The sequence below is a fragment of the Fodinicurvata sediminis DSM 21159 genome (assembly GCF_000420625.1).
Lineage (GTDB): Bacteria > Pseudomonadota > Alphaproteobacteria > Kiloniellales > DSM-21159 > Fodinicurvata > Fodinicurvata sediminis.
Map to the genome: position 1 here is coordinate 225,682 of NZ_ATVH01000015.1, position 115,343 is coordinate 341,024.

98 protein-coding genes (2 of these 98 only partly in view) are annotated in these 115,343 nt (G+C 62.2%); 59 read left to right on the forward strand and 39 right to left on the reverse strand.

Annotation, left to right across the window (positions count from 1 at the left end; genetic code table 11):
• The 5 genes from G502_RS0111510 to G502_RS0111530 form a co-directional block, all read left to right on the forward strand.
• Positions 1–176, forward strand: the 3' end of a protein-coding gene (locus G502_RS0111510) for a tripartite tricarboxylate transporter permease (protein WP_022728820.1). 1,336 nt of this gene lie to the left of the window's left edge; only the last 176 of its 1,512 coding nucleotides appear in the window; the start codon falls outside the window, past its left edge; the stop codon is at positions 174–176.
• Positions 177–234: 58 nt separating this feature from the next.
• Positions 235–1,827 carry a gamma-glutamyltransferase family protein gene (locus G502_RS0111515; RefSeq protein WP_022728821.1) on the forward strand — a complete coding sequence of 531 codons (1,593 nt, stop codon included), beginning with the start codon at positions 235–237 and terminating at the stop codon, positions 1,825–1,827.
• 159 nt (positions 1,828–1,986) lie between these two features.
• Positions 1,987–3,042 carry an ABC transporter substrate-binding protein gene (locus G502_RS0111520; RefSeq protein WP_022728822.1) on the forward strand — a complete coding sequence of 352 codons (1,056 nt, stop codon included), beginning with the start codon at positions 1,987–1,989 and terminating at the stop codon, positions 3,040–3,042.
• Positions 3,043–3,111: 69 nt separating this feature from the next.
• A complete protein-coding gene (locus G502_RS0111525) occupies positions 3,112–4,341 on the forward strand; it encodes an ABC transporter permease (RefSeq protein ID WP_022728823.1) in 1,230 nt (409 codons plus the stop codon).
• An 8-nt stretch (positions 4,342–4,349) separates the two neighbouring features.
• Positions 4,350–5,177 carry an ABC transporter permease gene (locus G502_RS0111530; protein WP_022728824.1) on the forward strand — a complete coding sequence of 276 codons (828 nt, stop codon included), beginning with the start codon at positions 4,350–4,352 and terminating at the stop codon, positions 5,175–5,177.
• Between the two features lie 62 nt (positions 5,178–5,239).
• Here the strand turns inward: G502_RS0111530 and G502_RS0111535 are convergent, their stop codons facing one another.
• The 8 genes from G502_RS0111535 to G502_RS0111570 form a co-directional block, all read right to left on the reverse strand.
• Positions 5,240–6,388: an ABC transporter ATP-binding protein gene (locus G502_RS0111535; protein WP_322098905.1), complete on the reverse strand. Its 1,149-nt coding sequence runs from the start codon at positions 6,386–6,388 to the stop codon at positions 5,240–5,242.
• A 182-nt stretch (positions 6,389–6,570) separates the two neighbouring features.
• A complete protein-coding gene (locus G502_RS0111540) occupies positions 6,571–8,082 on the reverse strand; it encodes a WG repeat-containing protein (protein WP_022728826.1) in 1,512 nt (503 codons plus the stop codon).
• A 123-nt stretch (positions 8,083–8,205) separates the two neighbouring features.
• The gene (locus G502_RS21525) at positions 8,206–10,734 is read right to left on the reverse strand and encodes a VWA domain-containing protein (protein ID WP_162140975.1); all 2,529 of its coding nucleotides are present in this window, start codon (positions 10,732–10,734) and stop codon (positions 8,206–8,208) included.
• A 201-nt stretch (positions 10,735–10,935) separates the two neighbouring features.
• Positions 10,936–11,694 (reverse strand): ABC transporter ATP-binding protein, encoded by a 759-nt coding sequence (locus G502_RS0111550; protein WP_022728828.1) that lies wholly within the window; start codon positions 11,692–11,694, stop codon positions 10,936–10,938.
• Complete coding sequence (locus G502_RS0111555) at positions 11,691–12,452, reverse strand: ABC transporter ATP-binding protein (RefSeq protein ID WP_022728829.1); 762 nt, start codon at positions 12,450–12,452, stop codon at positions 11,691–11,693. The genes G502_RS0111550 and G502_RS0111555 overlap by 4 nt, the downstream gene beginning before the upstream one ends.
• Before the next feature lie 3 nt (positions 12,453–12,455).
• Positions 12,456–13,619, reverse strand: a complete 1,164-nt coding sequence (locus G502_RS0111560) for a branched-chain amino acid ABC transporter permease (protein ID WP_026989382.1) — start codon at positions 13,617–13,619, stop codon at positions 12,456–12,458.
• A gap of 3 nt (positions 13,620–13,622) precedes the next feature.
• Positions 13,623–14,639: a branched-chain amino acid ABC transporter permease gene (locus G502_RS0111565; RefSeq protein ID WP_022728831.1), complete on the reverse strand. Its 1,017-nt coding sequence runs from the start codon at positions 14,637–14,639 to the stop codon at positions 13,623–13,625.
• 88 nt (positions 14,640–14,727) lie between these two features.
• Positions 14,728–16,095, reverse strand: coding sequence for a substrate-binding protein (locus G502_RS0111570; protein ID WP_022728832.1), 1,368 nt, complete (start codon positions 16,093–16,095; stop codon positions 14,728–14,730).
• Between the two features lie 208 nt (positions 16,096–16,303).
• Here G502_RS0111570 and G502_RS0111575 point away from each other — a divergent pair, with 208 nt between their 5' ends.
• Together G502_RS0111575 and G502_RS0111580 are read left to right on the forward strand one after the other, a co-directional pair.
• The gene (locus G502_RS0111575; protein ID WP_022728833.1) at positions 16,304–17,881 is read left to right on the forward strand and encodes a helix-turn-helix domain-containing protein; all 1,578 of its coding nucleotides are present in this window, start codon (positions 16,304–16,306) and stop codon (positions 17,879–17,881) included.
• Between the two features lie 93 nt (positions 17,882–17,974).
• Positions 17,975–18,358: a response regulator transcription factor gene (locus G502_RS0111580; RefSeq protein WP_245560756.1), complete on the forward strand. Its 384-nt coding sequence runs from the start codon at positions 17,975–17,977 to the stop codon at positions 18,356–18,358.
• A gap of 252 nt (positions 18,359–18,610) precedes the next feature.
• Here G502_RS0111580 and hutC read toward each other — a convergent pair whose 3' ends face one another.
• Entirely contained in the window at positions 18,611–19,312 is a 702-nt protein-coding gene (hutC, locus tag G502_RS0111585; protein WP_022728835.1) for a histidine utilization transcriptional repressor HutC, read from the reverse strand.
• A complete protein-coding gene (locus G502_RS0111590; protein WP_022728836.1) occupies positions 19,309–20,673 on the reverse strand; it encodes a formimidoylglutamate deiminase in 1,365 nt (454 codons plus the stop codon). Before G502_RS0111590 ends, hutC begins: the two co-directional genes overlap by 4 nt.
• Before the next feature lie 117 nt (positions 20,674–20,790).
• Between G502_RS0111590 and hutI the strand changes: the two genes are divergently transcribed.
• From hutI to G502_RS19925, 8 genes are all read left to right on the forward strand, one after another.
• Positions 20,791–21,960 (forward strand): imidazolonepropionase, encoded by a 1,170-nt coding sequence (hutI, locus tag G502_RS0111595; protein ID WP_051152213.1) that lies wholly within the window; start codon positions 20,791–20,793, stop codon positions 21,958–21,960.
• Positions 21,957–23,495: a histidine ammonia-lyase gene (gene hutH / locus G502_RS0111600; protein WP_022728838.1), complete on the forward strand. Its 1,539-nt coding sequence runs from the start codon at positions 21,957–21,959 to the stop codon at positions 23,493–23,495. The genes hutI and hutH overlap by 4 nt, the downstream gene beginning before the upstream one ends.
• Positions 23,492–24,322: an N-formylglutamate deformylase gene (gene hutG / locus G502_RS0111605; RefSeq protein WP_022728839.1), complete on the forward strand. Its 831-nt coding sequence runs from the start codon at positions 23,492–23,494 to the stop codon at positions 24,320–24,322. The genes hutH and hutG overlap by 4 nt, the downstream gene beginning before the upstream one ends.
• Positions 24,315–26,003: a urocanate hydratase gene (gene hutU / locus G502_RS0111610; protein WP_022728840.1), complete on the forward strand. Its 1,689-nt coding sequence runs from the start codon at positions 24,315–24,317 to the stop codon at positions 26,001–26,003. The genes hutG and hutU overlap by 8 nt, the downstream gene beginning before the upstream one ends.
• Before the next feature lie 81 nt (positions 26,004–26,084).
• Entirely contained in the window at positions 26,085–27,176 is a 1,092-nt protein-coding gene (locus G502_RS0111615; RefSeq protein ID WP_022728841.1) for a TRAP transporter substrate-binding protein, read from the forward strand.
• 70 nt (positions 27,177–27,246) lie between these two features.
• The gene (locus G502_RS0111620) at positions 27,247–27,771 is read left to right on the forward strand and encodes a TRAP transporter small permease subunit (RefSeq protein WP_026989384.1); all 525 of its coding nucleotides are present in this window, start codon (positions 27,247–27,249) and stop codon (positions 27,769–27,771) included.
• Positions 27,768–29,318 (forward strand): TRAP transporter large permease, encoded by a 1,551-nt coding sequence (locus tag G502_RS0111625; RefSeq protein ID WP_022728843.1) that lies wholly within the window; start codon positions 27,768–27,770, stop codon positions 29,316–29,318. Before G502_RS0111620 ends, G502_RS0111625 begins: the two co-directional genes overlap by 4 nt.
• Before the next feature lie 124 nt (positions 29,319–29,442).
• Positions 29,443–30,372 (forward strand): DMT family transporter, encoded by a 930-nt coding sequence (locus G502_RS19925; RefSeq protein WP_040488215.1) that lies wholly within the window; start codon positions 29,443–29,445, stop codon positions 30,370–30,372.
• Between the two features lie 4 nt (positions 30,373–30,376).
• On the opposite strand, the gene G502_RS0111635 is transcribed toward G502_RS19925, so the two are convergent.
• A complete protein-coding gene (locus G502_RS0111635) occupies positions 30,377–31,543 on the reverse strand; it encodes a Fic family protein (protein WP_051152178.1) in 1,167 nt (388 codons plus the stop codon).
• A 167-nt stretch (positions 31,544–31,710) separates the two neighbouring features.
• Positions 31,711–32,679, reverse strand: a complete 969-nt coding sequence (locus G502_RS0111640; protein WP_022728846.1) for a helix-turn-helix transcriptional regulator — start codon at positions 32,677–32,679, stop codon at positions 31,711–31,713.
• Between the two features lie 147 nt (positions 32,680–32,826).
• Here G502_RS0111640 and G502_RS21530 point away from each other — a divergent pair, with 147 nt between their 5' ends.
• From G502_RS21530 to G502_RS0111660, 4 genes are read left to right on the forward strand one after another with little or no spacing between them, the layout of a single operon-like run.
• Positions 32,827–34,149, forward strand: coding sequence for a vWA domain-containing protein (locus G502_RS21530; RefSeq protein ID WP_162140976.1), 1,323 nt, complete (start codon positions 32,827–32,829; stop codon positions 34,147–34,149).
• A complete protein-coding gene (locus G502_RS0111650; protein ID WP_022728848.1) occupies positions 34,149–36,254 on the forward strand; it encodes a WG repeat-containing protein in 2,106 nt (701 codons plus the stop codon). Before G502_RS21530 ends, G502_RS0111650 begins: the two co-directional genes overlap by 1 nt.
• A gap of 35 nt (positions 36,255–36,289) precedes the next feature.
• On the forward strand, positions 36,290–37,000 hold the full coding sequence (locus G502_RS0111655) for a hypothetical protein (protein WP_022728849.1): 711 nt from the start codon (positions 36,290–36,292) through the stop codon (positions 36,998–37,000).
• Positions 36,997–39,795, forward strand: coding sequence for an Ig-like domain-containing protein (locus G502_RS0111660; RefSeq protein WP_022728850.1), 2,799 nt, complete (start codon positions 36,997–36,999; stop codon positions 39,793–39,795). Before G502_RS0111655 ends, G502_RS0111660 begins: the two co-directional genes overlap by 4 nt.
• Positions 39,796–39,804: 9 nt before the next feature.
• Here the strand turns inward: G502_RS0111660 and G502_RS0111665 are convergent, their stop codons facing one another.
• Positions 39,805–40,716 (reverse strand): LysR family transcriptional regulator, encoded by a 912-nt coding sequence (locus tag G502_RS0111665; RefSeq protein ID WP_022728851.1) that lies wholly within the window; start codon positions 40,714–40,716, stop codon positions 39,805–39,807.
• Positions 40,717–41,114: 398 nt separating this feature from the next.
• Between G502_RS0111665 and G502_RS0111670 the strand changes: the two genes are divergently transcribed.
• From G502_RS0111670 to G502_RS0111690, 5 genes are all read left to right on the forward strand, one after another.
• Positions 41,115–41,669: a class I SAM-dependent methyltransferase gene (locus tag G502_RS0111670; protein WP_022728852.1), complete on the forward strand. Its 555-nt coding sequence runs from the start codon at positions 41,115–41,117 to the stop codon at positions 41,667–41,669.
• Positions 41,670–41,880: 211 nt separating this feature from the next.
• Complete coding sequence (locus tag G502_RS0111675; protein WP_022728853.1) at positions 41,881–42,678, forward strand: tellurite resistance TerB family protein; 798 nt, start codon at positions 41,881–41,883, stop codon at positions 42,676–42,678.
• Between the two features lie 245 nt (positions 42,679–42,923).
• Positions 42,924–43,805 (forward strand): FAD binding domain-containing protein, encoded by an 882-nt coding sequence (locus G502_RS19935; protein WP_211217831.1) that lies wholly within the window; start codon positions 42,924–42,926, stop codon positions 43,803–43,805.
• Positions 43,802–44,305: a (2Fe-2S)-binding protein gene (locus G502_RS0111685; RefSeq protein WP_022728855.1), complete on the forward strand. Its 504-nt coding sequence runs from the start codon at positions 43,802–43,804 to the stop codon at positions 44,303–44,305. The genes G502_RS19935 and G502_RS0111685 overlap by 4 nt, the downstream gene beginning before the upstream one ends.
• Positions 44,302–46,743 carry a xanthine dehydrogenase family protein molybdopterin-binding subunit gene (locus G502_RS0111690; RefSeq protein ID WP_022728856.1) on the forward strand — a complete coding sequence of 814 codons (2,442 nt, stop codon included), beginning with the start codon at positions 44,302–44,304 and terminating at the stop codon, positions 46,741–46,743. The genes G502_RS0111685 and G502_RS0111690 overlap by 4 nt, the downstream gene beginning before the upstream one ends.
• Positions 46,744–46,852: 109 nt before the next feature.
• On the opposite strand, the gene G502_RS22295 is transcribed toward G502_RS0111690, so the two are convergent.
• Positions 46,853–47,623 carry a hypothetical protein gene (locus tag G502_RS22295; protein ID WP_155957845.1) on the reverse strand — a complete coding sequence of 257 codons (771 nt, stop codon included), beginning with the start codon at positions 47,621–47,623 and terminating at the stop codon, positions 46,853–46,855.
• Positions 47,624–47,841: 218 nt separating this feature from the next.
• Here G502_RS22295 and G502_RS22050 point away from each other — a divergent pair, with 218 nt between their 5' ends.
• Positions 47,842–49,638: an ATP-dependent nuclease gene (locus tag G502_RS22050; RefSeq protein ID WP_081649781.1), complete on the forward strand. Its 1,797-nt coding sequence runs from the start codon at positions 47,842–47,844 to the stop codon at positions 49,636–49,638.
• A 53-nt stretch (positions 49,639–49,691) separates the two neighbouring features.
• Here G502_RS22050 and G502_RS0111715 read toward each other — a convergent pair whose 3' ends face one another.
• Genes G502_RS0111715 through G502_RS19940 form a run of 6 tightly spaced genes read right to left on the reverse strand, consistent with a single transcriptional unit; the run spans position 49,692 to position 55,139 of the window.
• Positions 49,692–50,507, reverse strand: coding sequence for an ABC transporter ATP-binding protein (locus G502_RS0111715; protein ID WP_051152180.1), 816 nt, complete (start codon positions 50,505–50,507; stop codon positions 49,692–49,694).
• Positions 50,504–51,568, reverse strand: coding sequence for a dihydrodipicolinate synthase family protein (locus G502_RS0111720; protein WP_022728862.1), 1,065 nt, complete (start codon positions 51,566–51,568; stop codon positions 50,504–50,506). The genes G502_RS0111715 and G502_RS0111720 overlap by 4 nt, the downstream gene beginning before the upstream one ends.
• Positions 51,569–51,604: 36 nt before the next feature.
• Positions 51,605–52,456 carry a GNAT family N-acetyltransferase gene (locus G502_RS0111725; RefSeq protein ID WP_022728863.1) on the reverse strand — a complete coding sequence of 284 codons (852 nt, stop codon included), beginning with the start codon at positions 52,454–52,456 and terminating at the stop codon, positions 51,605–51,607.
• The gene (locus G502_RS0111730; protein WP_022728864.1) at positions 52,443–53,522 is read right to left on the reverse strand and encodes an NAD-dependent epimerase/dehydratase family protein; all 1,080 of its coding nucleotides are present in this window, start codon (positions 53,520–53,522) and stop codon (positions 52,443–52,445) included. The genes G502_RS0111725 and G502_RS0111730 overlap by 14 nt, the downstream gene beginning before the upstream one ends.
• Positions 53,523–53,578: 56 nt before the next feature.
• A complete protein-coding gene (locus tag G502_RS0111735; protein ID WP_245560757.1) occupies positions 53,579–54,391 on the reverse strand; it encodes an ABC transporter permease in 813 nt (270 codons plus the stop codon).
• A 49-nt stretch (positions 54,392–54,440) separates the two neighbouring features.
• Positions 54,441–55,139, reverse strand: a complete 699-nt coding sequence (locus tag G502_RS19940; protein WP_022728866.1) for a TetR/AcrR family transcriptional regulator — start codon at positions 55,137–55,139, stop codon at positions 54,441–54,443.
• Between the two features lie 176 nt (positions 55,140–55,315).
• Here G502_RS19940 and G502_RS0111745 point away from each other — a divergent pair, with 176 nt between their 5' ends.
• Positions 55,316–56,302 (forward strand): ABC transporter substrate-binding protein, encoded by a 987-nt coding sequence (locus G502_RS0111745; RefSeq protein WP_245560758.1) that lies wholly within the window; start codon positions 55,316–55,318, stop codon positions 56,300–56,302.
• 94 nt (positions 56,303–56,396) lie between these two features.
• On the opposite strand, the gene G502_RS0111750 is transcribed toward G502_RS0111745, so the two are convergent.
• The 4 genes from G502_RS0111750 to G502_RS0111765 form a co-directional block, all read right to left on the reverse strand.
• Positions 56,397–57,800: an aq_1923 C-terminal domain gene (locus G502_RS0111750; RefSeq protein ID WP_022728868.1), complete on the reverse strand. Its 1,404-nt coding sequence runs from the start codon at positions 57,798–57,800 to the stop codon at positions 56,397–56,399.
• Positions 57,801–57,982: 182 nt separating this feature from the next.
• Complete coding sequence (locus tag G502_RS0111755; RefSeq protein ID WP_022728869.1) at positions 57,983–58,324, reverse strand: hypothetical protein; 342 nt, start codon at positions 58,322–58,324, stop codon at positions 57,983–57,985.
• Positions 58,325–58,345: 21 nt separating this feature from the next.
• Positions 58,346–59,590 carry a type II toxin-antitoxin system HipA family toxin gene (locus G502_RS0111760; protein ID WP_022728870.1) on the reverse strand — a complete coding sequence of 415 codons (1,245 nt, stop codon included), beginning with the start codon at positions 59,588–59,590 and terminating at the stop codon, positions 58,346–58,348.
• Positions 59,574–59,954, reverse strand: a complete 381-nt coding sequence (locus tag G502_RS0111765) for a helix-turn-helix domain-containing protein (protein WP_026989393.1) — start codon at positions 59,952–59,954, stop codon at positions 59,574–59,576. The genes G502_RS0111760 and G502_RS0111765 overlap by 17 nt, the downstream gene beginning before the upstream one ends.
• A gap of 222 nt (positions 59,955–60,176) precedes the next feature.
• Between G502_RS0111765 and recQ the strand changes: the two genes are divergently transcribed.
• Positions 60,177–61,988 (forward strand): DNA helicase RecQ, encoded by a 1,812-nt coding sequence (recQ, locus tag G502_RS0111770; protein ID WP_022728872.1) that lies wholly within the window; start codon positions 60,177–60,179, stop codon positions 61,986–61,988.
• A 127-nt stretch (positions 61,989–62,115) separates the two neighbouring features.
• On the opposite strand, the gene G502_RS0111775 is transcribed toward recQ, so the two are convergent.
• The 8 genes from G502_RS0111775 to G502_RS19945 all read right to left on the reverse strand — a co-directional run bounded on the left by G502_RS0111775 (position 62,116) and on the right by G502_RS19945 (position 69,632).
• Positions 62,116–62,754, reverse strand: coding sequence for a cysteine hydrolase family protein (locus G502_RS0111775; protein ID WP_022728873.1), 639 nt, complete (start codon positions 62,752–62,754; stop codon positions 62,116–62,118).
• Positions 62,755–62,819: 65 nt separating this feature from the next.
• The gene (locus G502_RS0111780; protein WP_022728874.1) at positions 62,820–64,142 is read right to left on the reverse strand and encodes an amidase; all 1,323 of its coding nucleotides are present in this window, start codon (positions 64,140–64,142) and stop codon (positions 62,820–62,822) included.
• Positions 64,143–64,208: 66 nt separating this feature from the next.
• On the reverse strand, positions 64,209–65,393 hold the full coding sequence (locus G502_RS0111785; RefSeq protein ID WP_022728875.1) for a substrate-binding protein: 1,185 nt from the start codon (positions 65,391–65,393) through the stop codon (positions 64,209–64,211).
• 56 nt (positions 65,394–65,449) lie between these two features.
• Positions 65,450–66,166, reverse strand: coding sequence for an ABC transporter ATP-binding protein (locus G502_RS0111790; protein WP_022728876.1), 717 nt, complete (start codon positions 66,164–66,166; stop codon positions 65,450–65,452).
• Positions 66,153–66,872, reverse strand: a complete 720-nt coding sequence (locus G502_RS0111795) for an ATP-binding cassette domain-containing protein (protein ID WP_022728877.1) — start codon at positions 66,870–66,872, stop codon at positions 66,153–66,155. Before G502_RS0111795 ends, G502_RS0111790 begins: the two co-directional genes overlap by 14 nt.
• Entirely contained in the window at positions 66,865–67,896 is a 1,032-nt protein-coding gene (locus tag G502_RS0111800) for a branched-chain amino acid ABC transporter permease (RefSeq protein ID WP_022728878.1), read from the reverse strand. Before G502_RS0111800 ends, G502_RS0111795 begins: the two co-directional genes overlap by 8 nt.
• A 6-nt stretch (positions 67,897–67,902) precedes the next feature.
• The gene (locus tag G502_RS0111805) at positions 67,903–68,772 is read right to left on the reverse strand and encodes a branched-chain amino acid ABC transporter permease (protein ID WP_022728879.1); all 870 of its coding nucleotides are present in this window, start codon (positions 68,770–68,772) and stop codon (positions 67,903–67,905) included.
• Between the two features lie 41 nt (positions 68,773–68,813).
• Entirely contained in the window at positions 68,814–69,632 is an 819-nt protein-coding gene (locus tag G502_RS19945; RefSeq protein WP_022728880.1) for a FadR/GntR family transcriptional regulator, read from the reverse strand.
• Positions 69,633–70,130: 498 nt separating this feature from the next.
• Here G502_RS19945 and G502_RS0111815 point away from each other — a divergent pair, with 498 nt between their 5' ends.
• From G502_RS0111815 to G502_RS0111850, 8 genes are all read left to right on the forward strand, one after another.
• A complete protein-coding gene (locus G502_RS0111815; protein ID WP_022728881.1) occupies positions 70,131–70,922 on the forward strand; it encodes a 5-oxoprolinase subunit PxpA in 792 nt (263 codons plus the stop codon).
• 107 nt (positions 70,923–71,029) lie between these two features.
• Complete coding sequence (locus G502_RS0111820; protein ID WP_022728882.1) at positions 71,030–71,266, forward strand: acetyl-CoA carboxylase; 237 nt, start codon at positions 71,030–71,032, stop codon at positions 71,264–71,266.
• 5 nt (positions 71,267–71,271) lie between these two features.
• Entirely contained in the window at positions 71,272–72,645 is a 1,374-nt protein-coding gene (locus tag G502_RS0111825; protein ID WP_022728883.1) for an acetyl-CoA carboxylase biotin carboxylase subunit, read from the forward strand.
• Positions 72,646–72,647: 2 nt separating this feature from the next.
• Positions 72,648–73,523, forward strand: a complete 876-nt coding sequence (locus tag G502_RS0111830) for a 5-oxoprolinase subunit B family protein (RefSeq protein ID WP_022728884.1) — start codon at positions 72,648–72,650, stop codon at positions 73,521–73,523.
• On the forward strand, positions 73,513–74,484 hold the full coding sequence (locus tag G502_RS0111835; RefSeq protein WP_022728885.1) for a 5-oxoprolinase subunit C family protein: 972 nt from the start codon (positions 73,513–73,515) through the stop codon (positions 74,482–74,484). The genes G502_RS0111830 and G502_RS0111835 overlap by 11 nt, the downstream gene beginning before the upstream one ends.
• 52 nt (positions 74,485–74,536) lie before the next feature.
• On the forward strand, positions 74,537–75,607 hold the full coding sequence (gene torT / locus G502_RS0111840; RefSeq protein ID WP_022728886.1) for a TMAO reductase system periplasmic protein TorT: 1,071 nt from the start codon (positions 74,537–74,539) through the stop codon (positions 75,605–75,607).
• 132 nt (positions 75,608–75,739) lie between these two features.
• Complete coding sequence (locus tag G502_RS0111845; RefSeq protein WP_026989400.1) at positions 75,740–77,221, forward strand: sugar ABC transporter ATP-binding protein; 1,482 nt, start codon at positions 75,740–75,742, stop codon at positions 77,219–77,221.
• Between the two features lie 4 nt (positions 77,222–77,225).
• On the forward strand, positions 77,226–78,257 hold the full coding sequence (locus tag G502_RS0111850; protein WP_022728888.1) for an ABC transporter permease: 1,032 nt from the start codon (positions 77,226–77,228) through the stop codon (positions 78,255–78,257).
• A gap of 241 nt (positions 78,258–78,498) precedes the next feature.
• Here G502_RS0111850 and G502_RS0111855 read toward each other — a convergent pair whose 3' ends face one another.
• Positions 78,499–79,200 carry a FadR/GntR family transcriptional regulator gene (locus G502_RS0111855; protein WP_022728889.1) on the reverse strand — a complete coding sequence of 234 codons (702 nt, stop codon included), beginning with the start codon at positions 79,198–79,200 and terminating at the stop codon, positions 78,499–78,501.
• 170 nt (positions 79,201–79,370) lie between these two features.
• Here G502_RS0111855 and G502_RS19950 point away from each other — a divergent pair, with 170 nt between their 5' ends.
• From G502_RS19950 to G502_RS0111950, 19 genes are all read left to right on the forward strand, one after another.
• Positions 79,371–80,270 carry a fumarylacetoacetate hydrolase family protein gene (locus G502_RS19950; protein ID WP_040488125.1) on the forward strand — a complete coding sequence of 300 codons (900 nt, stop codon included), beginning with the start codon at positions 79,371–79,373 and terminating at the stop codon, positions 80,268–80,270.
• Entirely contained in the window at positions 80,267–81,049 is a 783-nt protein-coding gene (locus tag G502_RS0111865; protein WP_026989403.1) for an alpha/beta fold hydrolase, read from the forward strand. The genes G502_RS19950 and G502_RS0111865 overlap by 4 nt, the downstream gene beginning before the upstream one ends.
• A 75-nt stretch (positions 81,050–81,124) precedes the next feature.
• Positions 81,125–82,411, forward strand: a complete 1,287-nt coding sequence (locus G502_RS19955) for a metal-dependent hydrolase family protein (protein WP_022728890.1) — start codon at positions 81,125–81,127, stop codon at positions 82,409–82,411.
• A 16-nt stretch (positions 82,412–82,427) separates the two neighbouring features.
• Positions 82,428–83,285: a branched-chain amino acid ABC transporter permease gene (locus tag G502_RS0111875; protein WP_022728891.1), complete on the forward strand. Its 858-nt coding sequence runs from the start codon at positions 82,428–82,430 to the stop codon at positions 83,283–83,285.
• Positions 83,286–83,294: 9 nt separating this feature from the next.
• Positions 83,295–84,323 (forward strand): branched-chain amino acid ABC transporter permease, encoded by a 1,029-nt coding sequence (locus G502_RS0111880; RefSeq protein WP_022728892.1) that lies wholly within the window; start codon positions 83,295–83,297, stop codon positions 84,321–84,323.
• A 93-nt stretch (positions 84,324–84,416) separates the two neighbouring features.
• Entirely contained in the window at positions 84,417–85,640 is a 1,224-nt protein-coding gene (locus G502_RS0111885) for an ABC transporter substrate-binding protein (RefSeq protein ID WP_022728893.1), read from the forward strand.
• A gap of 51 nt (positions 85,641–85,691) precedes the next feature.
• Positions 85,692–86,477 (forward strand): ABC transporter ATP-binding protein, encoded by a 786-nt coding sequence (locus tag G502_RS0111890; RefSeq protein WP_022728894.1) that lies wholly within the window; start codon positions 85,692–85,694, stop codon positions 86,475–86,477.
• The gene (locus G502_RS19960) at positions 86,470–88,725 is read left to right on the forward strand and encodes an ABC transporter permease (RefSeq protein ID WP_022728895.1); all 2,256 of its coding nucleotides are present in this window, start codon (positions 86,470–86,472) and stop codon (positions 88,723–88,725) included. The genes G502_RS0111890 and G502_RS19960 overlap by 8 nt, the downstream gene beginning before the upstream one ends.
• Complete coding sequence (locus tag G502_RS0111900) at positions 88,712–89,545, forward strand: phosphoenolpyruvate hydrolase family protein (RefSeq protein WP_022728896.1); 834 nt, start codon at positions 88,712–88,714, stop codon at positions 89,543–89,545. The genes G502_RS19960 and G502_RS0111900 overlap by 14 nt, the downstream gene beginning before the upstream one ends.
• Positions 89,546–89,605: 60 nt before the next feature.
• Positions 89,606–91,306 (forward strand): flotillin family protein, encoded by a 1,701-nt coding sequence (locus tag G502_RS0111905; RefSeq protein WP_022728897.1) that lies wholly within the window; start codon positions 89,606–89,608, stop codon positions 91,304–91,306.
• A 23-nt stretch (positions 91,307–91,329) separates the two neighbouring features.
• Positions 91,330–91,770 carry an SRPBCC family protein gene (locus G502_RS0111910; RefSeq protein WP_022728898.1) on the forward strand — a complete coding sequence of 147 codons (441 nt, stop codon included), beginning with the start codon at positions 91,330–91,332 and terminating at the stop codon, positions 91,768–91,770.
• Between the two features lie 40 nt (positions 91,771–91,810).
• A complete protein-coding gene (locus G502_RS22545; RefSeq protein WP_022728899.1) occupies positions 91,811–93,319 on the forward strand; it encodes a zinc-binding dehydrogenase in 1,509 nt (502 codons plus the stop codon).
• Positions 93,320–93,561: 242 nt separating this feature from the next.
• Positions 93,562–94,281, forward strand: coding sequence for a GntR family transcriptional regulator (locus G502_RS0111920; protein WP_022728900.1), 720 nt, complete (start codon positions 93,562–93,564; stop codon positions 94,279–94,281).
• On the forward strand, positions 94,278–95,030 hold the full coding sequence (locus tag G502_RS19965; protein ID WP_022728901.1) for an aspartate/glutamate racemase family protein: 753 nt from the start codon (positions 94,278–94,280) through the stop codon (positions 95,028–95,030). Before G502_RS0111920 ends, G502_RS19965 begins: the two co-directional genes overlap by 4 nt.
• 149 nt (positions 95,031–95,179) lie before the next feature.
• Entirely contained in the window at positions 95,180–96,148 is a 969-nt protein-coding gene (locus G502_RS0111930; RefSeq protein WP_022728902.1) for a TAXI family TRAP transporter solute-binding subunit, read from the forward strand.
• A 137-nt stretch (positions 96,149–96,285) separates the two neighbouring features.
• Positions 96,286–98,175 carry a TRAP transporter permease gene (locus tag G502_RS0111935; RefSeq protein WP_051152184.1) on the forward strand — a complete coding sequence of 630 codons (1,890 nt, stop codon included), beginning with the start codon at positions 96,286–96,288 and terminating at the stop codon, positions 98,173–98,175.
• The gene (locus G502_RS0111940) at positions 98,165–99,325 is read left to right on the forward strand and encodes an enolase C-terminal domain-like protein (protein ID WP_081649784.1); all 1,161 of its coding nucleotides are present in this window, start codon (positions 98,165–98,167) and stop codon (positions 99,323–99,325) included. Before G502_RS0111935 ends, G502_RS0111940 begins: the two co-directional genes overlap by 11 nt.
• A 20-nt stretch (positions 99,326–99,345) precedes the next feature.
• Positions 99,346–100,590 carry an NAD(P)/FAD-dependent oxidoreductase gene (locus tag G502_RS19970; RefSeq protein WP_022728905.1) on the forward strand — a complete coding sequence of 415 codons (1,245 nt, stop codon included), beginning with the start codon at positions 99,346–99,348 and terminating at the stop codon, positions 100,588–100,590.
• Positions 100,591–100,640: 50 nt separating this feature from the next.
• Positions 100,641–101,345, forward strand: coding sequence for an SDR family oxidoreductase (locus tag G502_RS0111950; RefSeq protein WP_022728906.1), 705 nt, complete (start codon positions 100,641–100,643; stop codon positions 101,343–101,345).
• A gap of 6 nt (positions 101,346–101,351) precedes the next feature.
• Here the strand turns inward: G502_RS0111950 and G502_RS0111955 are convergent, their stop codons facing one another.
• From G502_RS0111955 to G502_RS0111965, 3 genes are read right to left on the reverse strand one after another with little or no spacing between them, the layout of a single operon-like run.
• The gene (locus tag G502_RS0111955; RefSeq protein ID WP_022728907.1) at positions 101,352–102,044 is read right to left on the reverse strand and encodes an SDR family NAD(P)-dependent oxidoreductase; all 693 of its coding nucleotides are present in this window, start codon (positions 102,042–102,044) and stop codon (positions 101,352–101,354) included.
• Complete coding sequence (locus G502_RS0111960; protein WP_022728908.1) at positions 102,041–102,976, reverse strand: sugar kinase; 936 nt, start codon at positions 102,974–102,976, stop codon at positions 102,041–102,043. The genes G502_RS0111955 and G502_RS0111960 overlap by 4 nt, the downstream gene beginning before the upstream one ends.
• Positions 102,973–103,635, reverse strand: coding sequence for a bifunctional 4-hydroxy-2-oxoglutarate aldolase/2-dehydro-3-deoxy-phosphogluconate aldolase (locus G502_RS0111965; protein ID WP_022728909.1), 663 nt, complete (start codon positions 103,633–103,635; stop codon positions 102,973–102,975). Before G502_RS0111965 ends, G502_RS0111960 begins: the two co-directional genes overlap by 4 nt.
• 615 nt (positions 103,636–104,250) lie before the next feature.
• Between G502_RS0111965 and G502_RS19975 the strand changes: the two genes are divergently transcribed.
• From G502_RS19975 to G502_RS0111985, 4 genes are all read left to right on the forward strand, one after another.
• Positions 104,251–105,903, forward strand: a complete 1,653-nt coding sequence (locus G502_RS19975) for an alpha/beta hydrolase (RefSeq protein WP_022728910.1) — start codon at positions 104,251–104,253, stop codon at positions 105,901–105,903.
• A gap of 104 nt (positions 105,904–106,007) precedes the next feature.
• The gene (locus G502_RS0111975) at positions 106,008–106,937 is read left to right on the forward strand and encodes an isoaspartyl peptidase/L-asparaginase family protein (RefSeq protein WP_022728911.1); all 930 of its coding nucleotides are present in this window, start codon (positions 106,008–106,010) and stop codon (positions 106,935–106,937) included.
• A gap of 178 nt (positions 106,938–107,115) precedes the next feature.
• Complete coding sequence (locus G502_RS0111980; RefSeq protein WP_022728912.1) at positions 107,116–108,414, forward strand: ATP-grasp domain-containing protein; 1,299 nt, start codon at positions 107,116–107,118, stop codon at positions 108,412–108,414.
• A gap of 71 nt (positions 108,415–108,485) precedes the next feature.
• Complete coding sequence (locus G502_RS0111985) at positions 108,486–110,513, forward strand: CocE/NonD family hydrolase (protein WP_022728913.1); 2,028 nt, start codon at positions 108,486–108,488, stop codon at positions 110,511–110,513.
• A 9-nt stretch (positions 110,514–110,522) separates the two neighbouring features.
• Here G502_RS0111985 and cphA read toward each other — a convergent pair whose 3' ends face one another.
• From cphA to G502_RS0112005, 3 genes are all read right to left on the reverse strand, one after another.
• On the reverse strand, positions 110,523–113,144 hold the full coding sequence (cphA, locus tag G502_RS0111990) for a cyanophycin synthetase (RefSeq protein WP_022728914.1): 2,622 nt from the start codon (positions 113,142–113,144) through the stop codon (positions 110,523–110,525).
• The gene (locus G502_RS0111995) at positions 113,141–114,016 is read right to left on the reverse strand and encodes a cyanophycinase (RefSeq protein ID WP_022728915.1); all 876 of its coding nucleotides are present in this window, start codon (positions 114,014–114,016) and stop codon (positions 113,141–113,143) included. The genes cphA and G502_RS0111995 overlap by 4 nt, the downstream gene beginning before the upstream one ends.
• A 163-nt stretch (positions 114,017–114,179) precedes the next feature.
• On the reverse strand, positions 114,180–115,091 hold the full coding sequence (locus G502_RS0112005) for a LysR family transcriptional regulator (RefSeq protein ID WP_022728917.1): 912 nt from the start codon (positions 115,089–115,091) through the stop codon (positions 114,180–114,182).
• A gap of 178 nt (positions 115,092–115,269) precedes the next feature.
• Between G502_RS0112005 and G502_RS0112010 the strand changes: the two genes are divergently transcribed.
• Positions 115,270–115,343, forward strand: partial view of an isochorismatase family protein gene (locus G502_RS0112010; protein WP_022728918.1) — the 5' end (the start) only. It continues 649 nt past the right edge of the window; the window shows 74 of its 723 coding nt (coding positions 1–74); its start codon is at positions 115,270–115,272; its stop codon lies beyond the right edge, outside the window.

A 115,343-nucleotide genomic window follows, 5' to 3' on the forward strand; every position in this document is an offset into this window, starting at 1 on the left:
GGCCGATTGCGGAGACGAACCTGCGCCGGGCCCTGATGGCGAATGAGGACTGGACGCAGTTCTTCACACGCCCCGTATCGGCGGGTTTTCTGGCCCTGGCCGTGATCTCGATCCTGTTGTTCATCCGTTATCGCTATCGCCAGCGAAAGCAGCGAGAGCCACGAAACAGCAGCTGATGGCGAACAAGGCCCATCCAGAACCCGCAAACCATAACCGGAACAAGGCTTACCCAACATGTCCATGTCATTCGAGTTTCCCTATCCCTCGCAGCGCATGCCGGTCATGGCGCGCAACATGGTGGCAACCTCGCAACCGCTGGCCTCTCAGGCCGGGGTGCGGATGCTGCTGCAGGGCGGCAACGCCATTGATGCGGCGCTGGCGACCGCCATCGCGCTGACGGTGGTCGAGCCGACGGGCAATGGGCTGGGCAGTGATGCCTTCGCCATCCTGCATGACGGGAACGAACTGCATGGCCTCAATGCGTCGGGTCGGGCGCCCGCCGCCTGGACGCCGGAACGTTTTGCCGGACAGGACGCCATGCCGGAGCGCGGTTGGGATTCGGTGACCGTTCCGGGCGCCGTTTCGGCCTGGGTCTCGCTGTCGGAACGTTTTGGCCGCCTGCCCTTCGAGGCTCTGTTCGAGCCGGCGATAACCTATGCCGAAAAGGGCTATGCCGTCAGTCCGATCATTGCCCAGCTCTGGGCCAATGGAGCCAAGGTGCTGAAGGAGCAGCCGGGCTTTGCCGAGGCCTTCATGCCGGAGGGGCGGGCGCCGAAAGCAGGCGAACTGTACAGCAATGCCGCCATGGGGCGCAGCCTGCGTTTGATTGCCGAGACACGCGGACAGGCCTTCTATCGCGGGGAATTGGCAGAGAAGATGGCGGCCTTTGCCGGACGGCATGGTGGCGCGCTGAGCGTGGAAGACCTGGCCTCGCATGAACCATTCTGGTGCGGCACTGTCAGCAAGGACTATCACGGTGTGGAAGCCCACGAGATCCCGCCGAATGGACAGGGGATCGCTGCCTTGATCGCGCTTGGGATTCTGGAGCACACCGCCGTGTGCGACCACGGTGTGGATTCGGTTGCCGGCCTGCATCTGCAGATTGAGGCGATGAAGCTGGCTCTGGCCGAGGTCTACGCCCATGTGGGAGATCCGGAAACGATGGAGATCCCCCCGGAGCAGATGCTGGAGCCGGATTATCTCAAGGCACGGGCGAAGGAGATCGATCCGAAGAGAGCGGGAGACCCGGGGCATGCCATCCCGCGGCCGGGCGGCACGGTCTATATCACCGCGGCGGATGCCAGCGGCTCGATGGTGTCCTTCATCCAGTCGAACTACTCCGGATTCGGGTCCGGTGTCGTGGTGCCCGAGACGGGCATCAGCCTGCAGAACCGCGGCTCCGGCTTCCGGCTTGATGCCAATCACCCCAATTGCGTGGGGCCGCGCAAGCTGCCCTTCCACACCATCATTCCCGGCTTCCTGACGCGCGGTGGAGAGCCACTGACCAGCTATGGCGTGATGGGCGGCCCCATGCAGGCCCAGGGGCATGTCCAGATGGTCCTGCGCATGCTGGATTATGGCCAAACTCCGCAGACCGCCAGCGATGCCCCCCGCTGGCGCGTGACCGGCGGGCGTCGGGTGGCGATGGAGCAGAGCTTCCCGGCCGAAACCCTGGAGGGGCTGAAGACCATGGGACACGAGATCAGCGTGGAGCCACCCGAAGCGGCTTTCGGGTTCGGGGGTGCGCAGCTGATCCACCGCATGGACAATGGCATCTACATCGCCGGCTCCGACCACCGCAAGGATGGCCAGGCCGTCGGTTTCTAGGCGGCACGGCCATATTCCAGGCGGCGAGGCCATAGGCCTGCGTATCGCGTCATGGCTGCAAAGCGATAAAGTTCAACCAGAGGCGATATGGACAAAGCCTTTTCAGTTCCGTAGCTTGCAGTGCGGACAGAGTATTACCGATAAGAAGAAGGAGGCATTATGTCTGTAGCAAGAAACATCTCACTGGGCCTGGCTGCCACGGCACTGGGGACCATGACCCTGGCCGGCAGTGCTGCAGCCCAGGACCGTGACCTGACGGTGGTCGGCTGGGGTGGTTCCTACCAGGACCAGCAGGGAATCGCCTATTTCGAACCCTTTACCGAAGAGACCGGCATTCCCATCCTGGAGGAAAGCTTCAACGGCGGCCTTTCGAACATCATGTCCATGGTCGAGACCGATTCGGTGGTCTGGGACGTGGTGCAGCTTGAGGATCCCGAACTTCAGCGTGCCTGCCAGCAGGGTTATCTCGAGCGCCTGCCCTGGGACGAAATCGGTGGTCGTGATGACTTCATCGACGGCGGATCGAGTGAGTGCGGTGCCGGAACCATCGTCTGGTCGATCGTCAACGCCTACAACACGGAACAGGTCGAAGGCACGCCAAGCGGCTGGGATGACTTCTTCAATGTCGAGGAATTCCCGGGCAAGCGTGGCCTGCGCCGCGGTGCCAAGTTCAATCTCGAACTGGCTCTGATGGCCGATGGTGTCGCGCCTGAAGACGTCTATGAGACCTTGAGCACGGAAGAAGGTGTGGACCGGGCGTTTGCCAAGCTGGATGAACTGAAAGAGCATATCCAGTGGTGGGAAGCCGGTGCGCAGCCGCCGGAGTGGGTGTCTTCGGGTGATGTCGCCATGACCACTGCCTACAACGGCCGCATCGACAAGGCGCAGACCGAGGGCCAGCCGGTGGACATCGCATGGGAAGGCCAGATCTATGCCATTGATTCCTGGGCGATCATCAGCGGTTCGCCCAACAAGGACGAGGCGGTTGAGTTCATCAAGTATGTCAGCGAGCCCGAGAACATGTCTCGCTTGCAGCAGCACATCGCCTATGGGCCGACCAAGGAAGCGGCCTTTGAGTCGGTTCCCGAGGAGATGGCGCCACGCCTGCCGACAGCGCCAAAGAACTTGGAAGGGGCGCTGCTGAACAGCACCGAATTCTGGGTGGACAATCAGGAGCGCCTGGACCGGCGTTTCAACGCCTGGGCCTCTCAGTAAGCAAAAGCCTGTAACCTGCCGGGCGGTCAGGAGACATCCTGACCGCCCGTTTTATCGGAGTCTTCGTCCATGGCGGACTCGACCGCGGATCTCAAGCAAAGGCTTCGCCGGACCGAGCGGCGCCGGCGGCTTGGTTCGCTGGGGCTCTTTGCGCCTTCGGTGATCTTCCTGCTGATCTTCTTTGCCCTGCCCATCGCACTGATGCTCTATCGTGCGGTGCAGAATCCGGAAGTGGCCAACACCTTTCCGGAAACAATGGCGGCCATCCAGCAGTGGGATGGCGAGGGCATGCCCGAAGAGGCCATCGTCGCCCAGTTTGCAACGGAACTGCGGGACGCCCGGGAAGAGCGCCAGCTTTCGGCTCCGGGCCGGCGCCTTGACTACGAGGTTGTCGGCTATCGCGGCCTCTTGCGGGCTACGGCCTTTGGTCTGCCCGATGGAGAACCGGAGGCAAGTTGGACCGACACACTCATAGAGATCGATCCGCGCTGGGAGGAGAGCAAGTACTGGCAGGCCCTCAAGGAGAATGCCAGTCCCTTCACCCTGGATTACGTGCTGACGGCCCTGGATCTGGAATTTGCCGAGGATGGTAGTCTGCAGTGGGTTTCGGATCAGCAGGCCATCTATCTGGATCTGTACGAACGCACACTCTGGATGGCCTTCGTTATCACGTCAGCAGCCCTGTTGCTCGGCTATCCCATAGCCTATCTTATGACCAATTCCTCGCGGATGGTGCAGGGTATTCTGCTGGTCCTGGTTCTGCTGCCCTTCTGGACATCCTTGCTTGTACGCACGGCCTCCTGGATGGTGCTGCTCTCGCGCACGGGGCCGGTCAATACATTGCTGGTCAACCTGGGGCTGACCGATGCGCCCCTTGAACTGCTCTACAACAGGTTTGGCGTCTATGTGGGCATGATCCACATATTGCTGCCTTTCATGATCATGCCGCTTTATGCCGTGATGCGCGGAATCCCGCATTCCCACATGCGGGCGGCGGCTTCGCTGGGTGCTCCGCCCCTGCGCGCCTTCCGCCGGGTCTATCTGCCACAGACCATGCCGGGAATTGCCGCCGGCTGCCTGCTAGTCTTCATCCTGGCCATCGGATTCTACATCACGCCCGCACTTCTGGGTGGCAACGATGACCAGATGATCAGCTATTTCATCGCCTATCACACCAACGAGACCCTCAACTGGGGTCTGGCCGCAGCGCTGGGCGTGATCCTGTTGGTGATGATCTTCGTGCTCTACGCCATTTTCACGCGCCTGACCGGTACAGGCCGCATCCAGATGGGGACGTGAGGAAAGACATGGCTGCACCCTCCTATGCAACCAAGCCCCAGGTCGCCGGCCACTATGGCCTGCGCATCTTCGTGGCCCTGGTCTGTGTCTTCCTGGTCGCACCGATCTTCGCGATCATTCCCCTGTCCTTCAGCTCGGGCACCTTCCTGTCCTATCCCATGCCGGGGTTCTCCCTGCGCTGGTACGAGGAGGTACTGGCGCCGCGGCCCTGGATGTTCACCCTGCGCAACAGCCTGTTTGTCGCGATCGGGGCCACGCTCTTCTCCACGACCCTGGGAACGCTGGCCGCGCTGGCCATGGCGCGCAAGAACCTGCGCAGTCTGCCGGTGATCAATGCCTTCCTGCTTTCGCCGATGATCGTGCCTCTGATCATAACGGCGGTCGGGCTCTACTTCTTCTTTGCCCAGCTGGGACTGACCAACAGCTTCACCGGCCTGATCATTGCGCACACGGCGCTCTGTCTGCCATTCGTGCTGGTCACAGTGGCGGCAACCCTTGAGGGGTTCGATGGAACGCTGGTCCGGGCAGCTCAGAGCTTGGGGGCTCCGCCGCTGACGGTGTTCCGCCGCGTCATCCTGCCCATCATCTCGCCAGGCGTGGCGTCAGGGGCGCTCTTCGCCTTTGCGATTTCCTTCGATGAGGTGGTGGTGGCGGTGTTCCTGGCCGGACCAACCCAGAGAACCTTGCCGAAACAGATGTTCTCGGGCCTGCGCGAGAATATCGATCCCTCGATCCTGGCCATGGCCACCCTTTTGGTGGTGATGGCCACAGGCCTGATGATCGTGGCTGGACTGCTGAAGCGGCGCAGCGAGCGCATGCGCGGGCTGTCCGGATAAGCCCGGGGCCCGCAAGGGTCATTTCATCCTGAAACGGGACGCGCCTGGCTTGGGCAGCCGGCTCAGGCGGAATCCAGCGCCCGACAGGCATCGGCTCGCCAGCCGATGCGAACTTTGTCTCCGACCTTGAGCGCTGCTCGTTCCTCGGTGTTCGGGACCTGGATTACGAACTCCTCGTCACCTCCGAAGGCCACCCCGACCCGGACATGGTCGCCCATGAAGATGGTTTCGCGGATTTCGGCTTCGAAGACATTGTCATAGCCCTCGGCGGCCTCGCCCAGGCGAACCCGTTCCGGGCGTACGGAGAGCGTCGTGCGGCTGCCCGGTCCGTCGGTCCGGATATCCAGTGCCTTGACGCGATTGACGCCGTCATCCAGCTGCACGATGCAATACTCGCCTTCACTGCTTTCCACCTTGCCCTTAAGGCGATTGTTCTTGCCGATGAAGCCGGCGACAAAGGCATTCTCGGGAGCATTGTAGAGGGTGTCCGGACCGGCGAGCTGCTGAATTTCCCCGGCCTCGAAGACGGCCACCCGGTCCGACATGGTCAGAGCCTCGGCCTGGTCGTGGGTGACGTAGACCATGGTGACACCAAGCTGCTCGTGGATATGCTTCAGTTCGATCTGCATTTCCTCGCGCAGGTTCTTGTCCAGGGCCCCCAGAGGCTCGTCCAGCAAGATCAGCTTCGGTTCGAAGACCAGGGCGCGTGCCACGGCGACACGTTGCTGCTGTCCGCCCGATAGTTGGGTCGGTTTGCGATTGCCGAAGCCTTGCAGGCGGACGATTTCGAGCGCCTTTTCCACGCTCTTCTCGGCTTCCTTGCGGGAGACGCCGCGTACATCCAGGGGAAAGCGCAGGTTCTCGGCGACAGACATGTGCGGGAAAAGGGCATAGTTTTGGAAGACCACGCCGATATCGCGCTTGTAGGGAGGAACCCGGGTGATCTCCTTCCCACCGATCTTTATGGTCCCGCCAGTGGGTGTTTCGAATCCCGCCAGCATCATCAGAACCGTGGTCTTGCCGGACCCCGAAGGTCCAAGCAGCGTGAGGAATTCGCCGCACTGGATGTCCAGGTTGAGGCCTTCGATGACCAGGGTCTCGCCGTCATAGGTCTTGGAGACATCCTGAATTTCGACCAGTGTGTCCCTGTCGCTGTGGCTTTCGCTGCTATCCATCTCGGCCGTTGCGGTCTTGTTCATTGTCGTGTCCATGCCCTGTTCTCGGAGTCTGGGTATAGCTGCAGGAGCTTTGCGGTCTCCGCTAGTCCTGTCGATTCTTGTGACAGGGACGCCGGACCGCGTGAAGCGATCCGACGTCCGAGGCGCTAGAGGTACCCAATCTTCGAACTGCGGTCAAATCCGGCGGCAGCCGGGAAACCGAACAACAGAAAGGTTTATCCGCCCTGGTTCTCTGAAGATTTCTGCTGGCGCAGAACCACCTGACCCTCAGGGTCCAGATAGACGTAATGGGCGTCGGGATAGCTGGGCAGTCCGAGACCAAAGGCCCCTTCGCCGCAGCTTTCCTCATCGTCGGCGACCAGCAGGCGCAGCAATCCGTTGTGGAATTCGGGAAGGCGCACGTTGTGGCAGGGGGCCAGGTTCGGCAGCCGCTCCGGCACGAAGGCCACCTGACCCTGCGTGTCGATAAAAGCCAGTACGGACGGCCCGTCCTCCGACAGCTTTGCCTTGACGGGGGCACGTCCACTGTGGAATGCGCCGCCCATCTCGATTTCGGCTTCCTGGCCTGTTTCAGGATCGTGGACCTTTTCAATCGCGAAATCCTCCAGGTCCATGTACAGGGTTGTGAAGGCTTCGATGGAGACCGGAGCCAGCCCCTCGGAAAAAGACCGCGCGGATTCCAGCGTCCATTTACGCGGCAGGACCAGGCGGCCCGTCGGATCTATGAAGCCGGCGCCCCCCCTTTGCGATTCGGCGGGCGCCAGGCCGTCGACGAAATTCCCGGCGTCGGCGAATTCAGCCGGAATGGCGACCTCACCCTGGCTGTCGAGCCAGCCGTAATGCCATTCCAGGTCTTCGCTCCAGGAGAACCAGGCCAGCCCTTCCGAGAAGTTGCCCAGTCCAGCCAGTTCCTCACCGTTCGGAAGGGAGGGGCGATGGAGACCGCCGTCGCGATCAACGAAGAGATACTCGGGTTCGCTGGTGAAGATTTCGGCGGCAGCACAACCTTCCGAGAACAGCTCGAAGGGGGAGGAGGAAATGCGTACGTCCCCAACGGTGGTGTAGGAGGGGTTCTCGTATGTGGTTTCCAGCACATGGTTTCCCGAACGGTCGATGATACCCCAGCGCTGCCCGGTGCCGACAGCCGCCCGGCCTTCCGAGAAGTCGTCGGCCTGCTCCCACTGCGGTTCTATGACCCAGTTTCCGTCCCAGTCGACATAGCCCCACTTGCCATCTCGTGGCATCGGGTAGAGCGGCTCGCCTTCAGCCTCCACCGGCTGACCACAAGGCAGGGGGCCTTCGGTCGAGGCCTTCTGTGCTGCACTGGCCGAGGGTCCTCCCAGGACCTGGTAGAGTTCACCCTGACAACTGCCTTCTGGGCCGCCACCTTCCAGGCAGGCGCGCAACTGGTTCTTGACCTCGGATTCCAGGTCCGCCGCTGAAGGATCGACAAGGAAGCTCAGGGGCTTCTCAGCCAGCTGCGGGTTCGGATTGTGAAGATAGGTGAATTCCAGGCGACAGGAATCGCCTTCGGGCCCCAAGACCTCATAGCGCACGACGGCGCCCGTCCCTTCGCTGGTGGTGTATTCACCCGTTTCGCAGGCGGCCACCTTGCCCAGGTAGTGCTCCTGGGTTGGATGCCAAGTTTGCGGCTCTTCGGTTTCGGCGAATGCTGCTGTGGTGCAGACCAGAAACGGCAAGCACAAGGCCAGGTGTTTCTTGCGCATGGTCTTTGTCCTCTTGTTGTGGATGCGTCGATGCTTTTCGGAACACAAGGCCAGGGGTTCGGCAGGCAGTTCCCAACCAGAACAACTTGCTGGTTGGGAACTGCCTGGCCTAGCCATGCAAGGCTACTGGACGTCGATGATCGCCCGGCTGAGCACCTTCCGGCCCGGTATGTCGAGCAGGCGGAATTCGTACCGCCCAGCTTCTTCGGGCAGGGTGAAGCTGAGTGGTGGGCCATCCGATGCCGATTGCACCTCGATCCAGGTGAAATCGGCCTGGTCGGCCTGAGCCAGCGCAATTCGCTGGTCCCCGCTTTCGGTGTCCGCCGACCAGGAGATTTCGATGGTCTCGCCGGCGGCGGCCGTTTCCGGAACCTCCAGCGATCCGCCAGTGTCCAGAGCAGCCGTTTCATCCACCACTTCCAGCATGTGCCGAGCAAGGGTCCGCTTGCCTTCGTTGAGGATGTAGCGGATTTCGTACATGCCGGTCTCGGCAGGTGCCGGGAGCTTGGCTTCGTCCTTGGACTGAACACGCTCATATTCACCGTAGGAGCCTTCCTCGGCTCCCATGGGGACGACGGTGACGTAATCGCGCGGATGCGGCACCGTTCCCGACCAGCTAACGGTGATTTCGTCGCCGGCCCGAATGGTATCCGGCCCGCTCAGTTCCATCCCGGCCTCGACAATCTCGATTTCGGTCGAGGCGAGTGGCTGCCTTCCCTCGTTCAGGATATAGCGGACTTCATAGAGACCTGTTTCGGCGGGCGCCTGGAGCTTGCCTTCGTTGTCGTCATTGACGCGGACATAGTCCAGGTAGGCGTCATCCTCGGCACCCATGGGGACGATGGTGACGTAATCCCGCGGATGGACGTTGCCCGTCCAGCTGACCGGGAAGCTGGAGCCGACGATCGCGCTTCCCGGAGCACTTACCGTGGCTTCAGGTTCCGTGATCTCGATTTCTGTGGAGGCGAGTGACTGCCGTCCCTCGTTCAGGATATAGCGGACTTCATAGAGGCCGGTCTCTGCTGGTGCCTGCAGCTTTCCCGCGTTGTCGTTGTTGACACGAACATAGTCCATGTAGGCGTCTTCTTCGGCGCCCATGGGGACGATGGTGACATAATCCCGGGGATGTATGTTGCCCGTCCAACTGATCTCGAAGGTAGAACCGGCGGTGGCTTTCTCTGGGGCGCTTACCGTGGCTTCGGGCTCCGTGATCTCGATTTCGACCGAGGCAAGCGGTTTCCTGCCCTCGTTCAGGACATAGCGGACTTCGTAGAGCCCTGTTTCGGCGGGTGCCTGCAGCTTTCCCTCGTTGTCGTCATTGACGCGGACATAGTCCATATATTCGTCGTCCGCGGCGCCCATGGGGACGATGGTGACGTAATCCCGGGGGTGCACATTGCCCGTCCAACTGATCTCGAAGGTGGCGCCGGCAGTGGCATTCTCCGGGGCGGACACCGTGACGTCTGGCTCGGTGATCTCGATCTCGTCGGATGCCAGGGTGCGTCCGCCTTCGTCCAGGACATAGCGGACTTCATAGACGCCAGTCTCGGCGGGCGCCTGAAGTTGTCCCTCACTGTCTTCCTTCACACGGGTGTAGTCAGTGTAGGCACCCTCCTCGGCGCCCATGGGTACGATTGTCACGTAATCCTTGGGATGGACATTTCCTGTCCAGGAGACGGAAAAGGCCTCACCTGTGATGGCCGATTCCGGTGCGCTGACGGTCACTTCGGGGTCGGTGATCTCGATTTCAGCAGATGCAAGTGTGCTATCGTCTTCGTCGCGGATATAGCGAACCTCGAACAACCCCGTTTCACCGGGCGCACGAAGGCTGCCCTCATTCTCCTCCTTGACGCGGAAGTAGTTGGTGTAGCTGCCCTCTTCGGCGCCTGCGGGCACGATTGTGATGTAGTCCTTGGGCTGTTGCGTTTCCGCCTGCCAGCTGACGGGCAGGCTCGCGCCGCTGTCCGCGGTTTCGGGTGCGGTCAACTCGACTTCTGGGGCAGGCTCAGGTTCCGGCTCGGGCTCCGGGGTCTTGGCCACGGTTGCGCCCACCTTGCTCAAGGCCGTGCCGAGTTCAGCCGCATCCCCGGCTGGAAGGAAACGGCCGCCAGTGCGTTCGGCGATGCAGGCCACGGCGTCCTGTTCCTCGTCTTTCAGGTCGAAGCCGACCACATGGGCCGTGAAGCCGACGCCCATGCGCTCCAGGTCATCGGCCAGGGCACAGGGGTCGCGGCGGCAGGTTTCAATACCATCCGTGATCACGACCAGGGTTGCCGGATTGTCGCGATAAGCCAGTGTTTCTGCGGCCTGCTCGATGGAATCGGTCAGCGGAGTCTTACCGCGCGGCGAAATGCCCTGGATCTTCGAAAAGAAGGCCTCGCGCTCATAGGGGCCGGGCTCGATCAGGGTTTCGATGTCCTTGCAATCCGCTTCCCGTCGATGGCCATAAGCCATCAGACCGACATTGGTGCCTTCGGTCCAGTCTCCCATCAGGCTGTCCATGGCCTCTCGGGCAATCTCGATCTTGGCGGTGCCATCGATCTGTCCCCACATGGAATTGGAGCCATCGAACACCACCATGACATCCTCGGCAGCCAAGGCCGGTGCCGCGGCCAGAAACCCTACTGTGGCGGCGAGCAGTGTTTTGCGCATTTGCATACTTCCCCTGTTTTCCTGTTCCTTGCGGACACTGGCGACCTTGCTCCCGCAAAGACGAGGCCCTCGGCACGATAACATGCCTGGGCAAGGTTCATGATGCCCCGTTTGTTTTGAGGGGGAAGCAAAAAAACCCCGGCGAATGGCCGGGGTTTCAGTTGGGATGAGTCCGAGATGGACTCGCTTATGGGGAACTGCCTATATGGCCAAGTACTGGTCACGCAGTTCCTGATTATCCAGGACTTCCTGAGAGCTTCCGTCGAAAACGATCTGGCCATTGTCCATGATGATGGCACGGTCGGCCAGTTTCAGGGCCGCAATGGCATTCTGTTCTACGATGATGGTGGTGATGCCCAGGGCCTTCACGTTCTGAAGGGTCTTTTCGATCTCCTGGACAATGACGGGGGCCAAGCCTTCGTAAGGCTCATCGAGAAGCAGAAGCTTGATATCCCGTGCCAGAGCACGACCGATGGCCAGCATCTGCTGCTCTCCGCCGGACAGGGTTGTCGCTTCCTGTTCCTTGCGTTCGCCCAACCTTGGGAAAAGCTCGTAGATGCGCTCGATGGTCCAGCCGTGAGGTTCCGCGATCTGGGCCAATTCCAGGTTCTGCTCGACCGTGAGGCCGGGCAGGATGCGACGGTCCTCCAGCACCAACTGCAGCCCCAGACGGGCAGCCTGCCAGGATTTCATCTCGTGGAGCGGTTGGTGGTCAAGCCAGATTTCCCCGCCATGCAGTTCCGGATCATCCATGCGGGCCAGGGTGCGTAATGTCGAGGTCTTGCCTGCGCCGTTGCGGCCCAGAAGGGCGACGATCTCGCCTTCGCGAACGTCGATATTGACCCCTTGCACAATATAGCTTTCGCCGTAGTAGGCATGGATGTCCCAGGCTGAGAAAAAGGCTGGAGCGGAGCCCCGCGCCGTGACGGGTTTGCTGGTGGGCACATTTGCCGTGCTCATAGCTGCTCTCCTCCCAGGTAGGCTTCCTTGACCTTGGGGTCGTTGCGGACTTCCTCGGGGGTGCCCTGCGCGATGATGGCCCCCTGAGCCAGCACGCTGATCCGGTCGGCCAGGCTGAACACCACGTGCATGTCGTGTTCGATGATGACCTTGGTCATACCCTGTTCCTTGATGCTTTTCAGCAGGTCGATGGTGCGGTTGGTGTCGTGCCGCGACATGCCGGCCGTGGGTTCGTCAAGCAGCACAAGCTTGGGATGCTGGACCAGGCACATGGCCAGTTCCAGGCGTCGCTTGTCGCCACGTGACATGGACTTGGCCAACTGGTCCTTGTGCTCGATCAACCCCAGGTCTTTCAGCATGTGTTCGGCAGACTCACGAAGTTCCACTTCGTGATAGAGGCTCTTGAGGATGCTCATGTTGAATTGGCCGTCGCGCTTGGCCAGTGCCGGGACCATGGCATTCTGCAGCAGAGTGAGGTCGGGGAAGATCTCCGGTGTCTGGAAGACTCGGGCGACCCCCATTTGGTTGATCTCATAGGGGCGCTTGCCGGTTAGCTCCTGGCCGTTGAATTTCACGTGGCCCCGGCTCGGAGGCAGGCGTCCGACGATCACGTTCAGCAGCGTCGACTTTCCGGCGCCGTTGGGGCCGATGATGGCATTCACCGTGCCTTCCTCAATCTGAAGATTGATATCGCTGAGTGCGCGGAGGCCGCCGAAGTTCTTGTCGACATCGGATACATCCAGAACGACTTTACTCATGGGTCAGGCCTCCTCTGCCGAAGTTTGCTTTGACTTCGACTGGTGATCGCGTCTCTGCCGCCCATGGCGGATCAGTCGCCAGATGCGTTGCAGTCCTTCCATCATGCCACCGGGCAGGAAGATCACGATCAGCATGAAGACCAGCCCCAGGGTCAGGTGCCAGCCATCGCCCACGAAAAGGCCCAGGAAGGTGGCCACACCCTCGGCCATCCAGTCGGGCAGGAAAGAGAAGGTGTTCGTCAGCATATTCTCGTTGAAGGCCGAGAAGATATTCTCGAAGTACTTGATGATGCCCGCGCCGAGCAGGGGACCGATCAGGGTGCCTGCACCGCCGAGGATGGTCATCAGGACCACCTCGCCGGAGGCCGTCCACTGCATGCGTTCGGCTCCGGCCAGGGGGTCGGTGACCGCCATCAACGAGCCGGCCAGTCCGGCATACATTCCCGAGATCACGAAGGTCGTCATCAGGAAGGGACGTGTGTTGTATCCGGTGTAGCTCATCCGGGTCTGGTTGGACTTGATGGCCCGCAGCTTCAGTCCGAAGGACGAGCGGAAGATCCTGAGCGCGATGAAGAAGACGATGATCATCACGGCCGCGCAGATGTAGAAACCGTAGAAGCCGGCCGAGGTGATTCCGAACAGGTTGGGAAACGGCAGGGAACTGGTGGCCTCGATCCCGAACATGCGATCGAGGATGCGCGGATCCTGCTGGCTGAGCTGCAAGCCGGTTTCACCGTTCGTTATCGGAGTCAGCACGGAATAGGCCAGGTTATAGGCCATTTGGGCGAAGGCCAGCGTCAGGATGGCGAAATAGATGCCGGCCCGGCGCAGGCAGACGTAGCCGACCACCACCGCAAAGAGTCCGGACATCAGCGTGCCGAAGATGATGGCCGGGATCACGTTCATGGACAGCAGCTTGAACGACCAGACGGCGGCATAGGAGCCGATACCAAGGAAGGCGGCGTGCCCGAAGGACAGGTAGCCTGTCAGACCAAACAGCAGATTGTAGCCGATGGCCAGGATGCCGAAGATCATGAACTTCTGTAACAGTCCCGGATAGGCGGCCCCGAAGGGTTGTAGCCAGAGCGGCATGGTCAGGATGACGGCCGAGAAGACCAGCATGTAGATCAGGTCCTGTCGGGGAGAGGCCAAGTTTGCATTTATCATTGTTCAGCTCTCCATCACGCCACGCCGTCCCAACAGGCCACGCGGACGGGTCAGAAGGATCACGACGGCAACAAGGTAGATGATGATCTGGTCGATGCCCGGAAAGATATCCTTCACCGCGGTCATCGAGGCGAAGGAATGCAGCAGCCCCAGCAGGAAGCCGGCTGCCACGGCCCCGGGCAGGGAGCCCATGCCGCCGACCACGACAACCACGAAGGAAATCACCAGGAACTCCATGCCCATGTGATAGTCCGGGGGCAGGATGGGTGTGTACATCACACCGGCAAGACCGGCGACAATGGCGGCGATGCCGAAGACGATCGTGAAACGCTTCTCGATGTTTATGCCTAGCAGTTCCACGGTTTCGCGGTCGGCCATGCCGGCGCGGACCACCATGCCGTAGGTGGTGAAGTGCAGGAAGGAAAAGACCAGGCCGATGACGATCAGTGAAAAGAGCAGGTAGATCAGGCGCCACCAGGGATAGGATATGGTTTCGCCGATCCCGAAGATCATGCTCAGGTCCGCCGATCCGGAAATGACGTCCGGTGTCGACTGCGGAATCGGGTTGGCCCCGAACATGAGCTTGAGAATCTCTTGCAGAACAATAGCCAGGCCGAAGGTGACCAGAATCTGTTCGGCGTGAGAGCGCCGGTAGAAGTGGCGAATCAGGCCACGCTCCATGACCACGCCGATCAGCAACATTACGGGAATCGCGATCAATATGGACAGCGGAACCGACCAGTTGATGATCTGGCTGCCCACATCACCGAACCAGAGCTCTAGGTAGGGCGTTTCCTTGTAGGCATCGAACATCGTTACGGACTCGTCCTTCACCCTGACCGAAAGGCTCAGGAGTTTGTTGAGAGTCACCGCAACGAAGGCGCCTAGCATGAAAAGGGCGCCGTGGGCAAAATTCACCACGCCGAGCGTGCCGAACACGAGGGTTAGGCCAAGTGCTATCAGGGCATAGGCCCCGCCCTTGTCCAGACCGTTCAGGATCTGAAGGAGTATCGCGTCCATGGGTCAACCGCGCTAATGGAACAGACTGTTGGGTTGGAAAGCGCGTGCGGGGAGTGCCAGAAGCACTCCCCGCACGCTGCCGAGTGCGTTACTCGCCCGGCTTGTAGGGGCCGAGCTCGCCGCCCCACTTGTCGGCGGGGTACTCGACCTGCGAACGCGGAACCTGCTGAACGACCTCGAGGATGTCGAACTCGCTCTCGGGGTTCGCCTTACCACGCACCACCAGGACATCCTTGAAGCACTGATGGTCCTCGGCGCGATACAGCGTGGGTCCATTGCCCATGCCGTCGAACTCGAAGCCTTCCAGCGAGCGGATGACCTCCCACGGTGCGAATGTGCCGGCCATCTCACAGGCATTGGCATAGAGCAGCGCCTGCACGTAGCAGGTGTGCGCCGCCTGGGACGGCGGGAAGCCGTACTCCTGGCCGAAGGACTTGACGAAGGCCTGGGAGCCTTCGTCCTGCAGCGACCAGTGCCAGTTGGAGGTGCCCAAAATGCCCTTGGCCGCATCACCGGCACCCTGTGCCATCAGGCGGGAATAGAGCGGCACCACGATGGCGAAGTCCTTGCCGTTGGCCACGCGCTCCTTCATGCCGAACTGCACCGCCTGGGTCAGGGAGTTCACCATGTCGTTGCCGTAGTGATTCAGGATCAGCACGTCGGCATCGGAGTCCTGGACCGGCGTCAGGTACTGCGAGAAGTCGCCGGCACCCACCGGGGTCTTGACCGTCTCCACGGTCTCCCAACCGATGTTCTCGGTGGCGTCCCGGATCGACTCCTCCTGGGTCCAGCCCCAGGTGTAGTCGGCCGTCAGGTGGTAGGCCTTGCGGTCGTTGCCGTACTCGTCCTCAAGGATCGGCGCCAGGGCCTGACCGGACATGTAGGCATTGAAGAAGTGGCGGAAGCCGTAGCGACGCTTGTCCTTGCCCGTGGTGTCGTTGGAGTGGGTCAGGCCGGCCATGAAGATGACGCCCATCTCCTGACAGAGGCTCTGCACGGCAATGGCCACACCGGAGGAGGAGCCTCCGGTCACCATGGCCACGTTGTCGCGTTCGATCATGCGGCGGGCCGAGGAACGTGCGGCGTCGGACTTGGTCTGGGTGTCACCGGTCACGTACTCGACCTTCTTGCCCAGGATGCCGTTTCCGGTGAGTTCGCTGGGCTGCATGGTGTTGAGCATGCCGCCATCACCTTCGCCGTTCAGGTGCTTTACGGCCAGCTCGTAGGCGCGCAGCTCGTCGGCGCCCTCGTCGGAATAGGGACCGGTCTGCGGTACGTTGAAGCCGAGAACGACGCTGCTGTTGTTACCGGGATCGCCCGGAAATTCCTGGGCGTGAGCGTTGCGAATAAAGTGCAGGGGCGCTACGCCGCCGAACATCAGGGCGCCTGTGGTGGCGGCCGTGCCTGCGAGGACGGAGCGCCTCGATACCTTCATGGAATCCTTGGATTTCGACATCTGTATTTCCTCCCTCATCCTGTCACGGATGCTGTTTATTGGAGTGCGCGGCCGGCTGTTGTGCGCGGAAGTTTATTACCCGGCCAAACGCCAGCATGAAATTTTCCTGTTAACAAATCAATAAAGTTTTGATTATAAAAACTTTTTCTGTAAAAATAATTTCGAGAAGAATGAAAAGTTGTAAATTTTGTGAAAGAGAAGGCCTGCTATGTCCCGCCAGATACCCATCGGCCATCGCCTGCGGCGCCATCGCAAGGACCATGGCCTGACCCAGATGGCCCTGGCTGAAGCCGTTGGCATCTCCCCATCCTACCTGAACCTGATCGAGCACAATCGACGTGCCATCGGGGGCAGTCTGCTTGTGCGGCTGGCCGAGGCCTTGGAGCTGGAACCGGGAAGCCTGTCGGGCTCGGAAGAAGGGCGTCTTGTGTCGGACCTGGGCGAGATGACGGCCGATCCGGTCTTCGAGGAGGCGCCCCTGGACACGAAGGAGTTCTCGTCCGCCGTGGCCAATACGCCGGCCATGGTGAAGGCGCTGATGACGCTTTACCGCGCCTATCGCAGTTCGCTGGACGAGGTCGACATCCTGTCAGAGCGTCTCAGCCACGACCCTTTCCTGGCCGATGCCAGCCATTCCGTTCTGACCCGGATCACGGCCATCCGGACAGTGGCTGAAATCTTTCACAGCTATGACGACTTGCCGTCCGAGAAGCGGGCTCACTTCAACCAGACCCTGATACGGGAATCCGAACGCCTGGCCGAGTCGGCCACGGAGATCTTCAACTTCCTGGAGCGCGGTGCCGCCGGACGGCGGGCGGTCAATCCGGCCGAGGAAGTGGATGATCTGCTTTACGATCACGACAACTACTTTCCGGAGCTGGAAACGCGTGCAGGCGAGCTTCAGCATTCCGTGGATCCGGAGGGCGGTGTGTTCCTGACGGATCTGATCCTGCATCTGGAAGCACGGCATGACGTGCGTGTCGAACGTCTGTCGTCCGGCAACCTGCCCGCGCGGGGCTATCGCTGGGATCCGCAGGAGCGTGTGCTGCAGTTGTCGCGTGCCCTGCCCATCACCTCGTCGCGCTTCCTGGCGGCGCGCCTGATCTGTCGCCTGGAGGCCGGAGAGGAGATCGAGGCGCTCGTGCGCAGTGCACGCCTGACCACCGATATGGCGCGTGAGCGCGCGCGCGAGGCCCTGGTGTCCTATGCCGCGGCAGCCCTGCTGTTTCCCTATGATGCCTTCCGCGAAGCCGCCCTGGAGTTGCGCCATGACATCGAGATGCTGCAGCAACGCTTTGCAGCCAGTTGGGAACAGGTCTGCCACCGCCTGACCACCTTGCGTCATCCCGGCCGTGAGGGTGTGCCTTTCCACTTCCTGCGCACTGACATTGCCGGCAACATCTCGAAACGTTTCTCGGCCTCGGGCCTGCAGTTACCGCGCTACAGCGGGGCGTGCCCGCGCTGGGCTGTGCACGAGGCCTACCTGACTCCGGACCGGCTGGTGACGCAGTATGTGCGCCTGCCGGACAACACGACCTATCTTTTCGTCGCCCGCGCCGTGCGTCGCGGCGGTGGCGGCTATTGGGCCCCGCAGGCCGTGCATTCGGTGATGATCGGCTGCGATACTGCATTTGCCAAGGATATCGTTTACGCTGACGGACTGCCGTTGGACAATCCCGAGGCGGCCGTGCCCGTGGGAGTGGGCTGCCGTCAGTGTCCGCGCGAGGATTGCCTGCAGCGCGCCTACGACCAGGCTGAACCGGGCCTGGAGGTTGGCGCGACCTGAAATCGGCTATTATAACCTAGGCGCGAACGCGCTAGACTAGGGCACAGAACAAGAATGCGGCCAAAAAAGGCCGGCACCAGCAAGGGGGGCAACTTGGCCCGAAAATCCACGGTCCTGATTGCAGAGGACGAGCATACGATCGCGGAGTCCCTGAGCTTCCTGATGGAGAAACAGGGTTTCTCGGTCGGCGTCGCCAAGGACGGCGCGTGTGCCATCGAAATGGCGATTCGGGATGTGCCGGATATCCTGCTTCTGGATATCATGATGCCGGGTTGCGACGGCTTCGAGGTGGTTCGCACCCTGCGCGGCGATGCAAGGACACGCGAGATTCCCATTATCATGCTGACCGCGCGTATCCGCGAGGTGGACCGCCGCAAAGGAATCGAACTGGGTGTGGACGATTTCGTCACCAAACCCTTTTCCACCACGGACGTGGTGGCCCGGGTGAAGGCCCTGCTGTCACCGGAAGCCGACTGAGCGTTGGAAGCATTGAGCGGCCAGAAAGGTATGTTGTAGGCGCCGCATGGCGGACTCTGTCGCAACGGAGGGGACGTTGCCCTCACCTCCGGCGCCTCAGAGTAGGCGGAAAACGCCACTCCGGTTCCCGAAGCAACCTTTGGAGCGCGAAGCCGCCAACCGCCATGCAGCGGGTTCACGCTAGGAGAAGATGCAGGGGCCCGCATTGATCTGTGTAAAGGCCGCAACCGAAAATATGACTGAAAAACCCGATCAGAGTTCCGTTGTCAGACTGTAGTCCCCGCGATAGGACATGCGCACGAAGGTGACGGGCTGGGTGCCCAGCCAGGTGGTGCGCTCGACAATGAACAGCGCGCTGCCTTCAGGCGCTTCCAACAGCTCGGCTTCACGCGGCCCAGCATTGGCGGCAGAAAAGTGTATGCGTCCGTGGGAATAGGGCACTTCCTGCACCAGCCATTCGTTGGCGCTGAGACGGTCCAGGGGGGCGTCCAGTATGCCCGATGCCGCGGGGACATGAATCCAGCGGTCCTCCAGCTGGAAGGGTCGCTGGTCGGCCAGGTGCAGGCTGCAGACATGCAGCATGTCGGCCTCGGCCGGCAGATCCAGGCGTGCCCGAACGGAAGCGCTGGGGGCCACGCGCTGGCGCTCCAGCAGGCTATAGCCGTAAACGGCGCTGCGGCTTTCGACCTCGTGGCGGGTGATGGGGATATCCAGGACGGCCTTGCGCACCGGATTGAGCGCTACCCGCGTGCCGGCCCGGCGCTTGCGCTCCAGGATGCCCGTATCTGCCAGTTCGCGCAGGGCACGGTTCACCGTGGCCCGGGCGCAGCCAAAGGTTTCGGCCAGCTCTGTCTCGCCGGGAATCAGGGTGCCGGGCGGCCATTTGCGGTCCTGGATCCGCTTCATGATCTCGGCCTGCACGGCCTGGTATGAATTGATCTGTGCCTCGCTCACAGAGAGTTCCTCAAGCGGCCCAGGACCTTGCGGTAACGAGCCTCGATGACGTCGCGATTGCGGTGGCGGCCGCCCTCGACCATGTGGCGGCCGGCCGACCAGACGTCCTTCACGATGGGCGAGTTGGCGGCGAAGATCCAGGCGTCCAGCATCTCGTCGCCACGCGCGCCGGCCAGGGGCAGGCTGTTGCCGTCCAGGGACAGGATATCGGCCAGCTTACCGACCTTCAGTGCGCCGCTGTCGCGCCCCAGGGCTTGGGCGCCGCCGGCCAGCATACCGTCATAGAGGAAGCGCCCTGCCGAACGCTGGTCGTCGGCCAGGACCACACGGCCCTGCTGTTTCAGGCGCTGACTGTACTCCAGGGTCCGCAGTTCCTCGGGTAGGGTGATGCAGACGTTGGAATCCGTGCCGATGCCGAAGCGTCCGTCCTGCTCGATGAAGGCCGGGCCTTCGAAGATGCCGTCGCCCAGGTTGCTTTCGGTGATAGGGCAGAGCCCGGCGACAGCCCTGGTGTGGGCCAGCCGCTGCGTTTCCTGCGTGCTCATGTGCGTGGCATGAACCAGGCACCAGCGTTCGTCCACCTGGCAGTTGTCCAGCAGCCAGTCGATGGGCCGGGCGCCATAGGCCTGCTTCACCGCAGTAACCTCGGCCATCTGCTCGGCGATGTGGATGTGCAGAGGGCCCTGCGTCCGCAGGGCCACGGCTTCGGAAAGGTTTTCCGGCGCCACGGCACGCAGCGAGTGCAGGGCCAGGCCCAGGCGCGCGTCGTCCGGCAGGGATGCAAGGCTCGCTTCGGCGTCTTCGAGCAGCCGGGCATGGCGCGTCAGATCGTTGCCAAAGCGCTTCTGGCCCCCCTGGAGAGGCTGGTTGTCCAGTCCGCCGCGGCTGTAGAGCACCGGCAGATGGGTCAGGCCAAGGCCGCTTTCCTGGGCGGCCGCCTGGATGCGGTGACTGGTTTCGCCAAGCTTCGCATAGGGCTGGCCATCGGGCTGATGGTGCAGGTAGTGGAACTCGGCAACGGCGCCGTAGCCGGCCTCGAGCATCTCCATGAAGGCCAGGGCGGCAATCGCCTCTAGGTCGTCTGGCGTCAGCTTTTCCAGGAAGGCGTACATGAGCTGGCGCCAGGTCCAGAAGGAATCCTGGCCACCGGGACCGCGCTGCTCGGTCAGGCCGGCCAGCGCACGCTGGAAGGAATGGCTGTGCAGGTTGCCAGGCGCGGGCAGCAGGCAGTCCGTGACGGGGTCGGGCAGGTTACAGCCGCTGCGTACCGCGGCGATCCGTCCGTCCGTTCCGATGTCGATTTCCACTGCCTCGCGCCAGCCATCGGGCAGGAGAGCCTGGCGCGCCTGGATCGTTTGCATGACAGCTCCCGAACTTGATGTTGACAAATATGTGCAGACATATTCAAATTATGTCAAGTTTATTGAAGGGAGGCTGCCTTGGCCGATTGCGTGCTCACCGGGGGACGACTTGCCACCATGACGAAGGGGGGCGCTTCCTATGGGCTGATCGAGAACGGCGCCCTGGCCCTGCAGGCTGGCCGCATCGCCTGGGTGGGGCCTGCCGATGAACTTCCCTCAGACTACAGCGCGCTGCCACAGCAGGATCTGGAAGGCCGTCTGGTCACGCCAGGCCTGATCGATTGCCATACTCATCTGGTCTATGGCGGTGACAGGGCACGCGAGTTCGAATTGCGCCTTGAGGGCGCGTCCTATGAAGAAGTGGCCAAGGCCGGCGGCGGCATCCTCTCCACCATGCAGGCGACACGCGAGGCCAGCGAGGACGATCTGGTCGCTTCCGCCCTGCCGCGACTGGACGCCCTTATGGACGAGGGGGTCACTACGGTCGAAATCAAGTCCGGGTATGGGCTGAACATCGAAGACGAGAAGAAGATGCTCTCGGCGGCCCGCCGCCTGGGCAAGGAACGCGCTATCCGGGTGGAGACGACCTACCTGGGCGCCCACGCCTTGCCGCCCGAATACAAGGGCGAGAGCGATGCCTATATCGACGAGGTGGTGCTGCCTGGCCTGGAAAGCACCGCCGCTGACGGCCTGGTCGATGCCGTGGACGGCTTCTGCGAGAACATCGCCTTTTCCACCGAACAGATCGAACGTGTCTTCCGGAAGGCCCGGGACCTGGACCTCCCGCTGAAGCTGCATGCCGAGCAGCTGTCCAATCAGGGTGGCACGGAACTGGCCGCACACTATGGCGCGCTGTCGGCCGATCATCTGGAATACCTGGATGCCGCCGGCGTAGAAGCCATGGCCCAGGCCGGCACGGTGGCCGTGCTGCTTCCGGGCGCCTTCTACACCCTGCGCGAAACCCAGCTGCCGCCCCTGGCCCTGCTGCGTCAGGCCGGTGTGCCCCTGGCGCTGGCGACCGACTGCAACCCCGGTTCCTCGCCGCTGTTTTCGCCGCTGCTGGTGATGAACATGGCCTGCACGCTGTTCCGCATGACACCCGAAGAGGCGCTGGCCGGCTTGACGCGCGAAGGCGCTCGGGCCCTGGGGTTATCCGACGAGGTGGGCACACTGCAGGCAGGCAAGCGCGCGGACCTGGCCATATGGGATGTGGAGGAGCCGGCCTCGCTGGCCTATCGCATCGGCTTCAACCCGCTCCACCGGCGCATCAGCGGAGGCGAAGGATGACCCTTACGCTCACTCCCGGGACCGTCACGCTGGCGGATCTGCAATCCATCCTGTTCGAGGCGCGCGCGGTCCAGCTCGACCCGCAGGCCCGCACCGCTGTGGAGGCCAGTGCGGCCCGGATCTCGGCTGCGGTCGAAGACGGCGCGCCGGTTTATGGCGTCAACACCGGCTTCGGCAAACTGGCCAGCGTCGGCATCTCGAAAGAGGACACGGCCAACCTGCAGCGCAACCTGATCCGCTCCCACTGTGCGGGTGTGGGCGAACCGCTGGATGCGGATATCGTGCGTCTGGTGATGGCCCTGAAGCTGATTTCCCTGGGGCGTGGCGCCTCGGGTGTGCGCTGGGCGGTGATCGATCAGCTGCAGCAGATGCTGGCCGCGGACATCCTGCCGGTGATTCCCTCGCAAGGCTCGGTGGGGGCCTCGGGCGACCTGGCACCGCTGGCGCATATGGCGGCCGCGATGATGGGCGAGGGCGAAAGCCTCCATCGGGGCTCGCGCATGCCGTCGGCCGAGGCGCTGTCGAAAGCCGGACTTGTGCCGCTGGTCCTGGGCGCCAAGGAGGGCCTGGCGCTTATCAACGGGACGCAGGTCTCGACGGCTCTGGCGCTAGCGGGCCTGTTCCGGACCTGGCGTGCGGCCCTGTCCTCACTGGTGACCGGCGCGTTGTCCACCGATGCGGCCATGGGCTCCAGTGCCCCCTTCCGGGTGGAGATTCACGAGCTGCGCGGTCAGCCTGGGCAGATTGATGCCGGTGCGTCGCTGCGCCACCTGCTGGAAGGCTCGGAGATTCGCGAGAGCCACCGTGAGGGCGACGAGCGGGTGCAGGATCCCTATTGCCTGCGCTGCCAACCTCAGGTAGCGGGCGCGGCCCTGGACCTGCTGCGCCAAGCCGGCCGGACTCTGGTGATCGAATCCAATGCCGTCACCGACAATCCGCTGGTGCTCGAGGATGGCTCCATCGTCTCCGGCGGCAACTTCCACGCCGAGCCCGTGGCCTTTGCCGCCGATCAGATCGCGCTGGCCGTGGCCGAACTGGGCTCCATCGCGCAGCGGCGTATCTCGCTGCTGGTCGACCCGGCCCTGAGCTTCGGCCTGCCGGCCTTCCTGTCGCCCAAGCCGGGCCTGAATTCCGGGCTGATGATTGCCGAGGTGACCTCGGCGGCCCTGATGAGTGAGAACCGGCAGCGGGCCCATCCCGCTTCGGTGGACTCGACCCCGACCTCGGCCAACCAGGAGGATCATGTCTCCATGGCCTGTCATGGCGCCTATCGCCTGTTGGCCATGAGCGCCAACCTGGAACGCATCATCGGGATCGAGGCGCTGGCCGGAGCACAGGGTGTGGAGTTCCGCGCCCCTCTGCAGACCAGCCCCCGCCTGCGTGACGGGCTGTCCCTCATTCGCCGCGTGGTGCCCAGCCTGAGCGAGGATCGCTACCTGAGCGACGAGCTGGAGTTGGCGGCACGCCTTGTGGCCGACGGTGCCCTGCTGGGCGCGCTGGACGGCCAGGTTCCGCCCCTGGAGATGACGCCATGACCCCCGTCAAGGTGACACGCGGGTCTAGTCCCGTTCTGCTGACTTTCCCGCACAGCGGCACCGAGGTGCCCGCGGAGATCTTCGCCCGCCTGAACGAACGTGGGCAGCAACTGACCGACACCGACTGGCATGTGGACCGGCTCTATTCCGGCCTGTTGCCCAATGCCACGAAGGTCATGGCGCGTTTCCACCGCTATGTGATCGACGCCAACCGTCCGCCCTCGGGGGAATCGCTCTATCCCGGCCAGGCAACCACCGGTCTGGTGCCCGACACCGATTTCGACGGCAATCCCATTTGGCGCGAGGGCGAAGCGCCCGGCGACGTCGATATGACGGAACGGCGCGATGCCTTCCACAAGCCCTACCATGACGCCATCGCAGGTGAGCTTGAGCGCCTGCGTGCAGAGCACGGCTTTGCCGTCCTCTATGATTGTCACTCGATCCGTGCATGGGTGCCGCGCCTGTTCGAGGGGCGGCTGCCCGATTTCAATATCGGTACCAACCAGGGGGCATCCTGTGCCCCGATTCTGGAACAACGTGTCGCCGAGGTTTGTGCTGCGGCCGAGGCTGACGGCTACAGCCACATCCTGAACGGCCGTTTTCGCGGCGGCTGGACCACGCGCCACTACGGTCGGCCCCGGGAGGGGCTACATGCCATCCAGATGGAACTGGCGCAGGTGGCCTACCTGCTGGCGGAAGAACCGCCCTTCGCCTACGACGTGGACAAGGCTGAAGATCTGCGCCGGCACCTGGGCCGGGTGCTGCAGGTCATCGAGACAACGGCGCTTGAGGGCGCCCTGACAACAAGCGAGGCAGAGAATGAATAATCCGCGACACAATCAACGCGACGTGAAAAGTCCGCGCGGGACCGAACTGACCTGCCAGTCCTGGACCACGGAAGCGGCCTTTCGCATGCTGCACAACAACCTGGATGCCGAGGTGGCCGAGAACCCGCACGAACTGGTGGTCTATGGCGGTATCGGGCGGGCGGCGCGCACCTGGCAGGACTTCGACCTGATCGCCGCGACGCTGCAGCGCCTGCGCGAGGACCAGACCCTGCTGGTGCAATCGGGCAAGCCGGTGGGCGTCTTCCCGACGCACAAGGATGCGCCGCGTGTTCTTATTGCCAACTCCAACATCGTGCCGCACTGGGCCAACTGGGACCATTTCTCCGAGCTCGATCGCAAGGGCCTGATGATGTACGGCCAGATGACGGCCGGGTCCTGGATCTACATCGGCTCCCAGGGCATCGTGCAGGGCACCTTCGAGACCTTCGCCGAGGCCGGGCGCCAGCATTACGACGGCGACCTGAAGGGACGCTGGATCCTGACCGCCGGACTGGGTGGCATGGGCGGCGCACAGCCGCTGGCCGCCGTGATGGCGGGCGCCTGCTGCCTGGCAGTGGAGTGCAATCCCGACAGCATCGATTTCCGCCAGCGCACCCGCTACCTGGATGAGAAGACGGACTCATTGGACGAGGCGCTGGAGATGATCCGCCGCTGGACCGAAGCGGGCGAGGCCAAGTCGGTCGGCCTGCTGGGCAATGCCGCCGACATCTTTCCGGAACTGGTGCGCCGGGGCGTGCATCCCGACATGGTGACCGACCAGACCTCGGCGCACGATCCCGTCAACGGCTACCTGCCCAAGGGCTGGAGCATGGGGGAATGGCGCGAGAAGCGCGAGCGTGATCCCAAGGCGGTCGAGAAGGCGGCCCGCGCCTCGATGAAGGAGCATGTCGCGGCCATGGTGGACTTCTGGAACGCCGGCGTGCCGACCCTGGACTACGGCAACAACATCCGCCAGGTGGCCAAGGACGAGGGACTGGAGAACGCCTTCGCCTTTCCCGGCTTCGTGCCGGCCTATATCCGCCCGCTGTTCTGCCGCGGTATCGGCCCCTTCCGCTGGGCGGCCCTGTCGGGCAATCCGGAAGACATCTATCGCACCGACGCGAAGGTGAAGGAGCTGACACCGGGCAACGACAAGCTGCACCAGTGGCTGGACATGGCGCGCGAGCGCATCTCTTTCCAGGGTCTGCCGGCGCGCATCTGTTGGGTCGGGCTGGGCGATCGCCATCGCCTGGGACTGGCCTTCAACGAGATGGTGGCGAACGGCGAGCTGGAAGGCCCGGTGGTCATCGGGCGTGACCACCTGGACTCGGGCTCGGTCGCCAGCCCGAACCGCGAGACGGAATCCATGAAGGACGGCTCGGACGCTGTTTCCGACTGGCCGCTGTTGAATGCCCTGCTGAACACCGCCTCCGGCGCCACCTGGGTGTCCCTGCACCACGGGGGTGGTGTCGGGATGGGCTTTTCCCAGCATGCGGGCATGGTTATCGTGGCGGATGGAACCGAGGACGCCGCACGGCGTCTGGAGCGCGTGCTGTGGAACGATCCGGCAACAGGCGTCATGCGCCACGCCGATGCGGGATACGAGATCGCGCAGGACTGTGCGCGTGAAATGGGACTGGACCTTCCCGCCATCCTGCCGCAAGGAGAAGAGAAGCAGTAGGACGGGGAATCGAGACAAAACGGGTCCAGAGGGAATGCCCACCGAGCACTTCACGTCATCAAACCAAAGGGAGAACCAGAAATGAAAAGACGTCAATTCCTGGCCACCGCCGCCGGCGGTGTCGCAGCCACCAGCACCTTCGCTGCACCGGCCATTGCCCAGAACGACGTGCGCAAGTGGCGCATGGTCACCGCCTGGCCGAAGAACCTGCCGGGCCCGGGCGTAGCCGCTCAGATGCTGGCCGACCGCATCACCGCGCTGTCCGGCGGGCGCATCGAGGTCGAGCTCTATGCCGCCGGCGAGATCGTGCCCGGCAACGGCGTGTTCGATGCCGTGGGCGAGGGCACGGCCGACCTCTATCATGCCGTGCCGTCCTACTGGGGCTCCAAGTCCAAGGGTATCCTGCTGTTCGGTTCCCAGCCCTTTGGCCTGCGTGCCGACGAGCAGCTCGGTTGGCTGCATTACGGTGGCGGCCAGGAGCTCTATGACGAGGTCTATGCCCAGTTCGACCTGAAGCCCTTCCTTTGCGGCAACTCCGGCCCGCAGTGGGCCGGCTGGTTCCGCGAGGAAATCAACAGCGTGGACGACCTGCGTGGCTTGCGCTTCCGCACCACCGGACTTGCTTCCGAGATGGCTTCCAAGCTCGGCATGTCACCTCAGGCCATGGGCGGTGGCGACATGTTCCAGGCCCTGGAATCGGGTGCCATCGATGCCGGCGAGTTCATCGGCCCTTGGACCGACAGTGCGCTGGGCTTCCACCAGATTGCCCAGAACTACTACTGGCCGGGCGTTGGCGAACCCTCCTCGGCCGAGGAGTGCGCGGTGAACCTGCAGGTCTACAATGACCTGCCGGAAGACTTGCAGAAGGCGGTCACCTACGCCTGCCAGAGCCTCTACAACCCGGTCTGGACGGAATACTCCACCCGCCACGCCGAGGCCCTGCGCCAGCTCGTCAACGAGCATGACGTCAAGGTCCGCAAGCTGCCGGACGAGGTCATGGTCGAGATGGGCAATGCGGCCGGCGAGGTTATGGCCGAAATGCGCGAGGACAGCGACGAGCTGACGCGTCGCATCACGGAAAGCTTCCTTTCCTATCGTGACCTGATCAGCGAGTACATGGTCTATGCCGATGGCGGACAGCTGAACGCCCGAGCACTGGACTATCAGTACTGATGCAGCTGACAGGGTGAACTTGAGCGGCGGCGCTTCGGCGCCGCCGCTGTTTCCAGGGGGCAATGATCAGATGAACGCAGTGATGGCAGTCTGCGACGGGATCAACCGGGGGATCGGTTCTCTGGTGCGCTGGCTGGCGCTGTTCATGGTGCTGCTGCAGTTCTTCATCGTGGTGCTGCGCTATGTCTTCGGTGTCAGTTTCATCTTCCTGGATGAAAGCGTCCTCTATCTGCATGCCTCTCTCTTCATGCTGGGCGCGGGCTACACTTTGCTGGTGGACCGTCATGTCCGCGTCGACATCTTCTATTCCAATGCGTCAGCACGCGGACGCGCGCTGATCGACCTGATCGGCCACATCTGCCTGCTGTTCCCCGCCATGCTGGTTCTTCTGGCCTTTTCCTGGCCGTCCGTCACGCGCTCCTGGGCCACGCTTGAGGGGCCGATCTCGGTGGGCGGCATTCCGGCCTCGTTCCTGCTGAAATCCCTGATCCCTGCGTTCTGTGTCCTGTTGATGATTCAGGGAGTCGCTTGCGTGCTGCGTGACGGGTTGCGTTTGCGTGCGCTGCCGGTAAAAGAGCCGAGGGCGCTTTCGTGAACCTACCTCTCGATATCCTGATGTTCGCGGCGATGATCGGCGCGATCCTGCTGGGCTATCCAGTGGCCCTGACCATTGCCGGCATTGCCGTGATTTTCGCCGGGGTCGGTGTTGCCACAGGCACCTTTGACAGCGGCTTGCTGGGCGCGCTGGGCCAGCGCGTCTTCGGCGTGCTGACCAATACCACGCTGATCGCCATTCCCCTGTTCGTCTTCATGGGCGTTGTGCTGGAAAAAAGCCGCATTGCCGAGGACCTGCTGGAGAAGATGGGCCGCCTGTTCGGGCCCCTGCGCGGGGGACTGGGAGTCTCCGTCGTGATCGTCGGCGCCCTGCTGGCGGCCTCGACCGGAATCGTCGGCGCCACGGTGGTGGCCATGGGCCTGATCGCGCTGCCCACCATGCTGCGCAACGGCTATGATCCCAAGCTAGCCTCGGGCATCATCTGCACGGCCGGGACACTGGGACAGATCATACCACCCTCGACGCTGCTGATCATCCTGGCCGACGTGATGTCGAACGCCTACCAGCAGGCCCAGTATGCCGAGGGCAAGTTTTCCGTCAGTACCCTTTCGGTGGGACAGATCTTTGCCGCCGCCCTGGTGCCCGGCCTGCTGATGGTTGGCCTCTACATCGTCTATCTTCTGGTACGGGCCTGGTTGTTGCCCAACGACGCGCCCGCGCTGAAGGAAAAGGTGGCACGTCCCACGGCGAAGGAGACCCTGCTGTCCGTGGTGCCTCCGGTCCTGCTGATTGTCGCTGTGCTGGGCTCGGTCCTGGGCGGTGTGGCCACCGCCACGGAAGCGGCCTCCGTTGGTGCCGTGGGCGCACTGATGCTGGCCGGATTCCGTCTGGGGGGGCCGGCGCGCCTGATCGCATTGGGCGCACTCTGTTTCCTGGTGCTGGCCATTGCCGCCGGCACGGCGCCGGTGCGCCTGCAGCGTTCGGATACCGGGACCTTGCAACTGCTGCAGGGCATTTTCTATGGTGTCCTGGCGCTGGGTGGGGCCGCTGCGATCTTCGCCGCCGTGCGCCAGAGCCAGCGCGAGCAGATCCTGAAGCCCGTGCTGACCTCCACCATGGTGGTTACGGCCATGATCTTTGCCACCATCCTGACGGCTTCTGTCTTCGCCCTGGTTTTTGTCGGCCTGGGGGGCGACAAGACGATCGAGGCCATCCTGACCGCCATGCCGGGCGGCGCGACCGGCGCGCTGATCTTTGCCATGGCCCTGGTTTTCGTCCTGGGCTTCTTTCTGGATTTCGTCGAAATCAGCGTGATCCTGCTGCCCCTGCTGGCACCACCGCTCATCCTGCTGGGCCATGATCCGATCTGGCTGGCCGTGCTGATCGCCATCAACCTGCAGACCTCGTTCCTGACACCGCCTTTTGGCTTTTCGCTGTTCTATTTCCGCGGTGCCGCACCGCCCGAGGTGAAGACGGGACAGATCTATCGCGGCGTGATTCCCTTCATCGGGCTGCAGATCGTGGCGGTCATCATCATCTGGAACTTCCAGGCCATCGCCACCTGGCTGCCCTCGCTGCTGTACTGACGACACTGCTGCATAGCAGGTCTGTGCTTTGCCTGGGGAATCGTTCCCTGCAGGGGTGTTGTTTCAGACCGACCGGATCATCAGGTGGCGGCTATCAGCCATTCGATCCGAGGGCAGCATCCAATTGAAACTACAGGCCTTTTCGACACTTCCGCTCATCATCGCCTTTGTTCTGTTGTGGAACACGGGGTTCATCGCGGCGGAGGTCGGATTGCCGTACGCGGAAACCTTTACCCTGTTCTTCTGGCGCTATGCCGCCCTGACGCTCTTGCTGCTTCTGGTCCTGAAGTTTCGCGGTGCCAGCCTGTCGCTACCGCCTGGCCAGGCCGCCCTGACCGGCCTGGTCGGGATCCTGTCCCACGGCGTCTGGCTGAGCTTTGTGCTGCTGGCGATTGCCCAGGGCGTGCAGGCCGGCATCGTGGCCTTGGTGGTGGCCCTGCAGCCCATGATGACCGGAGCCCTGTCCGGTGCGGTCACGGGGGAGGTGACCAGTCCCCGGCAGTGGGGCGGACTGGCAATTGGCTTTGCCGGGGTCGTCATCGCCGTGATGGCGCGCCTGCAGGGCGGGGAAGTGCCGCTGATCGGCTACCTGCTGCCCTTCGTTTCCGTGGTGGCCATCACGGCGGCCAGCCTGATCAAGCGCCGACAGGTGATGGCCCAAAGTCCGCCGCCGCTGGATCTGGAGCTCTTCTGGCAAAGCCTGGGCACCATGATTGCCCTGTTGATACCGGCGGTTCTGCTGGAGGGCCTGGAAACCGACTGGACACTGCCGCTGCTGGGCACACTGGCCTGGATGGTGGTGGCGGTCTCACTTGCAGCCTATGCCCTGATGTGGATCCTGATCGAGCGCATGGATGCCACGCGGGTGTCCAGCCTGTTCTACTTCGGTCCGCCGGTGACCATGGCCATGGCCTGGATGGTCTTTGGCGACCAGATCCTGCTGTCCGACCTGGCCGGCTTCGCGGTGGTCCTGGCCGGGGTTGCGCTGGTGAACCTTCCAATGCGGCGCCGGTCTGTGTGGAGCGGACAGGCACAAGCCTGGTCCCAAGGCTGAAGACTCAGTTGCGTTCGATCGTCGTGCCGCCTGCCAGGCCGTCGATGAAGGTCCTGTAGGCAAAACTGCGGTCGCGCTTGCGGCCGGTTGTCTCGACCAGGATACCGGCGTCAACCAGTGTTTCGACCGCCCGGATGGCCGTGGGCTTGCTGGCCTGGAGCCGCGTCATTGCCTGGGCAACCGTGAGAACCGGATGCCCAGGCAGCTGTTCGAACAGACGCAGGGCGGACAGGGAACTGCCCTCACGTGAGAGCAGACGCAGCCGATCGTCCGCGATCACCGTGACGAGCGTGCGGGCCGTAGCGGCGGCTTCGTCGGCGGTGGTGGCCACGCTCTCTAGAAAGAAATCGGTCCAGCCTTCCCAATCGCCCGTGTCCCGCACCGCGGCCAACCTGCGTTCATAGTCGGTGCGATGGCGCTTGAAGAAGAAGCTGAGATAGAGCAGCGGCGCATTGAGCAACCCCCAGTCTTCCAGCAGCAGCGTAATGAGCAGACGGCTGATGCGGCCATTTCCAGCAAGATAGGGATGAAGGCTTGTAAACTGGACGTGGGCCAGGCCCATGCGGACCAGCAAGGGCAGTTCGTCATCTGTCTGCAGGTAGTCCTCGAGGTTGTCCAGCAGCACGGGCAGTCTGCTGGCCGGCGGTGGAATGTAAGCGGCCCGGTCCGGACGGCTGTCTCCGATCCAGGTCTGGATCTGCCGGACCGCGCCCTCATGCCAGTCAGCGTCTTCTGCGTCCTGAATCAATGTCCGCTGGGCTTCATGAAGCAGCGGCAGGATCGGTTGGCCGCTTTCCAGCGCCAACTGGTCGCGCGCATGATTCAGGGCTTCCAGATGATTGTGGAGGTGTACGGCTTCGCTATGCGGTGCGGCAGCTTCCGCGGCCTCGAAATTCAGCAGGTCCATCAGGTCGGCCTGGAGCCCTTCGAGCTGGGCGGACAGCACGACCTCCTTGCGCAGGAAAGCCTGGACCAGCCAGTCCCGGGACGGGACCATGTCGCTGGCCAGATTCAGCCGGGCCAGGGCCTGTTCGGCGACACGCAAGCGTTCGCTCAGTTGCCCCGGCCGGGTGATCTTCGGATTGCGCGGCGGCAAGGGATCCGGAACGAAGGCCAGAACTTCTGCACTGCCAGCCGGCACGCTCTCGTATCGTCCTGTGGCGTTCTTCACTGGCCTTACCTCCACACTCGCCGGACGGCATGCCTGTGTTTTCAGACATACCTGTTAGTAACGTATTCTTTACTAGAAAAATTGTGAAAAATAAAGTTTTCGTTACTATCGCGAAGCGTTCGTCCCCTGGGCCCTAGAACGCACGCGGTGGTGCTGTGCGCCAGGATCTAAGGCCGGGGCGTAACGGGCGTTGGGATGGAGAAATTCTCCATGGCCAGGTTTGCCAGTTGTTCGCGGCGCGTGATCCCGCATTTCTGGAGCACTGCCTCGCAGTGCCTGCGCGCCGTGTTGTTTCGGATGCCTAGCATTTCGGCGATTGAAGAGGTCGAATGTCCGCCAAGAACCAGGGCACAGACTTCCTGCTGCCTCTGGGTCAGGCCGAAATTTCTGGCGAGAAGCAAGGCCATCTGCTCTGGGCGTATCTTCTGGATCGAGAGGTGCGGGTCACCGCCCTGTCCGCCGAGTTCGGGCAGGGGCAATTGCAGGAGGGCCTCAGGGTCCGGTGGGTCTTCAGCGCCTATTATGCGTGCGGGCAGGGATGAATTATCGATCAGTTGCTGCAATCTTGCATGGTGCATATTCTTGCGGTCGATTGCCTGAAACCCTGCTTCGAAGGCCGGCAGCAGGAAACTAAGAAGGGTTTCTGTTCGGCCACTGATGAACCCGGGCGAGTCCGGTTCGATGAAGCCGAAGGCGAAGATGGCTTCGCCGACCGCCAGGCGGGCTGTCATGCCGATGACATGGGGCATGCCGGCAGGTGCGAAGCCGTTCCTGAAATAGGCGGTTTGCTCGATTTCCTCGCGCGGGGCCAGCGCCTGCTCATTGTAGACTCCACTGCCCAGCTGTCGCCGCCGCCGATTCAAACGATCCAGGTCGGGATCGCGGCTGCGGATGTTGCCGTCACGATCCACGCCCGCAAGGTTTTCCTGAAGGAAGGGGACGAACTGAGGGCCTGTGTTCCAGGTCACGAGCCAGGGCTGACCATCGTCGACCCATCCGGCAAAGGCGGTATCTGCGCCGACCAGCTCGGCAATCTCGCCAAGCATGTCACGGACGCGATCTTCTTCAAGATCCAGCTGCAGGAAATTTCGCTGCAGCTCGACCAAGCGGCTGACCGTAGTGGGATCGATTTCCATCAAGGCTAACGCTACCGAAATGCGTAAATTAGTGCAAATGCACCATGCATACGGTGTACGGGCTGAAGTAGCCTCGACAGGCGTCCCGAGGGTGTTGGCTGCTGCCGGGATCACATGAAGGACGATGAATTCCAGGGGGGAAGTTCTATGAATAAAGGCAAACTCTGTGCAGCCCTTGCGGTCCCGTTTCTGATTGCGGCGGTGGCCGATGCAGAGGCTCAGGAGATGGAGTCGCAGACCATGCTGGTCCTCGACGGCTCCGGCAGCATGTGGGGGCAGATCGATGGGGTGGCCAAGATCGAGATTGCCCGGGATGCCATAGACAGAATGCTCAACGACTGGCCCGAAAGCCGGGGACTTGGACTGATCGCCTATGGTCACAGGGCCGAAGGGGATTGCTCGGATATCGAAACGCTTGTGCCTCCAGCAGCGTTGGACCGGACAAGTTTTGACAAGGCCATCGAGGGGGTGACGCCCTTGGGCAAGACCATGATTGGGGCCTCGGTCGAGGCCTCGGTCGAGGCCCTGTCCGGCCAGGATCTGCCTTCCTCGATCATTGTGGTGACCGATGGGCTGGAAACCTGCGGCGCCGACTTGTGCGCGCTCGGGGACAAGCTTGCCAAGGGCAACACGCAGATGACGGCGCATGTCATCGGTTTCGACGTGGAGGATGCCGAGGGGCAACTCGCCTGCCTGGCCGAAACCACCGGGGGGCGCTACCTGCCCGCCACGGATGCCGAGAGCCTGACGGGCGCCCTGCAGGAAGTCAGCGAGGACACCACGGAAAGCCAGCCTGCCGAGCCCCTCAGGGTCGATGAGTTCGAGCGCAGCGAGTTGGGTGAGACCTGGACGGTCGACCATCCGGAACCCACGGGCTTCATACTCGAGGGAGGGGCCTTGATGACCATGACGGTGCAGTCAGGCTCGATCGGCACCGAAGAGCAGCCCAACATATTCCGCTGGACGGACGTCGAACTGCCCGAGGGCGACTGGGACATTACCGCAAGCTTCACCTCGCAGATGGGGGAAGTGAAAAGCCTTGGCGGCCGCAGGGCGGTCATAGAAGTGGGGCGCTATGCGGATCCCGGCAACTTCGTGATTGCGCGTATCTACCGCCAGGGCAATTCCAACGATGACATGCACCTGCAGCTGCTTGCTGTCTCGAACGGCAATGAGACCAAGCAGGGGCTGGAAATTGCCGGCGACGTGCGCGGTTACGACCTTGCACAGATCCTGAAGGATTTCGAAGAAAAGGGCGCTGAACTGACGCTCTCCAAACGCGGTCGGGAATACCAGGCACGCTTGAGCATGAAGGGCTGGACCCTGCAGGCTGACGGCCCGGAAAGTGTCGAGACGGACCCGGTCACCATTCTGCGCAGCACGGGAGATCCAGCGCTGTTCTCGGGAACATGGGGATCGGAGCAGACGATCACCGAATTCAACCGTATCGAGATTTCGGAGGTGGAGTGATGCCGATGACCTTGCCTGCCCTGCTTTCCAGGCCGCGCGGACAGGTTCTGTCCGGCGCCATCCTCCTCACCGGTTTGTTCCTCGTGACACCGGCCATCGCCCAGGGCTGCGGCCCCTCGATGGACCAGGCGCAGGCGGAAGAGGAGGCGGGTCTCTATCCCTTGTTCCAGGAGGACCACTGGGGCTATGTCGATCGCGAAGGGCAGTGGCAGATTGCCCCTCAATGGCGCCAGGCGCGGCCCTTCTCGCAAGGGCGTGCTGCCGTCGAGACGGCGGATGGCTGGGGCATAATCGATCGCACGGGCAGCTATGTCGTCGCGCCAGGCGCGCGTGATGCGGACTCTGTGCACATTGATGGTGCCGACTATCACCTGTCGCCCTACAAACCCTATAGCGAGGGCTGCTCTGCCGCGACACCGCAGGACGGGAAACCGCATTATCTCGACCTGGAAGGAGAACGTTGGGACCCGCCCGGACTGGAAGGCCATCAGGTGGCCGACCTGGGGCCCTTTTCGGAGGGCCTGGCCTGGGTCCGTGTCATTCCCGATGACGATGCGGGCGACTCCCGTGTGGGCTGGATCAATGACCAGGGCGAGATGGTGATTCCACCGGAATTCGCCCATGGCGCGGATTTTTCCAACGACCGCGCTCCAGCGGCCCTGTCGGACGAGAACTGGGGTTATATCGATCGTGAAGGCAGCATCGTATTTCCCGGAAAGTTTACTCTGTCCGCTGCGGCGCCCTACTCTGATGGCCTGGCTGCGGTGACCCTGGGCCAGGACAAGGGTTATATGCATGACAAGGACTGGGCCCTGCGCGAGCTGACCGAACCGGACGGCACGACACGCGCCTTTGATGAGGTTGCGTCCTTTCATGAAGGGCGCGCTGCCGTGAAGCCGGAGCGTGCACCCCAGCGTGTTGTCTGGATCGATTCCGAAGGGCAGGTGGCCGTCGACCCGGAGCGCCAGGGGCGCCTCTCCATCTGCGATCCTGAGCGCCTGCCGCGCTATCGACACGGCCTCCTACCGCTTGTGGTGGCCAGGGGCGGGAATGTCTGTGGCCAGCCGCTCGATCTGTCCTGGAATGACAAGCAGGATCCCCGCGGCCTGTCGGCCACGCCACCGGGTGTGCAGAGGTTTCCCAAGGCCAAGCTGGTCTATCTGGACCGCGCGGGAAAGGTGGTCATTGATTCCACGGACTGCCGCCCCGAACCGGGGGCTGCGCCCCTTTCGGCCACGACGGAGGATGGGGAGTTGGCGCCCGCCGCCTATAGACTTGATCTGGAGGGCCAGGCCACCGGCAGCATCGCGCCACAGCGCGCCGATTCCCCCTGCAACCTTTCGCGCTATACGGCTTCGGGCCTGAATGCGGACGGCCCCTGGCAGCTCAGGCTGAATGGTATGGCGACATGGAAGGATCAGTCTGTACAGGCCTCCCTGTCGTTCAACCTGCCGCCAGGCCTGGAGGAAGGCACGCACGCGTTTCAGGGCGGCTTTGCGGATGACGCTCTGCGGGCAAATCTCTGGTTCAGTCTTGTTGACGCAGGGCCCAGCGCCCAGCGTCCCGACAGCTATCATTCCGTTGAAGGCGGGACGCTGGAACTGACGCAGTTCGATCGCGCGGCGATGAGCGGCCGCTTCGCGATGACGCTTGCAGCCTCGGAAACACCGGAGGACAGGATCGAGCTGTCGGGCAGTTTCCGTGAAATCCCCTACAGTTATGCGCCCGAGGTGGTCGTGAGCGAGGCGACGGGCTCGTTCGCCGAGATGGCCGAGGCCATGGAGCGGCCAGCGGCCCAGATACTCAGCCCCGGCAAGGCTGAAATCGCCGAGGGCGAATTGCGGGTCCAACTGGGCAAGTGGGGGCCGCAACTCCTGCTGCGTTTTCCGGAAGACCAACCGGATGGCCCGTTCCAGGCCGGTCCCGAACAGCCCGTGAAGGCCAGTTTCGCCGACAAGTCGATCCTTGCGAAGGGTGAGCTCGAGCGCCGGGACGGCATGCTGTTCGGCAGCTTCGAGGTGGATATCACCGAGCAGTCCCAGATCGAGGGGACCGGACTGATCCGTGGGCGTTTCGACTATCTGCCCCTGGAGCAGGCAGAGTGATGAAACACCGTTCCAAGAGGCCAAGGGAGCATGTCATGCAGCGAACAGTCTTCCCCCTTCACCTGATCGCCAGCCTGCTGCTGGTGGCCCTGGTCGCAGGCACGGCTGGTCCTGCGCTTGCCGATGGGTCCCTTACCTATTCCGCTGACGGCGGTGACATGGGGCGGCTGGAGATGACCGAGCGCTGGCGTGGCGGTGCGTTGCGCACCGATATTGCTGGCGTCGAGGCTTATATGCTGTTGCGCGACGGCGAGATCTATTCGATCACGAGCGCCGGCGGTCGTGTCATGGTCATGGCACTGAGTGCCCTGGCCGACCTGCCCCAGGCTCAGGGTGCACAGTCGCAGGGTCAGATGAAAACGGGAGCCGGCCTGGCGACGCCGAGCGAGGTACTCGAAATCGATCCCACAGGCAATACGAAGGAAGTGGCCGGTGTCACGGGCGAGCTTCACGAGATTTCCTGGCTGGACGAAGACGGGGCAAGCCACACGGATTCCGCGGTGCTCAGCGATGACCCCCGGCTTCTGGAAAACCAGCAGCTGAAGATGGAAATGGCGAACCTGGTGCAGGGGCAGGAATCCAACGCTCTTCTTGAAGCCTTGCAGGACAAGGGGTTGGCCGCGCTCACCTTCGGGGATCGCTTCGAGGTGCTTTCACTCGAGGACCATCCGGGTCCGGAAGGTGACTTCCTCTTGCCGGCCGAGCCCATGGACCTGGGTGACATGATGGGTGGAATGTCCCAGTGACCCTCCTGCGCGTCCTGGTCCTGCTTTTCACGCTGTTTCCCGCGGGCGTACTCATGGCGCAGGAGCTGTGTGAGCCGACGCAGCCTCTGCAGCAGCCCAGCTGTTCCATCGAGGCGATGATGGCCGCCATCGATCCGCGGCATACCAATGACCTCTTGGGCAACATGAACCCGGAGGCATTTCAGGGCGGGGCGAATGCAGCGCTTGCGCCCGGACGGGCCAGCCTGACGATTTCCGGTGCGGTTTCGGCCGGTGGGGTGGCCTGCGCCCAGCATCTGGCGGCAAGGCGCGTCGGTGGCAACGATGGTGTGCCCGGACTGAGCGAAGGCATGGCTTCTTTCCTGGAGGACAAGATCGGCCAGGAAGTGCCGGTCGCTTCTGGCGGACGGCGCCAGGCGGTTTTCGAAGTATTCAGTCCCAACATAATCGCATTCGAAGCAGGCCGGCTGGGTGATGTTCTCAGCCTGCGCCATGGCGGTTATGGGGGCTGGCACCCAAACAGCGGTGCCTTCCTGCGCATCACCCTGCCAAAGACGGCACCGGGTGATCTGCAGGAGGGTGGTGTCTATGAGGCTCGGGCGACGGGTGCTTCGGGCAAAGGCCAGCCAGGAGATATCTATAGCGCCTGGAGCGGCCTTACCTTTCCCGATCCCTATCCCCCGCCCAACACTCCGAAGCAAGCTCGCATGCAGGAAGAGGAAAAGCGGCTCTGTCGCATGGCGCAAAGCGCCTTTCTGGGCATGTTGGATACCTACTCCATTCCGGATCACATCTATAAGGGCCGGGAGACCCAGGAAATGGACTGCGACGTCCAGGGGACCGCCCAGACCGGCACGCGAACCCGGGTCCGGGGCGGAGAACTGACGGGGACGGTGACCATTGAGCGGATAACCGAAAGCCATGTCATTGGCAGTTTTTCCCTGGAGGGCACGGCGCATGTCGATCAGCACGACCGGGTCTGGAATGCCAAGAAGACATCCGTGGAGAGGGAGAATTCGGATAGGGGCAAAAAGCCGCTGAGCCTCTCCGGCCGTTTCTCTGCCCCCAACATGCGTGATGGAGGCTATACCTCGTCCCCGCTCGAGGTGGCACAGGCCCCCGTAACGGCCTCGGATTCCAGGATGGGACTGGAGGTTCTCGAGCACCGCCCGGAACGGCACGCGCGCAACATTTCCTGGAAGGTGCCGGGTATCCAGGTGAAGTTCAACCGGCCCCTGGACCCTGCCTCTCTGCAGCCAGGTGCGGCGCGAATCGAAACAGCCCTGCCTGACGGGCAGGGCCGTACAGCCATGGCTGAAACACCGACGCGCCTGGCTCTGGACGGACCCTCCACGCTGCGTGTGATCCCGATGGAGGATCTCAAGGACGGGGTGCGCTACCGCGTCACGCTTCCCGGTGGAGCCGATGGCGTCCGGGGGGCCGATGGTCACAGGCTGGCCGTTGACCAGGTCTGGAGCTTCGACACCGTGGTGAACCTGCACGACGACGAGCCCGTGGAGGGCCTGCCCAGCTATCTGGAGGCCCGGGAAGGGCTGGAGACAAACTCTTTTCAGGTGGTGATTGACACCCCGCTTGTGGATCGCAAGCCCGCCGTCATCCGAAGTCACGTCAAATGGCGCCCGGACGAGACCGTGGCCGATGGCTGGCAGGTGACCGACTTCAGGGCGCACTTGCGTGTACGTGACGCGGACCGGCCCGGGGCCCCCCTGTTGCTGCCGGAAAAACGTGATGTGCACATCAAGCGTCCGGATCTCTATACCGACGAAGAAAAGCGCAAGGCGGAGAACACGATCAACTTCTTCGGATGGCGGCCCGACTACGAGGAAGTCGAGGCGCTGAAGCTGGAAGTCGAACCGGTGCGCGAATGCGGTCCGACGATGGTGTTCTTCGGGGAAGAGCCTCTCGAGTGGCATCCCCTGCAGCGCGACCTCAAGGTCGGATACACCTTCGCGCGGATCGGCCCCTGGACCTCCGAGGGTCCGGGCGGCTTGTCGTCTGAAATGCGCGCCGAGGGGCACCTGGCCGCAGAAGCGGCAGAGGATTACATCGAGCAGCTCTTCCCGGTGCGCTCCGCGACCCTGTCGCCACAGGCCGACTTGTATTTCAGTCTGGATGACAATGACCGGATCAGTGCCGAGGTCGCGCGCGCAAAGGGAGATGGTTACTATCCGGATGGCAATCCAGGATTTATTGAGGATTTGTTGGCGTCCGATCCGCGAGACTTCGACGACATTCGCACGGAATTGCTCGTTGCGGCACATCACGCCTTCTCGACGTCCGGTTCAGGGTCCGGGCCGGGTAACGTGGATACCTTCTCGGGCGATATCGATATCCTGGTGGTCTTTATGCCCTATGACTGGATAGAGCGCCTGGGCGTTGCGAACTGGGACCTTGGGTCCGAGTTCCTCTGGACGGACGAGGGCGTCTTTTCCAGCCCCGTCGTTGGCATCAGCCTGACCCGCCCGGACGGCAGCAAGCCTCGTATCGCCGAAGTCGCGGCGCTGACCCATGAAGTCGGGCATATCCTTGGCCTTCAGCACAGTCCAAATCCCGACACGACGCAGGAACGCTCAATGGTCTGCGACATGCACAGGAATTCCATTGAAGACGACATCGAGGGGATGCGGTTTGCCACGGACGGAAAGGGGGGCGAGAACAAGAATGCCCAGGAAGGCAACGAGGAGAATCCCGACGAACTCGTCAACCTGATGCTGCCCTGCACGCGGCCAAAGGAAAACATGTTCGTCACGCGTGACCAGTATATGCAGCTGATCGACAACCTCCGCCAGTTCTGATCCCGGCGCCTACCGCGCCAGGTGGCTCTGCGGCGTCTGATAGGTTTCGCTGAAGTATTCGCGGAACAGGCGCATGGCGGGGGTGAGCTCGACGCCCTTGCGCCAGGCCAGGCCGATGTTCATGGAGGGCACCGGCTCGGCCGGGATGATGGTCTCGATGCGCTTGCCTTCCAGCGACCAGGGCCGATAGACCATGTCGGACAGGATGGTGATGCCCTGGCCGTTGGCGACGATGGAGCGCACCGCCTCGATGGACGAGGTGCGCAGGCGCACCGAGGGCTGGTAGTTGGTGCGGTTCCAGTAGCGCAGCGTGGTGTGCGCCGCCTCGTCCACGGTCAGCATGATGTAGGGTTCCTTCGAGATCTCCTCGAAGCCCACGCGCTCGAGGCTGAGGAAGGGATGGCCCGAAGGCACCCACAGCCGGCGCTGGGAGCTGAGCAGCGAGTCCGTGGCCAGCTCCGGATTGTTGACGTTCGAGGTCAGGACCACCGCCATGTCGAAGCGGTTGGTGACCAGCCCGTCCTCCACCATCTCGCGGCTCAATTCGAACAGCTGGATCTTCAGGTTGGGATAGCGCCGCTCCAGCCGGCCCAGGTGCTGGGGCAGAAAATAGCCCAGCACGGTGTAGGTGGCGGCCACCGACAGCGTGCCCGTGACCTCCTCGTCGGCCACCCCGCCGGGCTTCAGCGCCTCTTCGATGGAGGCCAGGATGCGATAGGCCGAGCCCAGGAAGTGCCGGCCGGCGGCCGTCAGCTCCATGCCCTGGGCCGTGCGTGTGAACAGCTGGGCGCCGGTCTCGGCCTCCAGGTCCTTGATGGCTGTGGTGATGGCGGACTGGGAGATCGACAGCTCCATGGCTGCCCGCGAGATCTGCCCCAGCTCGGCCGTCGCCACGAAGTACTTGACGTGCCGAAAGTTCATCTGTCTTCCCCGTCCTCACGACCGGCGTGTTGCGGCAATTCGGAACACGCGGGCCTGTTCGACGTTCTCCGGTGGCTTTTTTGGAAAAGCCTCTTGTTTTTTTCAGTATGGACCAGGCCTGGATATCTGGAAAACAGAATATTCCGAAGGGTTGATATCGAAGTCCGAGATATCGTCTCGAGAGATCACGCCCAGAAGATCTCACCTGAGAGATCACGAAGACGGGTCCGCTGGCTCCAGGCGTGCAGTCGTGCCGGCTTATGCCCGTATCGATCGTATATTACTGACCGCCATTGCGGATCCTGGACAGCGTAGACACATGAGTGCGACATGAATCGGCTTTTCATGAGCGGGCAAATCCCTGATGTTGCGCTGCTCACTCATCTGTCGGGGACTCTATGCAGCAATCCTGGGTATTTCTCAAATCGTTCATCACTTCGCCCAAGGCCGTCGGCAGCGTCGTGCCGAGCTCGCGGTATCTGGTCAATGTGATCGTGTCGGGTATCGACTGGTCCTCGCTGGGCTCGATTGCCGAGCTTGGGGCAGGCACAGGTGTCGTGACGAAGGCCATCGACAGACAACGCAGCCCTGATTCGGAGTTCCTGGTTTTCGAGTGTGACGCCTACATGCGGGCCGCCCTGGAAAGGCGTTACGATTCGGTGGCTGTCCACGACGACGCCTTCGACTTGAGGAAGGTCATGGAAAGCCGGGGGCTGTCTGGACTGGATTGCATCGTCTCGGGCGTGCCGTTCGTCAATTTTTCCCAGGAGGATCGGACCTTTCTGCTGCAGGAGATCCACGACCTGCTGAACCCCGGCGGGATATTCGTGGCGCTGCAGTTCTCGCGGAACATCCGTTCCTACCTGAAGTCGATGTACGCCGAAATGAACACGACTCATGTCTGGGCCAATGTGCCGCCGGCGTATGTCTACCATTGCAGACGCGACAGCTGAGATCTCTGGCACGCCTGCGGTTATGAAGCGGGTGGGGCCTTGCAGGACCGCAGCCGGATCTCGAGAAACCTGATCTCGAGAAACCCGGCGGGTATCCATGGTCGTTTTCTGCGCGCGGCCACCTATATTCTCTCGTCATCGGCATATGCCATCGCGCCCTGGGTGTACTGTCGCCCAGGCGCTTTTCGTCAGTCCCAGGAGGGCTTTTTTCATGAACGTGTCTTCGATCCTGAACCAACTGGTGCAGCAGGCGTCCGGGCAGTCGTCCGGTCAAGCTGCAGGTCAGGGAGCCGGCCCAGGAACCGGCCAAGGCGGCAGTCAGGGGCGCGGCCAGGGAGGTGGAAAGTCCCTCGATATCGGCGGCATGGTGAACAGCCTGTCCTCACAGCTGAAGGGCCGGCAGGGGTCGTCCGGCGGCATCGACGTGAAGAGCCTGTTGGGTGGCGGTGCCCTGGGCCTGATGGTGGGCTCGAAACGCGGCCGTCATCTGGGCGGGAAGGTGCTGAAATACGGCGCGCTCGCCGGCATCGGCGTCCTGGCCTGGAAGGCCTATCAGAATTACCAGGGCAACAAGGGCCAGGATCAGCCCCAGCCCCAGGCCGGTGGCCAGGAGGGGCAACCGCTCGAGCAGCTGCAGGGGCAGGCCCAGGAAGAACGCGGGCTGGAGATCCTGCAGGCCATGATCATGGCCGCCAGAGCCGATGGCCATGTGAATGCCGATGAACGCGCGATAATCACCCAGGAGATCGAGAAGCTGGGGCCGGACGACGAACTGCATGCCTGGATCGAGCAGCAATTCGACGCCCCGCTGGATGCCGCGGCACTGGCCGCGAAGGCGGACTCGCCACAGGCGGCGCGTGAAATTTATCTGGTCAGCGCCGTCATCATCGACGACCAGAACCCGATGGAGCGGGCCTGGCTGGAGCAGCTTTCCGCGGCCCTGCAGCTTCCAGCCGACATGACGCGCGAGCTCGACCGGCAGGTCCAGGAGCTGTCCCAGGCGGGCTAGGGCCGGCTGTCAGTGCGGCTGCGTCCGGACTCTGCGGCCGCCCTCTGCGGCCGGCCTCAAAGTCTGAATGGCTGCCGCGCTGAGCGCATATCTGAAAAAGCGAAATCGCTTTGCGCGTTTTTACGATTTGATTTCCGCTCACGCTGCGCGGAGGCTTTCCCTGTGGGGAACAAGCCGCCGAGCATAAAAAGCGGTCCGCGCCCCCTGAATTCTCGAAGGCGGAACAGATGGAGGCGAGAGCGATCGTGAGCGAGCAGGAACTCTGTACCCCAACCTCCCTGGACGAGGCGCTGGCGCTTTTGTCCGGAGCGGAGGCGCAGCCCCTGGCCGGGGCGACCTGGCTGATGCGCGGGCCCTTGCGGGGCGAGGCGCCGCCGGCGCGCTACGTGGTGCTGGGCGGGCTGACGGACCTCAACGACATCACCATTACCGACGAAGCGGTCACGCTGGGCGCCGGCGTCACCCACGCGCGCCTGGCCGCTGGCCTGGCCGAGCTGCCTCAGCTGCGCGGGCTGGCCCAGGCGGCGGGGCGCTCGGCGAACCCGGCCATTCGCCAGGTGGCGACCCTGGGCGGCAACCTCTGCGCTGCGGATTTTCCGGCCGCCGACCTGCCGCCCGCGCTGCTGGCGCTGCAGGCCAGCGTGAGGCTGCAGCGGGACGGGTCGAGCGCGGCGGAGGAGCTGCCGCTGGAGGATTTCCTGGCACAGCGTGCGGACCTGCTGCCCGGCGCGCTGGTCACCGCCGTCACCCTCCCGCGAAGGATCCAGGCCAGCGCCCATGCGCGCCTGACCCTGAAGGCGGCGGGCGACTATCCCGTGGCCATTGTGAGTGTGGCCAAGAGTGCGGACCGACTGCGCATCGCCGTCGGCTCCGTCGGGCCGGTGGCGCTGCGCTGGCCGGCCCTGGAAGAGGCCCTGGAAACGTCAGTGCAGGATGGTGCCCCAAATGGCGCAGACATTGACGCTGACCGCGCGGCCGCCCTGGCTGCCGAGCTGAGCGGTGACCTGCCGGCCCGTGACGGGGTCGAGGCGCCGGCCCGCTATCGCCGGCGCGTGTTGCCCGCCCTGGTGCGCCGCGCCTTTGCGCAGCTTTCAGACAAAGACAGCCAGGGGAGGGCCCAGCCATGACAGTGACCTTCACGTTGAATGGGCGCGAGACCCGGGCCCAGGCGGACGCCATGACGCCGCTGGCCCGGGTGCTGCGCGAGGAACTGTTCCTGACCGGCACCAAGATCGCCTGTGGCGAGGGCTTCTGCGGCGCCTGCACCGTACTGCTGGACGGGGCGCCGGCGGCGGCCTGCCTGCTGCCCCTGGGCCTGGCCGAGGGGCGCGAGGTTCGCACCGTCGAGGGGCTGGCGCCGGCAAGCGGCGGCGGTGGTGGTGACGAAGCGCCGCTGGCGCCGCTGCAGCAGGCCTTCCTGGACCAGGACGTGGTCCAGTGCGGCATGTGCTTTCCCGGCATCCTGATGGCCCTGACCCCGCTGTTCGAGCGCAACCAAACACCGACGGAGGACGAGCTGCGCGCCGCGCTGACCGGGAACATCTGCCGCTGCACCGGCTATGAACAGATCATCTCGGCCGCGCTTTCGCTGCGCCAGCCAAACACCGGGGAAGGAGCCGCATCATGACCGACATCCTGGACAGGACGGATGAACGCCCCGTGATCGGCGACAGCCTGCCGCGCCGCGATGCCCGCGACAAGCTGCGCGGCGCCACGCGCTACACCGTGGATTCCGCGCGCCCCGGCATGCTGCACGCTGCCCTCTGCCGCGCGGAGGTGGCGGCCGCCCGCATCCGCTCCATCGACGTGGAGCCGGCACGGCGCATGCCGGGCGTGCACGCCGTGGTCACCGCCGCCGATGCGCCGGGGCGTTACGGCATCGGTGTGGCCGACCATCCGCTCTTCGCCGTGGACCAGGTGCGCTATTATGGGGAGCCGCTGGCCGCCATCGCCGCCGAGACGCCGGAACAGGCCGCCGCCGCGGCCGCGGCGGTGGTCGTCGAGCTGGAACCCCTGGAGCCCCTGATCACCATGGCCCAGGCCCTTGCGCCGGGAGCCCGCGAGATCCATCCGGATTGGCGCGACTACGAGGTGCTGGTGGAGGGCGGCGCGCGCAACGGCAACATCGCCTGGGAGGCGACGGTGGTGCGCGGCGACAGCGACGCCGCCTTCGCCCGCGACGACGTGACGGTGGTGGAGAGCAATTTCCGCAGCGGCCGGCAGAACCAGGCCCCGCTGGAGCCGCGCGCCTGTGTGGCGAGCTATGAGGACGGGCGCTTCGTGATCGAGACCTCGACCCAGGTGCCCTGGGCCGTGCGCGGCTCGACCGCCCGGCTGATGGGCGTGCCGGAGTCCCAGGTGCGGGTGGTGGTGCCGGCCGTGGGCGGGGGCTTCGGCCTGAAGTTCGAATTCGCGCTGGAGCCCTTCGCCGCCTTGCTGGCGCGCGCCTCGGGACGGCCGGTACGCCTGGTCAACAGCCGGCAGGAGGAGATGCAGACCGCGCTCTGCCGCGAGAACGCCGACATCCGCGTGCGCTCGGCCATCGGGCCGGAGGGGCAGATCCTGGCGCGCGAGATGGTGGTGCTGATGGACTGCGGCGCCTATGGCGGGGAGCAGCCGTTCCTCACCACCATGACGGCGCACACCCTGGGCGGAAACTATCGCCTGGGCGCAGTGCGCCTGGTCAGCCGCGCGGTCTATACCAACACACCGCCCACCGGCGCCTTCCGCGCCTGCAACGGCACCTATGGCACCTTCGCCCTGGAACGCCACACCGACGAGATCTGCGCCGCCATCGGCATGGACCCGCTGGAGTTCCGGCGGCGCAACGTGCTGGGCGACGGCGACCTGGGCGCCACCGGCCAGGTCTTCCAGGGCGACGTGCTGGGCCCCCTGCTGGCGCGCATGGAGACATTGCGTGCTGCGCCGGTGGAGGAGACCGCACCCTTCGCCCACGGGCCGCGCGCCCTGCCGCAGATAGAGCCTGGCGCCACCCCCTACAACGGCCGGCTGGCCGACGGGCGGCTCTATGGCCGGGCGACGGTGGTGGGCACCTGGTTCGTCTTCGTCGGGCCCTCGGCGGCCACGGTGAACCTGAACCCCGACGGCAGCGCGACGCTGGTGACCTCGGGCGTGGAGATCGGCTCCGGCTCCATGATGCAGGCGCTGCCCCAGCTGGTGGCCGAGGCCCTGGGCCTGGAGCCCGCCAGCGTCGTGGTGCGCGCCGCCGACACCGACGCCGCCGGCTATGACGTGGGCGTGGGCGGCGGGCGGACCACCGTCTCGCTGGGTGTGGCCAGCCACCAGGCCTGCGCCGAGGTGCGGCGCAAGCTGCTCGACATCGCCGCCGACATGGTGGAGGCCGCGCCCGAGGACCTGATCCTCAAGGGCGGGCAGGTTTATATCCAGGGCGTGCCGGAAGCGCGCGTCTCCATCGCCCAGGTCGCCCAGCGCGCCCAGGCGGTGACCGGCCCGATCTCCGGCAGCGGCGCCTTCACCGGCGCCGGCACCCCGGCTATGCCGGGCTGTTGCGCCGGGCACATGATCGAGGCGCTCGACCTGCCCATCTTCACCGTCCACGACTGCGAGCTGGCGGTGGACCCGGAGACGGGCCATGTGGAGGTGCTGGCCTATCGCGTGGTGCAGGACGTGGGCCGCGCCATCAACCCGCGCGCCATTCACGGCCAGATCCAGGGCGGCGTGACCCAGGGCCTGGGCTATGCCCTGCACGAGGAGGTGACCTTCACGCCCAACGGCGACGTCGCCCAGCAGGGCTTCGAGACCTATCGCCTGCCCCAGGCGGGCGACACCCTGCCCATTCAGGTCGACCTCTACGAGGGCGCCCCTTCGATGGGCCCGCTGGGCGCCAAGGGGGCGGGGGAGATCCCCATCCTGAACGTCGCCGCCGCCGTGGCCTGTGCGGTGGCCAATGCCACGGGGGCGCGGGTGCAGGAAATCCCGCTGACGCCGCCGCGGGTGCTGGACCTGCTGTGTGGTGAGGGCGAGGCGCTGAACCTCAGCCATATGGCTGAGGACTGGTGGGGGAATGTGTTGGGAGAAAAGTGAGCCGACATGAAACTATAAGCCATAATGAAATGGTTGCTTCTTTGGTGCTAACCTGTGAGCTGCAAAGCTTTGGTAATATGGGTTATCGTATCTGCTTGGACATTCACCGCTAGCTATAAACAACTGTCTTGTCCCACCATCTTTTGCATAGGCGAGGCGACCGGAATACAGGATGTCTAGGTTCTATAATAGGCGCAGCATCATAGATCTGCTTTCTCATAGCTTTGAAGGCCTCCAATCCTTGCATATTCTTAGCTTCCCAAGCTTTGGCAGCGTAATAATCCGTTGCAGGCACCCTGAACCCCATAGCATTTAGAGAATATTTGAATTGTTGGTTGCTGCCCAGAAACGGGTGGGCTTCATCTCCATTCATGCCTACGTAGTTCCACCCTAAAAGCCAGTAATGGAACGCACGACCGCTGGCTCCTAAGGTTGTCGCAATAATATGCTGAACGGCATGTACGAAAGAAACTGGATCCGTATCATCTAGCTCTTGATAGAGCGAATGATCTTTACGCTTTCGGTGGACTACTTCGTTTCGGAGTTCAAGTGCATTGCTTATCGTCTCAACATCATGCTCAGGCAGGCATATTCCGTAAAGCTCACTAGGCCATTTCTCCATCTTTTCGTGCAGAGATGTGTAGCGAAGGCGCTTGTAGATTTGAGTTTCGCCAGACTTTTTCTCTTCAAGGCAGGCACGTAGTTGTTTGTTCAGAAACGTTTCAATTGCACAACCACCAAACAAAAGAGACGCACTCAAATGATGGTAACGTATGATCTCATTGTCCGCTTCGTGCATAAGCGTCATCTCTTGGAACGTAGAAGAAAATGTCTGCCAGACATCATCCACATTCCAGCGCCATATAGTTTCTTCTGCCATTAATTTCCTATCCACCTATAGTTACAAAACTGATTATAAACTATAGTTTTCTAAATTGGCCATATGTTCAGATTATTAGCACCATGAACCTGGAGGCCATTAAAGCTAGTTTGTAATTTGTATGGAGAAAATACTATGATAGAATTAACTGAAAGTATGTTTTATCAGCAGGGGTTAACAAATATCTTTATGAAATAATATTCTTTTCTGGGGGGGTCATGCAGTTAATTAATGAAGTAGAAGTTTCTTATTTTAGAAGTTTTTATAAATTCAGAATCCAAAAACTAAAAGATCTTAATATTATTTTTGGAAAAAATGATTCTGGTAAATCAAATTTGGTTCGAGCTCTAAATTTGTTTTTCTCTGGATCACCAGATTATACGCAACCTTTCGAATTTCCAGTTGATTTCTGTGAGCAACGTCTAAATGACGCAGAAGAATCTGATGATATACGTAAATTTCTTTATGTAAAAGTAACTTTTAATACGCCGACATCATATAAAAAATCATTGGGGGAAAGTTTTTATGTTAAACGACAATGGACCGTCTCACGCGGACAAGATTTTCATGAAGAGTATTCAAGCAATGTCCATTCAAATAAAAAGCATATTGCTGCACGATTCTTAAATAATATAAGATTTATATATATACCGGCTATTAAAGATAATAAAATATTTGAAATGCTACTTTCTGAAATACATGAAACATTGGCTAATACAGAGCAATTTGAAAGAGCAATAAGTGATTTCTCTGATAGTTTGCAGGGGCTGACAAATCAAATGTTCGATAATCTTCCAAAGGATGTTTCATCTAACACAAAGATCGGAGCTCCAACTAGATTAAGTCAGCTATTCCAAACTTTGGACTTTGAAACAATCTCAGATAGAGAAAACACTACAAAGTCACTTACACGTCAACGCGGAGACGGCATAAAAGTGAGGCATATACCTGAATTATTAAATTTTATTTCTGAAGAAAGTTCATATTATTATCATATTTGGGGATTTGAGGAACCAGAAAACTCTCTAGATTTTGTAGCTTCTCAATCAGAAGCGTTGCGACTTCTAGATTTAGCAAAAGGTTCTGGCGTGCAGGTGCTTATGACGACACATAGTCCGTCATTTTATCTGTTGGACGATCCTAAGGTAGCCAAGTTCTACGTTAGAAAAGATGAACAAGGACTTTCAATTGCGATTCAAGGCAAAGAACTTGAGAAATTTGATGTTGAACAAGCTATTGGCGAGGGATTTTATCTTCCTGCGGCAGCAAGAGCATTGGAGGATGTAGCCAGAACTGAGTCTAGAGCCAAAGAGGCGGAAGCTGAAGTTGCTCAGCTAAAGGAAGAATTAAGTACAATTACAAAGCCTATTGTTCTTACTGAAGGGCGAACGGATGCAAAATTACTAAATATTGCTTGGGAAAAGCTATATGGTGGTGATCCACCCTTTAGTATTCGTAGTTGTGAAACTGGAGGTGAGAACGCGGGTTCTGGAAATGGTGGTGCTAATCATTTGGCGACTCGTCTTAAAGGCATTGCCTCAGACCATCCCCATACCGTAATTGGCCTTTTTGATTATGACGATGAAGGAACTAGGGCTTATAAACTTGATAGAAATTTTGTGGAAATACAGATTGGTAGTTTCTTAGTAAAGCGGGGACTACATGGGCAGTCTTATGCAGCATGTTTACCTGCACCAAGCTTCCGTCAAGAATGCAAAGAATATCAAAATCTACCGATTGAATTTCTTTTTCGAGACGATCACCTTGAAAGAGAAGTTAGCGGAAAAAAGCTTGCATTAAAATTAAAGAAAGCATCTATTCAAGTCGGTGGTAATAAAATTGAAAAATCGTTAGAAAATGTAACGCATTTTAAGGATGTTGGTGAGGGGAAAGTTGATTTTGCAGAAACTATTGCTCCAACCTTTGAATCGGAGGCGTTTGATGGTTTTGAGAGGGTGTTTTCTCTGATTGAACGGATAATTGATTATGCTCGGAATTCAAGAGCGAATCCGTAATACTATATTTTAATTTATGTCGAGTTTAAATCTCTTAGCTGGGATGCTCCCCTTCAATCCATCCCCAACTGCTGATAGATCCGCTTCACATACTGCCCGAAGGCATCCGAGGTCTTCATGTCCATGGTCCGCGGCTGGGGCAGGTCGATGGGGAAGTAATCGGCCATGCGGGCCGGGCCGGCGGTGAGCACGGCGCAGCGCGAGCCCAGGAAGACGGCTTCCTGGATGCCGTGGGTGACGAAGACGATGGTCTTGCCGCTGGCCTCCCAGATGCGCAGCATCTCCAGGTTCATCTTCTCGCGGGTCAGGGCGTCCAGGGCGCCGAAGGGCTCGTCCATCAGGACCAGCTTGGGGTCGTGGATCAGCGCGCGGGCGATGGCGGCGCGCTGCTGCATGCCGCCCGACAGCTCGTAGGGGTGGCTGTTCTCGAAACCGCTGAGCCCGACCATGTCCAGCAGCTCCCGCGCGCGCTCGCGGCTTTCCTTGCGGGGCAGCTTCAGGATGTCGGCGGGCAGCATGACGTTTTCCAGGATGGTGCGCCATTTCAGCAGCAGCGCCTGCTGGAACACCATGCCCACATCGCGCCCCGGGGTGAAGCCGCCGGCCGCCCCGCCGATGGAAACTTCGCCGTCCTGGGCGTCGCTGAGCCCCGCCAGGATGCGCAGCAGCGTGGTCTTGCCACAGCCCGAGGGCCCGACCACCGAGACGATCTCGCCCTCGGCGATGTCCATGGTGACGTCCGAGACGGCCAGGAACTCCTGCCCGCCGGTGCGGAACACCTTGCGCACGTTGCGCAGGCGGATGAAGGCCTCCTCATTAGAAGTCGTGGCGTCTGTGGTGTTACCTGCGGTGTCGGTTTGAGCCGTCATGAAAGCCATCTTTCCAGGTTGTCCTGTACGAATGCGTCGTCCGATAGGTCGGGGTGCGCGGCATAGACGCGGTCGATCTCCGCCGCCTGGCCCGGGCTCAGCCCCTCGTCGGGGTCCAGGCACCACAGGCCCTGCAGCAGGCCCTGCCGGCGCAGCACCTCGTGACAGCCGGCGATGACGCCGCCGAAGCCGTTGGCGGCGTCGAAGAAGGCGGCGTTGCAGTCGGTGACCCGGCTGTCGAGGGCCAGCAGCCCAGGCTCCACGGGCCGGCCCTCCTCGGTCACCTCGTGGATGCGCTCCAGCAGCTGCACGGCCGTGCGCGTCCAGACCGACCAGTGGCCCAGTAGACCGCCGCGGAAGCGCAGGCTGACCGCCTCGCCGTCGCGCTGCACCCGGAAGGGGGTCAGCAGGTCCAGGACGATGTGGTCGTCGTTGCCGGTATAGAGGGTGATGCGGTCCTCGGCGCCGGCGGCCGCCACGCCGCGCAGCACGTCCAGGGTGCGATAGCGGTTGAAGGGCGCGACCTTGATGCCGATGGCGTTGTCGATGGCGGCGAAGCGGCGCCAGAAATCGACGGGCAGCTCGATGCCGCCCACCGCCGTCTGCAGGTAGAAGCCGATGACGGGGATCTCGTTGGCGATGCGCTCGCAGTGGGCGATCAGGCGGTCGGTGTCGGCGCCCTTCATGGGGGCGAGGCTGACCAGACCGGCGTGATAGCCCAGCTCGACGGCGGTGCGCGCCTCGGCCACCGCCTGGTCGGTCTGGCCGGCGATGCCGGCGATCATGAAGAGCTTGCGGTCCGTCCAGGCGCGGCTGTCCTCGATGGCGGCGCTGAGCACCGGTGCGTAGAGGCCGTGGTCGCGGATGGCGAACTGGGTGGTGTGCACGCCCACGGCCAGGCCGCCCGAACCGGCGTCGACGTAATAACGCGTCAGCGCCCGCTGGCGCCGGCGGTCGAACTGCCGCTCGGCGTCCAGGGCCAAGGGGTGGGCCGGGATCACCGCGCCCCTGCGGAAGCGGGCCAGCAGGTCGGGATCGAGCTGTGAATGGTGCAGACCCATGGTTTCAGGCCTCCTTGCGTGACGTCGTGAAGGTCATTAGCCGAACTCCGGCCCGGCGATGGCGTGCAGGCCTGTGGCGTCACCGATTGCGCGGTCTGCGTTTCGGGTCATGCGCAGGTAAGGCCGCTGCTGGGTGAAGCCGCGCGCCTGCAGGTGGTCCGCCACCGCCTGGCGCGTATCCACCACGTCCAGGAAGACGCGGCCCGACAGCTGCCCCAGGGCGGTATCCAGCAGGGTGATGGCGGTCTGTTCGTCCTCTGCCAGCAGCGGACCGATCTGGCTGGCCAGGTCGCCGTTGCGGCCCAGGATGGCGCCGCTGCCGTCCTCTGTCATCCAGGCCGCTTCGGGCAGGCGCCGCGCGAAGCAGGACAGGAGCGGCCGGCGTTCGGCGCCCAGGGCTGCGGCGTCCAGGGCGACGGCCGCCTCGAAGGCTTCGGGTTGGGACAGGGGCACGCTATTGCTGTCGGGGAGCGAGGACGTGGCTCCGCCCGCCTCACCCTGCCAGCGGGTGAGCCTGAGCGAGCCCTCGAAGCCCAGGGTGCGATAGATCGGCTCGCCGGCCGGGGTGGCGTCCAGGCAGGCGGCGCGCCCGTCGCTGTCCAGCTCCTCCAGGCAGCGTTCCAGCAGCCGGGTGCCGACTCCCTGTTTCCGGTGGGTTCCGCGCACCAGCACCATGCCGATCCAGGCGAAGTCGTCGCCGTAGGGCAGGATGGCCGCAGAGCCCACCGCCTGCCCGTCGTCGAGCACACAAAAGACCCGCCCCTGGGTGAGGAAGAGGTGCCAGTCGTTCTCGACCTGGTTCCAGCCGGCCTCGCGGGACAGCGCCATCAGGTCGGGCAGATGGCTTTCGTCCAGGACGGACGTGGCAATCTGGCTAGTAAGCGCCATCGCGCACCTCGAACTGGGTGGGCTTGCCATAGGTCGGCTGTTCGCGCTGCAGCCAGTCGGCGGTCCAGGCCATCATGCGCTTCAGCGGAACGACGGGATAGCCAAAGGTGTCGCAGGCCTGGGCGGCGTTGGACAGCCAGGCGGTCTGGGCCTCCTGGCCCGTGATGACGGGCTCGCGCTCCAGCAGGCGGCCGAACTCCTGGGCCAGCCAGCGCACCGAGATGACCTCGGGCCCGGTGACGTTGATGGGGCTGGTGGGCGCGGTGGAATGATAGAGACTGCGCAGGGCCTGGGCATTGGCGTCACCCTGCCAGATCACGTTCACGTGGCCCATGGTGACGTCCACGGGCTGGCCGTCCTTCACCTTGCGCGCCACATCGTGCAGCACGCCATAGCGCAGGTCGATGGCGTAGTTCAGGCGAAACAGGCGGCCCGGCGTGCCGTGGAGGTCGGAGTAATAGCTGAACATCCGTTCGCGCCCGATGCAGGAATTGGCGTACTCGCCGGGCGGGGTCAGCGGCGTGTCCTCGTCCGCGCCCATGCCGTCCACGGAGGCGAAGGCATAGACGCAGCCGGTGGAAAACGCGACGATCCGCGAGTCGCGGAAGACCTGGGCAACCTGGGCCGGGACATGGACGTTCATCGCCCAGGTCAGCGGCTGGTTGCCCTCGGCACCGAACTTGCGGCCGGCCATGAAGATGATGTTGCGCACGCGGGGCAGGGCCTCCAGTGCGGCCGGGTCCAGCAGGTCGCAGGTGATGGTCTCGACGCCCGCGGCCTCCAGCTCCGCCTTGGCGGCAGGGTCGCTGAAGCGGGCCACTGCGATGACGCGCTTGTCCGGGGCGGCGTTGCGCGCCAGGCGGCAGAGCGAGGGGCCCATCTTGCCGGCGGCGCCCAGAACCATGATGTCGCCGTCCAGCTGGCCCAGCTCGTCGGCCAGCACGCGGGAGGGCCGCGCCATGAAGTCCTCCAGCTCGGCGATGCTGGCGAAGCCGTCTGGCAGGGCGGAGGCCTCCAGCCAAGGAGTGCTGCTGGCCGGGCTTGTCCTGGTTTCTTGCGAGGTCATGGGGAGATCATGCTCCTTCTTTCATCGACAGGGGGCAGGCATCGACAGGGGGCAGGTCACGACAGCCGCGCGTCCTTGGGCACGAGGAAGTGTTCCAGCGCCATGACCAGGCCGTAGAGGACGACGCCGATCAGCGTGATCAGGATGACGGCCATGAACATGGCGGGCGTGTCCAACGAGGCCTGGACCTGGATCATCAAGTAGCCCAGGCCGCGGCTGGAGGCGATGAACTCGCCGACGATGGCGCCGGCGACGGCCAGGATGGCGGCCACCTTCATGCCCGAGAAGATATAGGGCAGCGAGCCCGGCAGCTGAATGTAATAGAAGGTCTGCCAGCGCGAGGCGCGCAGCGACTTCACCAGGTCCAGCAGGTCGGGCTCGATCTCGCGCAGGCCACGCACCGTGGTCAGCAGGATCGGGAAGAAGCAGAGGCTGAAGGTGATCAGGATGTTGGTGCCGATGCCGTAGCTGAACCAGACGATGATCAGCGGGCCCAGTGCCACCTTGGGGATCATGTTGAGCGTGACCAGCAGTGGGAAGAACAGCACGAGGGCCAGGCGCGACCAGGTGAAGATCAGCGCGCAGATCACGCCCAGGACGACGGCCAGCGCATAGCCGCCGAAGATCTCGGTGGCGGTGACCAGGCTGTTGGAGATCCAGCTGTAGTGCTCGCCGCCGAGCGTGGCCAGGATCTGGCTGGGGGGCGGCAGGATGAACTGCTGGATCCCGAAGGCGCGGACCAGCACCTCCCACAGCACGAAGGCGGCGATGTGGACGCCGACGACGATGATCTGGTTGGTGGGAAGCCGGGAGGGCCGCGGCGGCTTCGTGGTCGCAATCTCGGTTTCCTGCATCGTCACCACTGTCACTTGGCTGGAGGGTGGGACAAGCCTAGGAGATCGCGTCCAGCGCTGTCAACTATCCAGTTGGTTGATAATTGCTGCAGAGGGCATGGAGCACCAGGTCGATGATGTGCTGGCGCCGGCGCGCGATCTCGGCCGGGGTGGACATGTCGCGGTTGAAGATGGCCGAGAGCGTGGAGTTGTTGGAGAAGTAGAAGTAGGACAGGCTGGCAATCGAGATGTAGAGGTTCACCGGCCCGAAGCGGTCGTTGAAGACCCCCTGTTCGACGCCGCGCTCCAGTATGGTGTCGATCACCTCGACCAGCGGCGAGTGCATGTCCACCAGTTCGCGGGAATCCTTCAGGTGCGCGCTGCGCATGCGGTTCTCGTCGTTCAGCAGCGTGATGAACTCCGGATGGTCGGCCAGGTAGTCGAAGGAGAAGCCGACCAGGCGCTCCATGGCCGCCACCGGTTCCAGGGCGTGCAGCTCCAGTTCGCGTTCCTGGGTGCGGATGTGGCGGTAGACCTCCTCCAGCGAGGCGGTGAACAGCTCGTCCTTGCTGCCGAAGTAGTGATAGACCAGCTGCTTGTTCACGCCGGCGCGCTTGGCGATGGCGTCGACGCGCGCGCCGGCCAGGCCGTTTGCGGCGAACTCGGCGATCGAGGCGTCCAGCAGGGCGCGGCGCGTCTCCACCGGGTTGCGGCGGCGCGGGGGGGCCTTGTCCTTGGGCGCCTGGTCCTGTGAGGGGGGCGCCTTGCTCCGGGAGGATTGCATCTTCGTCTTGTCCAACTTCAAACCAACTGGTTGGTTAATTATTGATCCGATGAAGTGAAATGGGTAACGTTTTTTCAGCTTATCTCCAAGTCCGACCCTCTCGCGTTGCCTGGCCGGGCTTGGCGTGGCTGACAGCGAAGCGCTTCGGCCGCGATAACCAAGGAAGGGAGACTTCATTGAAAACAATAGCGAAACTGGCGGCTGCGGCAGCGATGGTCCTGCCCGGCGCCGCGGCGGCGGAAGACCTGGACATGATCCTCAATTGGGTGCCGACCGCCGACCACTCACCCTATTTCTATGCCCAGGAGCAGGGCTGGTACGAAGAGGCCGGCCTGAACGTCAGCATCGATGCCGGCCAGGGCTCGTCCGCCTCGGCCCAGCGCGTGGGCGCCGGGCGCTCGGAAGTGGGCGTCGCCGACATGGCCACCGCCCTGGTGGCGAAGAGCAAGGGCGCCGACATCGTGGCCGTGATGACGGTCTATGCAAACTCGCCCCAGGGGTTCTACTGGCTGAAGAGCAGCGGGATCGAGGGCCCGGAGGATTTCCCCGGGCACAAGATCGGCAACCCGCCGGCCGACGCCTCGCGCGTCATGTGGCCGCTGTTCGCCGAGACCGTGGGCATCGACCCGGACTCCGTCGACTTCGTGAACGTCAGCCCGCAGGCCAAGCTGACGTCGCTGAAGAGCGGGGCCATCGAAATCACCAGCGACTTCTACAACGAGCATGACCTGAAGGAGCGCGAGTTCGGCGACGACCTGGGCTTCGTGGCCTGGCGCGACATCGGCATCAATCCATACGGCAACTCGATCATCTTCAACGGGGAGTACATGGAGGAGAACCCCGAGGTCGTGGCCAAGTTCACCGAGATCAGCCAACGCGCCTTCAAGGCCTGCGTCGACGACTTCGACCCCTGCCTGGATGCCCTGGTGGAGAACGTCTCGGGCCTGGACCGCGACAACCAGCGCGACCAGTGGGGTCGCATCCAGGAGCTGATGCGCGATCCCACCACCACGTCGGTCGCCCTGGGCGCCTTCAATCCGGAGCGTATGCAGGACGACTACGAGATGGTCGAGGAGTACTTCGGCGTCGACGAGCCCTTCGACGTGACCACGGTCTACACCAATGAGTACCTGGACGAGTCCATCACCATGACGGAGGAGTGAGGGGCACCTCCTTCTCCTGAGTCAGGGGTCGCACGAAAACCGCCCGTCGGACGTCCCGGCGGGCGGTTTCTCTGTGCAGGTGCCGTGAGACCTGTCAGTCGATGGTGATTTGGATGTCCGCGTTCTCGACGATCTTGCGCGGGAACATGGCGGCCGCCAGGGCGACCTGAACCAGCGGTGCCGGCTCGTTCAGCGTGATAGTCAAGGTTCCCGATTGTCCGGGATTGCGGATGAAGCTCGTGAGGGCTTCGACCTGCTCGGGTTCAAGCCCGATGGACCCCTGGAACGTGCTTTCCATTCCGGTCAGCATCATGGTCTCGAGCTCCTCGCGGGGCATGCCCTCCTCCTCGGCGGCGAAATCCAGATAGCGGTCGATGATTCCTTGGTCGGCGACATCCAGGGACAGATCTCGCAGCATCAGGTTCTCCAACTGCTGTTCCGGGTCCCCCGACAGGTCGTCCATGGCGATCCCTTCCAGGTTGCCCGTAAGCCCGATATCGAAGGAATCGCTGATGGCGAAGCGGGTGGGGCCGACCTTCATCGTGCCTTGCGCACGGTCCAGGCTGACACTCAGGCTCATCTCGCTGGTCCCCGGTTCCGGGCCGACGACAACCTGGGCAATCTTGTATTCATCCGTGCCTTCCTCGAGGGACTCGCCAAGGCCTTCCTTGCCGGACGCCGTGATCTTCAGGAAGTTGGCGTAGTTCTCTTCGTCGAGCCCCGTTTCGATGGCCAGGTCGTCGATGGTCTCTTTGTCTATATCGTCCGTGTCCAGGGTGACATTCGTGGCCGTGATGGTCTCGAAACTGCCGAGAAGTTCGGGAACGCCGGAGTCGCTGGGCGCGTAATCGGGTTGGCTGTAGCCTTCGATCAATTCGGGGCGCACGGCCACTTCCAGGGACTCGAACGTCAAGCTCTCGCCGTCTTCGGTGAATGCTCCCTCTTCCAGGACTGTCAGTCTCGGCAGGCCATGCCGGGGTTCGCTGAAGGTCATGGACTCCAGGGTCATGTCACCGGCCGGCGCATTCTCGCCGCTGCTCAGCTCATGAAGCACGACCTGGTCGTAGTTGGGCCGCAGGCCTCGGTCCTCGATCTCCTCCAGGCCGATCCAGGGCGCGCTGGCGGATGCGGCCTTTAGGCCGACCTTGCCGCTTTCGGCATCGCGGAACTCTATGTTGCTTGCCTGGAAGTCGTTCATGCGGTTCCTGATGGCGCCCTCCATGGTCACGGTCATTCGGGCTTCCTCGGCGGTGAGCAGCATGGGGGGCTGGGGATCGTCGAAGCGGGCCTCGATGTCCGTGAACACGAGAATATTGTCGTCCTGAAGTTCCCAGTCCGCAAAGGTCACGCCCTGTTCCTCGAGTTCGGGAATGGCCTTGCTGACTTCCTCCCGGATACGCTCCGGGTCGGGGCCCGTGTTCATGGTCATGTGGTAGATGCCGTAGAGGCCGCCACCGACAACGATGGCCCCTGCAGCGTAGATAATCGATCGCTTCACGAAATAGCTCCTGGTTGTTTTTGTTTCTCGATAGCAATTCCTGGAGGCTATCAGGTAAAGATTCGGTTAGCACGCTTAAGATGAATCGCCCAGTCGAATTCCACGAGGGTGTGCAAAGTGCTCGCGGCTTGTTTCCGGCATCGCCGGGGCCAGGCATTCGGTCAGGGTCTGAAGGGCGGCAGTCAGGCAGCCGGAGTTGTCTCTCGAACGGCGGTCAGGATGGCTTCGTCGCCGTCGACACGGTTGAGCTCGATCTCGAGCGAGCCGTCGTCCAGGAGCTCGGCCGAGCCATCGCCCCAGACTTCATCGCCCTCGTCGAAGCCGGCCCAGTGGAAAAAGACGATGGATTTTCCGTACTGGATATCGAGGCTGGCCTGGAACGCCCCGAAGACGATCTCGCCCTGGCCGGCATTGTCGAGGCTCAGGCGCGCCGGCTCGACCAGGTCCAGAAAATCGCGGTCCCATATATCTGAGCCGGTGATTCTCCAGCGACCGACGACGCGGCAGAGTGAAGGTTCCGCCATTATCCTCTCCGTTGCTGCTTCCTATAGCCTGGCAAGCGGCAACCCGGCCAGGTGCGTATCGATGGCTTGGGTGACGTTATTTGCCTGCGGCAGATGCGCTTTCTCCCTCGCCCAGGCTTCCCGGAAGCGGGCGACGGTTTCCCGTGCCGTGTCGAGCACCGGCTTAACAGGCAGGTGCGCCTTTCCGGCCAGGGTAGACAGCTCGTCCAGGGACAGGGCGTCGAAGCGACGGCTGCGGGCATATTTCAAGGCGGCTTCCTCATCCCTGATGTAGGCGATTGTCGATACGAAGTCGTAGGCGGGGGCCAGGGACGGTGTGCGCCGGTCGCGATAGATCAGGGACCAGTTCTTCAGGTGCATGTCTGCATTGCCGATCAGGGTGTTGAAGACAAGACGGCGCGTGAACTCCCTGATGTCGGTTTCCGTCCCCTCGACTGCGAGTACGCTGGCGATGTTGCGATAGCTGGCGTTCCTGTACTTTTTCTCCGGGTATACACCGTAAACCTGTGCGAAATCCTCGATATGGACCGGACCGTCCGCTGTGCGATCGAAGCGCGCGATGGCAAAGGCCTTTCCGCTCAACTCGCCGAGTCCTTCGGGCAAGTTCGCAATGGCATTCAGATCGACAAGGTCGATCTCGGGCACGTCGATGCCGATCTGGCGTGCAAGGGTCATCATGGCATACTCGTTCTCGGGAACGCCTGCAAAGCGGGCTGAGGGCAGCTTGACAATCCATGACCCGCCGGCGCCATGGGTGGGAATGGTCAGGCCCTTGTTCGCCCCGGTGTCGCCAAGGGCAGAGAATTTCAGCTGTACCCCGGCCAACGAGAAACGCAGTGCAGTCTCGCGCAAATAGTCCGCGCCTTCGCCATCTGCATCTGTTCCCGGCGGCCAGACTTCACCCTCGGCAGGCTCGATCCTGAGTGCACCGGGCAGGTCGCGGCCCAGTACCCACAGCAGGAAGAACTCACGCAGCGGATTGACCCCGGCCCGTTCGGCCAGATAACTGCGCAGAGGACCTTCCGGCAGTAGATTCGAGAAGAATGGCAGCACGCGTGTTTGTGTGGCGGCATGTGCGGTGATCAATCCGCCAAGGTCGTCCTTGAAATGAAGGCCAAGCGTGGACCGGTTCGCATCATTTACATAGGCATCGGTAAAGCTGAACAGTGTGCGGTCGCCCTGAACATGGGTCAGTGTGCCGATGATCTGGTCATGGAGCCGGACATTCAGGAGTGAGACGTCGGCCACTTCAGTCTCCTGGCCCATATGGATCGTCTGCGTCTTCATCAAGCCGATAGGCCGGCCGTGGCTGTGAGGAGGGGCTCTCCTGCATGCCCTGGTTTCTCAAATTGCGGGTGCCGGTCGCGGCTTTTTCTGTCTGCGCGCGTGTGCTGCGGATGACGCTGTCGATTGCCGGTAACGCCTTGCGCGGCACCAGCTTGACCTCGAGCTCCAAGGCGCGTGCAAGCTCGATCAGGCTTGATAGCCGGATATCCGCGCTGCCATTCTCGATCTTGGAGATGTGGCTTTGCGGTACGCCGGTGCGGGCGCTCAGTTCACGCTGGCTGAGCCCCCTGGCTGCGCGCCCCTCTTTCAGGGCATGGATGATATCTTCGCTCGTGTAAGGCATGATCAATAATAGCATATTGATAAAGAATATTGATATATAAAAGCATATAACCTAAAGAGGAAAACATATAGAAAAATATATCATCTTATTTTTTTGATATATATAAATATATCATATGTATCGTGATCCACTCGACCCCCGAGCGAAAATACCCCTGCGGACGGGCGTTGAAACTGTTATGTAGGCGGCCCCGTCCAAACCGACTCGCCGGCGTCCCGTCCCATGCCCCAATCCCCGCTCGAGATCCTCAAGACCGTCTATGGCTACGACAGCTTCCGGGGCCGTCAGGCGGAGGTCATCGATCATGTGATCGCCGGCAATGATGCCTTCGTGTTGATGCCCACGGGCGGGGGCAAGTCGCTGTGCTATCAGATCCCCGCGCTTTGCCGCGCGGGCCTGGGGTTGGTGGTTTCGCCGCTGATCGCGCTGATGGAGGACCAGGTGGCCGCGCTGCGTGCCGCCGGGGTGGGGGCGGCGGCGCTGAATTCCAGCCTGGCAGGACCGGCACGTGGGCAGCTGTGGGACGAGATCCGCGCCGGAGACCTGGACCTGCTCTATGTGGCGCCGGAGACTCTGCTGCGCCCCGAGGTGCTGGAACGGCTGCAGAATGTGACGCGGCTGTCGTTGATCGCCATCGACGAGGCGCACTGTCTGTCCCAGTGGGGGCATGATTTCCGGCCAGAGTACCAGCGCCTGACCTGCCTGGCCGAGGCCTTTCCCGGCGTGCCGCGCATGGCTCTGACGGCCACGGCGGACGCGCCGACGCGGGCCGAGATCGTCGAGCGCCTGGCGATTGCGCCGGAGAACAGCTTCATCGCCGGCTTCGACCGGCCGAACATACGCTATGCCATCGCCGAAAAGGACAATCCGCGCCGGCAGCTGCTGCGCCTGTTGGCCGGGCATTCAGGCGAGAGCGGCATCGTCTATTGCCTGTCCAAGCGGAAGACCGAGGAAACGGCCGCGTGGCTGAACGACCAGGGCTTCCGTGCGCTGGCCTATCACGCCGGGCTGGAGGCCGAGACGCGCGCCGCACGCCAGCGCCGCTTCCAGCACGAGGACGGCATCGTCATGGTGGCGACCATCGCGTTTGGCATGGGCATCGACAAGCCGGACGTGCGCTTCGTCGCCCATCTGGACCTGCCGGGCAGCATCGAGGCCTATTACCAGGAGACGGGGCGGGCCGGGCGCGACGGCCTGCCGGCCGAGGCGATGATGCTCTATGGCCCCGATGACATCGCCCTGCGCCGGCGTTTCGTCGAGGACTCCAATGCCCCGGAGGCGCGCAAGCGCCTGGAGCACCGCAAGCTGGACGCCCTGCTGGGCCTAACCGAGACGGCCGACTGCCGGCGGCAGGTTCTGCTGCGCTATTTCGGCGAGGAGCCGCAGCCCTGCGGCAACTGCGATACCTGCGAGCAGCCGCCGGAGCTGTTCGACGGCACCGAGGCGGCGCAGAAGGCGCTGTCCTGCATCTATCGCACCGGCCAGCGCTTCGGCCAGGCGCACATCATCGCTGTGCTGCGCGGCGAGAGCGACGAGCGGATCGAACGCCTGGGGCACGACCGGCTGTCCACCTGGGCGATCGGAAAGGAGCATGACGGGCGCGGCTGGCGCGCCATTCTGCGCCAGATGATCGCGCTGGATCTCATTACAGTGGACGTGGCCGGGCACGGTGGCCTGTCGATTTCCCAGCGCGGGGCGGACTTCCTGCGCAACAAGGAGGACCTGAAGCTGCGCAAGCCCCGGCGCGGCGCCGGCCGCAAGGCGCCCAGGGCCCAGGCGGCGGTGGAACTGCCGCCCGAGGTGAAGCCGCTGTTCGAGGCCCTGCGCGAAAAGCGCCTGGAACTGGCGCGCGACCAGGGCGTGCCCTCCTATGTCATCTTCCACGACCGCACCCTGGCCGAGATGGCCAATGCGCGGCCAACCTCAAAGGAAGCGCTGGCTCGCATCTCGGGTGTGGGCACCGGCAAGCTGGAACGCTACGGCGCCGCCTTCCTGGCGGTGATCACGGATCACCTTGCCAGCGCTAAGGCTTGAGCCCAGTCCCTGCTCGTGCACCGCATTCCCGGGAACAGCGTCCAAGACGCACGGACCCAGGAACAGCGTCCAAGACGCAGGGAGGCGTCTTCCTTGCGCAGACTGACTGGCCCAGCCAGGTTCCTTGCTACAGCCATTGAAGTACGGTGTCCGTGTCAGTGGTCCAGCCGAACTTCATGGCGAAGTTCTTGAGTGTCGCGGCGTGAAGGTCCGGGGCGAATGAGGAAACAGTGTCCGGGACAATCGTCGTCGGATACCCGAAGTGGAATGCTTCACGCGCGCTTTCCTCGACGCAGATCTGGGTGACCGTGCCCGTGACCAGGATTGACTTGACGTCAAGCGCGCGCAGACGCTTATCAAGGTCCGTACCGTGAAAGGCGCCATAGCCGTATTTGTCGATAATGACGTCGCCAGCGTCGGGGGTCAGTTCATCGATCACTTGCGTACAGTGCAATGGATGCGGTGCGTCCGGATAACTGCGGATGTGGTCCTTCCAGCAGCACTTCGTCTCCGGACGGCATTGCGGCGACCAAAGCCACAGCAGGTCAGGTTCCTGCCTGGCCAGGAAACGGGTATAAACGATCGGATGTCCGCGTTCGCGAAACCTGCCGATCAGACGCTTGATAGGGTCCACGGTCGCGCGGGCGTCGGGGACTTCCAATGGCGCAGCTTCACGCACAAAATCGTTCTGCATGTCGATGACCAGCAGTGCTGGATCGATGAGCCGTTCGCTGTGGGGAACCTCATTGGCAACGCGTGTCTCCATAGAGTCCAATACAGCCTCCTGATCCGGGCCTCGGTGTGCCCAAAAAGTGATTCCGCGGCGTAAAGTCAGCCCTGCAGCGACCCCCTGGCCTTCTCAAGCTCGATGGCGAGATCGACCACCGCCTTGTCTCGATCGAGCGGGCCGACGATCTGCAGGCTCGAGCCCAGGCCCTGTTCATTAAGGTGCGCCGGCAGGGAGAGAGCCGGATGGCCGGTCTGGTCGAAGAGGCAGGTGTAGCTGATGTGCGCCTGCAGAACGGGCACGGGGCCCTTTGCCGTTTCCACGGTCTCGTCGGATTTCCTGGGCGGAAGGACAGGAAGGGTGGGCGTCATCAGGAAATCGACTTCTTCGAAAGCCCTCGCAACCTGGTCCCTGGCGACCTGTCGTGCGCGTTCCGCCTGAACATGGCGATAGGCGGGTTCCCGCTTCGCGATTTCCAATGCCTGCTGGACGCCTTCGGGATAGTTATCCCACTGGTCGGGAAACTTTTCGAAATGATAGGCACCCGCTTCGGCCGTTAGGTTGATCATGTGGAAGGCCAGGACGCTTTCCGGGCTGGGAAGGGAGACCTTCCGGAGTTCATGACCCAGGCTTTCCGCCAGCTTCAGCGCGCTTTCGAAGGCCTGTCGCACCTCGGGCACAGCGTCGGCGTAGTAGTCCGGATCGTAGCCCAATGTGAAGGGGCCGCTCTTCGTGCTGCCCGTGCTGTCGAACTGCGGGTCAAGCACGGTCTGGACCGGGGCGATGTCGGCGGCCGAGTTCACCAAAGGCCCGGCATGATCCAGTGACCAGGCCAGGGGCCGGACGCCGTCCAGCGGCACCCGGCCGTAAGTGGGCTTGAAGCCGACGACCGAGCAGCAGGCCGCCGGGATGCGGATGCTGCCGCCGGTGTCCGTGCCGATGGCCGCCAGTCCGAAGCCGGCGGCAATGGCGGCACCGGAGCCGCCGCTCGAGCCCCCCACAACGTGATCGGGGGCGACGGGATGGGTCGTCTGGGGCGTGCGCACCAGGAAGGCGCCGCTGTCGGTTTCGCTCATGGCCAGGATGACCGCATCCTCGGCGCGCAGGCGCCTGACCAGTTCCGCGTCCTGTTCGGCGATGTAGTCCTTCAGGAAATCCAGCCCGGCCTTGCAGTGCGCGCCTTCAACGTCGACCAGATCCTTGATGATGACCGGCAGGCCGGCCAGGCGCCCGGTCTTCTGGCCCGCGCTCTTGCGGCGATCGATATCATCGGCCTGGGCCAGGGCTGCTTCCGCGAGCACTTCGCTCAGGGCATGCAGGGAAGGGTTGCGCTCGGTAATTCTTTCCAGGCAGCGGGCAACTACCTTATTGGAGGTTGTCTTGCCCGTGTTGAAATCATCCAGATAAGAATGTGCCGTTTCGTTCATAGCCATCACCGCTGAGAAAACAAAAAAAAGAGGGGCATGACCTTCATCATGCCCCTCTTCGTGAGATCAGGTCAGATCGCATCCGGGAATTTCGGGATCGATCTGTCCGAAATTCTCGATGATGTCGAAGTTCCCGTTGTCACCGACACGCGCCATGATGCTGTTGCAGCGCATGTGGTTGTTCTTCGCGGAGATGTTGACGTGACCCTGGGGCGCGTCGAAGTCGACTTCCGGCAGGGCCTTGAGGACCTTCTCGGTCTCCGTGGAGTCTGCCTTGGCCACGGCCTTGGCATAGAGCCAGGTGGCGGCATAGGTGGCTTCGCCGATGCCGTTCACCGGGACGTCGTCTCCGAACTTCTCGCGATAGCGCTGCAGGAAATCGCGGTTTGCATCCGTGTCCAGGCTCATGAAATAGCTCTGGTTGGCAATCACGCCCTTGGCCAGTTCGGGGTAGCGCTTGGCGTAGACGTCATCGAAGCCCTGGCCAACCAGCTGCGGCTCCATCTCGAAGCTGTTGTACTGGTTCAGCATGGTGCCGCCATCGGCGCCGGCCAGCATGCTCCAGACCATGTCCGGCTGTGCCTCGTTGATGCGCTCGAAGACCGGTCCCAGATCCTGGATGCCGAAGGGGAAGAATTCCGTATCCAGGACTTCACCACCGGCTCGTTCGAAGGCTTCTCGGATGTACTTGGAGCTGGTGCGCGGCCAGACATAATCGGAGCCGACGATGTAGCAACGCTTGCCCACATTCTCGACCAGCCAGGGCACCATGGGATCGATCTGCTGGTTGGGGACCTGACCGGTCGCGGCGAAATAGGGGTCGCAGACCTCGCCCTCGTAATAGGTGGTGTAGATCAAAAGCTTCTTGGCGGGACTGGTGACGGTGCGTGCCGCCTCGTGCTCGAGGCTGGCGATCATGCCGATGATGACGTCCACATCGTCCCGGAAGATCAGCTGGCGCGCCTTGTCGATGGTCGCCTGGGTCTGGGTCTGATCGTCCTCGACCGTGAAGACCACTTCGCGCCCGCCGGCACCGCCGGCCTTGTTGATGTCCTCGACCGCCAGTTCGAAACAGTTCTGCTGGATCTCGCCCAGGATCGTCTCCAGCCCGCTGAGGGCCGTCAGGAAGCCGATGTTGACGGTATCGGATGCCTTGAGGATGGCCGGAAAGCCAAAGGATGTCGTCGCCGCGGCGCCCGTGGCGGCCATCCCCTTCAAGGTTGTCCTTCTGGAAATCTTTCTGCTGGTCATAATTCTATTCTCCCTTCTTCTCAGCCGTCCTTGTTCACTACAAAGTTTGAATTGGTTTACAGTGCCAATATTTCGTCTATGACGTCGTCGTTCTTGAATTCAGATGCATCTCCTTTTTTGACAATTTCACCCTTGTCCATGACCATACAACGGTTGGCCAATTCGATTCCGAAATCGAAATTCTGCTCCACGAGCAGTACGCTGACCTTGTGCTCCTCGACGATGGTCCGGATGATCTCCTTGAGGTCCTGAACGATGCTGGGCTGGATGCCTTCTGTCGGTTCGTCAAGCAACAGGATGTTCGGACGTCCGCAGAGCGCCCTGGCGATGGCCAGCATCTGCTGCTGTCCCCCGGACAGGGTTCCACCGGCCTGGTTGATCCGTTCCTTCAGTATAGGGAAATATTCGAAGACCTGCTCGGGAATCTCCGCATTCCGGTCCGGACAGGCGCGCAGGCCGGCCACAAGGTTCTGCCTGACCGTGTGTTTTGGGAAGATGCCACGCCCCTGCGGGACGTAGGCAATTCCCTTGCGGGCCCGCTTGAAGGTCGGCCAGGTGGTGCAGTCCTCCTGGATCAGGCGGATGTGTCCGGATTGTGCCTTCAGCAGCCCACAGATCGTTTTCAGCAGGGTGGTCTTGCCAACACCGTTGCGACCGAAGAGGAAAAGGATTTCCTGGGCCGCAAGGTCCAGGCTGACGCCGTTGATGACCGGGACAGAATTGTAACCGGATCGGACGTCCTGCAGTTCCAGGACGGGCTTACTGCTTTCCAAGGTAGACCTCCCGGACGGTCTGGTCCTGTTCAATTTCGCTGAATTCGCCTTCTCTCAGCAGCTTTCCCTGGTGCAGCACGATGGTATGGCAGTTCAGTCTGCGCACGAAGCTCATGTCATGTTCGATCACGATCGTGGTGATTCCCTCTTGCACTTCCTTCAGGAGCTCGGCTGTCTTCCGGGTTTCCTCGCGCGTCATGCCGGCGGTTGGTTCATCCAGCAGAAGCAGTTCCGGGACCGGCATCAGGGCGATCCCGATCTCGAGCCACTGCTTCTGGCCGTGGGCCAGGTTGGCGGCCTTGACGAAGCGCTGTCCGGACAGCTTAATGGTCTCCAGGACCTCGTTCACCCGCTTTTCCGCAGCGCTTCCATGTTCCTTGCTGGCCAGGTCCAGGTTGTCCTCGACCGTCAGCTCGTCGAAGATGCTGGGAACCTGGAATTTCCGGCTTATGCCCAGGCGCGCTATGCGATGGAGCGGCAGGCGCGTGATATCGGTGCCCTGGAAGTGAATTGTGCCTTCACTGGGTTTGAGGGCGCCGCAAAGCATGTTGAAAAGCGTGCTCTTGCCGGCTCCGTTGGCGCCGATGATGCACTGCATCTGGCCGGCGTAGGCCTTCAGGCTGACAGAGTCCACGGCGGTCAGGCCGCCGAAGCGCTTGCTGACGGCTTCGACCGTCAGGAGCGGCGCGGTATTCGTCTCAGGCACTTTCGGCGTCTCCCTTCTTTTCGTTCTTGGTCATTCGTCCGAAGAGTTTCTGAGCCAGGCCTGCGAGGCCGTCCGGGAAGAGGAATACCATGGCGATGAAGAAGAAACCGATGAACAGCGGCCAGAGGCTCGTGTTGATGCTGCTCAACTCGCGCTCGACCTGCATGACGAGGATGGCTCCGATGACGGGGCCGATGAGCGTGCCGCGCCCGCCGACGGCGACCCAGACGATCACCTTCGTCGAGAGCAGAAGGCCGATCAGGTCAGGAGCCACATAGCCGGCAAAGGTGGCATAGAGCCCACCGGCCAGGGCGGCGATCATGGCCGATATCGTGAAGGTGCCCACCAGGTGCAGCGGTGTGTTGTAGCCAAGTGTGCGGGCCCTGAGTTCGTTCACCTCCAGGGCCTTGAGCAGACGGCCGTAGCGGCTGATCGCGACCTTCCAGATCGCGAGCAGCAGTATGAGCAGGAGCGCCAGAGCCACATAGAGGCCCGTCTGTGGCGCAAAGACGACAAACTCGAAATCTCCAAAGGTGAGACTGAGAGGCTGTACGCCGGTTATCCCGGAATCCCCGCCCGTGACGTCGACCCAGGCCACGGCGATGTGGCCGGCAATGACGGTCAATGCGAGCGTCATGATGGTGAAATAGGGGCCACGCACACCAGCGAACAGCAGGAAATAGCCAAACAACAGGGCGACAAGGCCGGAGGCGAGAATGCCGGCCAATATCGCGAGCAACGTGATGTTTGTGATGTCGAAGTTCGTGCTGAGGATCGCGACAGCGTAGGCTCCGATGCCGAAGAACGTCGCATGGCCGAAGCTCAGCAGGCCGGTTCGGCCCCAGAGATAATCCAGGGACAGCGCGAAGATACCGAAGACAAGGGCATCCCGCAGGGTCATCATCCAGTAGTAATCGGCATAAAGTGAAATGACGAAGACAGCTATACCCAGGACGATGGCTGTTGCAGGGGTGGACAGCTCGCGAATGGGGTTACGGCCTTGTCTGGCGGACAGGATTTTCATGTCTGCTTACCACTTGATATTCGCATGAGGGACAATGCCCTGCGGACGGAATCGCAGAACGACGATGCCGAGTGCCAGGACGAGAGCCTGTGCCAGAGTCACCGGCATCTGGTAGGTGAAGACCGTTTCGAGGCCGCCGACAAAAGCGCTGCCCGCGCCGATGCCCCAGAAACTGCCAGCACCCCCGACGATCACCACAAAGAAGGATTTGGCCAGGTAATTGACGCCCATCTGGGCAATGACCACGGCCAGCGGGCCGACAAGGACGCCCGCCAGGGCAGCCAGGGCCGCGCCCAGCATGAAGGCCTTGGAGAAGACACGCTTGGTATCGATGCCCAGGGCCTCCGCCATCTCGCGGTCCTGGATGACCGTCCGGATATCCAGGCCGAAATTGCTGCGCGAAAACATCAGCAGCACGAGGCCCAGCACGGCGGCGGAGAAGAGGATGATAAAGACGCGATAGGCCGGGTAGGAGGCCCCCAGAAGGTCCATGGTGCCGCTGATCGGCGCGCTGACACTCTGTGGCCCGGCGCCGAAGACGATCTGCAGGACTTGCGCTATGATCAGACTGAGCCCCCAGGTGGCCAGGATGGTGGCCAGCCAGCGCGTGTAGAGGTGCTGGACAATCAGGCGTTCCACCAACAGGCCGGCCAGGGCGCCGATGATCGGCGCGACCAGCAGGGCCAGCCAGTAGCTTCCACCCAGACCCTGCAGCACGGAAAGCGTGAAGGCGCCAATCGTGACGAATTCGCCATGCGCCAGATTGATGACGCGCATCATGCCGAAGATGATGCCCAGACCCATGGCGACCAGCATAAGCACGCTGATCAGGGTCAGGGCATTCATCACCGACGGTACCAAGCTTGTTATTGTCATGTTCTAGTCATTCCCATCTCAGCTCGTGCACCGCAGTCCTGCTATGTATTTGACGGAAGCATGGAGGCATCCTCCTCGCGCATTCTGGGCGGACCCAGCCATGTTCCCTCTATCTGAGCATCCAGCTCGATCATGTAGCTTTCCGCATCGATCATGTGTTCGTGCATCAGGGCCCTGACGGCCTCGGCATCCTCTTTGCGCAGCGCATCCATCACCAAAGCGTGGTAGCGGCAGTTCTGGGACAGGAAGTCGCCGTGCCGGGTGAAGTTCTCGGCGCTCAGGACGACAAGATCCCTGAGCACATCGTTGAGGAAGCGCCCGATGAAGGCCATGAGCGGATTGGGGCAGGCCCGGGCAATGATGTCGTGAAAATCGAGTTCGGCCGCACGCTGCGTCTTGCGTTGCAGGTGGCGTTCCCGGTCGCTGCACTGGCAGGTTTCGATCGAAGCCTGAAGCTGCTCGAAATCCCGTTTGCTCAGGTGGCCGACGGCGGCGGCTGCGACCTCGGGTTCGACGAACTTCCGCACGGCATAGACCTGACCGAAGGTGACGGTCCGCGAGTGAAAGTAGTTGCGCAGCAGATGCATGGCGCGCCCATAGGGCACCTCACTGAGGACGGCGCCGCCGTCGGCGCCGGGCATGTTGATGATGAGGCCCTGCACTTCGAGCGACTTCAGGGCTTCGCGCACCGTCCCCCGGCCGGCCGAAAAGATCCGGATCAGTTCCTTCTCGTGCGGCAGCTTGTCTCCGGGCCGCTTGCCCTCTTCCACAATCCACCGCTTGATCTGTTCGACGATCACGTCGGATCGCTTGTGCGGCCGTTGCGAAGGTGCCTGGTATGTCCGATCGAGTGCTGTCACGTGATCACCGGGTCTTTCCCTGTTTCTGGCTTAATTATAATCATAATTATCATATTCCGAAAATATCAAAATTATCTTGTCCCGTTGCGCCTCGAGAGGACGTGCTGGCAAGGGCTTGCTGAAGGGATGAGAAGGGGCAAGGAGCGCAGGGAGGTCACGCGCACACTGATCCGCAGCGTGCTACATAAATAAGCCTGTCCCACAGAGAAGGCTCTGCGTAGGCACGGCAGGCTATTGTTTGTCCTGTTACATCGAAAAACCAAGGAAGCTGTATCGAAAAAACAGAAAATGCGCGTCGGTCAGATCAGGCCGTTTTGAAGGTTTTCCTTTGGAATCAAGAACTGCGACGGGTGAAGAGGGCCTCTGCAATATCTGAAAATCCGAAGCTCTCGCTGAGATATTTACAATTTGATTTATTCACAGCCCGGGCGGACGCTGGAAGGAGATGTCAGAGCGCTTCGCACAAGAAAGCGCCGAACATACCTTGCAGTGGGAGGCATGAAGGTGATCAGAAAAGCCGTGGATCTGAACTGCGACCTGGGTGAGAACTTCGGGTATTGGCGGATCAGCGAGGCAACGGACGAGGAGCTGATGGACTTGATCAGCTCCGCCAACGTGGCGACCGGCTTCCATGCCGGGGATCCCAACCTGATGGACAAGGTGGTCAAGGGCGCGATCGAGCGCGGGGTGGCCATCGGCGCGCATCCCGGTTACCGCGACCTGCAGGGTTTCGGCCGCCGCGTGATCCAGGCCAACCCTGACGAATTGGTCAACGATATCGTCTACCAGGTCGGCGCACTGCGGGAATTTGCACGGCGCCATGGCACCAAGCTGCAGCATGTGAAACCGCATGGCGCGCTTTACATGGAGGCCGCACGCAATGCCGAGCTTTCGGAACTGCTGGTTGAGGCGCTGACCAAGTGCAGCCCCGAGACTGCGGTCTTCTGCATGGATGTCTCGAAAACCTATGGCATCGCCAAGGCGGCCGGCCTGAAGACGGTCCGCGAGTTCTATGCCGACCGCGACTACGACACCAGCGGCAGCATCGTCTTCACCCGGCGCATGCGCGCTCTGAAACCCGAGGAAGTCGCCGAGAAGTGCGTGCGCGCCTGTCTGGAGGGCAAGGTCCGCACCGTGGAGGGCGAGGACATCGACATCACCTTCGAATCCATCTGTTTCCATTCCGACACGCCCGGCGCCCTGCAGATCGGCACGGCGGTGCGCCAGGGGCTGGTGGACAACGGCATCCACATCCTGCCTGCGGAGGACATACTGGCGGAAGCCGCCTGAAGTCGGCCGCAATCGCCGCGCAGGATCGCTGAAGGACTCTTTTTCGAAACAATAAAACCAGGCTTGAGACGAAGACAGACAGCCAAGCAATAACAAGGAGGCCAACCATGGCGGATATCCGCTCTCCCATCCCCGGAACATTCTATCGCCGGCCCTCACCGGAAGAGGCGCCCTACAAGAACGAAGGCGATGACGTGGCCGTGGGCGACGTGATCGGACTGGTCGAGGTCATGAAGTCCTTCATCGAGGTGAAGGCCGAGGTGGCCGGAAAGATCAAGAAGTTCGTGGTCGAGAACGAGGAACCCGTGGCCGCGGGTGCCGTCCTGGCCGAGCTGGAGGACTGAAGCCCATGGCGATCCGACGCCTGTTCGTGGCCAATCGGGGCGAGATCGCTGTACGCGTGGTGCGTGCTGCCCAGGCGCTGGGCATCACAGCGGTGCAGGCGCACTCCGACGCGGACAAGGAGATGCTGGCCGTGCGCCTGGCCGATGAGGCCATCTGCATCGGCCCGGCCCAGGCGGCCAAGTCCTACCTGAACGTCGATGCCCTGATCACGGCGGCTAAGGAAGCCAACTGTGACGCGGTGCATCCGGGGTACGGCTTCCTGTCCGAGAACGCCGACTTCGCCGAGGCGGTGGAACAGGCGGGCATGATCTTCGTCGGGCCTTCGTCCGAGACCATCCGGCGCATGGGCGACAAGGCGGCCGCACGCGCCGCGGCCCAGGAGGCCGGGGTACCCGTGGTGCCCGGCTCGAAGGGCGTGATCGAAAGCGCCGAGGCGGCCCTGGCTGCAGCCAAGGAGATCGGCTATCCGGTGATGATCAAGGCGGCCGCCGGCGGCGGTGGGCGCGGCATCCGCATTGCCGACAACGCGGAGGAGCTGGGCAAGCTGGCGCCCCAGGCGCGCGCCGAGGCGCAGGCCGCCTTCGGTGACGGCTCGTTCTATCTGGAGCGCGCGCTGAAGACCCCGCGCCACATCGAGGTGCAGATCCTGGGCGACGGCACACGCGCCGTGCACTGCTTCGAACGGGAATGCTCGCTGCAGCGCCGCCGACAGAAGGTCTGGGAAGAGGCGCCCGCCGCCTGCCTGACGTCCGAAGTGCGCGCGGAACTCTGCCGTTCGGCCGTGGCGCTGGCCGAGTCCGTAGCCTATCGCGGGGCGGGGACGCTGGAATACCTCTATGATGAAACGACCGGTGAATTCTTCTTCATCGAAATGAACACCCGCATCCAGGTGGAGCATCCGGTGACCGAGATGGTGACCGGCATCGACCTGGTGGCCGAGATGATCAAGGTGGCCGGTGGAGAGCCGCTGTCCATGCACCAGGAGGATATCCAGCTGGATGGCCACGCCATCGAGGTGCGGGTGAATGCCGAGGACCCGGCCAACAACTTCATGCCCTTCCCGGGCGTGATCGGCAAGCTGGAGATTCCCGATATCCCGGGGCTGCGCTTCGACACCATGCTGTACGAAGGCTATGCCATCCCGCCCTTCTACGACTCGCTGCTGGGCAAGCTGATTGTTCACGGCGCGGACCGCAAGGCGGCCCTGGCCGCGCTGTCCAAGGCGCTGCAGCTGATCAGCATCGGCGACGTGAAGACCACCCTGCCGCTGCACAAGGCGCTGGCGGCCGACCCGGCCGTGCAGGCCGGGCAGTTCCACACCCAGTTCCTCGAGCCCTGGCTCGAAACCCGCACCCTGACCGCCGACCAGGAGGTTTGAGCATGAAGACACGTTATTCCTTTGGAGGAGACGAGCACATCTTCGTCGAGATGGACGAGGAGATGTCGCTGGATGCCTTCTTCAAGAGCCTGTCGATGACCAATGCCGTACGCGAGGCAAAGATCGACGGTGTGACCGAGGTCTGTCCGGCCAACGCCAGTTTCCAGGTGAAGTACGACCCGGATCGCATCAAGCCGGATGACATGCTGGCCGAGCTGAAGGCCCTGGAGCACACCGCCGAGAGTGCGGAAAAGCGTCTCAACACCCGAATCGTCGAGTTCCCGGTCTATTACCAGGATCCCTGGACGCATGAGACGCTGATGCGGTTCCGTGACCGGCACCAGGATCCAAGCGGCAGCGACCTGGACTATGCCGCGCGCATCAACGGCTTCGACACGGTCGCGGACTTCATCACGGCGCATCACTCGGCGCCCTGGTTCGTCTCCATGGTCGGCTTCGTTTCGGGTCTGCCCTTCCTGTATCAGCTGGTCGAGCGCAAGCGGCAGCTGGAAGTGCCCAAGTACGTACGTCCGCGTACGGATACGCCCAAGCAGACGGTGGGTTACGGCGGCTGTTTCTCCTGCATCTACTCGGTGCGCGGGGCCGGCGGCTATCAGATGTTCGGCATCACGCCGGTTACCATCTTCGATCCCAAGCAGGAAACCTCGTATCTCAGCGACTTCATGGTCTATTTCAAACCTGGCGATCTGGTGAAGTTCACGCCCATCAGCCGCGAGGAATACGACGCCACCCTGGCCGAGGTTCAGGCCAACCGCTACACGCCGCGGGTCGCCGAGGTCGAGTTCGACCTGGAGGCCTTCAACGCGGACATGGACGGCTTCAACAAGAAACTGATGGGGGCCCTCAATGACGTTTAAGGTTCTCAATACCGGACTCCTGACAACGATCCAGGATCTCGGCCGCCCCGGCTATTTCCATCTGGGCATCCCGATCTCGGGTGCCATGGACCGCCTGTCCCTGCGTGCGGCCAACCTGCTGGTCGGCAACGACCAGGGGGCGGCCGCGCTGGAGACGGTCTTCATGGGGCCGCAGCTGGAGTTCGAGAAGGACGCCATGGTCGCGGTGACCGGCGCCGAGCTGCCGCCGCGCGTGGATGGCGAGGAAAAGCCCACCTGGACCGCCTTCAAGGTGAAGGCCGGGCAGGTGCTTTCCTTCGATTACCTGCGCGAAGGTGCGCGGGCCTACATCGCCATCTCGGGCGGCATCACCACGGACGTCTACCTGGGCAGCCGTTCGACCTATGCCATCGGAGCGCTGGGTGGCTTCGAGGGCCGGGCCCTGGCCGTCGGCGACATGGTGCCCTTCGGCGACAACGGAAAGGCCAAGGAGGGCCGCAGCCTGGACAAGTCCCTGCGCCGCATGCCGGGTAATCCGGCCGAACTGCGCGTGCTTCCAGGCCTCTACTGGCGCCTGATCACCGAGGAAGCTGGGCGCAATTTCTTCGACGACGAATGGAAGGTGGCGCCCGAAGCCGACCGCATGGGCGTGCGCTTCCGCGGTGGCCGGCCCATGTCCTTCAAGGAGCGCGAACAGCCCTTCGGGGCGGGTTCGGATCCCTCGAACATCGTGGATGGCTGCTATTCCTATGGCTCCATACAGGTGCCGGGCGGCAGCGAACCCATCGTTCTGCACCGTGACGCGGTTTCGGGAGGCGGCTACTTCACGCTGGGCGCCGTGATCTCGGCGGACATGGACCTGATCGGGCAGCTTCAGCCGCACACACCGACCCGCTTCGTAAAGGTCGACATGGACCAGGCGCTGGCCGCCCGGAAAGAGCGTACCGCCCTGCGCGGCAGAATCGAGGATGCGCTCAAGTAAACAACAAGAAACAGAAAACCACATAACGATTTCAACAGAGGAGGTGGAGAAAATGGTAAGGTTCATCGCAACACTGGCAGTCGCCACGGCCCTTGCGGGTCCGGCTGTCGCACAGGACGCTTGGTTCCCCTACGAGGCCGAGGAAGTCACACCGGCCTTCTCGGCGGACGGCGAGGTCAGCAAGGTCGAGTACGTGCCGCTGGAGAAGGCCTCCGAGCCATGGGAGATCTGCGTCTCCTTTCCCCACATGAAGGATGCCTACTGGCTGGGTGTCGATTACGGCGTGGTCGAGGAAGCCAAGCGCCTCGGCGTCAACCTGAACGTCGTCGAGGCCGGTGGTTATACCGAATTGGCCAACCAGCTCAGCCAGATCGAGGACTGCGTGGCCGGCGGTGCGGATGCCGTCATCATCGGCGCCATCTCGCTGGACGGACTGAACAACCTGGTGGACGAATTGGCGGAAGACGACGTTCCGGTGATCGACGTGATCAACGGCATTTCTTCCGAGAATGTCACCGCCAAGTCGCTGGTGTCCTTCCGAACCATGGGCTCCAGTGCCGGCGAGTACCTGGCCGAGAAGCACCCCGAGGGCAGCGACCCGATTCAGGTCGGCTGGTTCCCAGGTCCGGCGGGCGCCGGCTGGGTGGAGGCCGCGCATGCGGGCTTCATGGAGGCCGTGGAAGGCTCGGCCATCGAGGTGCTGGAGCCGCGCTATGGCGACACCGGCAAGGAAGCCCAGCAGGGCCTGGTCGAAGACGTGCTGCGTGCCAACCCGGATGTGCGCTACATCGCTGGCACGGCCGTGACCGCCGAGGCCGCCCAGGGCATCATCCGCGAGCGTGATCTGGTGGGCGAAGTCGATCTGATCTCCTTCTACATGACACCCGGTGTCTACGAGGGCATCGAGCGCGGCTTCATCCTGGCCGCACCGGCGGATTCCATGGTCATTCAGGGCCGTATCGCCGTCGACCAGGCGGTCCGTGTCCTTGAGGGCGAGGACTACGTCAAGCACGTGGGGCCGGAGATCTTCGTGGTCGACCAGGACAACATCGGCGACGTCGAGCGCACGAACATCCTACCACCGCAGGGGTTCAGCCCGGTCTTTTCCGTCGAAGCAGAGTAAACCCTGTGCCTGTTCCGGGAGTGGCTCTTGCGGCCGCTCCCGGCCTTTTTCTTTGCGTCAGGCCATGCAGGCCTTTCCGTCGCGTACAGCGCCTGGACGGATCCTGCAGAGCGTGCGCCGGGTATGCCTGAAATGCAGACAGTCATCGAAACATCAGCCCTGACCAAGCGCTATCCGGGGGTCGTTGCCCTGGGTGCCGTAGACTTCGATCTGAAGGCGGGCGAGGTTCACGTTCTTTTCGGCGAGAATGGCGCTGGCAAGTCCACCCTGATCGCCATGATCGCGGGGGCCAGCCAGCCGAGCAGCGGCAGTTTTCGCGTGAACGGTGCGGAGGTGGATTTCCAGTCTGTTGCCGATGCGCGCGAGAAGGGGATCTCGGCCGTCTTCCAGGAGTTTTCCCTGGTGCCCACCATGACGGTGGCCGAGAACATCTTTCTGGGGGACGAACCAAGGCGTCACGGCTTTACCGACAAGTCGGGAATGATTCGCCGGTCCCGTGAACTGTTCGAACAACTCGACTTTCACATCGACCCCAAGGCCCTGGTCAGCACGCTCAGCCGGGCCGAACAGCAGATGGTGGAGATCGCCAAGGCTTTCCACGGGCAGCTCTCGATCCTGATCCTGGACGAGCCCACGGCGTCCCTGACCGACCGGGAGGTCGATCACCTGTTCAAGGTGGTGGAGCAGATGAAGGCGCGCGGGGTCGGGGTCATCTACATCTCGCACCGCATGCAGGAGCTCAAGCGCATCGCCGACCGGGTCACGGTGCTGCGCGACGGGCGCAAGATCGCGACGGTTTCCATGGAAGAGACCAGCGAGGAGAAGCTGGTCGAATTGATGGTGGGCCGGGCGATCGATGAAATCTATCCGGCCATCGAAGCACGTCCGGGTGCCCCGGTCCTGGAGGTCGAGGGCCTGAAGACCACAGGGGTCGCGGAGGCTTCGCTGACCGTGCGGCCCGGCGAGATTCTGGGCGTGGCGGGTCTGGTGGGCTCCGGCAAGTCACGCTGTTTCCGGGCCATCTTCGGTCTGCAGCCGATTACGGCGGGGCGGGTGCGCCTGAAGGGCAGCGATGTCACGGGTGCGAGCAGCCGCCACATGATGGGGCAGGGCGTCTATTACCTGCCTCCTGACCGCAAGAGCGAGGGCTTGCAACTGGCCTTCACCTCGCGTGCCAATCTGATCCAGGGGGTCATGGTCTGCGCCTCCAGCCGCCTGGGCCTGCTGCCCCGCAAAGAAATGCATGCCAAGGCCGAAGCCGTGGCGGAGTCGGTGGAGTTGCCGCCGGCTTACCGCGATCGCCTGGCGGCCCAGCTGTCTGGGGGTAACCAGCAGAAGACCCTGTTCGGGCGCGGCCTGGGCAAGGACTATGACCTCTATATTTTCGACGAACCCACGGTGGGCGTCGACATGGGCGCACGCGCGGCAATCTATGGCCTGATCAAGCGCCTGACGGAAAGCGGCAAGGCGGTGGTGGTCATCTCGTCAGACCTGCCCGAGGTGATGAACCTTTCCCACCGCCTTCTGGTGTTTTCACATGGACGGATCTCGGCGGAACTGCCGCGCGAGGAGATCAGTGAAGCCGCCGTCCTGGCACATTTTTTCGAGGAATAGGTCGATGACGGACAATGCGACAACACCACAGGAGACAGCCGGGCGCCGGACGGCTTTGCAGGGTCTGCGCGCCATCTTCATTAAGCTGGGGGTGCTGCCCTTTTTCCTGGCCGGTGCCCTGGTCATCTTCACCATCCTTTCGGATCGCTTCCTGACATTCGACAACATGACCAATGTCTTCCGGCAGTCGGTCTATCTGACGCTGGTGTCCATGGGGCAGATGCTGGCCCTGATCACGGGAGGCTTCGATCTTTCGGTCGGCGCAGTTGTGGCGCTCACCTCGGTGGTTTCGGCGCTGGCCATGGTCGCATTGGTCGGCATCTTTCCCGATGCCGTCTGGCTGGTGATCATCCTGGGCATGCTGGCCGGACTTGGCGCATCGCTGTTGGTGGGCCTGGTCAACGGGGCCGGCGTGGCCTTCTTCGGAGTTTCGCCCTTCATCATGACCCTGGGTGTCAGCTCGGTGGTGGCGGGCATCTCACTGTTTTTGACCGGCGGCGTCCCCGTTTCCGGCATGCCCTATGCTTTCGCGGATGCCTTCGGTTTCGGCCGCCTCTGGGATATCCCGGTGCCGGTGATCGTTGCGCTGGTCGCCATCCTGGCCATGTGGGTTTTCATGGAACGCATGCGCACCGGTGCGCACATCTATGCCGTGGGCGGCAACATCAAGGCCGCCGTGCTGTCGGCCATTGACACCAAGCGCACCCTCATCATCGCCTATGTGCTCTGTGCCCTGGCCGCCTCGGTGGCCGGCCTGTTGCTGACCGCCCGCGTGGAATCCGGCGAGGCCAACCTGGGCGGATCCATCGCCCTGGAATCCATCGCCGCCTGTGTGATCGCCGGTGTGTCCCTGCGCGGCGGCATCGGACGGGTGATCAATGTGGTGTTGGGGGCCTATTTCATCACACTGGCGCAGAACGGCATGAACCTGGCCCAGATCAGCTCCTACATGCAGATGGTCCTGCTGGGCGGCCTGCTGATCCTGGCGGTCATCTTCGACCAACTGCGCTACCGCATGATGATGGGGCGGGCGTAGGGCTGGCCCTGATCTCTCCCAGCCTAGCGTGCCGGCCTGTTTGTTGTCGCTCCCAAGCGCGTTGACCCGCTTCTGATCGGCCGCGGATACTTCGATCCAAAGAAATCGCGGTTCATGATGTATAAGGAGTGGAAGACCATGGCATCGAGTCTAGAATGTTTTTCTGGGTGAAGGAATCCCCCGCGATTCCGTCACCCAGAAAAACGCTCTAGCCGCGCGACCAGCAGTTTGATTGTCTTGCTTACCCTAGCACGCCCAGCATGTTGTCGCGGATGGCGCTCATGTGCTGGGTCATGAGTTTCTGGGCGCTTTCCGGATCGCGGTCGGAGATTGCCTGGACGATGGCGCTGTGTTGCTGGTCGTAGTGCGTACGCGTGTCGGCCGAAACCGTACGCTTCTTCAGGCGGTACCAGTTGGGTTCGTTGCGGATGGCGTTGATGGCGTCGCAGTAGTCGATCAGCAGGGCATTCTTGGTGGCGTGGAAGATGGCCATGTGCAGCTCGGCGTCCCAGTGCTCGAACTCCGAAAGGCCGCGAGCCGAAAGCGAGGCGCGCAGGGCGGCCTGAATCCGCTCGATATCCTCGTTGCCGCCGCGGCTGGCAGCAAGCGCCGCCACATGCGGTTCGATAATAAGCCGGACTTCCATCAGGTCGGCCGGACTGGCGTTGCGCATGCGCCGCGACAGGAAGCTGCCGCTGGAGCGGTTGGGCACCTGGGCCACGAAGGTTCCCCGGCCGATCTGACGTGTCAGGAAACCGTCGTGTTCCAGTTGTACCAAGGCCGCGCGCAGGGTGTTGCGTGCCACACCCAGCCGGTTGGCCAGATCGCGTTCCGACGGCAACTGCTGTCCCAGCACGAATTCGCCACTTTCAATGCGGCTTAACAGCTCCTGCATGGCTGTGGCGGCTGCGCGCCCGAGGTGTGGATTTTGAATCTGGTTCATGGCTATACCATTCTTGATCCAATCTTGATCCGGCGCAAACAAAAATTCTCAGGAAAGCTAAATTCGGGTTGACAGATCCAAGCCTCCGCAGTGAGTATTGGCTCAATTAAAAACCAATGGTTCATAATTGGTTTAACAAAAACAAGAAGCTGGAGGGGGCGTTCCCAACGATGAAGATCGCTGCGTATCACCTGGATGGAAAGCCGGGGCTGGGCATAGTGTCCGCCGACGGCAGCAGCCTTGCGCCTTTTGACCTCAACGGGAATGCCGCTGAAAAGGGCGTTCTGGCCTTGGTTGATCCGGAGGCGGGGCGTCCGACTGCAACCTCGGAAAAGCTGCCGCTGTCGGCCGTGAAGCTGCGTGCGCCGGTTCCGCATCCGCGTCGCAACATCTTCTGTGTCGGCAAGAACTATTATGAGCACGCACACGAGTTTGCGGGCAGCGGCTTCGATTCCGGTGCGGCCTCGGGCGCGGTGCCGGATGCGCCGATCATCTTCTCCAAGGTTCCGGAATGCGTCAGCGCCGCCGGCGATCCCATCCCGGTGGACTCCCGTGTCAGCAGCGCCATCGATTATGAAGCCGAGTTGGCGGTCATAATTGGCCGTGGCGGACGTGGTATCTCCAAGGACAAGGCCATGGAGCACGTCTGGGGCTATACCATCGTCAACGACATAACGGCGCGCGACCTGCAGGGGCGCCACAAGCAATGGCTGATCGGCAAGTCCCAGGACGGGTTCTGCCCCATGGGGCCGGTGGCCGTCACGGCGGACGAACTGGACCTGTCGAAGTCCTGGGTGCGCTGCCACGTCAATGGCGAGCTGCGCCAGGAAGCGCCGATTTCGGCCCTGATTTTCGACATTCCCACTCTGATCGAGACACTGTCGGCGGGCATCACGCTCTATCCCGGCGATGTCATTGCTACGGGAACGCCCGCCGGTGTGGGAATCGGCTTTCAGCCGCCGCGCTATCTGCGTCCGGGAGACCGGGTTGCCGTGGACATCGATGGCATCGGTCGTCTGGAGAATCCGGTTTCCAGCTATCACGAAGCAATGCGAGGAGCCGTGGCATGAGCACTCAGACAGTCGAACGCATGGCCGTCGAGGTGGACGGCGAGGGCACGCCCGTCGTGATGGTTCACGGCCTGGGTGGGACCTCGAATACCTTCACACCGCAGATGGGTCTGTTCCGCAACGGCTATCGCGTGATCCGGCCCGACCTGCCCGGTTCGGGGCGCAGCCCGCATACGGGTGAGCTCTCCATTTCCGGTTTCGTCGCCACACTGGCCAAGGCCTGCCGTGTTCTGGGCGTCGACAAGGCGCATTTTGTCGGACATTCGCTGGGCACCATCGTCTGCCAGCACATGGCCATGGAGCATCCCGCTCTGGTGCGCAGCCTTTCCCTCTTCGGGCCGATCGCCGAGCCTCCGGATGCTGCGCGCAAGGGCCTGAAGGACCGGGCTGCCAAGGCGCGCGCCGAGGGCATGGCGGACATCGCCGATGCCATCGTACAGGCAGCGACAGCGGCCGAGACGAAGGAGAAAAACCCTCTGGCCGTGGCGCTGGTGCGTGAGATGGTGATGCGTCAGCCGGCTGATGGCTATGCCGCCACCTGCGAGGCGCTGGCAGGAGCAAGTGCGGCCGACGCTGCTCGTATTCGCTGCCCGGTTCTGTTGGTGACAGGCGACGAGGATGGCGTGGCGCCGGCTTCGGGGGCCCGATCCATGGGAGAGAAAATGGAAAAGGCACGCACGAAGATACTGAATCGTTGCGGTCACTGGACAACCTTTGAGAAGGTCGAGGACGTAAACCGCGAATTGAGAGATTTCATGGCTTCCGTACGTACAGCTTGATCGGACAGGCGGTCCCGGGTGCGCCTCTTGAGCGCCAATAAAAGACAACGGGATTGCCGCTAGGGAGGACGCGATATGGGCGAGTATCTTTTTACGAATGTGCGCATTCTGGACGGTAGTGGGGATCATCCCTATACCGGTGAGGTCCTGGTGCAGGGCAATCGGATCAAGCAGGTGAGCCGTGGCGGCCGCAGCGGGTCCGGCGGCGGCCATACCGTGATCGACGGGGCGGGTGCGACTCTGATGCCCGGCATGACGGAAGCACACACCCATCTGTCCTGGAACGACCAGCCATCTCTGGAGGCCATCCAACAGATGCCGCTCGAGGAGCACACGCTTTTCACCGCGGAGATGGCCAAGCGCTACATCGAGATGGGTTTCACCTCCTGCATGGGGGCGGCCTCGGCCAAGGCGCGCCTGGACGTGGTCATCCGTGATGCCATCAACCAGGGCCGCATCCCGGGGCCGCGCTATTCCGCCGCCAGCCAGGAGATCACCACCCTGGGCGGGCTGGGGGACACCTCGCCGCCGCACCTGGACTTCCCGGAAATGTCCTTTGGCTGCATCGTCTCCGGCGTCGAGGAGATGCGCCGTGCCGTTCGTCAGTTCATCAAGTACGGTTGCGACACCATCAAGCTGAACCTTTCGGGCGAAGAAATCGCCGGCGTGCCCGCCGAGGAAACGCCGATGACCGACGAGGAAGCCGCGGTGGCCGTGTCTGAGGCCAAGCGGCGTGGCTTGCGCGTTGCAGCCCATGCGCGTTCCAACGAGTCCATCAAGATGTGCATTCGGCACGGCATCGAGATCATCTATCATGCCTCCTTCGCGGATGAGGAGACGCTGGACCTGCTGGAGGCCAACAAGGACAAGCATTTCGTGGCGCCGGGACTGGCCTGGCTGATCCGTACGTCCAAGAATGCAGCGGAGTACGGCGTACACCCCGACTCGAGCCTGGGCATGATGTACGCGCGTGAAGCGGAAATCGCCACCGATACCATGCGCAAGATGCACAGGCGCGGTATTCGCGTGCTGCCGGGTGGGGATTACGGCTTCGCGTGGATCCCGCACGGCACCAATGCCAAGGACCTGGAGTACTTCGTCGACCTGGTGGGCATGTCGCCCATGGAGGCCATCGTTTCCGCCACCAAGCTGGGTGGCCAGATCATGGGACGGCCCGATGAGCTTGGCCTGGTGAAGGAAGGCTATCTGGCCGACCTGATTCTGGTTGACGGGGATCCGTTGGCCAATATCCGCATTTTGCAAGAACGTGCGCGCATTCTCGCTGTCATGAAGGACGGCAGCTTCTACCGTGCACCGGACGTGACGGCACAGGGGCGTTCTTCCCTGCGCTGGGCCGGCTGAAGGCGCGCGCAGGATCATGCGGCTTTTCCTCCTGACCTTCCTGAACGGGCTGACGCTGGCGGCGCTGTACTTTATCGTGGCCAGCGGCTTCTCCCTGGTTTTCGGGTTGATGCGCAACGTGAACCTGGCGCATGGATCGCTTTACCTGCTGGGGGGGTACATCGGCTTCGAGGTCGCCAACAGCACGGGCTCCTGGTATCTCGCCGTCCTGGCCGGATTTCTCTCCATGGCGATTGCCGGTGTTCTGCTTCAGCTCCTGGTGTTCCGCTACATGGAAGGCCAGGAACTGCGTCAGACGCTGGTGACGATCGCACTGTCGATCATCCTCGCGGACCTCATGCTGGCCGTCTGGTCGGGTGTTTCCTATCAGTTCACGCCGCCCGCGTGGCTGTTCGGAGCCACACCGATGCCCTTCATCAATGCCTATCCGACCTACCGGCTTTTCACGCTAGCGGCGGCGATTGCCATTGGCATCGCCCTGTGGCTGTTCCTGAACCGCACCCGGATCGGCATCATGATCCGCGCCGGGGTGGACGATCGTGGCATGCTGTCGGCCTCGGGCGTCAATGTGCAGCTTCTGTTCTGCGTCACCTTTGCCATTGGCGCCGGGCTTGCCGGCCTGGCTGGCGTGCTGGGTGGATCCGCCCTGTCGATCGCGCCGGGCGAGGATATACGTTTCCTGCTGGCTTCGCTGATTGTCGTGATCGTCGGCGGCATGGGATCCATTCCCGGAGCGGCGATCGGCGCCTTGCTGATCGGCATGACCGAGCAGTTCGGGCTGGCCTACTTCCCGACCTATGGGGTCGTCTTCTCGTTCCTGGTCATGGTGGTCGTCCTTGCCATCCGGCCCCAGGGCATACTCGGACGGGCATAGGAGCAGGGCATGGCCTCGATCACTGACGAGACAGCGGAAAAAAAGACGTCCCCCGTCCTGCCATCCTTGTTGCGGGGGGTTCGCTGGTATCATGTTGTCGTCGCTGCCCTGCTGCTGATCTATCCTCTGATCGCTACGGACTTCTGGACCGTCCAGATCGGCGCGCAAAGCCTGATCCTGGGCCTCATAGGCCTGTCGTTGATGCTGTTGGCCGGCTATGGCGGCATGGTATCGCTGTCGCAGTTGACCGTGGCCGGACTTGCCGGCTATCTGGTGGCGATCTTCGGGAACGCGGAATGGCCCGCCTGGCTGATGCTGGTGGGGGCGGTCAGCCTGGCGACCGTGGCCGCCGTGCTGATCGGCTGGATCTCGGCGCGCACCAGCGGCATCTACACCATCATGATCACGCTGGCGATCTCGGTGGCCTTCTATTACCTGGTGCTGCAGAACGATCCCATCTTCAACTCCTTCAACGGCTTTTCCGGGGTGCGTCCCCCCGAGGTCTTCGGTGTGGATTGGCGCGCGCCACTGCCCTTCTTCTACCTGACCCTGGCTGTGGTGGGCGCCTGCTATCTGTTCGTGCTCTATCTCTCGCGCACGCCTTTCGGGCTGGCCCTGCAGGCCGTGCGCGACAATCCACGACGCATGGCGTCCCTGGGGTTCAACGTCACCGCCCATCGCGTGGCCGCACATGGCGTGGCCGGTGTCCTGGCCGGTATCGGCGGGGTCCTTCTGGTTTGGCAGAACGGACAGATCTCCCCGGGATCGGTCGGAATTGGGCCCGTGATCGATATTCTGATCCTGACAGTCCTGGGCGGGTTGGCCCATCCGGTCGGTCCTTTCATCGGTGCCGTTATCTTCATTTTGATGGAGAACTTTGCCATCGATCTGATCGACCGGGAACGCTTCAATACGGTGATCGGGGCGGTGTTCCTGGTGATCGTGCTCTTTTCGCCAGACGGGGTGCTTGGCCTTTGGGGCAAGCTGAAATCCTGGCTGGCGCGACAGTCTGCCCGCAACAGGGTGGACCAATGGTAGGTGCTGAGTTCATGCAGGCATGCCGTCTGACATGGCCGAACTCAGACAAACAGTGAGGGAGGAAAAGAAGAGATGTTGAGAAAATTATTGTCCATGACGGCGGCCGCTGCCCTGGTGGCCGGAGCCGGGGCCGCAACGGCCGACGAGCACCCAATCAAGCTGGGCGGTCTTGCCACACTGGAAGGCCCCTTTGCCGTGCCGGGCGAAGACGGTATCCGCGGCATCCGCATGGCCCTGGAAAAATTCGGCCATGAGGCCGGTGGGCGTGAAATCGAACTGATCACCGCTTCATCCGATGCCTCTCCGGACAGTGCAGTCAATGCGGCCCGGCGTCTGGTGGAGAATGACGAAGTGGATGTCCTTGTCGGACCGCTTTCGGGCTCCGAAGGCATCGCCGTCAAGGATTATGCCAAGAATCATCCCGACACGACCTTCGTGAACGGCAGCTCCGCTGCCCAGCGCACGACCCTGGACGATCCGTCCGAGAATTTCTTCCGTTTCTCCACGGACGGCGCGCAGTGGCAGGCCGGCCTGGGCGAATATGCCTATGAGGAAAAGGGTTATGAGAAGGTGGCCATCGTGGCCGAGGACTATTCCTTTCCCTACTCGCTGGTCATGGGCTTCATGACTGACTTCTGTGCCCTGGGCGGGCAGGTTGTCGAGAAGTTCTACGTGCCGTTGGGAACCCGTGACTATGCCACCACCGTGGCTTCGATCCCGCAGGATATCGATGCGCTCTATGTTGCCCTGGGCGGCTCGGACGCCATCAACTTCCTGTCCCAGTACCAGCAGATGGGCAGTGCAAAGCCGATGATTGCCGGCTCGATCACGGTCGACCAGTCGGTGCTGGGGGCCAAGGGGCAGCAGCGCGACTACCTGGCCGGAACCATCACGGCGGGTCCGATCGCCGACAACTGGGACGATCCCAAGTGGGTGGAGTTCAAGGAAACCTATGCCGAGATGTTCGACGATGGCCTGCCGTCGCCGTCGCTGTTCGCGCATGCCTATTACGTGAACACTCTGGCTGTGCTCACCGCCCTGGACGAGGTGGACGGTGATCTGTCCAATGGCCAGCAGGCCTTCCGCGAAGCCCTGCAGAACCTGGAGCTGGAGACACCGACCGGCACCATCTCGGTTGACGAGAACCGTAATGCCGTGGCCGACATCTTCATCACCGAAGTCGTGAAGGACGGTGAGGGCGGCCTCTACAACGAGGTCGTGAAAATCGTGCCGGAAGTGAACCAGACCCTTGGTCAGCCAGAAGAAGAGTTTTTGGCCAATGGCTTTGCTTCCCGTGACAACCCCTCCTGCCCGTAAACGCGAGGAGGCTGTCATGATGGAAAACGGCAGACAGAAGGCCTTGCGCAAATGAGTGCGGTTGCCTCTGCCGGTTTCACCGAAACGGTGGCGGCTCATGCCCTGGAACTCCAGGGTGTGAGCCGCACCTTCGGTGCCCTGGTTGCACTGAACGACGTGACGATGAAGGTCCAGGCCGGAGAACGGCGGGCCGTCTTCGGCGCGAACGGAGCCGGAAAGACCACACTGTTTAATGCCATCACGGGGGACTTCCCGCCAACGGCCGGACGGATCCGGCTTTTCGGCGAGGATGTGACCACGATGCCGCCGCAGGAGCGCATAAGACGCGGCCTGCGACGGACCTACCAGTCTTCCCTTCTGTTCAAGGGGCTGACGGTTTTCGACAATCTTTATCTCGCGGCACGCGGTGTCGGCAGCAAGCGTTTCTCCATGCGCCGGCCGGGTGACGACGATGCGACCATCGAGGCGGCGCACAGGATGATGCATGCCGCCCATCTGGACAGGCTTGAGAAGACGCCGGTCTCCGAGCTGGCTCATGGCCAGCAGCGACAGCTGGAAATCGGCATGGCGCTGGCCGGAGCGCCGCGGATGATCCTGTTCGACGAACCGGCTGCCGGGCTTTCCCCGGCTGAACGGCGCGAGTTGGTGGATATCCTGCGCGCCCTGCCCAAGCATATCGGCTACGTCATCATCGAACACGACCTGGATGTTGCCCTGCGCGTCGTGGAGTACTGCACGGTCATGCACAACGGTGCGGTCTTCAAGGAAGGCACACCTGACGAGATCGAGAGCGATCCGGAGGTACAGAAGATTTACCTGGGAGGCGGGCATGACTGATGCGCAACAGGCCGGCACCGGGCAGTCGCCTGTCCTGACGGTCCGCGATCTGCATGTCTATTATGGCCAGGCCCATGCCCTGCAGGGTGTGTCCTTCGACCTGCATCATGGCGTTCTGGGTATTGTGGGCCGCAACGGCATGGGCAAGACCACGCTGTGCAATGCCATCATGGGCCTGACGCCTTCGACGCGCGGCTCTATCCAGCTGAAAGGCCGCGAACTGCGCGGCATGACACCGAATGCCATCGTTGAGCGGGGCATCGGTTACGTGCCCCAGGGACGTCGTGTATGGCCATCGCTCTCCGTGGATGAGCACCTGAGCCTGGCTGCACGAAGTGGCCGCAAGGGCAGCTGGACCATCGAACGAGTCTATGAAACCTTCCCGCGCCTGACCGAACGGCGCCGCAACGGCGGTGCTCAGCTGTCGGGCGGCGAGCAGCAGATGCTGGCCATCGGACGTGCGTTGCTGGCCAACCCGACCCTTCTGGTCATGGATGAACCGACCGAGGGACTGGCCCCGGTCATCGTGCAACAACTCTCGGCCCTGCTGAAGCAATTGGCCGCCGAGGGCGAGATTTCGGTCCTGCTGATCGAACAGAACCTTGGCGTGGCCACCGAGGTGGCCGAGCAGGTTGCGATCATGGTCAACGGGCGCCTGGTGAAGCAGTTGCCGGCGACCGAACTGGCGGCTGATAGCGACCTGCAGCAGCGTCTGCTGGGCGTGGGGCGCCACAGCGAAGACGAAGACCAGGGCGCCGCCCAGGAAAACACACCCGAAGAGTCGCCCCAGGTTTTCCGTGTGCGACGCGCTGATTCCGGGCTACAGGGCACCGCAGATCAGCCGCCGCCTGCCTATGTCAGTCAGGGGGCCCCGAATCGCTGGGGCCGCACGACCCAGGCCGACGCCGAGGGCTGGCAGGAGAGTCGGCGGTCGCCGTCGGAGGAACGTTCCCGCGAAGAGACAACGGTTTCGGCGCCGGCGGACGAGATCCAGGTGCCCGTGGCGCAGCTTGTAGACCGTTGTGCCTATGTCGTGGGAACCTTCGATACGAAGGGCCGCGAACTGCGTTTCATCGAGAACCGCCTGGAACGCCTGGGTCTGCGGACCCGGACGGTGGATCTCAGCACCAGCGGCAAGCCTTCCTCGGCGGATATCGGTCCCCAGGAAGTGGCACGCTGTCACCCCGGCGGCGTTTCGGCCGTGTTTTCCGGAGACCGGGGCGAATCCGTGTCCGCCATGGCGGAAGCCTTCCGTCATTTCCTGCCGCGCCAGCGGGACGTTGGAGGTGTGATCTCGGCCGGAGGGTCCGGGGGAACGGCACTGGCCACACCGGCTATGCAGGTGCTGCCTGTAGGCGTGCCGAAGCTGATGGTCTCCACCGTCGCTTCGGGGAATGTGCAGCGCTACGTGGGCGCCACGGATATTTGCATGATGTACTCGGTCACTGACGTGCAGGGCATCAATCGAATTTCCGAGCAGGTTCTGTCCAACGCGGCGCATGCCATTGCCGGCATGGTGGCGCATGCCGGGCGCGTCAAGCAGAGCTCCACCAAGCCTGCCGTAGGCCTGACCATGTTCGGGGTAACCACCCCCTGCGTGCAGCTCGCTTCGAAGATCCTGGAGGATGACTTCGATTGCCTGGTGTTCCACGCCACGGGCACCGGCGGACAGTCCATGGAGAAGCTGGTGGACTCCGGTATGCTGGCCGGGGTGCTGGACATCTCCACGACGGAGATTGCCGATCTGATGGTCGGCGGGGTGTTCAGCGCCGGCGAGGGGCGCCTGGACTCCATCATCCGCAGCAAGCTTCCCTATGTCGGATCCTGCGGCGCCCTGGACATGGTGAACTTCGGGGCCATGGACACGGTGCCCGAGCGTTTCCGGGGCCGCAATCTCTACAAGCACAATCCGCAGGTGACATTGATGCGGACCACGGCAGAGGAAAATGCCGCAATGGGCCGCTGGATCGCCGAGAAACTGAATCGCTGCGAGGGGCCGGTGCGCTTCTTCATCCCCGAAGGCGGCGTGTCCCTGCTGGATGCTCCGAAACAGGCCTTCTGGGATCCGGAAGCGGACAAGGCCTTGTTTTCGGCGATCGAGAGCAATCTGCGCCAGACGGCGGACCGCAAGCTGTTCAAGCTGCCGCACAACATCAACGACCCGGAATTCGCCCAGGCCCTGGTCGCGGCTTTCCGGGAGGTAACGGCAACCCATAAGGATAAGGAGGCAGTACATGCCCAGGTTTGAGCGCCGGGATATCCTGGAGAAGTTCCGCGACATGGTCACTCGTAACGAGCCGATCGTCGGGGGTGGGGCCGGGACCGGCCTGTCCGCCAAGTGCGAGGAAGCCGGCGGGATCGACCTGATCGTGATCTACAACTCGGGTCGCTATCGCATGGCCGGCCGTGGCTCGCTGGCCGGCCTGATGGCCTATGGCAATGCCAACGAGGTCGTCATGGAGATGGCCTCGGAAGTCCTGCCGGTGGTGAAGAGCACACCAGTCCTGGCAGGCGTGAACGGCACGGATCCCTTCATGATCCCCGAGCACTTCCTGCGCCAGGTCAAGGATATCGGCTTTTCGGGTATCCAGAACTTCCCGACCGTCGGCCTGATCGACGGGACCTTCCGGGCGAACCTGGAAGAGACCGGCATGGGCTATGGCCTGGAGGTCGAGGTGGTCCGCAAGGCGCGCGAGCTCGACCTGCTGACCACGCCCTATGTCTTTTGCGAGGAAGATGCCAAGGCCATGGCGGAGGCCGGTGCGGACATCATTGTCTGTCACCTGGGCCTGACGACCGGTGGGTCCATCGGCGCGGAAACGGCCCTGACGCTGGAGGACTGCGTGCCGCGTATCAATGCCTGGGCCGAGGCGGCGCTGTCTGTGCGCAAGGATGTTCTGGTGCTCTGTCATGGTGGTCCGATCGCCATGCCCGAGGATGCCCGCTACATCCTGAGCCAGTGTCAGAACTGTCACGGTTTCTACGGCGCGTCCTCGATGGAAAGGCTCCCGGTCGAAGGGGCCCTTACGGAACAGACGCGTAATTTCAAGTCTATCGGGCGCGCCTGACGCGCGTCCGGAACGCCCGGCACAGAGCTTCGCCAGGGTGTTCAGAAAGGGAGGAAGAAGATGTCTGGTGCAGCACTTGGATGGACCGTCCTGGGGATTATCGTCCTCGTCGCGGTTATCGTGGGCGTTGTCTATCTTTTGAACTGGCTCTATCGCCGCTCTACCAAGGAAACCGCATTCGTGCGGACCGGCCTGGGGGGCGAGAAGGTGGTCAAGGACGGCGGAGCCTTCGTCCTGCCGATCGTTCATGAAGTCATTCCGGTCAACATGAACACCCTGCGCCTGGAGATCAAACGCGGCCAGGACCGTGCCCTGATCACCAAGAACCGCATGCGTGTGGATGTGGTGACGGAATTCTATGTACGGGTTCAGCCGACGCGCGAGGCCATCGCCATCGCGGCCCAGAGCCTGGGACGCCGGACCATGAATCCGGAGGCCCTGAAGGAACTGGTCGAAGGTAAGTTCATCGATGCCCTGCGCTGGGTGGCGGCAGAGATGACCATGGAGGAACTGCACGAAAAGCGCGGCGAATACGTCAAGCGCGTGAAGACAGCCGTGGCGGAAGACCTGCAGCGCAGTGGCCTGGAGCTGGAAGCCCTGTCGCTGACCGGCATGGACCAGACCAACATGGAGTACTTCAACCCCTCGAACGCCTTTGATGCCGAGGGTCTGACGCGCCTGACCGAGGAGATCGAGCGGCGCAAGAAGCTGCGGAACGACATCGAGCAGGACACGATGATCGAGATCCGCAACAAGAACCTGGAGACCGAACGCTACTCCTTGCAGATCGACCGGGACACCGAGTATGCGCGCCTCGAGCAGCAGCGTGACATCGAGTCCCGCAAGGCCGAGCAGCAGGCCGAAGTGTCCCGCGAGCGGGCCCAGCGCGAGCGCGAGTCCGAGGAATCCCAGATCACCTCGCGCTTGGAAATCGAGCGCGCGCGCATTGCCAGTGATCGGGCACTGGACGAGGAGCGCATCAGCCGCGAGCAGGGAACGCAGCGCCTGGAGATCGATCGTCGCAAGGCGCTGGAACTGGCCGAGCAGGAAAAGGCCATCGAGCTGGCCGAGAAGTCCAAGGCCCAGTCCGAGGCCCAGGCAGCCGCGGAACTGGCCCGGGCCAAGGCAGTGGAGGCCGAGGAGAAGGTCTTTACCGCCCGCGAGAAGGAACAGGCCGAGCGCCGCAAGGCCATCGAGCTGGTCCTGGCAGCCCAGGAGGCCGAACGCGAAGGCATCCGCCTGCGCTCCGCAGCCGAAGCCGAAAAGCAGGCCTCTTCGGATCGTGCCGAGGCCACCCGTACGACAGCCGAGGGCGAGGCCGAAGCCGACAAGATCAGGGCCTTGGCCGCCAAGCTGCGCTACGAGACCGAGGCCGAGGGCAAGCGCCAGATGAACGAGGCGCAGAACGTCCTGACCCCGGAATCCCGCCAGTCGCAGATGCGCATGCACCTGATCGACAGGATGGATGCCATCATCCGCGAGAGCGTCAAGCCGATGGAAAAGATCGAAGGGATCAAGGTCCTGCAACTGGATGGCTTCGGCGGCTTCCCAGGAGGTGCCGGGGGCAGCGGCGGTGGTGGCGAAGGCCACAACGGTCTGCCGGACAATCTGGTCAACTCTGCGCTGCGTTACCGTGCCCAGGGACCGCTGGTCGACTCCCTGTTGAAGGAGATCGGCATGCAGGGCGGTGACATCCACAAGCTGGTCGGTGGAGTTACCGACGAGGAGGATGACGACGGGTCGGACAAGGAAAAGCGATGAAACGGGAAGGAGGGGCCAGATAAATGGTCAAGGTCTACACTTCCAGTGTCATCGATGCGCCGGCCGAGCGGGTCTGGTCCGTGATCCGGGATTTCAATGGCCTGCCGAACTGGCACCCGGCGATTGCCGAAAGCCGCATCGAGCAGAACCATCCCTCGGACAAGATTGGGTGTGTGCGCAACTTTTCGCTGAAGGACGGAGGCAAGATCCGGGAGTGCCTACTGGCGCTCTCGGATTTCGATCTCTCCTGCACCTATTCGATCCTGGAATCGCCCATGGGGGTCACGGATTACGTCGCAAGCCTGAAGCTGACCCCCGTGACCGATGGCGACCGCAGTTTTGCGGAATGGTCGGCAGAGTTCGATTGCCCGCCCGAGCGCGAGCGTGAACTGGCCGACCTGGTCGGCCAAGGTGTCTTTCAGGGCGGCTTCGATGCCCTGAAAGAACGCTTCGGCGGGCGGTGAAGCCGATGCCTCAGGCAGACAAGCGAGCGGTCTGAACCTCATGGTTCGGGTGCGCAAGAGCACGGTGCTGAACGCACCGATCGATCACGTCTGGGATATCCTTAGGGACTTCAATGGGCACGACCGCTGGCATCCCGCCATCGGACAAAGCCGGATCGAGGACTCGTTGAGCGCGGATGTCGTTGGCTGCGTGCGCGACTTCACACTCGCCAGCGGCGGGCGTATCCGCGAACAGCTTCTCAGCCTGTCGGACAAGACCTACAGCTTCACCTACTGTCTTCTGGAAGCTCCGGTGCCGCTGGTCAACTATGTCTCGACCGTGCGCCTGAAACCGGTAACGGACGGCAATGGCACCTTCTGGGAGTGGGAGTGCAGCTTCGATCCACCGGCCGGGCGTGCGGAGGAACTGTCGAGGCTGGTCGGCGAGGAAATCTACGAGGCGGGGTTTGGGGCGATCCGGGAATGGCTGGCGGGCCGCCGAAAGAAGCCTTCAGGAAGCTCCTCCTCCAGCAGCACGGCTCACGCATCGGCGATTTCCGCTCCGTCCGTAACCTCGGGCCAGGCCATGCGGGGCGGGGCCATGGTGCTCACCGCACACGGCGGTCCGGAACGCATGGAGTGGCGCGAGGTGGAGGTGCCCGCACCCGGTCCGGGGCAGGTACGTCTGCGCCACAGTGCCATTGGCGTGAACTACATCGATGTCTACTGCCGCACGGGCTATTACAAGCTGGTCGAGCCACCCGGGATCCTCGGCATGGAAGCGGCGGGCACCATCCTGGACGTGGGGTCGGGCGTGCACGGCTTCGCACCGGGCGACCGGGTTGCCTATGCCTGTCCCCCGCCGGGCTCTTATTGTGAATTGCGGACGATGGACGCCGGCCTGCTGGCGCTGCTGCCAGATGCGATCGATGACGAGACGGCCGCCGCCGCCATGCTGAAGGGTGTTACGGCCGAGTTCATGCTGCATCGTGTCCATCAAGTGAAAGCGGGAGATACCGTCCTGGTTCATGCGGCTGCTGGCGGGGTTGGGCTCTATCTCTGCCAGTGGGCGCGGCGCCTGGGCGCCACTGTCATCGGGACAGTGGGGTCCGAGGAGAAGACCCAGTTGGCCCGGCGCTATGGGTGTAGCTATCCGGTGATCTACACCCAGCAGGATTTTCTGAAAACGGTGCGTGACGTGACTGAGGGGCGCGGGGTCGACGTGGTCTACGACGGGGTCGGTGTATCGACCTTCGAGCGGTCCTACGAGGCACTTGCTGTCCGCGGACACCTCGTCAGCTATGGACAGGCTTCGGGCAGTGTGCCGCCCATCGATATCTCTTCCTATTCCAGCAAGTCGGCCAGTGTGTCCCGGCCGAACTACGGGCACTATACCTCGACCCCGGAAGAAATCCGCGCCAGCACGGACCGCCTGTTTCCGCTGCTGGTCAACGGCGATCTGAAAGTCGAAATCGGCCAGCGCTTCCCCCTGAGACAGGTGGGCGAAGCGCATGAGGCGCTGGAAGCCCGCAAGACCGTGGGGTCTACGATCTTGACGCTGGGTGGGTGACAGGTTGTATGAGGTGAGCCGGATGCGTCAGTGGTGACGTATGATGATACAGAATGCTTCGACTTGTAAGACGAATGTATAGTCAATTTGCATTGCATTCTGGGAGTGCTTTGGGCTTGATATTTGTATTGTTCGTGGTTTGTAGCGATAATTCCCTGAACTCATGTTGTTTGCTTGACAGTACGTAAGCCAGTGGTCACGCTTTCATTATATTTTGCATACACTATTGCGTACTGAGGACCATGTCGAAGGATAGCGAGGCACGCTCGACGAGCGGCGCGTCTGTTGAGCGGGCGTATACCGAGATTCGCCAGCGTGCGATGACCTTTGCGCTTCGGCCTGGGGAGCGGATCAACGAGCTTCAACTGGCCAAGGAGCTGAACGTCAGCCGCACACCGCTGCGCGAGGCGCTGAACCGCCTGACGGCAGAGGACCTACTGACCTTTTCGGTGAACCGGGGCTTCTCCTGCCGCGAACTGGATGCCAAGGAGATCTTCGATCTCTACGAGCTGCGCGAGGAGCTGGAAGTCGGCATCGTGCGACGGGTGGCCGAGCGGGCGAGCCAGCCGGAGCTGGAGGAGGTCCAGGCCTTCCTGCTGGAGACAGCGGAACTGCCGGACCCCACGGATGTGGACCGCATGGTGGCGCTGGACATGAAGTTCCACGAGTGGATGGCAGAGCTCAGCCGCAATCGGCAGATGCTGGAGACCCTGAAGAGCATCAACACGCGCATCTACTTCGTGCGCTGGGTGGACATGACCGACACGCGCCGTGATGTCACCCAGGGCGAGCACCGCCAGGTGGTACAGCACCTGCTGGACGGTGAGGCCGAAGCCGCCGAGGCGGTCATGCGTCAGCACATCACCCGGCGCATGGACCAGATCGTCGAGATGCTCAAGCGCGGCTATGCCTACATCTACGTGACACAGGCCATGAACCATTCGGATAAAGGGTTAAGATGACCACTGTTGCAATAGGCGGGAAGCGGATCTACGGGGCTGCCCTCGGCATACTGATGCTGGAATCGCGTTTCCCGAGGATACCGGGTGATATAGGAAACGCACGCACTTGGGATTTTCCTGTGCTTTACAAGGTGGTTCCAGGCGCTTCACCGGATCGGGTCGTCCGCCATAAGGCCGAAGGATTACGCGACAGTTTCATAGCAGCGGCCCGCGAATTGGTTGAGACCGGCGCCGAGGCCATTACCACTAACTGTGGTTTTCTGACGCTTTTCCAGGAGGACCTGGCCAGGGCCGTACCGGTCCCGGTGGCCACCTCGTCCCTGATGCAGTTGCCCATGATACGGAAGATGCTGCCATCCGGTCAGGACGTCGGAATTCTGACTATATCGGCAAATACCCTTACGCAAGAACACCTGGATGCAGCCGGCATCGAACCCGGTATTGATGTCGAGGGGACAGATTCCGGTAAGGAATTTTCTCGCGTAATCCTGGATGATGAAGCGGAACTGGACGTTGATCTCGCGCGTCAGGATTTGTTGGACGCAGCGGATCGGCTGGTCGCCCGCAATCCCAGGATTTCAACGATCCTGCTGGAATGCACGAATATGTGTCCTTATGCCCGGGACATAGCCCGTCATACCGGTCGTGCTGTTTTCGATATCACGACTTTTGTTAACTGGTTCCACGCAGCTCTGCGGCCACCTGTTTATGAACAGCCATGGGGCGTGCGCTACGACAAACAAGAATGACTGGCCGGACAACGGTCAGCTTCGCTGGAAACGGATGGATGCCGTTTCCAACCACAGGAAGGCCCGATGCCTCAAATGCGGTTCGTAAACCATGAAGGAAGACCCTAAGACGGCAATCGGCAAACAAAGAGGGAAAGATGATGTCCAGTATGAAGACTCTAACGATTTGTGGCGGCTTGCTTGGTGCCGTCTGCCTTGCAACGACAGCTTCGGCCCAGTCACTTGAATGGACCAGCGGCCAAGTGGGCGGTGGCTGGTACAGTCAGGCATCCGGCATGGCTCAGCTCATTCAGGAAGAATATCCAGATATCAGCATAAGCGTGGTCCCAGGTGGGGGCACGGCCAACCCAACCCTGGTGGAACGCAATAGAAGCCAGTTGGGCAGCGGCCTGGATATTTTCACTTTCGCCGCATCAGAGGGAAAACACAATTATGATGAGGCCCACGAAAGCCTTCGCATGATTGGCATGAGCTTCTCGGATATCTATCTGCATCTGGTCCGTTCAGAGGATGCGCCCTATGAGTCCTTCGACGAGCTCTTTCGCGAGGGAGAGGACGTGAACATTGCCGTTACGAAAGCCGGTTCCTCGGACGAACAGACCTTCCGCTACGTAATGGATTACTACGGGGTGGACTACGACACCCTGAGGGACGAGCGGGGCTGGAAGATCAATCTGGTCGACTATGCAGCCAGTGCCAGTCAGTTCGGTGATGGCCAGGTGGACTACGCCTTTCATGTCCTGGGAATTCCAGGAGCGGCCATCGTGGAGATGTCTCAGGCACGGGATGCGGAACTCGTTGCCTGGCCTGAGGATTTGACCAGTCACCTTTCGGAAACTTACGGGTACTCCGTTGGCGAGGTTCCGGGCGATACCTATTCCGATATCCAGGATGGGGCAGTTCCAACCGTGCTCATGGGCACGACCCTGATGACCAACTCCGAGGTCGACGAGGATACAGTCTACAACATTACCAAGGCGATCTGCGAGAACGAGGACAAGCTGCCTTCCATCCATCAGAGCATGGAGGTCTTCAGCTGTGAAACCGGAGGCCAGAACCCTCCTGCTCCCCTGCATGAAGGCGCCAAACGCTATTACGAAGAGCAGGGTTATCTTTGACCAATCCGGAGCCGGCGACGTCCTGTCGCCGGCTCCTTTCCTGTCGAGTGAGCGGTCTTGCCGGTCACTCCGGAGTGTTCTGCAATAAGTCTTGCGAGTAGTCGATAATGCGTGAACTGACAGGTCGGACAGGGGTAATGATTGCCGCCTGGGCGGCGGCAGCGACACTGTTCCAGCTCTATACCTCCTGGATCGGATACCTGGAGCCGCGCAGCCAGCGATCCCTGTTTCTTCTGTTCTTCCTGCCGCTTGCATTTCTCGTATTTCCTGCACGTATCGGAAAGTCTCCGATGACGCGGCCAAGCTGGGTCGACTGGGGTTTGGCCTCTCTTGCCCTGTTACCGAACATCTATTCCTACATGGAGGCGCATCGCATCAACATGCGCCTGGAAGGGGTGGACCCCCTTCTGACCGAAGAGCTGGTGATGGGCTCGCTCATGAGCGTCCTGGCGATAGAAGCCATTCGCCGTGCCGTTAGCCCTGTGCTTGCCGGGCTGGTGACTCTGGTGGTGACCTATCTGTTCCTGACCGAATACATGCCGGGCATCCTTAATTATCGATCGCTTCCCTTCGAGGAAATTATCGAGTTGATGTATGTGCGCAATGGGATGGGGATCTTCGGTACCATTACAGGTGTCGCCACGACTGTTGTGGCCATCTTCGTGGCCTTTGGCGCCTTTGTCGAAGGGCTCGGACTTGGTCGACTGTTCAACAACCTCGGCACCCGCGTGGCCGGAGGGCAGATCGGTGGTCCTGCCAAGGTGTCGATTATCACCTCGGCCTTTTTCGGATCCATGAGTGGTTCATCTTCTGCGAACGTCTTCTCGACGGGCGCTTTCACCATCCCGATGATGAAACGCTACGGCTATCGCCCCTCCTTCGCTGGCGGCGTGGAGACCGCGGCCAGTGTCGGCGGGCAGATCATGCCGCCGATCATGGGTGCCGGTGCATTCGTCATGGCCGAGATTACGCGCATACCTTTTGTGGAGATCATTACCGCCGCTGTCGGCGGCGCGCTGCTGTATTTCTTCATGCTGTTGGTCACGGTGCACCTCGAAGCACGCAAAGCCGGCCTGGGCCGGCTTGACAAGAGCCAGCTACCCACCTGGCGGGCAATCTTGAAGGACCTGCACCTGCTGTTCCCCATCGCCGTGTTGCTGGCCTGTTTGCTGATGCGGTATTCACCGCATATGTCGGCCCTTTATTCCATCCTGACGACAATTGGTGTCTCGTTCCTGCGCGCCCACACGCGTCCAACCTTGCGCTCCCTTTCGGGAATCCTCGTAAGGGCAGGCTGCAATATTACGATCATCTCCATGGCCTGTATGGGGGCGGGCATGATCATTGCAGGCCTGACGGCCACAGGCCTGGTCATGTCTATCGGGCAGATGATAGCGACCGCCTCGGGCGGCATGTTGCTCATTGCCGGTGCCCTGTTGATGGTTACGACTATCATGCTCGGGATGGGACTACCGACGACGGCAGCCTATGTGATTACCTCAGCTATTGGCGCGCCCTTGTTGACCTCCGAGTTCGGGGTGCCCGTACTGGCGGCACACATGTTTGTTTTCTACTTCGCTATTCTGGCTGATGCCACTCCGCCAGTCTCCATCGCCGCTTATGCGGCATCCTCGATTGCCAAGGCCCCCCCGCTCGTGACGGGAGCTCAAGCCTTCCGACTGGCAACGGCAGGTTTCATTGTAGGGTTCAGTTATCTCTATACCCCGGCTCTGCTGTTCAAGGCCCCACTTGGTGAGATCATCGTTCAGTTCGGGGTCAATATACTGGCTTTGACACTGGTTGCCGTCTCCTTCACCGGCTTTCTCTATGGACGGATATGGTTCGTGGCACGACCGCTGTTGTTCGTCGCTGGTGTTGTCACAGCGCTGCTGGAGGCTGTGGATCCTCTGTTGCGCATTGTCTCCGCAGGCGGGTTGCTTGCGTTGCTGTGGTGGGGGCCGCTGATTGTGGAAAGAAGTACGGCCAGCAAGGTAGGCAAATATTCCGGAGAACAAAGTGACAGATAGTGTTTTGCACGAGGCGGTTGGCAACGTATCGGAAATTATCAAAGCGGAAGTGTTTGTCCACGAACTCCCGGTTCGGCGTGTACGTCGGCATGGCTCCGGAGATGTCGCAGGAGGTGTCCGGAATGTCTTCGTTCGCCTTGAGGCAGCTTGCGGTGCGACAGGTTGGGGAGAGGCTGCGCCGTGGCCTGTTTTTACGGGAACCGCTGAGGCAAATTTCAGCGCACTGAAGCATTATCTTCTGCCTGCCATTCTGGGAGGGCATGCAATGGAAGCTCCCAGTTTACTCGCGGATATGGACAGAAGGCTCGTGGGGCACCCCGAGGCCAAGGCAGCTATCGATTCCGCACTACTTGATCTTGCCGGCCAGCAGTTAGGCGCGCCCGCCTGGATGTCGCTGGGCGGCTGCTATAACAGACAACTTCCCCTGAGCGTCTCCTTGGCGGATCCTGAGGTGGAAGCCGACATTGATTTGGTTCAACGCCTGCTTTCCGAAGGCGTACGGATATTCAAGATCAAGACCGGTTTTCTGGAGCACAAGGACGAACTCATCCGCCTTGAGCAGTTGGTCGATGCTGCTGGAGCGAATTCCTCTGTCCGTGTCGACTATAACCAGGGGCTGCCTTGCTTTGATGCTCGCCGAAAGCTTGTGGACCTGGACAGCTTCGGCTTCACTTTTATCGAGCAGCCGTTTGCGGGCCGTTACCTTGAGCAATTGGCGGAACTACGTGATCATCTGAAAACGCCGATCTTGGCGGACGAGGCTGTTTTCTCTCTGTCTGATCTGCACAGAACGGTGGGACTTCGTGCAGCGGATGCCATCAGTATCAAGATCATGAAGTGCGGCGGGCCACGAGCCGGGGCCCAGCTTGCAGCGGCCGCGGAAGGGGCAGGACTGAGCACCTATGGCGGAGATATGTTCGAGACAGCCATTGCCCATGCTGCGGGTGCACATATGATCTGTGCTACCAAAGGGTTTGATCTGGGCTGTGAATTCTACCACTCAACATATCACCTTGAACGCGATCTGCAGTCGGAGCCGTTCTGGGTGAAGGATGGCTACGTTCAGGTTCCCGATCGTCCGGGGCTGGGCATTCATGTAGATGAAGATCGCATGCGCGGCGAAGCCCTGGCTTCATGTGTCGTTAATTAGAACAGGTAGGGGACTCTCAGATGTCGGAAACGGGTGAAGCCGTTGTGATTGGGGCTGGTGTGGTTGGGGCAGCCTGTGCATTACAGCTGCAGAGGGATGGATATCAGGTCCGGCTGATCGACCGCGATCCGCCGGGATCGGGTGCCTCTTCGGGCAATGCAGGTTCCATCAGCACAGGTTCGGTCATCCCCGTGGCCCTACCGGGCATGCTGCAGCAGGTGCCGGGCTGGCTGCTGGACCCGCAGGGCCCCTTGTCCGTGCGCTGGTCCTATCTTCCGAAAGCGCTTCCCTGGTTGATTCAGTGGATCCGGGCCTCGAAGAAAGAACGAGCCGAAGGCTATGCTGCAGCTCTTGCTCAGCTGACCCTGAATGCGGTGGAGGACTGGAAGTTCATACTTGAGCCAGAACAACGCGAGCGCCTGATTCATCAGAAGGGCCAGTTGCTGGCGTCCCGTACACAGGAGGCCGGGGCAACGGAGCTTTTCGCTCAGGCCTTGAGAGAAGCCAATGGTGTGGCGACGGAGGTGCTTGACGAGAATGAGTTGCGCCAGCTCGAACCCAATCTGTCTCGAGATTTTCGGCGTGGTCTCTACATCCCTAATAGCGGGCATACGACGAATCCCAAGGCCTTGACCGAGGCCTTGGTAGCCTTGTTTCAGGCGGTCGGGGGGCAGTTCACGCGTGCTGAGGTGATGGAAATCGAGCATAGCGGAGGCCAGGCCAGCGCTGTGGTGACGGCCGGCGGGCGCTTTCCGGCGGAAAGGGTCGTTGTGGCGACCGGCGCCTTCAGCCTGGAGCTTGCGCGCCCCCTGGGGGACCAGGTGCCGCTGGACACCGAGCGCGGTTATCATGCCATGCTGCTGAAGCCCGAACTGACCCTCAACCGGCCGACCTCGGACATGGATCGCAAGTTCTTCGCGACGTCCATGGAGGAGGGACTGCGCGTGGCCGGCACCGTTGAGATCGCGGGAACGAAGGCGCCCCCGGATTACAGCCGCGCGCGGCGCCTGCTGAACCAGGCCAAGGAGATGCTGCCCGAACTGGAGACCCGTGAACACACGTTCTGGCTGGGCTATCGCCCCTCGCTTCCTGACAGCCTGCCGGTGATCGACCGCTCGCGGAGTCTGGGGAACGTCTGGTACGCCTTTGGCCATGGGCATATTGGCCTTACGACAGCACCAGCAACGGCCCAGCTGATAAGCCGGATGATGCAGGCACCCGACGGCCATCTTGACGACAACGCATTCCGTATGGATCGCTTCTGACCGCAAGGCAGTAGCATGTAGTGTATAGCTATCTTTGGAAAGGAACAGGCATGAGCCAGCAGAAAGTGGCTGTCATCACGGCAGGTGGTAGTGGCATGGGCGCGGCGGCTGCGCGGAAGCTGGCCGCTGACGGGTTCCAGGTCGCCATTCTCTCGTCCTCCGGCAAGGGGGAAGCCCTGGCCGAGGAGTTGGGTGGTATCGGAGTCACTGGCTCTAACCAATCCAACGACGATCTCCAGACTCTGATGGACCGCACGATGGAACGCTGGGGTCGGATCGACGTGCTGGTCAACAGCGCCGGCCACGGCCCGAAGGGACCGGTTCTGGAACTGAGCGATGAGGATTGGCACAGCGGCCTGGACGTCTATCTTCTCAATGCCATCCGGCCAACCCGCCTGGTGACGCCGATCATGCAGAAACAGAAGGACGGCGTGATCATCAACATCTCGACCTTCGCCGCTTTCGAGCCGGATCCCCTGTTCCCGACCTCTGGCGTGTTCCGCGCCGGCCTGGCGGCCTTCACCAAACTGTTCGCTGACAAGTACGCGGCCGAGAACCTGCGCATGAACAATGTGCTTCCGGGCTTCATCGACAGCCTGCCCGAGAAGGAGGAACGCCGCGCGCGCATCCCCATGGAGCGCTACGGCAGCAGCGAGGAGGTGGCCTCCACGATTGCGTTTCTGGCCTCACCCGGCGCCGGCTATATCACAGGCCAGAACATCCGCATCGACGGTGGCCTGACCCATTCGGTGTGAGGGCTCTTACGCCACCGAATAGCCGCCGTCGGCGCAGAGCACGGCGCCGGTGGTGAAGCTGGCGCGCGGGGAGCAGAGAAAGGCGACGGATCCGGCCACTTCCTGGGGCTGTCCCCAGCGCTTCATGGGCGTTCTGTTGGCAATTTGGGCCCTGTTCGCCTCCTGGCCGTGCAGCGGCTGGGTCAGGGGCGTTTCGATGTAGCCAGGGGCCACGGCGTTCACGCGGATGCCCTCCTCGGCCCAGGCGGCGGCCAGGGAGCGGGTCAGCTGCAGCAGGCCGCCCTTGCTGGCCGAATAGGCCGGCACCGTCGGGCTGCCGAAGAAGCTCAGCATGGAGCAAATGTTGACGATGCAGCCGTCCTCGGCCTCCAGAAGGCGGGGACGGGCAGCCATGCACATGCGCAGGGCACCGGTCAGGTTGATGTCGAGGACCCGGGCGAAGGTTTCGGGCTCAAACTCCTTGCCCTCGCGGATCGCCGTTCCAGCCCCATTGACCAGGACCGAAAGCTGGTCGAGGTCCTGCATCGCGGACTCGATTGAGGCGGGATCGGTCACGTCCAGGCGCCGCGTCTCGAACTCGGGATCGCTTTCGGCGCGGGAGGATGCCAGGATGGGGCGGTAGCCATCCTCGGCGAGCGCCACCGCGATGGCGCGTCCGATGGCGCCGGTGCCGCCAGTGATGAGTGCCGTAGGGGTCATGTCACCTCCTTGATCGCTTGCAGCACTGTTTCGGCATGCGGCATCGGTGCGACAGCACCGTGTCCCAGGGTCGAGAGCGCCGCCGCGACATTGGCATAGCGCGCCGCTGTGAAGGGATCGTCGCCGGCGATGTAGCGGGCCAGGAAAGCCCCGTCGAAGGTATCCCCGGCCGCGGTGGCATCCACCTGCTCGACGGCATGGGCCGGAACCACCTCCTGCCGCTCGGGCGTTGCCACCAGCGTTCCCTCACGTCCCATGGTCAGAACGACGATGCGGGGGCCGAGGTCCAGATAGAATTCGGTGATAAGGTGGGGATCCGTGAGCTCGGTCAACTGGCGTGCATCGTCGAGGCCGGGCAGGGCAATGTCGCTCTCGGCGAGGGCCGCGTGAATGATGGCACGGGCCCGGGGCAGGGGCCAGAGATTGAGGCGCAGGTTGGTGTCGTAGCTGACCAGCCCACCGGCCGCCCGCACCGCAGCGATGGCGGCGAAGGCCGCATCGCAGGCCGTGTCGCTGATGGCCTGGCTGATGCCCGAGACGTGGAGCACGCGGGCCAGGCGCAAATAGTCATGGGGCAGGCTGTCCGGCGTCATGCGACTGGCCGCCGAGCCGTTGCGGCGATAGCTGAACACATGCTCGCCGTTGCGATAGGTGATAAAGTAGACGCCTGTCGGTGCCTCTGGATCAGTGCTCACGCCCCGGGTGTCGACGCCTTCGCGTGCCCAGAGATCGAGGAAATCGCGTCCGAAGGAATCCGCCCCCAATGCCGTGACGTAGCCGACCCGTGTGCCCTGGCGTGCGGCGGCCACGGCACAGTTCGAGGTATCGCCCCCGAAGCCGGGCAGGTACAGGGTCTCCTCTCCGCGCTTGACCTGGGCGAACTCCACCATGGGTTCCCCCAGGCAGATCAGGTCCACGTTGTTTCCGCTCATGCTGTCCCTCTGTCTGCCCGGGCGGAGAGGCGCCGGGCGCGTGCCACGACGCGTTGCCTGGCTGTCTCGCCGGTCTCGTCTTGTGTAGTTCTGGCCTCGCCAACCTCGTCCTGGGTGACCAGCTGTCCGCCTATGCCGACGGCGTAGGCGCCGGCGGTGAAATAGCCGTCCACCTCGTCCAGTTCGATGCCGCCGGTGGGGATTACGGCAATGTCCGGCAGCACGCTGCGCAGGGCTTTCAGGTAGCCCGGGCCGCCCAGCTGGCGCGCGGGAAAGACCTTGACGGCCTCCGCACCCAGCCGATGGGCCTGCAGGGCCTCCGTGGGGGTTGCCGTTCCCGGAATCACCGGTATTCCAGCCTCGCTGCCGGCCTCGATCACCTCCGGCACCAGGCAGGGCGACACCAGGAAGCGGGCGCCGGCTTTAACCGCATTGTGGGCATCTTCGGCGCTCAACAGGGTGCCGGCCCCCACGAGCAGATCCTTTCGTTCGGCGAGTTTGGCGATCACTTCGAGATAGCCTGGCACGCTGGCGGTGATCTCGAAGATCTCGATGCCGCCTTCATGCAGCCAGTCTACGGCCGTCAGGGCGGTTTCGGCCTGCTGCATGCGGATGACCGGGATCACCTGGGCGCTAAGCTGTCTCAGTACGCTGCTCATACTCTCCTCGCTAGAAACGAACGTGTGGAGGATGTGGTCCGAGCTGGTTGATGGATATCCAACAGGTCCTTGGTTACAGGTTGGGCTGGGCAAATGCCAGTGTGCTGGCGCAGCAATCGTTCCAGCCAGTCCCTGAGCCGGTACAGCCCAGCGTGTCGAGCAGGATACTGTCTCGTTCCGTCAGGACAAGCTTGCAGCTTAGTCCATGTACAGATGTGAATGCGGCATCTCCCGTGAAGGCTTAGCGAAGAGTCTGCATGTGAGGAGTGTTACCAGGCGCCTAGGTCGAATCCATGACCCCATTCAAGGTGGGAAATGACCGGAGCGAGTTGCCAGTGTGTAAAAATCGGATATTCTCCCGGATGCGGGTGTCGGTCGGAAGGTGGCTCCCTCAACCGGCATCAAGCGGCCCGCCGGCCACCTCGGCGTTGGCCCATTCCCAGCCCTGTACAGGGGGAAGCCATCCTGCCGGCGGTCTTTGGGCCAAGCCGGAATTTCCGGGTGCCTTTATTTTTCCAGGATGTCACTCCAAATCGGGGGGGGTGGTGCTTCGCGCACCCCTCAATGCCACGCCAAGACCTTGAAACCACAAGCATTCCCTACAAGTGATCCGGCATGATCTCCAAGTTGCCCACCCGGTTTGCGCGGTCGTTTTGTACGGCGGGGTTGCTTCTCGGCACGCTGTTCTTCGCAGCCTCGCTGACGCCGAGCCTTCTGCCGCGCACGGCCCTGGTCCAGGGTGTGCTGTCCGGACTGGCCTTTGGCGCGGGCTACCTGCTGGGGTTCTGGGGTCGCCGGCTGTGGCGGTATCTGGAGCTGCCGGTGCTGAGGGGATGGTTCAGTCTTGTGGTGCAAGTGGCCGCCGCGCTCGTCTGTCTCGTCATTGCCGGCTATTTCCTCTGGCGCAGCGTCGCCTGGCAGAATTCTATCCGGGCCGTTATGGACATGGAGCCGACTGCGGAGGGGCAGCGGCTGCTGGTGGCCCTCGTGGCCGTGGCCGTCTTTGCTGGCCTGGTCCTCCTGGCCAGGCTGGTACGTCTGATCTTCTTGCTAGTCTCCCAGTTGATTCGCCGACATATACCGCGCCGCTTCGCGCAGGTGGCTGGTTTCGTGCTGGTCGTGACATTGCTGTGGTCTGCAGCGAATGGTCTGATCCTAAGTGTTGGGCTGCGGATGGCCGATTCTTCCTATCAACAGTTCGATGCCCTGCTCGAACCCGATGTTGAGCAGCCCAGAGATCCCGCCATGGCCGGCGCATTGGACTCACTGGTGGACTGGGAGGGAATGGGCCGTGCCGGCCGCAAGTTTGTTGCCCGAGCCCCGACCGAAGAAGACCTGTCCGACTTTTCTGGATCGGAAGAAGCCATGCGTCCGGCCCGCGTCTATGTCGGCCTCAACTCTGCCGAGACCATCGAGGAACGCGCGGAGCTTGCCCTGGAGGAACTCAAGCGCATCGAGGCCTTCGAGCGTTCGGCTCTGGTCATCGCGACGCCGACGGGAACGGGCGTGGTGGATCGCGCGGCGATGGAACCCTTGGAATATATGCTGGGCGGGGACGTGGCGACGGTTGCGGTGCAGTATTCCTATCTGGCCAGCTGGCTGGCGCTGCTGACCGAGCCCGGGTATGGCGCCGACACGGCACAGGCGGTGTTCGACAGAGTCTACGAGCACTGGCGCGACTTGCCCGCCGAGGAGCGTCCAGAGCTGTACATGCATGGCCTAAGCCTGGGTGCGCTGAATTCCGATCTCTCTTTCGATCTCTATGACGTGGTGGGCGATCCCATCGACGGCGCTGTATGGAGCGGTCCGCCCTTTTCGACACGCACCTGGCAGTCGGCCACCAGAGAGCGCGCGGACGAGTCCCCGGCCTGGCTGCCACGTTTTCGGGATGGTTCGGTCATTCGCTTCACCAACCAGCAGGACAGGCTCGATATTCCTGGTGCAGACTGGGGGCCGATGCGCTTCGTCTTCCTTCAGTACGCCAGTGATCCGATCACCTTCTTCGAGCCGGAGCTGTTTTACCGCCGCCCGGCCTGGCTGGAGGGAAGGCGCGGACCCGATGTGTCCCCGGATCTGACTTGGTATCCGGCGGTCACTTTCCTGCAGCTGATCGCCGATATGCCGGCTTCGATGGCGGCCCCGGACGGTTATGGCCATGTTTATGCCGCCGAGCACTATATCGATGCCTGGGCCGAAGTCGCCGATCCGCCCGGCTGGGATGAATCGCGTCTGTTGCAGTTGAAAGCCCACTTCAGGGAACGGCGGTGAGACGGGCAATTCGATGGCCTTGCCCTGCATACCAGGATAGAACAAGACTGGGACTGCCTTGTCCGGGCAATTCCGCCCGGCACAGGCGCAGAGGAGATTGAAGCATGCCGAGGACCTTTGCGTTGGCCATACATGGCGGGGCCGGTGTCGTGCCCCGTGCCGACATGAGTGACGCGCTGAGCGAACGCTACCATGCCGCCTTGCGTGGAATCCTGGAGCAGGTTTCGATCCTGCTGAACGGTGGCGGCTCCGCCGTCGACGCCGTGGAGGCCGCGGTTTGTGCCCTGGAGGACAATCCGCTTTTCAACGCGGGCCACGGTGCCGTCTTCACGGCTACCGGCAGCCAGGAAATGGATGCGGCCATCATGGACGGCCGGGACCGGCGCGCGGGTGCAGTCGGCGGGATTCTCGGGCCGCGCAATCCCGTGCGTGTGGCACGGGCCCTCATGGAGCAGGACGGACCGGTCTTCATGATGGGGGAAGGCGCCCTGGACTTTGCGCGTGGCGCTGGCCTGCCTTTCGAGCAGGCGACCTATTTCCAGACGGATGAACGCCGGCGCAGCCTGGAAGCCTTCCTGGCGCTGCAGGCCGAAGGGAAACGCAGCGACGATCCTTCGCTTTTGCATGGCACAGTGGGCGCCGTGGCGCTTGACATTAAGGGCAACCTGGCCGCCGCCACCTCCACGGGCGGTTTCACGGGGAAGCGACCGGGCCGAATCGGGGACAGCCCGATCATCGGTGCCGGTACCTTCGCGGACAATGCCAGCTGCGCCGTTTCGGCCACTGGCAGCGGTGAGGTCTTCATCCGCTGGACCGCGGCCAGCGAGATTGCCGCGCGCATGTTGCATGCCGGTGAAACGCTGGAGGATGCAGCCAACCATATGGTGCACGAGGTCCTGGCGCCGCGTGAAGGATCCGGTGGCCTGATTGCCGTCGACCGCGAAGGAAACCTGTCCATGCCCTTCAATTGCGAGGGCATGTACCGCGGCAGTATCCGTTCCGACGGTCGGGCCGAGACCCAGATCTATCGTTAGAGCGCTGTGGCATGGTACTGTGTCGCAGATCCGTAACAGGGTGCCGCAATAAGGTGGATGACACAGTGAAAATCAACTATTTTCGCATCACGCCAACAGACCGAAAGCCCGAAAAGCCCAGGTCGCTGCGGTTGTGATCGCAGCAGTCTGCGATCACCTTTTTTTCGGGAGACAAAGCATGAAAAAGAATATTTTCGTCATCGGACTGAATGCGTTCAATCTGGACAAGCTGAAGCGCCTTCGTGGGGCGGAGAACTACGAATTTCACGGCCTGATCGACCCGGCCAAGGTCTATGACACCGAGATTTTCGACATTCCCGGTATGTTGGCGGAGGCAGAGGAGAAGCTGCGGGCGTTCGATGGCTCCATTGATGCCATTGTCGGCTACATGGATTTCCCGGTCTCGACCATGCTGCCGATCCTGTGCGGAAAGTTCGGGGTGCGCACGACCTCCCTGGAAAGCCTGTTGAAGTGCGAGCACAAGTTCTGGAGTCGGGTGGTGCAGCGGGAAGTCATACCCGATCACATCCCGGGCTTTACCGCCTTCGATCCCTTCGACGATGAAGCGCTGTCCCGCATAGGCGAGGCAGGCCTGTCCTTTCCCTTCTTCGTGAAGCCGATCAAGTCCTCGGGCTCGCGCCTGGGCTTTCGCATCGACAACCCTGAGGATTTCGACCACGCCATCGAGAGGCTGCGCGCGGACATTGGCACCATCCAGGAGCCCTTCAACTTCGTCCTGGATCAAGCCGAGATTCCCGAGGAGATCCGAAAGGTGGACGGTGGTTTCTGCATGGCCGAGCAGGTGATAGGCGGGCGTCAGTGCACTGTCGAAGGCTATGTCTACAATGGCGAGGTGGTGCCCTATGGTGTTGTAGATTCCATCCGCTACCCGCAGGTGCTGAGCTTTTTCTATTACATGTATCCCTCGCGCCTGCCGCCGAATGTCCAGGACAAGATGGGCGAATTGACGAAGAAGGTCATGAGCCACGTCGGCTACGACAATTCGGCCTTCAACATCGAGTTCTTCTGGGACGAGGTGCAGGACCGGATCTGGCTGTTGGAGATCAACACCCGCATTTCCCAGTCCCACTGCGACCTGTTCGAAAAGGTCGACGGCATCAGCAATCAGCAGGTGACTGTGGATCTGGGCCTTGGACAGCGTCCCGACATGCCCTCGCGCGAAGGCGATTACAAGGTGGGGGCCGAGTTCTTCTATCGCGTCTTCTTCGCCGATGCGACCGTAACACGGGCGCCCACTCCGGAAGAGATCGAGGCCGCCGCCGCCAAGGTGCCGGGCACCTTCATCCGGCCGCAGGCGCACGAGGGCATGCGGTTGTCCGAGCTGCCCGAACAGGACAGCTACAGCTATGCCATCGCCTGTATCTGGATGGGCGCCAGCAAGCAGTCGACCTTGCTTTGGGGCTACGAGCGTGTATTGAAGTACTTCAACTTCGAGTTCACCGATATCGAGGAATGACCGCCAGCCAGTTTGACTGCTGAGCGTGCCGGTCATGCCGCTGTCCTGGCCAATGGAAAAGAAGAGCAAGAATGCGCATTGTGAGCGAATTTCCCCGTGAGGTGTTTGAAGAGGAAACCTGGATGACCCTGCCGGATGGCTGCAGGCTGGCCCTGCGTATCTGGCGACCGAAGGATTCCGATCAGTATCCCGTGCCGGCCGTCATGGAGTATCTGCCGTACCGCAAGCGCGACCTGACGGCGGAACGGGATGTGGGCATGCATACCTACTGGGCCGGACACGGTTATGCCGGTGTGCGCGTGGACATGCGCGGCAGCGGCGAGAGCGATGGTGTGCTGCTGGACGAGTACCTGCAGCAAGAGCTGGATGACGGCGTGGAGGTTCTGCGCTGGCTTGAGCAGCAGCCTTGGTGCACGGGCGACTGTGCCATGATCGGCATATCCTGGGGCGGCTTCAACGGCCTGCAGATCGCGGCCCTGCAGCCGCCGCAGCTCAAATGCATCATCACGATCTGCTCCACGGACGATCGCTTCGCCGACGATGTGCACCATATGGGCGGCTGCGTGCTGGCGGACAATCTGTCCTGGGCGTCCACCATGTTCGACCAGAACGCCTGTCCACCGGATCCGGCGCTTGTGGGCGATCGTTGGCGTGATATGTGGATGGAGCGCCTGACCGGAAGCGGCCTGTGGCTCAAGACTTGGCTGAGCCACCAGCGGCGCGACGAGTACTGGAAGCATGGCTCGGTCTGCGAGGATTTCTCTGCCATAACCTGTCCGGTCTATGCCGTCAGTGGCTGGGCCGATGGGTACGTCAATGCGGTTTTCCGCCTGCTGGACGGGCTGGATGTGCCGCGCAAGGGCCTGGTCGGTCCCTGGGCACACAAGTATCCGCACCTGGGCGAGCCGGCACCGGCCATCGGATTCCTGCAGGATTCCCTGCGTTGGTTCGATTACTGGCTGAAGGGACAAGAGACGGGCATCATGGACGAACCCATGCTGCGCGTCTGGATGCAGGACAGCGTGGCGCCGAGCACGCGCTATGAATACCGCCCGGGCCGCTGGGTGGGTGAGGAGACCTGGCCGTCGCCGAAGATCGAGACCCAGGGCTATCTGCTGACACCCGGCCATGATCTGGTGGGCGACGATGAAGCGGAAGCGCCCGATGCGGCCATGGAAATCCGTTCCCCGCTGTTCGTCGGTCTCTATGCCGGAAAGTGGTGTTCCTACAACGCACCGCCGGACCTTCCGCACGACCAGCGCGAGGAGGATGGCGGTGCCTTGATCTTCCAGACAGCGCGCCTGGAGGAGGCCGTCGAGATTTGTGGCCAGCCGATGGTGGAGCTGGAATTGGAAAGCGACCAGAAGGTTGCCATGGTTGCCGTGCGCCTGATCGATATCGCGCCGGATTACAAGGCGACACGGGTCTCCTATGGCCTGTTGAACCTGACCCACAGGGACAGCAACGAACAGCCCGAAGAACTCGTGCCGGGCAAGCGCTACCGCGTACGTGTTCCCATGAAGCACATTGCCCAGCACTTTCCGGCCGGCCACGCCATCCGCCTGTCGATATCCACCTGTTACTGGCCGGTGGCCTGGCCTTCACCCAAGCCGGCCACGCTGACGATTCATACCCTGGGCAGCCGCTTCTACCTGCCGGTCAGGCCCCCGCGTCCTGAGGATGATGCATCGCTGCGGCCTTTCGAAGAACCCGAGGCCGCACCGACGCTTGAGAAGACCCTGATCGAGCCGACTCGCGAGGAGTGGACCGTGATCCGGGACCTGGCCAACAACAAGTCGACGCTTCAGGTCGTCAACGACGTCGGTCGCTACCGGATCGATTCCATAGACCTGGAGATCGCGGCGCGGACCACCGAGCGCTATTTCTATTCCGACGAGGATTACGACAGTATTGGCGGCTGGACGGAGTGGGAGCGGCATTTCCGCCGGGGCGACTGGCATGTCCGCACCGTGACACGCACACTGATGACCTCGAACGAGACGGCCTTCCGCCTGCAGGCGACTCTGGATGCCTACGAAGGCGACAGCCGCGTCTACTCCCAGAGTTGGGACGAGGAAATTCCGCGCGACCTGGTCTAGTCTCTTTTCTCAGGGCTGCGGTGGTGGATCCTGGAAGCTGCGGCCCTTGAGACGGTCGATGGCATAGTCGATGTCGTCGACCAGGAGGACCAGAAGGTCCCCTTCGCTTGCCGCGTCCACCGCGCGCTCGATGGCGGCGCGTTCTTCCATCACCACTTCGACCTGACAGCCTTCTCCACTGCGCTCGGCACCGCGTTTCAGCAGGCTGGCCGCTTCGCCCTCGGGACGCCCCCGCGGATCGTTTTCGCAGATGAAGAGCTGGGAATGCATGCGGGCCAACTGGGCTCCCAGGGCCTCCAGGTCTTCGTCGCGCCGATTGCCCGGAGCACTGGCAACGGAGATGCGCTGTTTCGGCCCCAGGCTGAAGACCAGCGGTTCCAGGGCCTTCAATGCCGGCACGTTGTGGCCGTAGTCGATCAGGCACTTGACGCCGTCGGCCTCCACCAGATTGACACGGCCGGGCAGCTGTCCCGGTGTGGGGTGGAAAGTCTGCAGGCCCATCCGGATATCGCCGATATTCAGGCCCAGGGCATAGCCTGCGGCAGCCGCAGCCATGGCGTTCTGTATGTTGAAGAGGGCGTGCCCTTCGAAGGTGATGGGTACGTCATTGACGTGAATCACCTCGGCCTCGACCTGACCCTGGCGCATGACAATGGTGCCGTCACGCACGGTGAAGGCCACGCCATGGTTGGCCACATGTTCGCGCACCGGCTCCAAATCCGGATCCAGGGTGAAATAGACGATCTTGCCGCGTGCCCAGTAGGTGCCCTGATCCAGGACGCGGGGGTCGTCGGCGTTGAGAACGCAGGTTCCCTCCGGCGAGACGGCATCGACCACCACGGTCTTGCAGCGGGCCAGCTCGTCCAGGGTATGGATGTCGCCCTCGCCCAGGTGATCGCTGGCGATGTTGAGCAGGATGCCCACATCACATCTGTCGAAGCCCAGACCTCGGCGCAGGATTCCGCCACGGGCCACTTCCAGAACGGCGTTCTCGACCGCTGGTTCCTTCAGCACGATCGAGGCGGCCTGGGGACCACTGTAATCGCCCCGCATGACGACATGGTTGTCGATCTCGATGGTGCCTGTGCAGGCCATGCCGACCCGCTGTCCGGCCTGGCGCAGCAGGTGGGAGACCAGGCGTGTGGTGGTTGTCTTGCCGTTCGTGCCCGTAATGGCCGTGATGGGGATGCGGGCATCCTCGCTCTCTTCGGGAAAGAGCATGTTGACCACATGGTGGCCGACATCGCGCCCCTGGCCGTGGGTGGGCGAAATGTGCATGCGAAAACCCGGCCCGGCATTCACCTCGACCACGCCGGCGGATTGTTCCTCAAGGGGTTTGGTAAGGGTTTCGGCCAGAAGGTCAATGCCGATGATGTCCAGGCCAATCAGGCGGCTGATTCGCTCGGCGGCATAGGCCACCTCAGGGTGGACGTCATCGGTCAAGTCGGTGGCCGTGCCGCCGGTAGAGAGATTGGCCGTGGACTTGAGGAAGACGATCTCGCCTTCGGGGATTATGCTATCCAAGGTCAATCCGGCCTGTTCGATCAAGCGCTCGGTCTGCACGTCGATCTCGATCCGGGTCAGAAGGTTCTCGTGACCCACGCCGCGCCTGGGGTCCTGGTTCTCGGCATCGACCAGTTGCTTGATGGTGCTCTTGCCGTCACCGATAACGTGAGCCGGCCGGCGGCGGGCGGCGGCAATCAGTTTGCCGTCGACAACCAACAGACGATGATCCTCGCCGCGGATGAACTCTTCAACCACCACACTTTCGTGTCGATGGGCTGCGGCCTGATAGCCCTCGCGCAGTTCCGTCTCGTCGTTGATGTTGGTGGTCACGCCGCGCCCGTGATTGCCGACCAGCGGTTTGGTGGCGAGCGGATATCCAATCTCGTCCGCGGCTTCCAGAGCTTCCTCGATACTGTAGCAGATACGCCCAGCCGGGACCGGGATGCCGGCGTCGCCCAGGATCTGCTTGGTCCAGTCCTTGTCGTCGGCAATGGCGTGTCCGATGATTCCGGTTCTTTCCGTGACGGTGGCCTGGAAGCGCTTCTGCTTGTGGCCGTGTCCCAGCTGGATGTAGCTGGTGTCCTCGGTCAGCCGGAAATAGGGAATGTTGCGGCGCTTGGCGGCTTCGACGATGGAGGCCGTGGAGGGGCCAAGCATGTGGGCATCACGCACCTCTTTCAGGCGCGCGATGATCGGATCCAGGTCGACATCCTGACCATTGTAGAGGCGCTCGACGATCTCCACGGCTTCGCGGCCGGCCGCCAGTCCGCAGGCCTCGTCGCGATAGCGGTAGCAAACGTTGTAGATGCCGTTGTCGTAGCTGTCGACGGTCTTCCCGTAGCCCACGGAAAAGCCGATCAGGTTCTGCAGTTCTATAGCGACGTGTTCGACCATGTGGCCGGCATAGGTGCCGCGTTCCACGCGTTGCAGGAAACCGCCGGGTTCACCCACAGAGCAGCGGTGCTCGTAGATGCCGGGCATCAGGGCCTTTAGCCGATCGGCAATGCCTGGCACCTGGTCGCTGGGCCGCTCCTCCAGCCCCTCGATGTCCAGCCGCATGAATATGGTCAGATAGCGGCTGTAGTAGTTGGGGCCTCTGAGTGCGCGGTGTTCCAGTATCTTCATGAGTTTGTCCCGGCCATTTCCGCAAGCTCCGTGGCAGTGATGTAACGCTGGTTGGGCACGTCGTAGCCGTAACCGCTGATCAGAGCATGCATGATAACATGCTCCAAGGCTACCGGTTCTCCGTCGTTCAATTCGGCCACGTTCGAACTTTGTATGTCGCGGGAGTAGACGATGATGACGTGCCCCGAGCCGATGGCTTCCAGGACGCCGCCAGGGTGGAAGATCACGGCCGAGTCCTCGCCCAGGCCGACGCCGATGTACTCGGGATTGGTGGCGCCAACTTCCATCAGTCGGGTGAAGCGACCGCGTTCCAGAAAATGGCTGTCGATGATGATGTCTTCGACGAAACCCAGACCGCTGCTCATGCGAACGGCACCCTTGCGCAGGGCGTCCGCTGCCTGGCCATTGTAGATCATGGTTGTCGACATGGCAGCGGCGCCGGCGCTGGTGCCGGCCACAACGGCCCCTTTCTCGTGACTTTCGCGGATGGCCTCGAGCAGTGGGGAGCCTCCCAGGATATTGGTCAGGCGCAACTGGTCGCCGCCGGTGAAGAAGATCGTTCCGCAGCGCTTCACCGTTTCGATATGCTGCTCCTCGCGGGCATCCTCGCGTGTGCGCACGTCGATGCGATGCATGCGCTCCGCCCCGATGCGGCTGAATACGTCCTCATAGATGGGATAGATTTCGTCGGGAATGCCACTGGCCGTTGCGATCACGGCAACCTGCCGGTTGCCTTCCGGAGCCAGGTCCAGGACGCGGCGCAGGATTTCCAGGTCCGATTCCTTGTCCTCGGCGCCGCCGATGGCGACCAGTCTTCCGTTCTTCTGCCAGGGGTGTTTCGTTGTTTCGGTGGGGTTCGCGCTATCGTTCATAGGGTCTCTGCTTCCTGGGTCCTGTGAAGGGCGAGTCTAGAGACCTGCCCTGCCACCTTGAACCCCCTTTTTACGTTAAAATCCAGCCCTAGTTTCGCGAACGTGCTTTTAGCCGCCATTTGTTCGTACAATTGGAAGTGAAGGCTGTCTGCTGAAACGAGAGTCAACCCCGAACCTGAAGATGCCTGGAGGTTTCCACGAAATTCAGAACGGCACGTGACCTGTTTGCGCGTTTCCAGACAAGAACGGTCTTGCTCCTGAAATCGGGGTGAACGACCGGGCGGGCTTCAACACGGTTACCCAAGTAGTCAAGCAGGCTTTCCGGATAGATGGTGATTCCTAGGCCAGCTGCAACCAATCCAATCAGGGCGAGTGGATTGGTGGCTTCCAGCGCCGGACTGAGGCGCATGCCGTGCTGGTTGAAGATATCCTCGAGCTTCCAGCGATACTCGCCCCATTCCTCCATGTCGCCAAGGATGAGCTTCTGATCCTTTAGGTCACGGGGAGACAGGGTTTGTTTGTGCAAGAGGGAATGATCCCTGGGGGTGACGGCATAAAGCCGCTCATCGGTCAATTGAAGACAGTGATAGTCCGAGTTGTCGAAAGGGCCGATCATGAAGCCGAGATCGACTTCATCGTTGGCCAGCGCGATCTTTTGGCCCTGGGTGCGGAGACTGCGCAACTCGAGGTCAATGTCGGGATACTGTTGCTGGTAACGCGCAACGATCTGCGGGACCAATTCCGTTGCGGCAAAGGCCATGTAGGCCACGCGCACTTGTCCTGCCTTGCCCTGGGCAATGCGCCTTGCGGATTCCACGGAGTTTGCATAGTCCGCCAGAAGCGGGGTCAGACCCTTGCAGAGCTCTTGCCCTGCGGCAGTTAGGGTGACATCCCGCGTGGTCCGTTCGAGCAGCTTGTAGTCGAGCAGGTCTTCAAGCTTCTTGATTCTGCGACTCAAGGCCGATTGATCTATGACCAGCCGCTCCGCGGCACGGCGGAAATTCAATTCCTCTGCCATAACCATGAAGGATTTCAGCAGGGTAGCATCGGGTGTCAGGTCCGTGGTTCGTAGCATCTCGTGTCATTTCCGATTAATGCATTTCACGCAATTATAAATGAGAAACCGTCAATTCCAAAGCAATGAGCTATCTGTTTAACTAGACATGCTTTCAAAAGCTGGAAGCAACCGATTTAGCCTGAATGGCCGTTATTTCCGGGGGTTTCGGAAACCGGTGGGGAGCGAGGAGAAGACCATGAGTGAAGTTGATAGCCGTGAACTCGAGCGCATGCTGCAGTCTGCATTTGATGCATCAACTGAACTGTACAA

What these genes read in the sequence shown, in the direction of transcription:
- G502_RS0111515 (WP_022728821.1), top strand. Translation starts at nt 235, where the DNA reads ATGTCCATGTCATTCGAGTTTCCCTATCCCTCGCAGCGCATGCCGGTC.
- G502_RS0111520 (WP_022728822.1), top strand. Translation starts at nt 1,987, where the DNA reads ATGTCTGTAGCAAGAAACATCTCACTGGGCCTGGCTGCCACGGCACTG.
- G502_RS0111525 (WP_022728823.1), top strand. Translation starts at nt 3,112, where the DNA reads ATGGCGGACTCGACCGCGGATCTCAAGCAAAGGCTTCGCCGGACCGAG.
- G502_RS0111530 (WP_022728824.1), top strand. Translation starts at nt 4,350, where the DNA reads ATGGCTGCACCCTCCTATGCAACCAAGCCCCAGGTCGCCGGCCACTAT.
- G502_RS0111535 (WP_322098905.1), bottom strand. Translation starts at nt 6,388, where the DNA reads ATGGACACGACAATGAACAAGACCGCAACGGCCGAGATGGATAGCAGC.
- G502_RS0111540 (WP_022728826.1), bottom strand. Translation starts at nt 8,082, where the DNA reads ATGCGCAAGAAACACCTGGCCTTGTGCTTGCCGTTTCTGGTCTGCACC.
- G502_RS21525 (WP_162140975.1), bottom strand. Translation starts at nt 10,734, where the DNA reads ATGCGCAAAACACTGCTCGCCGCCACAGTAGGGTTTCTGGCCGCGGCA.
- G502_RS0111550 (WP_022728828.1), bottom strand. Translation starts at nt 11,694, where the DNA reads ATGAGCACGGCAAATGTGCCCACCAGCAAACCCGTCACGGCGCGGGGC.
- G502_RS0111555 (WP_022728829.1), bottom strand. Translation starts at nt 12,452, where the DNA reads ATGAGTAAAGTCGTTCTGGATGTATCCGATGTCGACAAGAACTTCGGC.
- G502_RS0111560 (WP_026989382.1), bottom strand. Translation starts at nt 13,619, where the DNA reads ATGATAAATGCAAACTTGGCCTCTCCCCGACAGGACCTGATCTACATG.
- G502_RS0111565 (WP_022728831.1), bottom strand. Translation starts at nt 14,639, where the DNA reads ATGGACGCGATACTCCTTCAGATCCTGAACGGTCTGGACAAGGGCGGG.
- G502_RS0111570 (WP_022728832.1), bottom strand. Translation starts at nt 16,095, where the DNA reads ATGTCGAAATCCAAGGATTCCATGAAGGTATCGAGGCGCTCCGTCCTC.
- G502_RS0111575 (WP_022728833.1), top strand. Translation starts at nt 16,304, where the DNA reads ATGTCCCGCCAGATACCCATCGGCCATCGCCTGCGGCGCCATCGCAAG.
- G502_RS0111590 (WP_022728836.1), bottom strand. Translation starts at nt 20,673, where the DNA reads ATGCAAACGATCCAGGCGCGCCAGGCTCTCCTGCCCGATGGCTGGCGC.
- hutI (WP_051152213.1), top strand. Translation starts at nt 20,791, where the DNA reads ATGACGAAGGGGGGCGCTTCCTATGGGCTGATCGAGAACGGCGCCCTG.
- hutH (WP_022728838.1), top strand. Translation starts at nt 21,957, where the DNA reads ATGACCCTTACGCTCACTCCCGGGACCGTCACGCTGGCGGATCTGCAA.
- hutG (WP_022728839.1), top strand. Translation starts at nt 23,492, where the DNA reads ATGACCCCCGTCAAGGTGACACGCGGGTCTAGTCCCGTTCTGCTGACT.
- hutU (WP_022728840.1), top strand. Translation starts at nt 24,315, where the DNA reads ATGAATAATCCGCGACACAATCAACGCGACGTGAAAAGTCCGCGCGGG.
- G502_RS0111615 (WP_022728841.1), top strand. Translation starts at nt 26,085, where the DNA reads ATGAAAAGACGTCAATTCCTGGCCACCGCCGCCGGCGGTGTCGCAGCC.
- G502_RS0111620 (WP_026989384.1), top strand. Translation starts at nt 27,247, where the DNA reads ATGAACGCAGTGATGGCAGTCTGCGACGGGATCAACCGGGGGATCGGT.
- G502_RS0111640 (WP_022728846.1), bottom strand. Translation starts at nt 32,679, where the DNA reads ATGGAAATCGATCCCACTACGGTCAGCCGCTTGGTCGAGCTGCAGCGA.
- G502_RS21530 (WP_162140976.1), top strand. Translation starts at nt 32,827, where the DNA reads ATGAATAAAGGCAAACTCTGTGCAGCCCTTGCGGTCCCGTTTCTGATT.
- G502_RS0111650 (WP_022728848.1), top strand. Translation starts at nt 34,149, where the DNA reads ATGCCGATGACCTTGCCTGCCCTGCTTTCCAGGCCGCGCGGACAGGTT.
- G502_RS0111655 (WP_022728849.1), top strand. Translation starts at nt 36,290, where the DNA reads ATGCAGCGAACAGTCTTCCCCCTTCACCTGATCGCCAGCCTGCTGCTG.
- G502_RS0111665 (WP_022728851.1), bottom strand. Translation starts at nt 40,716, where the DNA reads ATGAACTTTCGGCACGTCAAGTACTTCGTGGCGACGGCCGAGCTGGGG.
- G502_RS0111670 (WP_022728852.1), top strand. Translation starts at nt 41,115, where the DNA reads ATGCAGCAATCCTGGGTATTTCTCAAATCGTTCATCACTTCGCCCAAG.
- G502_RS0111675 (WP_022728853.1), top strand. Translation starts at nt 41,881, where the DNA reads ATGAACGTGTCTTCGATCCTGAACCAACTGGTGCAGCAGGCGTCCGGG.
- G502_RS0111685 (WP_022728855.1), top strand. Translation starts at nt 43,802, where the DNA reads ATGACAGTGACCTTCACGTTGAATGGGCGCGAGACCCGGGCCCAGGCG.
- G502_RS0111690 (WP_022728856.1), top strand. Translation starts at nt 44,302, where the DNA reads ATGACCGACATCCTGGACAGGACGGATGAACGCCCCGTGATCGGCGAC.
- G502_RS22295 (WP_155957845.1), bottom strand. Translation starts at nt 47,623, where the DNA reads ATGGCAGAAGAAACTATATGGCGCTGGAATGTGGATGATGTCTGGCAG.
- G502_RS22050 (WP_081649781.1), top strand. Translation starts at nt 47,842, where the DNA reads ATGCAGTTAATTAATGAAGTAGAAGTTTCTTATTTTAGAAGTTTTTAT.
- G502_RS0111715 (WP_051152180.1), bottom strand. Translation starts at nt 50,507, where the DNA reads ATGACGGCTCAAACCGACACCGCAGGTAACACCACAGACGCCACGACT.
- G502_RS0111720 (WP_022728862.1), bottom strand. Translation starts at nt 51,568, where the DNA reads ATGGGTCTGCACCATTCACAGCTCGATCCCGACCTGCTGGCCCGCTTC.
- G502_RS0111725 (WP_022728863.1), bottom strand. Translation starts at nt 52,456, where the DNA reads ATGGCGCTTACTAGCCAGATTGCCACGTCCGTCCTGGACGAAAGCCAT.
- G502_RS0111730 (WP_022728864.1), bottom strand. Translation starts at nt 53,522, where the DNA reads ATGACCTCGCAAGAAACCAGGACAAGCCCGGCCAGCAGCACTCCTTGG.
- G502_RS19940 (WP_022728866.1), bottom strand. Translation starts at nt 55,139, where the DNA reads ATGCAATCCTCCCGGAGCAAGGCGCCCCCCTCACAGGACCAGGCGCCC.
- G502_RS0111755 (WP_022728869.1), bottom strand. Translation starts at nt 58,324, where the DNA reads ATGGCGGAACCTTCACTCTGCCGCGTCGTCGGTCGCTGGAGAATCACC.
- G502_RS0111760 (WP_022728870.1), bottom strand. Translation starts at nt 59,590, where the DNA reads ATGGGCCAGGAGACTGAAGTGGCCGACGTCTCACTCCTGAATGTCCGG.
- G502_RS0111765 (WP_026989393.1), bottom strand. Translation starts at nt 59,954, where the DNA reads ATGCCTTACACGAGCGAAGATATCATCCATGCCCTGAAAGAGGGGCGC.
- recQ (WP_022728872.1), top strand. Translation starts at nt 60,177, where the DNA reads ATGCCCCAATCCCCGCTCGAGATCCTCAAGACCGTCTATGGCTACGAC.
- G502_RS0111775 (WP_022728873.1), bottom strand. Translation starts at nt 62,754, where the DNA reads ATGGAGACACGCGTTGCCAATGAGGTTCCCCACAGCGAACGGCTCATC.
- G502_RS0111780 (WP_022728874.1), bottom strand. Translation starts at nt 64,142, where the DNA reads ATGAACGAAACGGCACATTCTTATCTGGATGATTTCAACACGGGCAAG.
- G502_RS0111785 (WP_022728875.1), bottom strand. Translation starts at nt 65,393, where the DNA reads ATGACCAGCAGAAAGATTTCCAGAAGGACAACCTTGAAGGGGATGGCC.
- G502_RS0111800 (WP_022728878.1), bottom strand. Translation starts at nt 67,896, where the DNA reads ATGAAAATCCTGTCCGCCAGACAAGGCCGTAACCCCATTCGCGAGCTG.
- G502_RS0111805 (WP_022728879.1), bottom strand. Translation starts at nt 68,772, where the DNA reads ATGACAATAACAAGCTTGGTACCGTCGGTGATGAATGCCCTGACCCTG.
- G502_RS0111815 (WP_022728881.1), top strand. Translation starts at nt 70,131, where the DNA reads ATGAAGGTGATCAGAAAAGCCGTGGATCTGAACTGCGACCTGGGTGAG.
- G502_RS0111820 (WP_022728882.1), top strand. Translation starts at nt 71,030, where the DNA reads ATGGCGGATATCCGCTCTCCCATCCCCGGAACATTCTATCGCCGGCCC.
- G502_RS0111825 (WP_022728883.1), top strand. Translation starts at nt 71,272, where the DNA reads ATGGCGATCCGACGCCTGTTCGTGGCCAATCGGGGCGAGATCGCTGTA.
- G502_RS0111830 (WP_022728884.1), top strand. Translation starts at nt 72,648, where the DNA reads ATGAAGACACGTTATTCCTTTGGAGGAGACGAGCACATCTTCGTCGAG.
- G502_RS0111835 (WP_022728885.1), top strand. Translation starts at nt 73,513, where the DNA reads ATGACGTTTAAGGTTCTCAATACCGGACTCCTGACAACGATCCAGGAT.
- torT (WP_022728886.1), top strand. Translation starts at nt 74,537, where the DNA reads ATGGTAAGGTTCATCGCAACACTGGCAGTCGCCACGGCCCTTGCGGGT.
- G502_RS0111845 (WP_026989400.1), top strand. Translation starts at nt 75,740, where the DNA reads ATGCAGACAGTCATCGAAACATCAGCCCTGACCAAGCGCTATCCGGGG.
- G502_RS0111850 (WP_022728888.1), top strand. Translation starts at nt 77,226, where the DNA reads ATGACGGACAATGCGACAACACCACAGGAGACAGCCGGGCGCCGGACG.
- G502_RS0111855 (WP_022728889.1), bottom strand. Translation starts at nt 79,200, where the DNA reads ATGAACCAGATTCAAAATCCACACCTCGGGCGCGCAGCCGCCACAGCC.
- G502_RS19950 (WP_040488125.1), top strand. Translation starts at nt 79,371, where the DNA reads ATGAAGATCGCTGCGTATCACCTGGATGGAAAGCCGGGGCTGGGCATA.
- G502_RS0111865 (WP_026989403.1), top strand. Translation starts at nt 80,267, where the DNA reads ATGAGCACTCAGACAGTCGAACGCATGGCCGTCGAGGTGGACGGCGAG.
- G502_RS19955 (WP_022728890.1), top strand. Translation starts at nt 81,125, where the DNA reads ATGGGCGAGTATCTTTTTACGAATGTGCGCATTCTGGACGGTAGTGGG.
- G502_RS0111875 (WP_022728891.1), top strand. Translation starts at nt 82,428, where the DNA reads ATGCGGCTTTTCCTCCTGACCTTCCTGAACGGGCTGACGCTGGCGGCG.
- G502_RS0111880 (WP_022728892.1), top strand. Translation starts at nt 83,295, where the DNA reads ATGGCCTCGATCACTGACGAGACAGCGGAAAAAAAGACGTCCCCCGTC.
- G502_RS0111885 (WP_022728893.1), top strand. Translation starts at nt 84,417, where the DNA reads ATGACGGCGGCCGCTGCCCTGGTGGCCGGAGCCGGGGCCGCAACGGCC.
- G502_RS0111890 (WP_022728894.1), top strand. Translation starts at nt 85,692, where the DNA reads ATGAGTGCGGTTGCCTCTGCCGGTTTCACCGAAACGGTGGCGGCTCAT.
- G502_RS19960 (WP_022728895.1), top strand. Translation starts at nt 86,470, where the DNA reads ATGACTGATGCGCAACAGGCCGGCACCGGGCAGTCGCCTGTCCTGACG.
- G502_RS0111900 (WP_022728896.1), top strand. Translation starts at nt 88,712, where the DNA reads ATGCCCAGGTTTGAGCGCCGGGATATCCTGGAGAAGTTCCGCGACATG.
- G502_RS0111905 (WP_022728897.1), top strand. Translation starts at nt 89,606, where the DNA reads ATGTCTGGTGCAGCACTTGGATGGACCGTCCTGGGGATTATCGTCCTC.
- G502_RS0111910 (WP_022728898.1), top strand. Translation starts at nt 91,330, where the DNA reads ATGGTCAAGGTCTACACTTCCAGTGTCATCGATGCGCCGGCCGAGCGG.
- G502_RS22545 (WP_022728899.1), top strand. Translation starts at nt 91,811, where the DNA reads ATGGTTCGGGTGCGCAAGAGCACGGTGCTGAACGCACCGATCGATCAC.
- G502_RS0111920 (WP_022728900.1), top strand. Translation starts at nt 93,562, where the DNA reads ATGTCGAAGGATAGCGAGGCACGCTCGACGAGCGGCGCGTCTGTTGAG.
- G502_RS19965 (WP_022728901.1), top strand. Translation starts at nt 94,278, where the DNA reads ATGACCACTGTTGCAATAGGCGGGAAGCGGATCTACGGGGCTGCCCTC.
- G502_RS0111930 (WP_022728902.1), top strand. Translation starts at nt 95,180, where the DNA reads ATGAAGACTCTAACGATTTGTGGCGGCTTGCTTGGTGCCGTCTGCCTT.
- G502_RS0111935 (WP_051152184.1), top strand. Translation starts at nt 96,286, where the DNA reads ATGATTGCCGCCTGGGCGGCGGCAGCGACACTGTTCCAGCTCTATACC.
- G502_RS19970 (WP_022728905.1), top strand. Translation starts at nt 99,346, where the DNA reads ATGTCGGAAACGGGTGAAGCCGTTGTGATTGGGGCTGGTGTGGTTGGG.
- G502_RS0111950 (WP_022728906.1), top strand. Translation starts at nt 100,641, where the DNA reads ATGAGCCAGCAGAAAGTGGCTGTCATCACGGCAGGTGGTAGTGGCATG.
- G502_RS0111955 (WP_022728907.1), bottom strand. Translation starts at nt 102,044, where the DNA reads ATGACCCCTACGGCACTCATCACTGGCGGCACCGGCGCCATCGGACGC.
- G502_RS0111960 (WP_022728908.1), bottom strand. Translation starts at nt 102,976, where the DNA reads ATGAGCGGAAACAACGTGGACCTGATCTGCCTGGGGGAACCCATGGTG.
- G502_RS0111965 (WP_022728909.1), bottom strand. Translation starts at nt 103,635, where the DNA reads ATGAGCAGCGTACTGAGACAGCTTAGCGCCCAGGTGATCCCGGTCATC.
- G502_RS19975 (WP_022728910.1), top strand. Translation starts at nt 104,251, where the DNA reads ATGATCTCCAAGTTGCCCACCCGGTTTGCGCGGTCGTTTTGTACGGCG.
- G502_RS0111975 (WP_022728911.1), top strand. Translation starts at nt 106,008, where the DNA reads ATGCCGAGGACCTTTGCGTTGGCCATACATGGCGGGGCCGGTGTCGTG.
- G502_RS0111980 (WP_022728912.1), top strand. Translation starts at nt 107,116, where the DNA reads ATGAAAAAGAATATTTTCGTCATCGGACTGAATGCGTTCAATCTGGAC.
- G502_RS0111985 (WP_022728913.1), top strand. Translation starts at nt 108,486, where the DNA reads ATGCGCATTGTGAGCGAATTTCCCCGTGAGGTGTTTGAAGAGGAAACC.
- cphA (WP_022728914.1), bottom strand. Translation starts at nt 113,144, where the DNA reads ATGAAGATACTGGAACACCGCGCACTCAGAGGCCCCAACTACTACAGC.
- G502_RS0111995 (WP_022728915.1), bottom strand. Translation starts at nt 114,016, where the DNA reads ATGAACGATAGCGCGAACCCCACCGAAACAACGAAACACCCCTGGCAG.
- G502_RS0112005 (WP_022728917.1), bottom strand. Translation starts at nt 115,091, where the DNA reads ATGCTACGAACCACGGACCTGACACCCGATGCTACCCTGCTGAAATCC.